Origin of the sequence: Pseudotabrizicola sediminis, assembly GCF_004745575.1 — a bacterium.
In the GTDB taxonomy this organism is placed as follows: Bacteria; Pseudomonadota; Alphaproteobacteria; order Rhodobacterales; family Rhodobacteraceae; genus Pseudotabrizicola; species Pseudotabrizicola sediminis.
On record NZ_RPEM01000001.1, the window covers coordinates 1 to 113,027 of the forward strand.

The following is a 113,027-nucleotide window of genomic DNA, read 5'->3' on the forward strand; positions in this document are numbered from 1 at the left end:
GAATCACGCCGCAATCGCAAGATCAATGGGTCCTGACCCTAACCATTGGCCTCCATGGTGTTAATGTACCTGTATGTGTTGCGGAGCCTAAAAATGCGAATTTTACTCGTCGAGGATGATCCAACAACCTCGCGTAGCATAGAATTAATGCTAAGCCATGCCAATCTGAATGTTTATTGCACAGATCTGGGTGAAGATGGCATCGATCTGGCAAAACTTTATGATTACGATCTTATTTTGCTGGACTTGAACCTGCCCGATATGTCCGGACATGAAGTGTTAAGGCAATTGCGCTTGGCGCGAATCGAAACGCCGATTCTGATCCTTTCGGGTACGGATGACACGGATTCTAAGCTCAAAGGCTTCGGGTTCGGGGCGGATGATTACCTGACCAAACCCTTTCATCGCGAAGAACTGGTGGCGCGCATCCATGCGATCATCCGTCGGTCGAAAGGGCACAGCCAGTCGGTGATCGTGACCGGGAAGGTCAATGTGAACCTTGATGCCAAAACGGTCGAGGTGGACAGCAAGACGGTGCATCTGACCGGCAAGGAATACCAGATGCTGGAGCTGCTTTCATTGCGCAAGGGCACCACGCTGACCAAAGAGATGTTTCTGAACCATCTTTATGGCGGCATGGATGAGCCGGAGCTGAAGATCATCGACGTGTTCATCTGCAAGCTGCGCAAAAAGCTGGCAGAAGCGACGGGCGGGCACAATTACATCGAAACCGTATGGGGCCGGGGCTATGTCCTGCGCGACCCGGTGGGAGAACCGCGCAAGATGGCCGCCAGCGCCTGACCCTTGCAGCCCTTGCCCTTGCGGTGCCGCCCCCCTAAACCTTGGGGGCAAGCGGAGGGGACGATGGCCGAGACAGCCGTGGAGCAGTTGACCGAAGATCAGGCGCGCCGCGAACTGGCGCGGCTCGCGGGGGTTTTGGCGGGTGCAAATCGCGCCTATCACACGCTGGATGCGCCCGAGATATCGGATGCAGACTATGATGCGCTGAAGCAGCGCAATGCCGCGATCGAGTCGCGGTTTCCGGGCCTGAAACGGGGGGACAGCCCCAGCGATCAGGTCGGTGCGCCCGTGTCGGACGGCTTTGGCAAGGTGACGCATCAGGTACGGATGCTGAGCCTTGAAAATGCATTTGACGAGACGGACGTGGCGGATTTTGCCGATCGGGTGCGCAAATATCTGAACCATGCGGGCGGGCTGCCCTTTACCGCCGAGCCCAAGATCGACGGGCTGTCATTGTCCCTGCGGTATGAAGGTGGGGTGCTGGTGCAGGCGGCCACGCGCGGCGATGGTGAAGTTGGGGAAAATGTTACCGACAACGCCCGCACCATTGCCGATATTCCGCAGCACCTGACCGGCGCGCCCGATGTGCTGGAGGTGCGGGGCGAGGTCTACATGAGCCACGCCGATTTCGCCGCGCTGAACGCCCGGCAGGCGGCGGCGGGGGGCAAGACATTCGCCAACCCGCGCAATGCCGCCGCCGGATCGTTGCGCCAACTGGATGCGACAATCACGGCGGCGCGGCCTTTGCGGTTTTTTGCCTACAGCTGGGGCGCGCTATCCGAACCGCTTTCGATGACGCAATATGGTGCCATTGCACGGCTGGCAGCGCTTGGCTTTCAGACCAACCCGTTGACCCGGCTGTGCACTGGGCCCGAGGAGATGATCGCGCATTACCGCCAGATCGAAGTGCTGCGCGCAAGCCTAGGCTATGACATCGACGGCGTGGTCTACAAGGTCGATGATCTGGGCCTTCAGGCGCGGCTAGGGTTCCGCTCTGCCACTCCCCGCTGGGCGATTGCGCATAAATTCCCGGCGGAACTGGCCTGGACAGAGCTTTTGGGCATCGACATTCAGGTCGGCCGCACCGGGGCTCTGTCGCCGGTCGCGCGCCTGCGCCCCGTGACGGTCGGGGGTGTGGTGGTCAGTAATGCCACGCTGCACAATGAGGACTACATCGCCGGGCGCGATGCCAAGGGCAACACGATCCGCGGCGGCAAGGATTTCCGCATTGGTGACTGGGTACAGGTGTATCGCGCCGGAGATGTGATTCCGAAACTGGCCGATGTGGATCTGGCCCGTCGCAAGAACGATGCGCAACCCTATGGTTTCCCTCATGAATGCCCGGAATGCGGCAGCCCGGCTTTGCGCGAGGAAGGCGACGCGGTACGCCGCTGCTCGGGCGGGCTGATCTGCCCGGCGCAGGCGGTGGAGCGGCTGAAGCATTTCGTCAGCCGCCATGCCTTTGACATCGACGGTCTGGGCGCAAAACAGGTGGAGATGTTTTTCCGCGATGAAGGTCTGCCGGTGAAAGCGCCCGCCGATATCTTTACCCTTGCCGCAAGAGACGCCGCCAACGGGTTGAAACGGTTGAAAAATCGCGAAGGCTTTGGCGAAACCTCGGCGCGCAAGCTGTTCGCGGCGATTGAGGATAAACGCCGCATTCCGCTCGACCGGCTGATCTTTGCGCTTGGCATCAGGCATGTGGGTGAAGTCGCCGCGCAGATCCTGTCACGCCATTACAGCACATGGGAGGCGTTCGAGGCCGCCGTCACCCATGCAGTGCCGGGCACGGTGGCTTGGGAGGAACTGCTGTCGATTGACGGCGTGGGCCAGACTCTGGCGGAAAGCCTGACGGCAGCGTTCCAGAATGACGCTGAACGCGCCGCGATTGATGCGCTGGTGGCGCAGTTGCAGGTGCAGCCGGTGGTGTGGAAAGCGGCGAGCGACAGCCCGGTGGCGGGCAAAACCGTGGTGTTCACCGGCAGTCTGGAAAAGATGACGCGGGCCGAGGCCAAGGCGCGGGCAGAATCGCTGGGCGCGAAAGTTGCGGGCAGTGTGAGCGCCAAGACCGATATTCTGGTGGCGGGGCCGGGCGCGGGGTCAAAGCTGAAAGAAGCGTCAAAACATGGGGTTACGGTGCTGGACGAAGATGGCTGGCTTGCCCTGATTGAGGGCGCATGAGCCGGCCGGAGATCCTGTTTCCGCTGTTTGCGGATATGGAAACGCTGGAGGGTGTGGGGCCGAAAACCGCCCGCGCGATGGAGTCGCTGGGGGTGACCCGGCCAAAGGATCTGCTGTTCCTGCTGCCGCATTCCGGCATCGACCGCAGCCGCAGGCAAAGCGTGCGCGATGTGGTGCCGCCTTGCGTGCTGACGGTGGAGGTTGAGGTCGGCGCGCATTTCCCGCCACGCACCAAGGGCAAGCCCTACCGTGTGATGGTGCGCGACCCACAGCTGGAATGGGCGCTGGTGTTTTTCCACGCGCGGGGCGAGTATCTGCAAAAGCTGCTGCCCACCGGGCAGCGCCGCATCGTTTCAGGCCGGATCGAGCTGTTCGATGGCATCGCGCAAATGGTGCATCCCGATCATGTGCTGCGGGTCGAGGAGGCGGGGGATCTGCCCGCCTATGAGCCGGTCTATCCGCTGACCGCAGGCGTCACGCAGCGCGTGGTGGCAAAGGCGGCAGAGGGCGCGGTGACGCGCGCACCCGATCTGCCGGAATGGATCGACCCGGGGCTGAAAGCGCGCGAGAGCTGGCCCGACTGGCGCGCGGCCATTTCAGCGGTGCACCGGCCCGGGGGGGCGGCGGCGCTTGCGCCCACCGACCCGGCACGCGCCCGGCTGGCGTATGATGAGCTGTTCGCGCATCAACTGACTCTGTCTTTGGCGCGGGCGTCCTTGCGCAAGTCAAAAGGCGTGACCACGCGCGGCACCGGGCTGTTGCAGGCGCAGGTGCTGCGCAGTCTGCCCTATGCGCCGACAAGCGCGCAGACCCGTGCGGTGTCCGAGATTGCGGCGGATATGGCGGCCCCCTTGCGCATGAACCGGCTGTTGCAGGGCGATGTGGGGTCCGGCAAGACGCTGGTGGCGTTCATGGCCCTGCTGATCGCCGCCGAGTCGGGCGGGCAAGGGGTGATGATGGCCCCGACCGAAATTCTGGCCCGCCAGCATTACGAAGGGCTGGCCCCGCTGGCCGCGGCGGCGGGGGTGCGGCTGGAATTGCTGACGGGCCGCGACAAAGGCGCGGAGCGTGCGGCCAAGTTGCGGGATCTGGCCGGGGGGCAGATTGCCATGCTGGTCGGCACCCATGCGGTGTTTCAGAAGGATGTGGCCTTTAGCGATCTGCGGCTGGCGGTGGTGGATGAACAGCACCGCTTTGGCGTGGCGCAGCGGATGGAGCTTGGGGCCAAGGGCCGCGCGGTGGATGTGCTGGTGATGACGGCGACGCCGATCCCGCGCTCCCTGGCTTTGGCCAGCTATGGCGATATGGATGTCTCGGTACTGGACGAAAAGCCCGCCGGGCGAAAGCCGATCAAGACGGTGATGATTGCAGCTGCGCGGATGGATGAGGTGGTGGCGCATCTGGCCCGCGCGGTGGCCGAGGGGCGGCAGTGCTATTGGGTCTGCCCGCTGGTGGAAGACTCTGAAGTGCTGGACTACGCCAGCGCCGAGGCGCGCTTTGCCCATCTGCGGGCCGCGCTCCAAAGTCAGACGGGGGGCGAAGTGGTGGGCATGGTGCATGGCCAACTGCCTCCCGCCGAGAAGGATGCCGCCATGGCGCGGTTCCAGCGTGGCGAGACGCGGGTGCTGGTGGCGACCACGGTGATCGAGGTCGGGGTGAATGTGCCCAATGCCTCGATCATGGTAATCGAACGGGCCGAGATCTTCGGTCTGGCGCAGCTGCACCAGTTGCGCGGCCGGGTGGGGCGCGGGGCGGCGGAGTCGACCTGTCTGCTGCTGTATCAGGCCCCGCTGAGCGAGGCGGGAGAGCGGCGGCTGACCACGATCCGCGACACCGAAGACGGGTTCCGCATTGCCGAGGAAGATCTGGCGATGCGCGGCGCGGGCGATCTGATCGGCACCGCGCAATCGGGGCTGCCCCGGTTCCGGGTGGCCGATCTGGAGCGGCAGGCGGCGCTGATGGCGGTGGCCCAATCCGATGCGCGGGCGCTGCTGACGCTGGACCCGGGGCTTTCCAGCCCGCGCGGGCAGGCAGCGCGGGTGCTGCTGTGGCTGCTGGATCAGGACCGGGCGATCCGGCTGATCTCGGTCGGCTGATCCGAAACGCATTTTGTTCACATATGTTCTTAAAAAGTTCTTTACAGGATAACGTTGGCATGAGAACAATATGGCAACACGCATACAGGAGGATGCCATGGTTGCCCAAGTCAAGGAAATCGTCACCCGGTCCCGCGCCACGTTGATCGAAGATCTGTTGGGCGTGTTTGCCCTGTTTGCGTCGCTGTATCTTTGCCTGTCGCTCACGTCTCTCTGACACTGCCTGCGGTCTGATACCCGCGCGCCCGCATCTGTCCCCAAGTGATGCCATTGCGCGCAACAGATACGCCACTTGCCGCCGCCGTCTCTCCGACGTGCGGCGGTTTTTTTATGCCGGAACGGTCACGCGGGGCAGGGGTTAGCCTAGCTGCGCAGCCGCCTCGGCCATCGCAGCGGCCTCTGCCGCGGCCTCGATGGCCAGCAATATCGACGCATGGCGGTTCTTGTAATCGCAGGCCGGGGTCAGCACGACAAACCCGTCAAACGGCGCGGCGGGCACCGGGCCTGTGCCCTGCAGCATGGCGCGCAGGGCATCGCGGCCCGTGGCCAGCTCCGCAGCACTGCGCCCGATCACCACTTGTCCCAGCAGGCTGGCGGCGGCTTGCCCCAGCGCGCAGGCCTTGACGTCCTGACCAAAACCGCTGACCCGGCCATGCTGCATCACCAGATCCACCGTCACGGTCGACCCGCACAGGGGCGAGCGTTTGCGCACTGTCGCTTGCGCCTCTGGCAAGCGGCCATGGTGTGGAATGTCGGCGGCCAGTTCCAGAATCCGCCCGGAGTAGAGTTTGATCAGGTCACTGTCGCTCATCGCGCTTTTCCTTTTGTCGATCCTTAGATAGACCGATCCTCCGCAGCCGCCAAGGAGAACGCGCATGGCTTTTGATCCTGCCAGCCTGAAATATGATGCACGCGGGCTGATCCCCTGCATCGCGCAGGACCATGACAGCAATGAAGTGCTGATGATGGCCTGGATGAATGCGGCTGCGGTTGCGCAGACGCTGGCCACGGGCCGGGTGACCTATTGGTCGCGGTCGCGGGAGGCGTTCTGGGTCAAGGGGGAAAGCTCTGGCCATGTGCAGCATCTGGTGGAACTGCGGGTGGATTGCGACCGCGATTGCCTGTTGGTGCGGGTGCATCAGCACGGGCCCGCCTGCCACACCAACCGCCGGTCATGCTTTTATACCGTGGTCCGTGACGGGGCCGAGGTGATTGTCATGGAACCTATGGCTGGAGGTGATAGTTGACCATAAGCAACCCCTTTTCCCGGCGCTGCCCTTGACCTTCGGGCCGGAAAAGCTCCTATTTGCGCCAGTCCGTTACAACCGACAAAGGAACATCCCATGGCTTTCACGCTTCCCGATCTGCCCTATGCCCATGATGCGCTTGCCGCTCTTGGCATGTCGAAAGAGACGCTGGAATATCACCACGACATTCACCACAAGGCCTATGTCGACAACGGCAACAAGCTGATTGCCGGCACCGAATGGGAAAACAAGTCGGTCGAAGAGATTGTCGTCGGCACCTACAACAAGACCGCCGTTGCGCAGAATGGTATTTTCAACAACGCCAGCCAGCACTGGAACCATGCCCTGTTCTGGGAAATCATGGGCCCGGGTCAGGTCGCCATGCCGGGCGCGTTGGAAACCGCGCTGACCGAGTCCTTCGGGTCGGTTGACAAATTCAAGGAAGAGTTTTCCGCCGCCGGTGCGGGACAGTTCGGGTCTGGCTGGGCCTGGCTGGTGAAGGATGCGGATGGCGCGCTGAAGGTCACCAAGACCGAAAACGGCGTCAACCCGCTGTGCTTTGGTCAGACCGCGCTGTTGGGCTGCGATGTGTGGGAACATTCCTACTACATCGACTTCCGCAACAAGCGCCCGGCCTACCTGACCAACTTCCTTGACAAGTTGGTGAACTGGGAAGCAGTCGCCGCCCGCATGTAAGGCCAAGACCTTGATCTGACCGGAAAACCCGCGCAAGCCCCGCTTGCGCGGGTTTTTGCTGGGGACAGAGTGTCACACTTCCGTCGCAGTATTCAGTTCCCATCTGACAGGGGAAAATAAAAAAAACGACAGGAGGGTGCGATGCGGACACAAGAGGCCGGGCGGGGGTGCTGGATTGTGGTGGTCGATGGGGCCGGGGCGATGATTCTGGAAAACGCCGGCAGCGTGGCCGCACCCGATCTGCGGGTGATCGACCGGATCGAGACGCCGGGGCTGGATCAGGGCGCGGACCGCATACCTGCCGGTCCCCAGCGTCCCGAGACAAGCGACCGGGCGCTGCTGGCCGAAACGGCCATGGTGGCCATGCTGATGACGCGGCTGACCTTTGCGGTGCGCCAGTCGCGCACCACGCGGCTGGCAATTGCCGCCCCGCCGCATCTGCTGGAAGCGATCCGCACCCGGCTGGATGACAGGTTGCGCAGCCGGGTGGTGATCATGCTGCCCCGCACGCTGACGCAGCATCCGCTCGACAAGATCGTCAGTGTGATGGCCGAAGCGATGGATCGGGCGGCCTGATCATAAGATTTCTCAGCTTTGCCGCGTAATGTTATGTAAATTCACGTAAATTCGGCATCCAGCCGGGCCAGCAGGCCCGGCACATCGGGAACGGCGGTAAAGGCGTGGCGCAGATGCGCCTCGGCAAAGCCCTGATCGATGACGTGATCGACAAGCTGGATCAAGGGCTGCCAGTAACCGCCCGTATCCAGCAGGAAAATCGGCTTGGTGTGCAGCCCGATCTGTCGCCAGGTCAACACTTCGAAAAACTCGTCCAGACTGCCCGCGCCGCCGGGCAGCACCACGATGGCATCCGAGTTCATGAACATGACCTTCTTGCGCTCATGCATGTCTTCGGTGATGACCAGCTGGCCCAGATCGCGCTTGCCCTGTTCCTTGCCCATCAGATGCGTCGGGATCACCCCCATGGTCCGGGCCCCGGCGGTCAGGGCGGCGCGCGCCACTTCGCCCATCAGCCCGACATCGCCCGCGCCGTAAACCAGCCGCCAGCCGTGATCTGCAATGCCCTGACCCAGCGCGCGCGCGGCAGTCGCATAGTCGGGCGACAGCCCGGGGCGTGATCCGCAGAAGACACAGACAGAACGAAGCGATGTCATGACGGCCCTTTCATGGAATTTTCGTTGCAAGCCCAGTGTTATCGGGGTTCCTATGCAAAGGAAAGCAGGGGCCGGCAACAGGCCCCGCTGACCGGGCCCCTTTTGGGGTCGGAACGCGACGGGGAAATGACATGGCGGTCTGGACGGGGAAAGGTGGCGCGGCGCGCGTTGCGGGGGGTGTGGCGGGGCTTGGCGTCGTGGCGGTGGCGGCCGCTCTGCTGTGGCCCGTGCAGGACGTGACCCAAGACCCAGCACCCGCTGTCGCCGCCGTGCCGGAGGCGGGGGGAACCGTGGCCCCTGTGCAGACCACGGCGGCTGCGCCTGCGGCCCCTGCGACGGCACCCGAGGCGCGGGCTGTGCCGATGGTGGAGCCGGAGGTGCAGGCGGTGCCAGAGGCCCCCGCCGCGCCTGAAGCACCGGCAGAAGTGGGCGCCGCCGTTCCGGCTGACCCTGCCGTGGACAGGCCCGATCCGGTCTTGCCGCGCTTTGACGGGTACCGGATCGAAGCCGATGGCTTTGCCGTCGTGTCGGGCCGGGCGGCGGCGAGGGCGATGGTGTCTGTGCTGGTGGATGGCCAGGCGGTGGCCGAGGTTCAGGCGGGCGCCGATGGCAGCTTTGCCGCACTGTTCACCTTGCTGCCCAATGCACAGCCCAGCCTGATGACGCTGGAGGCGGTGACGCCGGGCGGTGCCGCGGCCGGTTCGGAACAATCGGTGGCGCTTGGCCCGATTGCCGGGCCGCAGGATCAGGCCATGGCCCCCGCGATGACCCCTGCGCCAGAGGCGACGCAAGGGCTGGCTCTGTCGCGCGCGGTGGTGCCGCCCGGGCCGGAGCAGGTGGCGACGGGCCTTGCTTCCGGCGATGGACCGACCCTTGCGGCCCCATCGGCAGACGCTGCACCGCCCCCCGCGCCGCCGCCGGTGGCTTTGCTGGTGACCCAAGGTGGGGCGACTGTGGTGCAGAGCCCGGTGGTGCAAGATGCTGCGCCGGGTGCGGCTCCAACCGCGGCAGACGGGGTGCCGGTGCTGCTGGAGGCGATTTCCTATGCACCGGCGGGCGAGGTACAACTGTCGGGCCGGGGCCAGCCCGGCCAGACGGTACGGATCTATCTGAACACAGCGCTGGTGGCAGAGGCGGCCATATCGGCGACCGGGTTGTGGCAGGTGACGCTGGGCGATACCGCGCCGCAGCTCTACACGCTGCGGGTCGATCAGGTGGACGGTGCGGGCAAAGTCTCGGCCCGGTTCGAGACGCCGTTCAAGCGCGAAACGCCCGAGGGTCTGGCGGCGCTGTCGGCTGGGGCCACGGTGCCGGGCGATGCCGGGAGGCTGGTCGAGCCGGTTCCGGGCGCAGAGCCAGCGACGGACGCGCCACCTGCGGCCCCGTCTTTGACCGAACCGGCGGCGATGAGTCCGCCCACCGCAGCAGAGACCGCAGAGCCAGGCGGAACCTTTGCAGGCACCCCCGCCCCGCAAGCCCCCGATGGCACTGCCGCCCCCGCGCCTGTGACGGCAGATGCTGCGGCCAGCGCGGCGGAGCCGCCGCCGCCGGTCAGCGTCACCGTGCAGCCGGGGTTTACCCTGTGGGGCATCGCGCAGCAGAATTTCGGCGAGGGCATCCTGTATGTGCAGGTCTATGAGGCCAACCGCGACAAGATCGGCGACCCCGATCTGATTTACCCCGGCCAGGTCTTTACAATTCCCGCCAAACCCTGAACCGGGTCTGGCCATTCCCGCCCGTTCCCCCTAGATATCAGGGCCGAAAAGAGGCCCCCGATGATTGAACCGACCCCGAAAGACGCCCCGGCCAGTGGCCTGCAGACCATTGCGCGTGTGATCCCCTATCTGTGGCCTCCGGGTCAGAACTGGGTCAAGCGGCGGGTGGTGGCGTCGCTTTTGCTGCTGGTGATGGCCAAGGTCATCTCGGTCTCCACCCCGGCGATCTACAAGCAGGCGGTGGATGCGCTGGCGGGCGATGCGCCGGATACGGCCACCTTGCTGGGGCTGGCGGCGGTGGGGCTGACAGTGGCCTACGGCATGGCCCGGCTGCTGACGGTGGCGTTCAACGAGGCGCGCGACGCGGTGTTTGTGCGGGTGGGCCAGCGGGCGCTGCGCCAATTGGCGCTGGAGACGTTTACCCATATTCACCGCCTTTCCTTGCGCTATCACATCACCCGCAAGACCGGGGGTCTGAGCCGGATCATCGAGCGGGGGGTGAAGGGCGTCGACTTTCTGCTGCGCTTCATGCTGTTGTCGATCGGGCCGCTGATCCTTGAGCTGAGCATGGTGGCCATCATCTTTGCGGTGGTGTTCGGCTGGCAATATGCGGCGGTGGTGGTGGTGGTGATCAGCATCTACATCACCTTTACCCTGAAGGTCACCGAATGGCGGGTCGCGATCCGGCGCGAGATGAACGCGCAGGACACCGATGCGAACCAGAAGGCGATCGACAGCCTGCTGAACTATGAAACGGTGAAGTATTTCAACGCCGAAGGGCTAGAGGCGCAGCGCTATGACATGGCCATGCAGCGCTATGAGGTGGCGGCGGTCAAGACCGGGCTTTCGCTGGCCTTCCTGAACCTTGGGCAGGCGTTCTTCATCACCTCGGGTCTGGTGATCGTGATGGTGATGGCGGCGCGCGGGGTGCAGCAGGGGGTGCTGACGGTGGGCGATTTCGTCATGGTCAACGCCTATATGATCCAGATCACCATGCCGCTGAACTTCCTTGGCACGGTGTACCGCGAGATCCGGCAGGCGCTGGTCGATATGGGCGAGATGTTCGGCCTGTTGGGCCAGCCTGCCGAGGTGGTGGACAAGCCCGGTGCGCCGGATCTGGCGGTCACCAAGGGTGAGGTCACTTTTGACGATGTGCGCTTTGATTACGACCCGACCCGGCCGATCCTGAAAGGCGTCAGCTTTACCGTGGCACCGGGCCAGCGGATTGCGCTGGTCGGGCCATCGGGGTCGGGCAAGTCGACCATCGGGCGGTTGTTGTTCCGGTTCTATGATGTGACCAACGGCGCAATCCGCATCGACGGGCAGGATCTGCGCGATGTGACGCAGACCAGCATCCACGGCCAGATCGGCGTGGTGCCGCAGGATACGGTGCTGTTCAACGACACGGTCTATTACAACATCGCATATGGCCGCGCCGGGGCCACGCGGGATGAAGTGGAGGCGGCGGCACGGGCTGCGCGCATCCACGACTTCATCGTGTCTTTGCCCGAAGGGTACGAGACCACGGTGGGCGAACGCGGTCTGAAGCTGTCGGGCGGCGAGAAACAGCGCGTGGGCATTGCGCGGACCTTGCTGAAAAACCCGCCGATCCTGATTCTGGATGAGGCGACCAGTGCCTTGGACACCCAAACCGAGCGCGACATTCAGGACAGTCTGCTGCTGATGGGGCAGGGCCGTTCGGTGATCACCATCGCGCACCGGCTGTCCACCATTGCCGATGCCGACCGGATCATCGTGCTGGAAGCGGGCGAGATTGTGGAACAGGGCACGCATGAGGTGCTGCTGGCCAACGGCGGGCGCTATTCCGCGATGTGGGCGCGGCAATCGGCGGAAGAGGAAGAGGCGGCGTAAGCGCCCCCGCTATTCCGCCGCGCTGCGGATCGGGTAGGGGGCAGGTGGCGGCGCGTCCTCCCACAGGATCAGCGGGCCTTGCACCGCGCGGGCGGCGCGGGTCAGCGCCAGATCGCGCGCCTCAACGCTGCCCTTGCCATGGGCGAGGGCCGACAGCTGCGCCCAGCCCCGATACGCGCCGGCCCAGAACCAGACCCGCAGCGCCAGCAGCGATGGCGTCAGCACCAGTGTCAGCACGGTGGCGATGCCAAGGCCGAACACCACGGCGGTGGCCAACTGCGTCCACCACAGCGCCGAAGGGCTGTTGAGCGTATAGCCGCCGCCGAAGAAATCGACCGACAGGCCGAACATCATCGGGGCAAGCCCCGCCATGGTGGTGATGGTGGTCAAGAGCACCGGGCGCAGCCGCTGTTCGGCGGTGCGGGTGATCGCCTCCAGCTTTGGCATATAGCGGCTGAATTCCTGATAGGTGTCGATCAGGATGATGTTGTTGTTCACCACGATGCCCGCCAGCGCCACGATGCCGGTGCCGGTCATGATGATGCTGAAGGTCTGCCCCATCACCATCATGCCGATCAGAACCCCGGTGGTGGACAGGATCACGGCCAAAAGCACCAGCACGGAATTGTAGACCGAGTTGAACTGCGCCAGCAGGATGATGAACATCAGCCCCAGCGCACCCGCAAAGGCTTGCATCAGAAACGCCCCGGCCTCGGCCTGATCTTCCTGATCGCCTGTCCAGACCCAGGCGACGCCTTCGGGCAGATCGGCGGTCTGCAGCCATGCGGTCAGGGTCTCGATCCGTTCGGTGGCATTGATCGGCGCGCCATCGGGCCGCGTCAGGCCGGGGGCGACATCGGCGCGGATATCATAGACGCGGGATTCGTTGACCCGGTCAATCCGGCCCAGCTTTGCCACCGGCTTGCGGGTGATGAAATTGGCCAAGGGCACCAGCCCGTCGGCGGTGCGCACCTTCAGCGAATCGAGGGTGGACAGCACGCGGTCCGCCTCTGGCAGGCGGACGCGGATCTCGATCTCTTCATCGGACGAGTCCACCCGCATGGTATCGAGCATCACGCCGCGCGTCACCAGTTGCACCATGCCGCCCACGGTGGCGACGTCGGCGCCAAAACGCCCGGCGCGGGCAACATCGACGGTGATTTCCCAGTCGATGCCGGGCAGGGGGCGGGTGTCCTCGATGCCGATCAGGCCGTCCATCGTCGCCATCTGCGCGCGAATGGTTTCCACGGCCCTGTCAAGGGCGGCAAAATCATCGCCCGACAGGCGCAGATGCAGCGGCTTACCCGAGGCGGGGCCGGACGCCCCCGCCAGCACCTCGATGCGGATGCCGGGAAGAGTGTTCAGCCGCTCGGTCAGGCCCGCGATGATGCGCTCGCCCCCCAAGGCGGGGTCAGCACTGCGCTTTTCCCAGGGTGCCAGCTCCAGCTGGATCTGGCCCACACTGTCCAAGGGGGATTGTGCGCCGCCAGTATTGGCGTTCAGCCCGCCAGCCCCCGCGAAGGAAAAGGTCGACTGCACCCCCGGCGTGCCGACGACCAGCGCCTCGGCCTGCTGCAACAGCGCGTCCTTTTCGGTCAGCGACAGGTTGCCACGCGCCTGCACATAGACGATGGCCTGTTCCGGTTCGGTCGCCACAAAGAACTCCACCCCTTTGCCATGCTGGGCATAAAGGCCGAAGATCAGCGCGACAAAGCCGATCACGGCGGCGATGGACACCAGCGGCATGATCGGGTTGCCGGTCAGAAAGCGGATCACCCGGCCAAAGGGGCTGCGGCGATACCCTGCCACCACGGGCGCGCGGCGCACTGGCTTTGCCGCCTCCAGCGTGATCGAGGCGGCAAAGCCGCCCAGCATCGCAAGTGCTGCCCCGGGCAACAAACCGGCCACGCCGGTGCCGCGCGGGGCCAGCAGTATTGCAACCCCGGCAAACAGGATCGCAAGCGAGACACCGACCAGCAGAATGCGCAGCCACAACGGACGCGGGCGCAAGAGCGCGGCAATCGCTTCCAGCTGCCGCGTCACCCGGCCTGCGACCCCGCCCATCACCGGCACATAAACCAGCGCCACCAGCAAGGACGCTGACAGCACAAAGATGAGCGTGACTGGCAGCATCCCCATGAATTCCCCCGCCACCCCGGGCCAGAACAGCATGGGCAGGAAGGCACAGAGCGTGGTGGCGGTGGAACTGACGATGGGCCAGAACATCCGCTTGGCGGCTTCGGTATAGGCGGCCATCGGGCCCGAGCCTTCCTGAATGCGCTTGTCGGCATATTCGACCACCACGATGCCGCCATCGACCAGCATGCCGACGGCCAGAATCAGGCCGAACATCACGATGTTCGACACCGAAATCCCCAGCACGGCAAAGAAGGCGAAGGTCAAAAGGAAGGTCGTCGGAATCGAAAACCCGACCAGCAGCGCCGAGCGGGTGCCAAGGGCAGCCAGCACCACCACCATCACCAGCGCAATCGCGGTCAGCACCGCGCCTTCCAACTGGCGCACCATGCCTTCGACATTGGTGGACTGATCCAGCGAGGCTGCGACCGAGACGGACCGGCGCAGGTCATCTGGCCAAAGCGCCACCTCTGCCGCCACCACATCCTGCACCAGACGCGAGGTATCGATCAGGTTGAAGCCCTTGCGCTTGACCACCTGAATGGCCACGGTCGACTCGCCATTGTATCGCGCGGTGCCGGTGGGGTCTTCGAAGGTCAGGTTGATCTGCGCAAGATCCCCCAGCGTAATGGTGCGGTCGCCATTGACCTTGACCGGCAGGCCATACACCTGCGCAGGCGTGTTGAAGCTGGACGGGATCTTGACCGCGAATGCCCCGCTGGCCGTTTCCACCTCACCCGCCGCGATCAGCTGGTTGTTGCGGGTGACGACCGTGATCAGCTCGGCGGCGGTGATGTTATATGCTTCCAGCTTCAGCGGATCGATCAGCACCTCCAGCATCTCATCCCGGTGACCGGCGAGTTCGGCCTTGAGCACGGGTTCCAGCGCGGCGATCTTCGATTGCAGGTCTTTGGCGGCCCGCAGAAGCGTGCGTTCAGGCACGTCGCCGGATAGGGCGATCACCAGAATGGGGAATTCGCTGAAATTGATCTCGTTGATCGAATAGGTGTCGGCCCCGGCTGGAAACTTCGCCTCGGCTGTGTTCATCCGGTCGCGCACATCGGCGATGGTCTGCGACTTGTCCCAGCCGAATTCAAATTCCAGCGCGACACCGCCGTAACCTTCGGCAGCGGTGCCGGAAATGGTTTTCAGCCCGTCAAGGCCTGACAGCTCCTGCTCCATCACCTTGACGAGCAGGGTTTCCGAGTCGGCGGCGGAAATGCCGGGGAAGGGGACCGATACGAACAGCGCGGGAATGTCGATATCCGGCTCGCCCTCTTTGGGCAGGTTGACATAGGCCAGCACCCCGGCGGCGACTGACAGCAGGATAAAGGCCACCACCATGCGGGCGCGGGCGGCGGCCCAGTCGATCAGCCCGGTCATGGTGCGGCCTGTTGCAGGGTGACAGTGATGGCTGTGCCGTCGGTCACATAATCTTGCCCCACCGTGATCACCGTGGCCTGATCGGGCAGGCCGGTGACCAGCATGCCATCCACGGTATCGCGCAGCACGGTGACGGGGGCAAAGCTGGCGCGGTCGTCAACCGCCAGCTGCACCCCCAGCACGCCCGCATTGTCCAGCGTCAGGCTGGAGGCGGGCAGCAGATGCGCCATGACGCCATCGGCAGCGATCAGCATTTCCGCGGTCTGGCCATCGCGGATGGACAGGTCGGTGTTGGGCACCGTCACCTCGACCCGGAAGGTGCGGGTGGCCGGATCAGCAACGCGCGACAGAAAGGTGACGCGGCCCTGCACCTCGCGCCCCGAAATCAGCCGCGCGCCCGCAATGGCCCCGACAGAAATCCGGTCCACCTCGGTTTCGGGGACGAACCCGACCAGCTTGATCGGGTCCAGCTGGATCACGGTGCCGCAAGCCCCGCCGGGTTGCAGCAGGCTGCCCAGCTCGGCGGTGTCGGTTTCCAGCAGCCCCTCGAACGGGGCGGTGACGGTCAGGCGGGAAATGTCGATGCGGATGGCATCGAGCGCCGACTGCGCGCCCTGCACCCCGGCGCGGGCCGATTCCAAAGCAGCTTCGGCTCCGATGCGTCGGGTTTCCGTGGCAAAGCCGCCCTCATTCAACCGGTTGGCAGCTTCGGCGTTCACCTCGGCCTCGCGCAGGCGGGCCTGCGCCTCGGTCACCCGGGCTTCGGCCTCGGCGGCTTGTTGCAGTCTTGTGCCGGGGTCCAGCGCGCACAGGGTCTGGCCGGTGGTGACAAAGGCGCCGCGCCGCAGCGGGTCTGACCGCACCAGCCCGCCGGTTTCGGCCCGCACCTCGACCTGACGCGCGGCTTCGGTCCGGCCCCGGGCGACCACGGCGTTCTGCACCATCGTCGCGGCAGAAACCGTGGCGACCACGGACATTGCGGCATCGGTCGGGGTGGGCGCCGATGTGTCGGCATCTGCGGGGCCGGGTTCGGCGGCGGTGGTGGCCATCAGACGGTCCCGCTCGAAGACGGCCACATAAAGCGTGGCCGCCACGGCCAGAGCGGTCAAGGGGGGCAGGATACGCATGATCACCTTTGCAAGCCGCTTTCGCAGGCGTTAATCTAGGCATTGCAGGCCCCTCGGGCAAGCCGCATCCATGCCGCAGCGGATGCCGCATGCCGGGACGTCTCTGGGGCAGGGCTTGGCAAGCCCTTGTGCTTGCGTGTAAGACAGAGCGCAGAGATGTGGTCTGATGCGCTTCAGGGCGGGTCAGGTGCTACACAGGTAACGAAGCGCCTTTTGAAAGCCGAAGTGACGTGAGCAATCCAGAAAGTTTCATTCAGGAAGTGACGGAAGAGGTGCGCCGTGACCGGCTGTATTCCTATTTCCGCAGATATGGCTGGATTCCCGCGCTGATCGTGCTGGCCATTGTCGGTGGCACGGCTTGGACCGAATGGTCAAAGGCGCAAGCCACGGCCGAGGCGCAGGCCTTTGGCGATTCCGTGCTGGATGCGCTGGATATGGGCGGCGCCGAGGCGCGGCAAGAGGCGCTGTCGTCGGTTCCGGCGGATGGCGCGCAAAAGGCCGTGCTGGCGCTGTTGCTGGCATCAGACCCGACGCAGGACCGCGTGGCGAGCCTTGCCGCGCTGGAAGCCCTTGCCGCAGATTCCGCGCAGCCGCAAAGCTACCGCGATCTGGCCGTGTTACGCCGGGTGATCCTGGCCGGGGCCGATCTGCCGCTGGCAGAGCGCCGGGCGTTGCTGGAACCGGTGGCGGCGGCAGGGCGTGCCTTTCGGCCGCTGGCGCTGGAACAGTTGGCTTACCTTCTGGTCGAAGAAGGCAACACAGACGCCGCGATCAGCGCGCTGCGGGCGCTGACGCAGGACCAGCAGGCCCCGGCGGGCTTGCGTGGCCGGGCAGGACAGATGATTGTGGCGCTGGGGGGCGAAACCGCCCCTGCGGCTGACGCCGGATAATGGTGCGCAGCGGGAATGGGGCCGGAGGAGTGAAGCGAGTGGTAAAACAGAAATGCTGGCTGGGTCTTTCGGCACTGACCGCCGCCCTGCTGCTGTCTGCGTGCGAACGCGAACTGGTTCTGTCGGGCGAACGCTTTCCGGTGCGCGCCGATCTGGCGGCGTCAATTCCTGTGGAGGGCCAACCGGCCCCTGTGGCCCCGTCAGCCCTGCCCGCAAACCAGAGCGTGCCAATTGCCCTGCCCGCCGCTGTGGCCAATGCCGAGTGGAGCCATCGGGGCGGATCTGCCCGCCATGCCTCGCCCCACGGGCGGTTGTCGGCCACGACCGCACGGGTGTGGAGCGCCAATATCGGCGCGGGCTCCAGCCGGATGAACCGGATTTCGACTTCGCCCGTCGTGGCCGATGGCCGGATCGTGACGATGGACAGCAACGCGCGGGTTGTGGCCACCGGCACCAACGGGGCCACCCTGTGGCAGGCCGACCTGTCCGCGCCGTTTGACCGGGGCGGCAATGTCTCGGGCGGCGGTGTGGCGCTTGGCGGTGGCATGGTCTTTGTGGCGACCGGCTATGGCGAACTGGTGGCCTTGCAGGCGAGCACCGGGGCTGTGGTCTGGCGCCAGCGTCTGGCAAGCCCTGTTTCGGGCGCGCCGGCCTATGACGGCGGCACGGTTTACGTCGCCACCCGCGATGGCGCGGGCTGGGCGGTGGATGCCCGCAACGGCAAGGTGCAGTGGACCGTTCCGGGCCTGCCCAACACGCTGGCGGTCTCTGGCTCTGCCGCCCCGGCGGTGACCGACCGCACCGTGATTTTCCCATTCCCAAGTGGCGAGCTGGTCTCGGCCCTGCGCCTGAACGGCGTGCGGGTCTGGGGCGCGCCGGTGACCGGGCAGCGCCCCGGGCGCGGCTATCAGGGGCTGACCGATCTGACCGGCGATCCGGTGATCGTGGGCAGCACGATCTATGCCGGCACCGCCGCTGGCCGCACGGCCGCGATCAACGCAGGCAGCGGTGAGCGGATCTGGACCGCCGTTGAGGGTGCGATGAACCCGCCGCTGGTGGTGGGCGGATCGGTCTTTGTGGTGAATGACGAGGCGCGGCTGGTGCGTCTGGATGCCGCCACTGGCGACGTGATCTGGCTGGCCGACATGCCCTATTTCGAGAATGAAAAGCCCCGCCGTCACAAGGCGATCACCGCGCATTACGGCCCCGTTCTGGCCGGGGGCCGGGTGGTCGTGGTGTCGGGTGATGGTCTTCTGCGGCAGTTCAGCGCGACCGATGGCACGCTGGTCGGCACGGCGCAGATTCCCGGCGGGGCGGCGGCGGCCCCGGCGCTTGCGGGTGGTGCGCTGTATGTCGTCAGCACCAACGGGCAACTTCACGCTTTCCGTTGAGGTCAAAGCCCTGTATGGGGAACGGCTTGAATGAACCCGGACCTGTATAAGACATGAGCTTTACCCTCGCCATCGTGGGCCGCCCGAATGTGGGCAAGTCTACCCTTTTCAACCGCCTTGTCGGGCGCAAGCTGGCTTTGGTCGATGACCAGCCGGGGGTGACCCGTGATTTGCGCGAGGGCGACGCCAAGCTGTTCGACCTGCGCTTTACCGTGATCGACACCGCCGGGCTGGAAGAAGTCACCGACGACTCGCTGCAAGGCCGGATGCGGCGGCTGACCGAACGCGCGGTCGATATGGCCGATGTCTGTCTGTTCCTGATTGATGGCCGGGTCGGCGTGAACCCGACGGATGAGGTGTTTGCCGAGATCCTGCGCAAGAAAGCCGCGCGAGTGATCCTTGGCGTGAACAAGGCCGAAGGCCGCGCCGGGGAAGACGGCGCGCTGGAGGCCTGGAGCTTGGGTCTGGGCGAGCCGCTGCGGATTTCGGCCGAGCATGGTGAGGGGATGGACGATTTGTACCGTCTTCTCAAGCCGTTGGAAGGCGAATTTGCCGAGCGCGAGGCCGAGAACACGCCGCTGGTCGACGTGGACATCTCCGAAGAAGACGCCGAGCTGGAGGCGGATGAACTTGCCCACCGGCCCACGGTGAAAAAGCCGCTGCAGATCGCGGTGATCGGGCGGCCCAATGCCGGAAAATCCACGCTGATCAACAAGATCATCGGCGAAGACCGGCTTCTGACCGGGCCGGAAGCCGGGATCACCCGCGATGCGATTTCGGTCAAGTCCGACTGGTTGGGCACGCCGATCCGGATTTTCGATACGGCGGGGATGCGCAAACGCGCCAAGGTCGTTGAAAAGCTTGAGAAACTCTCGGTTGCCGATGGCTTGCGCGCTGTGCGCTTTGCCGAAGTGGTCGTGGTTCTGCTCGATGTCGATATTCCCTTTGAATCCCAAGACTTGCGGATCGCAGATTATGCGGAGTCTGAAGGTCGTGCCGTGGTGATCGCGGTCAACAAATGGGATCTGGAGGATGAAAAGCAGGACAAGCTGGCCGAGCTGAAAGAAATGTTCGATCGCCTGCTGCCACAGCTGCGCGGGGCACCCCTGGTCACCGTATCGGCGAAAACCGGGCGCGGGCTTGACCGGCTGCACGACGCCATCCGCCGCGCGCATGACACCTGGAACAAGCGCATCACCACCAACCGGCTGAACACCTGGCTGGGTGCCATGACCGAGGCACACCCGCCACCGGCCCCGGGCGGCCACCGGATCAAGCTGCGTTATATGACGCAGGTCAAGACCCGCCCGCCGGGGTTTGTCATCAAATGCTCGCGCCCCGAAGAACTGGCCGAAAGCTACAAACGCTATCTGGTCAATGGGTTGCGCGAACACTTTGACATGCCCGGCACGCCGATCCGGTTGTTCTTCCGCTCTCAGGCGAATGACAACCCGTTCAAGGAACGCAAATTCCACACCCCCAGCCGTCTGCGCAAGCACATGGACAAGAAGTAAGCCCTGCTTCACGGGGTTTTCATCATCCGCGCCCCATGATAGGGACGCGCCGCAGAACACGGGCGCAAGGCAAGGGCCTTGACCCACATCAGGAGACGCCGAAATGGCCATCGAACGCACGCTTTCCATCATCAAACCCGACGCCACCCGCCGCAATCTGACCGGCAAGATCGTTGCCAAATTCGAAGAGGCCGGTCTGCGGGTTGTCGCCTCCAAGCGCATCCACCTGTCGGCAGCGCAAGCCGGTGAATTCTACGCCGAGCACAAAGAGCGCGGCTTTTATGGTGAGCTGTGCGAGTTCATGGCGTCCGAGCCGGTTGTGGTTCAGGTTCTGGAAGGCGAAGGCGCCATTGCCAAGAACCGCGAAGTGATGGGTGCGACCGATCCGGCGCAGGCCGATGACGGCACTATCCGCAAGGATTTCGCGCTGTCCAAAGGCGAAAACTCGGTCCACGGTTCCGACAGCGCCGAGTCAGCCGCGCGCGAGATCGCGTTCTACTTCTCGGGTCTCGAACTGGTCGGCTGAGTCTTTTCGACGACGCCAAAAAACGACAGGGCCGCCTCCAGATCGGAGCGGCCCTTTTCCTTTGTGCCCAGGGTGCTGGCCTTGATCGCGTCAAAGCGTTTGCGCAGCGCGACTTTCTCTGCGCCCTTGCAATCATTCCACGGGCGACCCTGCAACCCCATCACCAGCACGTAATAGCCGATGAAATGCGCAGCACTGCCCGACAGCAGCAGTCGGCGACAGGCCGCGTCTGCGCCAAGCGCTCGCAATTCGGTGGCGGTGTGGATGCCCGCCTTCGCAAAGGCCAGCTCTGATGCCGGGCCAAGGTTGGGGATCGAGGACACCGGATCAGACATCATGCACCCTGTCAGAGTCAGAATGGGCAGAATCAGAACGGGGCCAGCGTGACCGCTGACCCCGTCTGGTTCAAGGTTGTTCTTTATATGTTCAGATCGACGCCCAATCCTTGAAGACCGGTGCGCCACCCTGCTGCTGGGGCGCGGGTGTGCCGCCCTGCTGCTGCTGGCCACCCTGTTGGGGCGTAGAATTCTGCTGGGGGGTCATTTTGTGCTCCATCTGACCGTTTTGCCTGCCGTTCTTTCAGCTTTGTCACGACGCGTGGCCGCAACAAGTCAAAATCATGACAGTGCGGCGACGCTTTAGTCCGGCTGTGGACAAGCTGCAACAGGCGAAGTGATCACACTGTCGTATTGCGGTGCGGCGGGCGATTGCGCGCCGATGGTCCGGAGCACCTGGCTTGCAGGGGGCACAAATTGCTGTAGCACTTGATGAACCACGCCTGAACTGACCCGAAGGACCACAGATGACCCTGCCCATTCCCGTTTTCGATGGCCACAACGACCTGCTGCTGCGCCTGTTCGCCGCCCCTGACCGGCGCGCGGAAATCTGGCTGACGGGCGAGGGGAAGGGCCATCTGGATCTGCCACGGATGCGACAGGGCGGCTTTGCGGGGGGGATGTTCGCGATTTACGTGCCGTCGCCGGGCACCAGGGCTGCCGCCCGGCTGGATACGATGATGGATGTGCCGCCCTATGACCTGCCGCTGCCCGCACCGCTGACGCAAGACGTGGCGCTGCGGGTGGCGCAGACCATGGCCGATGACCTGCATTGGATGGCCGACAGCAGCGGCGGCGCGTTCCGGCTGTGCACCACGGTGGCGCAGATAATGGCGGCGCGGGCGGACGGGGCGATCGCCGGGGTCATGCATATGGAAGGGGCCGAGGCGCTGGATGCAGATGGCGCGGCCTTGCAAGCGTTCCGCGCCCGCGGCTTGCGGTCGCTGGGTCCGGTGTGGAGCAGGCCGACAATCTTTGGCCATGGCGTGCCGTTCCGCTTTCCCGGCGACCCCGATACCGGGCCGGGGCTGACCGAGGCGGGCGCGCGGCTGGTGCGCGACTGCAACCACTTGCGCATCCTGATCGACCTGAGCCATCTGAATGCCCGGGGCGTCGATGATGTGGCGCGGCTGTCGGATGCACCGCTGGTCGCCACACATTCGAACGCCTGGGCCATCACGCCATCCACCCGCAATCTGACAGACCGTCAATTGGCGCTGATCCGCGAGTCGGGCGGCATGGTGGGCATCAACTTTGCCACCGTCTTCCTGCGCGAGGATGGGCGTAGATCGCCTGACATGACGCTTGACCCTTTGCTGCGCCATCTCGATCACCTGATCACCCATCTGGGCGAAGATCATGTGGGCTTTGGGTCCGATTTCGACGGAACCACGGTCCCTGCGCCGATGGCCGATGTGACCGGCCTGCCGGTGCTGACCGATGCCCTGACCGCGCATGGCGTCAATGCAGAGCTGATGCAGAAACTGTGCTGGAACAACTGGATGGCGGTGCTGCAGCGCACCTGGGGCGGCTGACGCTGTATTCGCGCATTTTCTGTCGCTAAATATCTTGGGGGAGGCGCGAAGCGACGGGGGGCTGGCCCCCCTGAAACGGCTCAGGCCCGCGCAACGGCGCGGGCCTGTTCAACCTCGTCCCCAGATCCTTACAGCAGCGCCTTGGCCTTGGCGACCGCCGCTTCGGCGGTGATGCCGAATTCGGCATACAGACGCTCGGCCGGGGCAGAGGCGCCAAACCCGGTCATGCCGACAAAATCACCCTTGTCGCGCTTGCCGCCTTCGCCGAACAGCCAGGTGTCCCAGCCAAAGCGCGTGCCTGCCTCGATGGCAATGCGGACCGCGCCCGGAGGCAACACCTTGCGGCGATAGGTGGCATCCTGCTCGGCGAACAGCTCCCAGCAGGGCATCGAGACCACGCGGGTGCCGATGCCTTCGGCCTCCAGCATCTCGCGCGCTTTCAGTGCGATTTCCACTTCGGACCCGGTGGCCATCAGGATCACCTGCCGCTTGGTGCTGGCCTCTTCCAGAACGTAGGCGCCCTTGGCAACCATGTTCTGGTTGGTGTGGGACTTGCGCACGGCGGGCAGGTTCTGGCGCGACAGAGCCAGCACAGTCGGCGTGGTTTTGGTGGTCAGCGCCACTTCCCAGGCTTCCGCCGTTTCCACCAGATCGGCGGGGCGGATCACATAGGTGTTGGGGGTGGCGCGGCTGATGGCCAGATGCTCGACCGGCTGATGAGTCGGTCCATCCTCGCCCAGACCGATGGAGTCATGCGTCATGACATAAACGACAGGCACCCCCATCAGCGCCGACAGGCGCATTGCGGGGCGGGCGTAGTCGGTAAAGCACATGAAGGTGCCGCCATAGGCGCGCACGCCGCCGTGCAGCGCCAGACCGTTCATTGCTGCCGCCATGCCATGCTCGCGGATACCGTAATAGACGTAACGACCCTTGCGGTTCTCGTCCGAGAACACGCCCATATCGGCGGTCTTGGTGTTGTTCGAGCCGGTCAGGTCGGCAGACCCGCCGATGGTTTCCTGCATCACCGGGTTCACCGCGGCCAGCACCTTTTCAGATGCCGCGCGGGTGGCGAGTTTCGGCAGATCTTCCACCGCCTGCTTTTTTACGGCGCGGATGGTGGCAGCCAGCTTGGCCGGTGCATCCCCGGCAAAGATGCGGGCGAATTCGGCCTGTTTGGTGGCGGAAAGGGTGGTACGCCGTGCATCCCATGCGCTGCGGGCTTCGGCACCTTTGGCACCAACGGCCTCCCACCAGGATTTGACATCGGATGGCACGTCGAATGCGCCGCCGGGCCAGCCGTAGCCGTCCTTGGTGGCCTGCAACTGCGCCTTGTCGGTCAGCGCGCCATGGCCTTTGGAGGTGTCCTGTGCCGCGTGGCCGATGGCGATGTGGGTCTTGCAGGCGACCATCGCGGGGCCGGGGCTGGCCTTGGCGGCGGTGATGGCGCGGTCGATGTCTTCGGGGTCATGACCGTCGCAGGAAAATACATCCCAACCCGAGGCGGCAAAGCGTGCGCCCTGATCGGTGACATCCGACAGCGACACCTTGCCGTCGATGGTGATGCCATTGTCATCCCACAGCACGATAAGGCGTGACAGCTTCAGCCTGCCGGCCAGACCGATGGCCTCCTGGCTCACACCCTCCATCAGGCAGCCATCGCCGGCGATGACATAGGTGTGATGGTCCTGCACATGCGATCCCCAGCGGGCGCGCAGGGACTCTTCTGCCATCGCAAAGCCCACTGCGTTGGAAATGCCCTGACCCAAGGGGCCGGTGGTGGTTTCCACGCCCTGAACATGGCCGTATTCCGGGTGGCCTGCCGTGATCGCGCCCCATTGCCGGAAGTTCTTGACCTGATCCAGCGTCATATCTTCATAGCCGGTCAGGTACATCAGGCTATAAAGCAGCATCGAGCCATGGCCCGCCGACAGGATGAAGCGGTCGCGGTCCGGCCAGCGCGGGGCGCTTGCGTCGAATTTCAGGTGGTTGGCAAACAGAACGGTCGCCACATCGGCCATGCCCATCGGCATGCCCGAATGGCCCGAATTGGCGGCGGCCACGGCATCCAGTGTGAGGGCGCGGATGGCGGTGGCGCGCATCCAGTGATCGGGGTGGCGGTTGCGCAGGGTCTGGATGTCCAAGGCCGGGCTCCTCATTCTCGGATCTATGCGTGTCATGGGTTCCTTACCACCCCGGACGGCAAGATCAAGCACGCCGGCCCGGCGGGTGACGATATGGGGCGGTCCTTACGCTTTGTTTACGCTAAGATCGGGGTTGACCTGCAATGGCGCGATTCGCACCATGGTACTGGGCAGAGCAAACACCGGGACAGCCGGGAAAGAGGGGGCATGGATAACATTGCCGAATTGGAGCGTCGGATAGCAGCGGCGCTGATGCGGATTGGCGACGGGGTGGAAGCCCTGTCAACGCGACCGGCGGAGGCAGAGGCCGCAGGCCCGGTGGCGACGCTGGCCGATGGCGTGGCCGAGGCCGAGATTGCGCGCCTGAACGAAGCGCTGGATGAAGAGCGGATGCGGGTGTCGCAACTGAACGAACGGCTGCGCGCGGTGCAGCGTGCGCCGGTTGCAGATAAGACCCCGGAGCTGGAGGCCGAGATTGAACGGCTGTCCCGGCTGCTGGATGTGCAAGGGCTGGAAATGCAGCGGTTGAAGAAAACCGTGGTGGGCCTGCGCGAACAGCTGCGGCTGATGACCGAGGCGCAGGCCGAAGGCCGGGTAGAGCCGCATCTGATCAACAAGGCGATGCTGAGCGAGCTGGAGGCGCTGCGCGCCCTGCGCGCGGCCGAAGCAGCCGAGCTGGATGAGCTGATCGCGGCGCTGGACCCGCTTGCGGCGCGACAAGAGGAGGTGGCACAGGATGCCTGATGTAACAGTCTTGATCGGCGGGCGAGAGTTTCAGGTTGCCTGTCAGGCCGGGGAAGAGCATTTTCTGCAATCCGCCGCAGCCCTTTTGAATGCCGAGGCCGACCCGCTGGTGCAACAGATGGGACGGATGCCAGAGGCGCGGATGCTGTTGATGTCGGGCCTGATGCTGGCTGACAAGACGGCGGCGCTGGAAGATGAAAACCGCCAGCTGAAAGAGCGTCTGGCCGTGCTGCAAGCGCAGCCAGCAGCACCGGTGGAAAAGGTCGAGGTGCCGGTCATTCCGCCACAGGTCTTCGAGACGCTTGCCGAAATTGCGGCACGGGCAGAAGCTCTGGCAGATCGGATCGAAGAGCGGGCAGAGGGCTGAATATACCGGGGCAGGCGCGATGCAAAAGGCCCGCAGATTTTGCGGGCCTTTTCATTTGGTTTTGAGGCGACCTTAAGGTTGCGCCTTAAGATTCGTTGGCTTCACGGATCTTGTTGGCGGCGTCTTTGTCATAGGTGACGCCCTTCGCCTCGAACAGCGCGTCAAGTTCACCCGACAGCGTCATCTCGGTCACGATATCGCAGCCGCCGACGAATTCGCCTTTGACATACAGCTGCGGAATGGTGGGCCAGTCAGAGAAATCCTTGATGCCCTGCCGGATGTCCTGATCGGCAAGCACGTTCACATCGGCAAAATCAACGCCCATGTAATTCAGCACGCCCGCCACGCGGCTGGAGAACCCGCATTGCGGCATCATCTTGGTGCCCTTCATGAACAGCACCACGTCGTTCTTTTCAACGGTGTCCTTGATCTGGTCTTGTGCGCTCATCTGCGTGTTCCTTTGATTATTCCGGGGCGCGGGTGGTCAGCGCCAGGGCGTGCAATTCGCCATGCGATCCGTCCATCTTGCCTTTCAGGGCGGCATAAACGGCGCGCTGTTGCTGCACGCGGTTCATGCCCCGAAAGGATTCGTCGACCACTTCGGCCGAAAAATGCTGGCCATCATCGCCCTGAACCGTAATGCGCGCCTGCGGAAAGCTGGCGCGGATCAGGGTTTCGATGTCGCGGGCGTCGATCGGCATGGGCGGCTCCTGTTCTACCTTCCCCCAAATCTAGGGTGTGGTTGCGTTGGCTGCAAGGCGGCTTTGGGCCGTTACAGCCCGAGGGCTGCTTCAAACGCCGTGCGATACGTCTGGCCGAGGGTCTTGAGCGGGGCCGACTGATCGCCAAGCGCAACCTCATCACCCCCAAACCGCCCGACCACCGTGACCGGCACGCCCGCAGAATGGCCCGCGGATTTGAGGCCGTGCAGGGTTTTCGGGTCGATGGCGACCAGATAGCGGGCCTGATCTTCGCCAAACAGGGCAGCGATCTCGCCGGTTTCCAGTGCCACGCCCAGACCCGCAGCTTCGGCCATTTCGAACGCGGTCAGCGCCAGACCGCCATCGGACAGGTCCGAGCAGCAGCGCAGAATTTTGGCTTGGGCGCGGATGAAGTCGCCATGCCGCTTTTCCGCCGCAAGGTCCACCGGGGGGGCATCGCCGCTTTCCATCCCGAAGGCTTCGGCCAGCAGGGCAGACTGGCCCAAATGGCTGCCGCTGGTGCCGATCAGCACGGCCAGATCGCCGGCTTGCGGCTTGCCGTGGATCAGGTGATCCAGCGTTGGCAGAATGCCGACCGCCCCGATGGTGGGGGTGGGCAGGATGCCCGAGCCATCGGTTTCATTGTACAAGGACACGTTGCCCGAAACGATGGGCATATCAAGCGCCGCGACCGCCGCCCCTATGCCTTTGATCGCACCCACCAGCTGGCCCATGATTTCCGGCTTTTCCGGGTTGCCGAAGTTCAGGTTGTCGGTGGTGGCCAGCGGGGTGGCCCCCATAGCGGTCAGGTTGCGGTAGGCTTCTGCCACTGCCTGCTTGCCGCCCTCAAACGGGTTGGCCTTCACATAGCGCGGCGTCACGTCCGAGGTAAAGGCAAGCGCCTTTGTGGTGCCATGCACCCGCACCACGCCAGCGGGCAGGCCGGGGGTGATCAGGGTGTCAGCGCCGACCTGCGAGTCATACTGTTCCCACACCCATGCCTTGTGGGCATAGCTGGGGCTGGCGATCAGCGCGCGCAGGGCATCCAGCGGGGCAATCGCGGGAATATCGCCCAAAGGCGCGGCTGCCGGAGTTTCCACCCAAGGGCGGTCATACTCCGGGGCGGTGGAGGAGAGTTTCGACAGCGGCAGGTCGGCCTTAACGTCATTGCCATGCAGGATCAGGAAGCGGTCTTCGGGGATTGTTTCGCCCACGATGGCGAAATCGAGATCCCATTTGACGAAGATGGCGCGGGCCACATCCTCCAGTTCGGGCTTAAGAACCATCAGCATCCGTTCCTGGGATTCCGACAGCATCATCTCATACGCGGTCATGTTGGTTTCGCGCTGCGGCACATCGGCCAGTTGCAGTTTGATGCCCAAGCCGCCCTTGTCGCCCATTTCCACCGCCGAGCAGGTAAGGCCCGCAGCCCCCATGTCCTGAATGGAAATCACGGCACCTGACGCCATCAGTTCCAGACAGGCCTCCAACAGACGCTTTTCGGTAAAGGGGTCGCCGACCTGCACCGTTGGGCGCTTTTCCTCGATGGTGTCGTCGAATTCGGCGCTTGCCATGGTGGCGCCGCCCACGCCGTCCCGCCCGGTTTTCGCGCCGAGGTAAACCACCGGCATGCCGACGCCGCTCGCGACGGAGTAGAAGATCTTGTCGGCATCGGCCAGACCCGCCGCGAAGGCGTTGACCAGACAATTGCCGTTGTAGGATTTGTGGAACCGCACTTCACCGCCGACAGTCGGCACGCCGAAGGCATTGCCGTAACCGCCCACACCTTCGACCACGCCTTTGACCAGATAGGCGGTTTTCGGGTGGCTTGGCAGGCCAAAGGAAAGCGCATTCATCGCCGCAATTGGCCGTGCGCCCATGGTGAACACATCACGCAAAATGCCGCCAACGCCGGTGGCAGCACCCTGATGCGGTTCGATATAGCTGGGGTGGTTGTGGCTTTCCATCTTGAAGATGACGGCTTGCCCATCGCCGATATCGACCACGCCCGCGTTCTCGCCCGGGCCGCAGATCACCTGCGGGCCGGTGGTGGGCAGGGTGCGCAACCATTTCTTGGATGATTTGTAGGAACAATGTTCGTTCCACATCGCAGAGAAGATACCGAGTTCGGTAAAGTTCGGCTCGCGGCCGATAATGTCGAGGATCCGCGCATATTCATCGGGTTTGATCCCGTGCTTGGCGATCAGCTCCGGTGTGATTGCGGGTTCGGTCATGTCTGGATTCCCCGATGCGGACTCGTGTCTGCGCTTTAGGCGAAAGGCGGCCAGAGGGGAAGGGGCAAAGGCGCAATGGCCCCGGCACAGGGTGTGGCGGGGCCGTTGATCGGATGGTTCTGATGCCGGATCAGCCGTTGCTGTCGTTCTCGGCGGGGTTGACGGTGGGGCTGATGTCGGTGGTGTCGCCGGTCGCCTGAGCCAGTACAGGGAAGGCCACGAAAGCGCTAAGCGCGGTGCTGACAAGAAGGTTTTGCAGTTTGGTCATCGTAAGCATCCTGTGATGTTGAATGGCAAACAGCCAGGTCCAGACAACCCGCAGCGACGGTTTTGGTGGCGCGAAAGCTGATCAAACGGCCTGCGACGACGCCACCGGCGCGACTCCGCCTGGTGTCGGACGGCCATCTGCAATGCGCGTTATCCGGCGTGGACAGGATGGCTTGCCGTCAGGGCGATGCCCGATATGCGGGCAGATGGCGGAGTGGGTGCCGAAAATGGCGGCAAAAGCCTGAAAATCAAAAAAAAGGCCGAGCAAAAGCTCGGCCTAAGTCCAACAGGGAGGTATGAAACGAACAAGAGCAAACACTCAACTGCCCGCTTCATGGGTGGATGTAGGCATGCTTGGGATTCGGGGCAAGTGTAAACAGGCTGCTTATGCGGCATGTCCGCTATGCGCTTAACGCATGGCTGCGCGGGGTGTGCCCGCGCAACCGATCATTCCACCTGCTGGCGCTTGCGATAGGCGAAAATCTCTTCCGTCACGAATTCGCGGAACGCGGCCACCCGCTTGGAATGGCGCAGCTCTTCCGGATAGGCGAGGAAGACCGGCACCTCGGCGCTTTCGGTGTCGGGCAGCACACGCACCAGATGCGGGAAGTCTTCGGTGATGTAATCGGGCAGCACCCCGATGCCGAGGTGGTTCAGCACGCCTTGCAGCACCCCGAAGTAATTGTTGACGGTCAGGGTAGAGGGGATGTCATGCGCCATCAGCTCTTGCACCAGCGACGCCCCTGCCGCGACCTGCGGCACGCCCGCGTGCTGGGCGATCAGCCGGTGCTGAGAAAAATCCGTCATCGCCAAGGGTGTGCCCTGTTCCGCCAGATATTCCGGTGACGCATAAAGGCGCATCTTGATGTTCATCAGCCGTTTGCGGATAAGATCGGCCTGTGACGGTTCCTTCATGCGGATGGCGACATCTGCCTCCCGCATCGGGAGGTCGAGCACCCGTTCTTCCAGCATCAGGTCGATCTTCAGGCTGGGGTATTTCTTGTAAAGGTTGGCCAGACGCGGCGCGAGCCAAAGCGTACCGAACCCGGTGGTGGTGGTGACGCGCAATTCGCCAAACACCTCATCCTCGGAATCGCGGATGCGGGCGGCGGTTGCCTCCAGCCGTTTGGCCATGGCCTGGGTGGCATCGAACAACAACTCGCCCTGTTCGGTCAGGATCAAACCGCGCGCATGGCGGTGGAACAGGGTGACAGACAGGCTTTCTTCCAGCGCGCGGATCTGGCGGCTGACGGCGGATTGCGACAGATGCAGCACGTCACCGGCATGGGTCAGACTGCCCTTGTCGGCAACCGCATGAAAAATGCGAAGTTTATCCCAATCCATCCTCAAACCCTTTGCGAAAGCCGAATGCTATCACGGCCCGCCTCATGAAGGGAGAATCAATCGCATGTAAATCCTTTACCGGCCGAAAATGTGCCAGAGCCGTGGCCTTTTCGTCGTGCGGCAGGGGCAGGGATGCGCTGTCATAGCGCTGTTACCTGAAACAGCGACATGCGGGGATCAGGCGATGGCGGTCTTGCGGCGCGTGTTTGGAGTAAAGCTATGCAGCATGATGTTGCGCGTGAGATTTCCTATGCCTCGTCGGCGTCAAGCCGGGCGGGGGCCGTGCTGATCCGCGCGATGGAAAATGCGACGGGGCGGCTGTCGCTGATCAAGCGTGCGGCGGGGTATGAGCATGAGGTGGCGCGGGGCCGCAGCTTCTGGGATGTGGTGCCCGAACGCTATGGGCTGAGCCTCGACGTGGTGGGCGGTGCCGTGACCAACATCCCGGCAAGCGGGCCTTTGGTGCTGATCGCCAACCACCCGTTCGGCATTCTGGACGGGCTGATGATGGGCCATCTGCTGGACCGGGTGCGGGGCGATTTCCGCATTCTGGCCAATTCGGTGTTCCGCCGGGCCGAGGCGCTGAACCGGGTGGTGCTGCCGATTTCCTTTGATGAGACCAAGGAAGCAGTGAAGCTCAATCTGGAAACCCGGGCCGAGGCGTTGCGCTATCTGGGGCAGGGCGGGGCAATCGGGGTGTTTCCGGGCGGCACGGTGTCCACCGCGGCCCGGCCCTTCACCTCGCGCCCGATGGACCCGGGCTGGCGCAATTTCACCGCCAAGATGATTGCCCGGTCAGATGCCACGGTGGTGCCGGTGTATTTTGACGGCCACAACTCGCGCCTGTTCCAGATTGCCAGCCATGTGCACTACACGCTGCGGCTTGGCCTTTTGATCAAGGAGTTCCGGGCGCGGATGGATGAACCGGTGCGGGTGGTGATCGGGCAGCCGATTGTCGCCGGCGATCTGGCCCCGCTGAAGGCCGATCCGACCCGGATGATGGAATTTTTGCGCCGCGCCACATACGATCTTTCGCCGCATCCGCTGCGGTCATATGCTACAGGTTACGAGTTCGAGGCAAAATACAAAGCGCGCTGACAGGTCCCTTGCGCCTGCAACAGGCGCGAAGGGTGGGGCGGGCATGGCGGTTGGGGTGTTTGACAGCGGGATCGGGGGGCTGACGGTGCTGGACGCCGTGACCCGGCGGTTGCCGGATCTGCCGCTGGTGTATCTGGGTGACAATGCCCACGCGCCTTACGGGGTGCGCACGCATGATGACATTTTCAACCTGACCTGTGCGGCGGTCGAACGGCTGTGGGCCGAGGGCTGCGATCTGGTGATTCTTGCCTGCAACACGGCTTCGGCCGCTGCGCTGAAGCGGATGCAGGAAACCTGGGTGCCAAAGGACAAGCGGGTGCTGGGGGTGTTCGTGCCGATGATCGAGGCGCTGACCGAACGGCAATGGGGTGACAATTCCCCGCCGCGCGAAGTGGCGGTGCGCCATGTGGCACTGTTTGCCACCCCCGCCACCGTGGCCAGCCGGGCATTTCAGCGCGAACTGGCGTTTCGCGCCATCGGTGTTGATGTCGAGGCGCAGCCTTGTGGCGGTGTGGTCGATGCCATCGAGCAGGGCGACGAGATTCTGGCCGAAGCGCTGGTGCGCAGCCATGTCGAGGCATTGAAGCGCCGGATGCCGCATCCGCAGGCGGCGGTGCTGGGTTGCACGCATTACCCGCTGATGGAGGCGACGTTCCAGGAGGCGCTGGGGCCGGATGTGAAGGTGTTCAGCCAGGCCAATCTGGTGGCGGAGTCGCTGGCCGATTATCTGGTGCGGCGGCCCGAAATGCTGGGGTCGGGGACAGAGTCGAAATTCCTGACCACGGGTGACCCGAAAGCGGTGTCGTCCAAGGCCACCCAGTTCCTGCGCCGCCGCATCACGTTCGAGCCGGCCTGATCGGTTTTGATCCTGATCATTCACATCTGCGGGTTGCGGCGTTAGAACAACTCGACAAGGCCCGGATTTGACCCCACATCAGGGGCGGAACGTGACGGAGGGAAGATCATGGCGGGGATGAAGGGGCTGAAAAAGCAGCGGCGGGTGCAGATCATCGTGCTGGCCCTTGTTGCGCTGACCGTGTCCACCGGCCTGATCGGCTATGCGTTGCAGGACGGGATCAACTTTTTCCGCAGCCCGACGCAGGTGGTGGAAGACCCGCCGCGCGTGGGTGAAGTGTTCCGTATCGGCGGTCTGGTGGAAGAGGGCAGCATCAAGCGCGGCCAGTCCGAGACGGTCAGCTTTCGGGTGACCGACACCAACCAGACCATTCCGGTGCGCTATACCGGCATTCTGCCGGATCTGTTTTCCGAAGGTCAGGGCATGGTCGGCACCGGGTCGATGGAAGATGGCACCTTTATAGCCACCGAAATTCTGGCCAAGCATGATGAAACCTACATGCCTGCCGAAGTGATCGACGCGCTGAAGGAACAGGGCGTTTATCAGGATGCCAATACCGACAGCTGACGGGGTCTGACCCGGCGCGCGCAGGTTTGTGCTCGCGTTAACCCGGCGCGGTCAGGGTTGCCATGGGGGGAGTGTCACCACTCCGGGGATTCCCATGACAGACCTTAGACAGCCAGATGTACGGCAACTTGCCGAAGAAATCGTCGCCCGCGAGGGCGGTTTTGTGAACGACCCTGATGATCCGGGCGGTGCCACCAACCATGGTGTCACCATCGGCACCTTGCGCCGGCTGGGGCTGGATGTGAACCGGGACGGCCGGATCGACGTGGCCGATGTGCGGGCCTTGACCCGCAGGCAGGCCGTGGATGTTTATATCGAGCATTATTACACCCGGCCCCGCATTTCTGCGCTGCCCGAAGTGGTGCAGGCATCGGTGTTCGACATGTATGTGAATGCGGGGCTAAATGCGGTGAAAATCCTGCAGCGGCTGTGCACTGATATGGGATTCCCCTGCGACCCAGACGGGCAGATCGGGCCGCAGACCATCAGGGCCGCGCAAAACGCCTATGAGGCGGCGCCGCAGCACTTTGCCGATGCCTACGGCATTGCACGGCGCAACTACTATTACGCACTGGCCGACAGCCGCCCGCAAAGCCGCAAGTTCGCCCGCCGGATGAACGGCGGCAAGGGCGGCTGGATCACCCGGGCCGAGGAATTCATCAGCCCGCGCTATCACCTGTCTGACGCGCAACACAAAGCACGGGTGGCATCATGGGGCTGATTGGCAAGGTTCTGGGCGGGCCGGGCGCGGTGACAGCACTTGGCACAGCGGCGAAGGGCATTTCCGAGGTGTTCGTGCCCTCGGCCACAAGGCGGATGGAACTGTCGGCCGAGGCGCAAATGGCCGCTCTGCGCCAGTTGGGCGAAGAATATGGCCATCCCGCTCTGGGCTGGTTTGACCAGATGATCAACGGGCTGAACCGATTGCCGCGCCCACTGCTGGCTTTTGGCACGCTGGGGCTGTTCGTCTATGCCATGGTGGACCCGGTGTCGTTCGCGCAGCGTATGGTGGGGCTGAACGCGGTGCCAGAGCCGCTGTGGTGGCTGCTGGGGGCGGTGGTCGCGTTCTACTTCGGGGCGCGCGAAACCTATTACTTCCGGCATCGTGGCGGTGCATCTGCCCCGCAAAACGGGCCTGTTTCCGGGCAGAATCCCGCATTGGATGACTGGCGCGGCAACGGCTGAACTTGACCTGACTTGCGCCCTCTGGCATGGCGGATGGCGCAAGACAGGATTTGATCAGATGAACCTTTTCGCCGATATCCGCGCCACCGTTCTGACCGCACTGACCGAAATGCAGGCCGAGGGCACGCTGCCCGGGGGTCTGGACTTTGCGGCGGTCGCAGTGGAACCGCCGCGCGATGCGGCGCATGGCGACATGGCGACCAATGCCGCGATGGTGCTGGCCAAGCCCGCAGGACAGCCACCGCGCGCGATCGCCGATGCGCTGGCGGCCAAGCTGCTGGCCGATCCGCGCATCACGGCGGCCGATGTTGCGGGGCCGGGCTTTCTGAACCTGCGGCTGGCGGCAGACATCTGGCAGGGCGTGATCAAGGCCGCCCTGACCATGAGCACCGATTTTGGCCGCGCCGATCTGGGCAAGGGCCGGTCGGTGAATGTGGAATTCGTGTCGGCCAACCCGACCGGGCCAATGCATGTGGGCCACGTGCGCGGTGCCGTGGTGGGCGACGCACTGGCCAACCTGCTGGCCTTTGCCGGTTGGGACGTGACCCGCGAATATTACATCAACGATGGCGGCGCGCAGGTCGATGTGCTGGCGCGGTCAGCGTTTGAGCGCTACCGCGAGGCGCATGGGCTGGAGCCGGAAATCCGCGAAGGGTTGTACCCCGGCGATTATCTGGTTCCGGTGGGCGAGGCGCTGAAGGACACCTACGGCGACACGCTGCTGGACAGACCCGAGCAGGACTGGCTGGCCGATGTGCGCGAATTTGCCACGCAACGGATGATGCAGATGATCCGCGAGGATCTGGCATCGCTTGGCGTGTCGATGGACCTCTATTCGTCGGAAAAGGCGTTGTACGGCACCGGCAAGATCGAGGCCGCCATTCAGACCCTCAAGGACATGGACCTGATTTATGAGGGCGTGCTGGAACCGCCAAAGGGCAAAGAGCCCGAAGACTGGGAGCCACGCGAGCAAACCCTGTTCCGCAGCACCGCGCATGGCGATGATGTGGACCGCCCGGTGCAGAAATCCGACGGCAGCTGGACCTATTTCGCGCCCGACATCGCCTATCACTTCGACAAGGTGCAGCGCGGCTACGACCAGCTGATCGACATTTTCGGGGCCGATCACGGCGGCTATGTCAAGCGGATGAAGGCGGCGGTCTCGGCCCTGTCCGGTGGCCGGGTGCCGCTGGACATCAAGCTGGTCCAGCTGGTGAAGTTGTGGAAGAACGGCGAACCGTTCAAGATGTCCAAACGCGCGGGCACATTCGTGACCCTGCGCGATGTGGTGGAACTGGCGGGCACTGATGTGACCCGGTTCATCATGCTGACCCGCAAGAATGACGTGGCGCTGGATTTCGATTTCGACAAGGTTCTGGAACAGTCGAAAGACAACCCGGTGTTCTATGTGCAATACGCCAATGCGCGGGTGAACAGCATCCTGCGCAAGGCGGTCGAGAACGGGGTCGATGTGTCGGATGCCACGCTGGCGGCGGCGGATCTGTCGAAACTTGACCATGTGGCTGAAATTGCCGTGGCCAAGAAGCTGGCCGAATGGCCGCGTCTGGTGGAAATCGCCGCGCGCGGGAATGAACCGCACCGGGTGGCGTTCTACCTCTACGAACTGGCATCAGACCTGCACGGGCTGTGGAATCGGGGCAATGATGACGTGTCCTTGCGCTTCCTGCAGGACGATACGGCAACATCTCAGGCGAAAATCGCGTTGGTGCGGGCCGTGGGCGTTGTTATTTGCTCGGGTCTTGGTATCCTTGGCGTGACACCGGTTGAGGAAATGCGCTGATCAACAGCGCCCCGTCGGTGACGCAGGCAACAAGGCGGGCAAACCGTCTGATCGAGGCAGAGCATGGCGGATATTGATTTTGATGATTATGGGGGCCCACCCCGTATGACCGGCGGACAGGCGCAGAAGCTGATCCATCTGACGGGTGCGCTGTGTTCTCTGGCCCTGATCGCCGGAATGGCCCTGTGGGGCTATCGTCTGGCGGTGCGCGATGTGTCCGGCGTGCCGGTGATCCGTGCGATCGAAGGGCCGATGCGCGTGGCCCCGCCCAACCCCGGCGGCAGTATTGCCGACCATCAGGGCATGGCGGTGAACGTGGTGGCCGCCGTGGGCGGGGCCGCGGGCCTGCCTGCCGAAATCATTCTGGCCCCGCCGCCGGTGGATCTGACCGCCGAGGATGCGCCGGGCCTGTCTCCGCTTGACCCGGTGGCCGTGGCATCGGCCCCGGTTGTGGCCCCCTTGGGGCTGAAGATGGGGCCGGTTGCGGTGCCAGATGTGCCAGAGGTGCCGGTTGCTCTGCCGCCTGCCGAGGGGCCGGCAGATGCCGCACCCGTGACCACGCAGGATGCTGTTGCCATGGCGCTTGCCGAGGCGCTGGGTGAGGCGATGCCACTGGAGCCGCTGGCAGAGGCGGGCGCGGTAGACACACCGCCACCGGGCGCGGTCGGGTCTGTCCGGCCACGGGCGCGGCCACAGTCGGCATTTGCCGCCGTCACTGCGGTGGAACCGGTGAGTGCCGCACTGGCGCTTGGCCCCGAGATTGATCCTTCGACCCTGACCGCCGGGACACGGCTGGTGCAGCTGGGGGCTTTTGACAGTGCCGAGATTGCGCGGGCCGAATGGGGCCGTGTGCGCGCCCGCTTTGGCGATCTGATGACCGGCAAATCGCTCGTGGTGCAATCGGCACAATCGGGCGGGCGCACGTTCTATCGCCTGCGCGCGCATGGGTTTGAGGGTGAGGATGACGCCCGCCGCTTCTGTGCCGCGCTGTTGGCCGAAAACGCCGCCTGCATCCCGGTTGCCCATAGATGACGACCGGCAGGCTTGCCGCGATCTTTGGCTGTTCGGGGCCGGAGCTGACGGCGGAAGAGGCGGCATTTTACCGCGATGCCGATCCGTTCGGCTTTATCCTGTTTGCCCGCAATGTCGAAAGCCCGGTGCAGCTGCGCGCGCTGACTGGGGCGTTGCGCGATGCCGTGGGCCGGGATGCGCCGGTGCTGATGGATCAGGAAGGCGGGCGGGTGCAGCGGCTGCGCACGCCCCATTGGCGCGACTGGGCCCCGCCGCTGGAGACTGTGGCGCAGGCGCGCGATCCGCTGCGCGCCATGTGGGTGCGGTCGCGCATCATCGCGTATGAATTGCGCGGCGTGGGGGTGGATGCCAATTGCGCGCCCTGTGCCGATGTGGCGGGTGACGACACGCATCCGTTTCTGAAGAACCGCTGCTATGGAACTGATCCTGCCGTGGTTTCCGCCATATCGGCAGCGGTGGCCGATGCCCATCTGGCCGGGGGGGTGCTGCCGGTGATCAAGCATCTGCCCGGTCATGGGCGGGCCACGGCGGACACCCATCACGATCTTCCCACCGTCATCGCCTCGCGCGATGACCTGACGGCCACGGATTTCGCGCCGTTCAAGGCGCTGAACCATCTGCCGATGGCGATGACAGCGCATATCATCTTTGCCGCCTATGACGACAAACCTGCCACGCAAAGTGCGGCGATGATCCGGGTGATCCGGGAGGATATCGGCTTTCAGGGTCTGCTGATGACCGATGATCTGAACATGCAGGCGCTGCGCGGAAGCGTGGCGGACCGGACGGCGGCGGCGATGGCGGCGGGCTGCGATATCGCGCTGCATTGCAAGGGCGACATGGCCGAAATGCTGGCGGTTGCCGGGGCTTGCGGCGACCAGACCCCGGCGATCCGCGCGCGGGCGGAGCGTGCGCTTGCCGCCCGCCATGCGCCCGACCCCGTTGACATCGCAGCCTTGGACGCCGAGTTTCGGGCCTTGATGTCCGGGGATGCGCATGTCTGACACCATTGCCGACGACTGGGGCGAAGACCGGCTGGCTCCGGCGGACCGCATGGCCGCCGAGGCGCTGATCGTTGATGTTGACGGGTTTGAGGGGCCGCTGGACCTGCTCTTGACGCTAAGCCGGACGCAAAAGGTGGATCTGCGCAAGATCTCGGTGCTGGAACTGGCCGAGCAATATCTGGGTTTTGTGCAAAAGGCCCAATCCCTGCGGATCGAACTGGCGGCAGATTATCTGGTGATGGCGGCCTGGCTCGCGTTTCTGAAATCGCGCCTGTTGCTGCCGCCCGAACCGGGGGAAGACGGGCCAAGCGCCGAAGATCTGGCCGCACACCTTGCCTATCAGCTCGAACGTCTGCAGGCGATGCGTGAAGCTGCGGCGCGCCTGATGGCGCGTGACCAGATGGGCCGCGATTTCTTTGCGCGCGGGCTGCCTGAAACCATAAGCCACCACCGCGCCGTGACCTACGAGGCAACGCTGCTGGACCTGATGCGCGCCTATGCCCGTATCCGCACCAAGGACGAATTCCGCCCCTTTGTCATGGATCGTGACCAAGTGTTCACAATGGAACAGGCGCTGGAGCGGATGCGCGGGCTGATCGGCTATGTCGGCGATTGGGCTGATCTGACCAGCTTTTTGCCCGAAGGCTGGGAATCCACACCCATGCGCCGCCGGTCCTCCACGGCTGCGCATTTCGCGGCAGTGTTGGAAATGGCCAAGCGCGGTCAGGTAGAGCTGCGGCAGGGCGAGATGTTTGCCCCGATCCAGATTAGGCGCGGCACGGCATGACCGAACCGATTGAAAAAAGCCTGTTCGAAGCCCCGCCGATGGGCGAGCAGGAGCGGATGGTCGAGGCGATTCTGTTTGCCAGCGCCGATCCGGTGACGGTGGCCGAACTTGCCGCCCGCATGCCGCATGGCTGCGACCCGGCTGAGGCACTGGCGTATCTGCGCAAACGCTACGACGGGCGCGGCGTGCATCTGGTGCGGGTGGGTGACGCGTGGGCAATGCGCACCGCCGCTGATCTGGGGCACCTCATGCGCAAGGAAACGGTGGAAAACCGCAAACTGTCACGCGCGGCCATCGAAACCCTGGCGATTGTGGCCTATCATCAGCCGGTGACACGGGCCGAGATCGAGGAGATCCGCGGCGTGGCCGTGTCGCGCGGCACGGTGGACCAGCTGATGGAACTGGACTGGATCCGGCTTGGCCGCAGGCGTATGACACCGGGCCGTCCGGTGACCTTTGTGGTGACCGAGCATTTTCTGGACCACTTCGGTCTTGAATCGGCGCGCGATCTGCCGGGGATTAAGGAATTGCGGGCGGCGGGCCTGTTGGACAACCGGCCCTTGCCGGGGTCGATGGGCAAGCCCGATGATGATGAGGATGAGGCCACTTCCGGCCAGAGCGAATTGTTCGAGGATTGAAATGAACGTCAACCAGATCATCAACATGGTGATGCGGATTTTCCTGCGCAAAGGCGTCAACTGGGGCATCAACAAAGGCACCAAAATGGTGTCGAGGTCCGGCAAACCGGCCGCGACGGCCACCCCTGCGCAGCACAGCCAGACGACGGTGGCGCGCGAAACCGCCAAGCGCGCCCGCAAGGCCGCCGCCGTGACCCGCCGGATCGGCCGTTAGGCTTCATCGGACTGTCACTTTGTTGTGCGATCCCGTCCTTGTCGGGACACGGACCCGCCCACTTGGGCTAGGGGGCTTGCCAGCCGCGTTCCGCCAGATATAGTCCGGGGTATCGGGGCAGGGTTCCCTGCACCGCAGCCCTGATAGCAATCGGGATGGTGGGGTCACTCGACGAATGGACGGCGATTTCAGAACTCAGTTTGTGCGCGACCCGGCGTCGCTGAAGCATTACCCGGCGCTGGTGCTGAATGCGGACTATCGCCCGCTCAGCTATTACCCGCTCAGCCTCTGGCCCTGGCAGGAGGCGATCAAGGCCGCGTTCCTCGACCGGGTGCAGATCGTGGCCGAATACGACCATGTTGTCCGAAGCCAGCGGGCCGAGTTCCGCATACCCTCGGTCGTCGTGCTCAAAGATTATGTGAAACCCCAAAAGCGCGTGGCCTTCACGCGCTTTAATCTTTTTCTGCGGGATGAATTCTGCTGCCAGTATTGCGGGGCCAAGGGTGATCTGACCTTTGATCATGTGATTCCCCGTGCGCGCGGCGGGGTGACCAGTTGGGAAAACGTGGTGGCCGCCTGCAGCCCATGCAACCTGCGCAAGGGATCGAAAACCCTGCGCCAGTCGGGCCTGCAGCTGAACCGCAGCCCGCGCGCCCCGAATGCCGAGGAAATGCAGGCCCATGGCCGCCGCTTCCCGCCCAATTACCTGCACGACAGCTGGATGGACTACCTGTACTGGGATGCAGAGCTGGACGCTTGATCCGTCATAAGCCTGTTACAAAACCTTCACATTGCCTTTTGGCTTGTCTAGGATGCCACGTCTGGTCCGCAGGAGATGGCGTTGGTTCCCCCGATTGAAATGGCAGCCCTCAATATGTTCGTCGCCCTCAGCTGTGGGGCGCTGGTCGGATCGGAACGGCAGGTGCGGCAGCGGATGGCCGGCCTGCGCACCAACGCGCTGGTCGCTTTGGGCGCGGCGAGTTTCGTTATTTTTTCATCGCTCTACCCCGATGAGATCAGCCCGACCCGGGTTGCGGCACAGATTGTGTCGGGTATCGGTTTTCTGGGGGCGGGAATCATCTTTCGGGACGGGTTCAACATCCACGGGCTGAACACGGCGGCGACACTTTGGTGTTCCGCGGGGGTAGGCATGATGGCGGGGTCAGGCCAATGGCCCTTTGCGCTGCTGCTGACCGGGATGGTGATGTTTGTGAACCTCGGTCTGCGCCCGCTGGTCAAATGGATCAAACGGCGGACCAAGGCCGGGATGCCGTTGGGCAAAACCTACCGCGTGCTGCTGACCTGCAGCGCCGATCAGGAAGGTGTTTTGCGCAGTCTGATGCTGCGGACGCTGGCCATCGGCGGGCTGCACCTGTCGGATATTTCCGCCCGCCCCGCCGAAGACGGCGTTGGCCTTGATCTTTCGGTAACGGTTAGCGGCGAAGGTCTCCCCGATGCGTTGGTGGAACAGGCGGTTCACCGCCTTGCGGCCGAGCCGGGGCTGATCCGGGTACGCTGGGAAGCGATTGAAGAGATCTGATCGTCCAAAGCGCTTTGATCCGGTCGCACCGGGTGCTAGACTTCGCGCGACGGCTTGGGTACAACGGTTGCGTTAGCGCTAACGGCGTCCGCAGCAGCAAGGATTTCCAAATGGTTTCGCGTGTTATCCCGGTCGAGGTCTTTGATCTTGTGATCTTTGGCGGCACCGGCGATCTTGCCCGGCGCAAGATCCTGCCCGGGTTGTACCGCCGTTTTCTGGCGGGACAGATGACCGCTGACAGCCGCATCATCGGGGCCGCGCGGGGCGAGCTGACCGATGACGCTTTCCGCACGATGGTGGCCGAAGCCATTGACGAATTCGTGCCCAAGGATCGCCGCGACAGCGTGATGATCGCCGACTTCCTGTCGCGCCTGCATTACGTGGCCATTGATGCCAAGGGCGAAGGTGGCTGGGATGCGCTGAAAGGCCTGATGCGTGATGGGGTGGTGCGGGCGTTTTACTTCTCGGTGGCCCCCGCGCTGTTTGGTGACATTGCCCTGCGGTTGAAAAAACACGGTGTGGCCGATGAAGCGGCGCGGATCGTGGTGGAAAAGCCATTTGGCCGCGATCTGGCGACGGCCAAGGCGCTGAACGCCACGCTGGCCCAGCATTTTCTTGAAACGCAGATCTACCGGATCGACCATTATCTGGGCAAGGAAACCGTGCAGAACCTGATGGCGGTGCGCTTTGCCAATATCCTGTTCGAGCCGTTGTGGAAGTCCGAATACGTTGATCATGTGCAGATCACCGTGGCCGAAACCGTCAGCGTGGACGGGCGTGGTGCCTATTACGACAAATCGGGCGCGATGCGCGATATGGTGCAGAACCATATGATGCAGCTGTTGTGCCTGATCGCGATGGAGCCGCCCTATCACTTCGACCCCGATGCGGTGCGCGATGAAAAGCTGAAAGTCATCCGCGCGCTGGACCCGGTGCCGCAGAACGATATCGTGCGCGGGCAGTATCTGGCCGGGGGCGGGCAGGGCGGCTATCTGGAACATTGCGAAAACCCTGCCAGCAGCACCGAAAGCTATATCGCGCTGAAGGTGCATGTGTCGAACTGGCGCTGGAAGGGCACGCCGTTCTATCTGCGCACCGGCAAGCGGCTGCGGGCACGGGCGTCGGAAATTGCCATCACTTTCCGCGAACCGCCACACTCGATTTTCGACGACGCAAAGGGCTGGCGCGAAAACGTGCTGGTGATCCGGTTGCAGCCCGATGAAGGCATGAACCTGATGGTGATGATCAAGGAACCGGGTCCGGGCGGTATGCGCCTGATGCAGGTGCCGCTGGACATGTCCTTTGCCGGCGTGCTGGGCGAGGAGGCTGAGGATATCCCGGACGCCTATGAACGGCTGATCATGGATGTGATCCGGGGCAACCAGACCCTGTTCATGCGCGGCGACGAGGTCGAGGCGGCCTGGGCCTGGACCGACCCGATCATCGAAGGCTGGAATGCCACCGGCACCAAGCCACAGGGCTATGACGCGGGATCTTCCGGGCCGGAAGATGCGTTGATGCTGATGCACCGCGACGGGCGGCGCTGGCGGGAGATACGCTGATGGATTTTGTAACCTACCCTGATGCCGAGATGATGTATCTGGTGCTGGCCAAGCAGATCGCCAGCGAACTGGGTGCGTTTCTGCGCCGCGATGGCCATGCCTCGCTGTGCGTGCCGGGTGGCACCACGCCGGGTCCGGTGTTTGACACGCTGTCGGGGGTCGAGCTGGACTGGCCGAATGTGGCGGTGTTCCTGAATGATGAACGCTGGGTGCCGGAAAGCAACCCGCGGTCCAACACCCGCCTGCTGCGCGAACGGTTGCTGCGCGGGCCGGCGGCATCGGCCAACCTTGTGCCGCTCTATGCCCCGGCGGATCAGCCCGAAGACATGCTCGACGCTTTGTCGGCGGGCCTTGCGCCGCATCTGCCGATCTCGGTGCTGCTGTTGGGGATGGGCGCGGATATGCACACGGCCAGCCTGTTTCCCGGCGCCGATCTCCTGGAACAAGCCCTCGCCGCTGACGCACCGGTGCTGATGGCCCTGCGCGCCGATGCGGCGGGCGAGCCGCGCATCACCCTGTCGGCCCCGGCGCTCAGGACCGCGTTTCACACCCATATCCTGATCAAGGGCGCGGAAAAGCGTGCAGCCCTTGAGCGGGCGCAAAGCCTGTCCGTCGCGGAGGCGCCGGTGCGCGCCGTGCTGGATGTCGCAACCGTTCACTGGACCGAATGACATGAACCAACACTGGGACGCCCTGAAAGACCACCACGCGGCTGTTGAGGGTCGTCCGATCCTGGACCTGTTTGAGGATGGCACCCGCGCGGCGGAGTTTACCGCCCGCGCCGATGGCATGATCCTCGATTTCGCCAAGACCAACATTGATGCGCGCGGCCGCGCGCTGCTGCTGCAGCTGGCCGAGGCGGCCGGGCTGGCCGACAAGCGCGCGGCGATGTTTGCAGGGGCAAAGATCAATGAAACCGAGGGCAGGGCGGTGCTGCACACGGCCTTGCGCAACATGGATACGCCTTTGATGGTGGATGGCCAGGATGTGACCATCGCCCTGCGCGAGACCCATGCAAGGATGACGGCCTTCGCGGATGACGTGCGGACGGGCCGGTTCACCGGGCAGGGCGGCAAGATCACCGATGTGGTGAATATCGGGATCGGCGGGTCGGACCTTGGGCCTGCCATGGCGGTGCTGGCACTGGCACCGTTCCATAACGGGCCGCGCGTGCATTTCATCTCGAACGTCGATGGCGCGCATGCGGCGGATACGCTGCAAGGCCTGAACCCGGAAACCACGCTGGTGATTGTGGCGTCCAAGACCTTCACCACCATCGAGACGATGACCAATGCCGAAACTGTGCGGGGTTGGATGGCACAAAAGGTCGCCAACCCGGCGGCGCAGTTCGCCGCAGTTTCAACCGCTGCCGAGAAAACATCGGCCTTCGGCATCGCCAGTGAACGGGTGTTCGGTTTTGAAGACTGGGTCGGCGGGCGCTATTCGATGTGGGGGCCGATCGGGCTGTCGCTGATGCTGGCAGTGGGGCCGGAAGGCTTTGCCGCATTCCTGCGGGGCGGGGCGGCGATGGATGCGCATTTTCGCACAGCACCCTTCGCCGAAAACCTGCCCGTGCTGCTGGCGCTGGTCGGCATCTGGCACAACCAGATCTGCGGCTACACAACCCGCGCCGTGCTGCCCTATGATCAAAGGCTCAGCCGTCTTCCCGCCTATCTGCAACAGCTGGAGATGGAATCGAACGGCAAGCGCGTGGCGATGGATGGCACCGATCTGCCCTATCATTCCGGCCCCGTGGTCTGGGGCGAACCGGGCACCAACGGCCAGCACGCGTTCTACCAGCTGATCCATCAGGGCACGCGGGTTGTGCCATGTGAATTTCTGGTGGCCCGCCGCGGCCATGAACCCGATCTTGCGCATCAGCACCTGCTTCTGGTGTCAAACTGCCTTGCGCAATCCGAAGCGCTGCTGCGTGGCCGCAGCCTCGCGGAAGCCACCGCGATCATGGCGAAAAAGGGCCTGACCGGGGCCGAACTGGACCGTCAGGCCCGCCACCGCGTTTTCCCTGGCAACCGCCCCAGCACCACATTGGCCTATGATCAGCTGACGCCCTTTCTACTGGGCCAGATCATCGCGCTTTATGAACACCGGGTGTTTGTCGAGGGCGTGATCCTGGGGATCAACTCTTACGATCAGTGGGGGGTGGAGCTGGGCAAGGAACTGGCGCTTGCCTTGCAACCGATGCTGGAAGGCAAGGCGGATACCGCGGGCAAAGACGGATCGACCCGGCAGCTGGTGGACTGGGCGCGCGGCTAGCCTTCACATCGGGCAAAACTCACTGCGGGGGTCCGGGGGCACAAAGCCCCCGGGGCCGGTTATTTCAGAGCCGCGGTGACGATCACCTCCACCAGATACTCCGGTGTCGCCAGCTTCGCCTCACCGGTCGCGCGCGCAGGCGTGTGGCCCTGCGGCACCCAGGCATCCCACACAGCGTTCATCTGCGCAAAATCGGCCATATCCGCCATCCAGATCTGCGCCGACAGGATACGGGTCTTGTCGGTGCCGGCCTCGGCCAGAATGCGGTCTACCTCGGCCAGACAGGCGCGGGTCTGCCCCGCCACCGATGTGCCCGGCGCACCGACCTGACCGGCCAGCCAGATGATCCCGTTGTAGCACACAGCCTCGCTCATACGCGCGCCGGTGCCGATGCGTGTGATGTCGTCATTCATGGGGCAACTCCGCTTGTGAAAATCCCTCGCCTGCCTAGCGGGCAAGCGCCGCAAAGGGAAGGGGCGTTGCCGGGAGGGGACTGTAGAAGGATGATTGGGGGTGGAGCGGGTGAAGGGCGACCGGAGACAAAATCGAACCGGGATGCTCTGCCGCATTTTCCTTCATTCTCAATAAGTTAAGCCAGCTTGGCCTTCCGGTGGGTTTTCACCGTGTGTGCCTGACGTGCTGTCAGTGTGTGCCGCAACTTCTGATGCAGCTCCTTTTGCGTTTTAGAGTAGAGCGCCCGTTATCCGCAAGACGTTTTTGATTTACAGCTCTGTCCCGACGACCAAAAAGCCGAAAGAAATATCCCGCCCCTCCGGCCCGAACCCTGTATTCAACGAAAAGCCATTTGGTTTCTTTTCACTCACATGCGCTTGTCCTTCCGGCAACTCGATCGACACAAAATAGTGCTTCTTTACTGGCTCTGCGAAGTTCACAGCCAATTTTCCAATTCCGTGGTCGGTAACGCTGCTAATTCCTTTGGCGTGTTCTATGGCGAGTTTTCCGGATGCAAAATTTACGAACCCATGGGCTATGACGCGGGTTTTGCTCAGGTCAAGAATTTGACTTTCCAGCAGGGTTCCGCGCCTTATTTGCTCGTTCAGTTGTTCTGTAACTTCATCGCCCCACCTAACATGGTCCTTTTCCGCCGCGCTCGGATGCGTCACCCTGTAGAAACTTGCTGCAAATGCAGTAAGGGAAAATGCCTGAGCAATCGTTTCTATCAGCTTTCTTGTCGGGCCTTCTTTTTTTGGCTCTTTGATCATTTCACTGGCCCACGTTCTTCGATCCACTCCATGCAATAGACCAGTCGTCTTTGCCAAATGTCCACATAAAATGACCAAAAAATCTGAAGCCCTGACCTCACCAGGTGAAGCCGCGCGTTACCCCCGGTGGGGTCGCCTTCTCCACCGTCCGGGGCACCCCATACCGCGCCCCTGCCGCCCCTTGGTCCACCTTCCGGGACCGGGTGACGCCCCAACTTCCCACGCGATTAACACTCACAACGTTCCTTGACGTTTGACAAATGGTCCTGCTAGATGCCCTCACAGTCCACCAGAGGGGGCACAGCCATGAAGCAATTCGTCATCTATCGCAGGGTAAGCACAGAGGATCAGGGACGCTCAGGCCTTGGCCTAGAGGCCCAGACACGGGACATAGACCTGTATCTGAACAACTATGCCGAGACCCCCTTTGAGATCGCCGGGGCCTTCCTTGACGTGCTCTCTGGCCGGGACAATGACCGCCCGGAGTTGACCAAGGCCCTAGACCTGTGCCGCAGGACGGGGGCGGAGTTGCTGGTGGCGAAGCTGGACCGCCTGTCCCGCCGCGTGTCCTTCATCGCGGCAATCATGGATGACCCCAAGGTGCGCCTCCGGGTGGCCTCTATGCCCAACGCGGACAAGTTTCAGTTGCACATCTACGCCGCTCTTGCGGAACAGGAACGGGACTTCATCTCCCTGCGGACCAAGGCAGCACTGGCAGAGGCGAAGGCCAGAGGCCAGAAGCTAGGCGGGATGCGGGACAAGACCGGAAAGCGCAATGAGGCTGTCCAGAGGGGCGCACAGGCGTTTGCCCAGAAGTTGAAGCCCATTGTGGAACCTTTGCGGACCTCTGGGGCCACACTGGCGGATATCGCGGGGGCACTGGACGGGGCAGGGATCAGCACCGCACGGGGCGGTAAGTGGACCCCTACGCAGGTTAAGCGGGTGCTGGAGAGGATTGCATTGGGCGCATAGCTGATGTGTTAGCCATGATGTGGCTGCATGTCTTCCTATCTGTATTGTTGACGTGGCCTCCGGGGATCACCTTGGAGGCCTTTTGGTATACCCCGTGAACTTCCTTGGGTAATAACGCCTCTAACTGTCACTCTGATGGATAGTTAGTCTGCCGTAAGTCTATATCCGATCTAGACCTAAGTTGAACTTAGGTTAATCAAATATTTCATCCCCATACAGGCACCATCGGACCCCCTCAACGCACCTCCAGCCAACCCCACAACGCCCATCTAGTCCCCATACGGGAACCACCTTTCGACACCCCCGGAGATAGTCCCCACAAGGGGAGTATATCGTGATTTGTCAGATGCTTCCGGCATGTGCTTCATCCTCCGTGTGAACCACGAAAGGACACATCATGACCAAGCAACTGACCTCCATCTCCGCCCACCTGTGCCACGCCGGGGAGATCATAGACGCAATCGCAGAGGCCACCGTGAAGGCCACCCCAGACGCCCCTACAGTCCTCGCCCACATCGACGCGGCCCAGTCCTTCGTGACCGCCGCAGACGCCCTGTATGAGGCCGCAGAGAGGGTCGCCTTGGGTCAGCCTGTGGACACCCCGGAGTTGCTCTTTGCGTTGCGGGTGGCGGGCGTGAAGGCCGCAGAAGGTATCGACTTGCTGGCAGGGAAGCCGGTGGCGGGGAATGTGACGGTCTTCCCGATCACTGGCACCCACTGACGGGCGATGCTGGCGGGGTCGGCCAAAAACCCCTTCGCTTAGGACATTCCGTCCATCTCCATCCCCATCATTCCAATCCAAAGAGGAACAACGATCATGACACAATTCTACAATGCACCCGCCGAAGGCATCTCCCCAGAACAACTGTCAGCTTGGCAGAACCAGCTTGAACAGGCCACGGCGAAGACCTCTCCCACGGCTGGCATCCGCCCCACGGCATCCGTCGCCAAGGTGAACCAAGTGACCATCCAGAACGGGCAAGTCACCTCCCTCACGTCTAGCGCCAAGACTGCCTCCGGCTCCAAGACTGTCTATGCCACTCCGACCGAACTGGGCTTCATCCCGTTGCCGGGTGGAGGCAAGACGACCGTGGAAGCTGCAAAGGCTGGGGGTCTCATTCCGCATACTTGGAAAGAGGGCGACTCCCTCCCTTTTGACCAAGCCCCTGCCGCGAAAGAGGCACAAGACGGGGCACCCAAGGACACCCAAGACAAGGCACCAGACACCACCCATGCAGCCCACTTGGCGAAACTCGCCGGGGAAGTTCTGCGGGGAGTGGATCAGGCCCACGGGCCGCAGGTGACAGATGCCCTTGTGGATCAGGTGGCCGACAACGGCGACCCAGACTCGATCCTTGACCAACTGCCCGCTGGGGTCTCACCCACCCATGTCAAGCAGGTGATGGCGGGATACATCGCACAGGCCAATAACATGCTGTCTACTGTGGGGGCCTCTGTCCCCTTGCTGGAACAGATGCTGGATGCCGATGAGCTGCGGATTGCCCGCCGTGCCACGCTGGCAAATGCCCCGGATGAGATGACCCGCCTTGGTCAGATGGCCGTGGATCGTCTCGCCCAGATGCCCACCACGGACCCGGAGACATTCCGCGAAATGGTGGAAGGGATGGACCCCAAGGCCCGCAAGATGATCCGCCATGACCGAAACTCCGGGCAATGGATCGTGTCCCTTCCGGGGCACCCTGACATGGCTTACGGGGCGGCTGTCCGCCTTGGCCTTGTGAAGGTCTAAGCGACCCTTCCCGACTCCGTCTAGCTACCCTTCTACAGCCCTCCGAGATCACCTCGGGGGGCCTTTTTCGTTCAACCCGCCGCGCCCCATGCGGCCACTCAGAGGAAACCCGACAATGAAACTGAAATTCACCTCCGTCCCCCAGTCCGAGATTGACCGCCGTATTGAGAACCTGCGCAGCTACACGGCCAAAGCCGCAGATGCAGTGATTGCCGACATGGTAGACGCGCACAACCCGATTACCGATGCCATGGGCACCGATGCCGAAGTGACGGCACGGGCTGTCGTGGATATGGTCTCCGCCGCCATGAAGGCAGAGAAGATCGTGGCCTCAAAGGTTGCCGCCGATGCCGTGGCAGACCTCTACAGCGCCGCCACAGACAAGCCCCTGCCTCTCGCAAGGATCATCGCACACCGCATCCCAAGGCCGACCCACAATGACCGTCCGGGGCGCGTAGGATCATTCTGCAAGTGGCGGTGCGAGACAGAGGAAGGCGTTGTGCTGGTGGCTAGCACCGATTACCCGTTGGCTGATAGTGCCGCTGTGCTGTTGATCCTGCACGGGCTGCCGGACAATACACCAGTCACCCTGCGCCATTCTGACAAGGGCCACGATCACTACCGCCCGATGAAGCTGGGGACTGCCGCTGCCCACGGGATCAAGCGTTTGGAAGACCGCACCATGCTCCGCCTCTCGCGTGTGGCCGCATGAGTGACCCCTACAGGCTCTTTGCGATGCAGCCCGTGCATGTCCGGGGCAAGGGGGAGGTGGCCCCCAAGGGTCATGTCTCCGATGCACAGCGCGACATGATGGAAGCTGCCCAGCGCGGGGCAGGGGCACGACTGCCTCTCCAAAGTTTGGAGGGTCATTCAGACGCGCCCGGCACACCCCCAGACCCTTGGTCAAAGGAAGCGTGGGGCGTCCTGCGCTAAACCCTCACACACCCACCGGAGACCCCTTAGCGGGCCTCTGGTGACTCTCCCACGGCCCCTCCGATGCTGCACCCTGCCGACCCCCGCGCGGGTTTCGTTTCGTCGTCCTTCCTCGACCCGCAAGGGGTGCGATGGGGATCACGGCGGGGTGCAGCTTCCGAGGGGCTGGGGCGTGTCTGCCTGAATTTCAGGTGGACATGTTTCCTCACCATTCTTCCGCATGGCGTCCCTGTGCGCCCCATGGGAGTCTCCTTTCGGCCCCTGTGGGTGCCCGTGGGAAGGCTGCCGGTGGCGTCATGCCGAGGAATGATCCTCAGCGGCGCAAGACGCGCCTGATTTCCCACATCGAAAGGAACAACGATGAACAACTTGCCTACCACCACCACCAGCAAAGCCCCTGCGCCGCTTCCGGGAACCATCCCAGCAATCTGCCACGGGGTGCCCTTTATGACCTCTCTGGCGATTGCCGAGATGACCGGGAAGCGCCACGACAACGTGAAACGGGATGTTGAACGGGAACTGACAAGCCTAGGCGAAGACGCCCTCAAATTTGAGGCGGTCTATCTTGCTGGCAACGGGGAACGCCGTCCCTGCTACGCCCTCCCCGGTGAATATCTGCTTTTCATCGCATCCGCCTATGACGCCAAGCTCCGGATGCAGATCATCCGGCATTGGTCCGCCTTGAACAACGGGACCGCTGCCCCTGCGCCTGATGCTGCCAATGTCTTTGTCCAGCGCCTGATCTCCGGGGGCATCGAAGGACGCCGGGAACAGCTACGGAAGGACGAAACAATCGCCCGCGCCTTCCGGGAACCGAACACACGGCGGGCATACCTAGCCTTCGCTGGCAAGCCGTAGCGCCCCCGCAGAGTCCCGCACAGGGCATCTGACGTAAATCCCACACCCCCACAGGGGAAGCCTTGCAGGGCCTCTCCTGTCTACCCTGTGGCCTCTCTGGTGATATTGCCTGTAGGGAGGGAGTAGGGAGTGGATGCACACCAGGGGGCATGTATTGATTACCCCTTCGCTTAGGTGGGGGCCCCCCTTTACATATATAAGACATGTATAAAGGGATGCTCAATGTGATGCCCTTGGGCTGTCCTTGATGTGCCAACACTCCCGACACCCTCCCTCCCAAATTCACCCTTGGTCTACACCATCAGGGGCACCATTTGATAACCCAAAGGCCCGCTTCATGGCCCTTGTCGTGACACGCAACTTCGCTGTGTCGCCACCATAGACCCGATCACCAATCCCGCCCAGCGCGTGACCAAGGATCAGGTTTTGGTCTAGGGACACCACCTCTGCCAGCATGAGCCGATCTTTCATGTTGTGCCGCAAGGAATGGACAACGTGCTTGGGGTTTGTCGTCACCCTCCGCACCTGTTTCATCAACGCAGCAGAGGCCGCATCGCTGCCCCTGTCTCGCCCATAATCAGGGAACAGCATTGTGCACCCCACGGCCAGTTTAAGGGCCTCTTTGGCTGCATCCAGTGCGTCCCCAACAAGGGGCACCGCCCGCCTAGAGGTTTCAGTTTTCAGACTGCGGACTTCGTTCCAAGTCACGCGGATATGCGGAAAGGGGCCGGACACGTCCACGTCATCCACCGTAAGCCCCGTGACCTCTGCCAGACGGCACCCTGTGCCTTCCAAGATGCGCCAAACCAACTGCAATGACGGCTTAGACGCCGAAAGCACCTGTTGCCGCACCGCTGCCAGAACATCGGACGGGAAGGGGTCGCGCTTCTCTCCCGCCTTCTGACCTCTGCGCCTCGCTGCCTTCGCCACTGGCAGATCGTGAAAGGGGTTCTCTGTGGTCTTGTGCAAGTCAAACTCTTTGAGACCAAAGTTGACCACGGCAGAGAGGACCGACAACTCCCGGCCCACGGTTGATGCACTCACCTTCTCACCGATGCCCTTGCCTGTGACCCTCACCCGGTCAAGCATTTCGTCCCGAACCTTCCGGGCATCCTCTCTGGTGATGGACGGCAATTCGGGGTCTCTGCCGATCACGGCAATCGCCGCATCAACCACCCTGTTGGCGAAGCCTACCACCCGGCTATCCGTGGAAGGATCATCCACCCGCACATGCTCTTTCAGATACAGCTTCCGGGCATCCCCAAGGGTTGCGAGGGGGCCTTGTATCTCTCCAGCCCATGGCGAAGCAGGTTGATCGTATGGCGCTCCACCGGGGGCACCCCTTGTGGCTCATAGTCATACCCGTGGGGATACGCCTCTGCGATGCTGTCCGCTGTCAATTCAAGGTCTCTGTCGCTGGCACCCGCTGCCACCAGATCAGCCCGACGCCGCAGCGCCTCCGCATAGGCTTCCCGCTCCGTTGCCTTGGCACTGGACGCCTTCTCTGACCGCACCCGGCCTAGCTTGGCCTCTGCAATCTCTTTCTCGACTTCGGCATGATATCGGGGATAGGCCGCAAGGGCCTCTCGCTCCGACTCACCCAACTTTCGCTTGAACTCCCGCTTGGTGATGATCGCGGAAACGTCCTTGGGCACTCTCCGGCGATACTGCCAACTGCCCGATTTGGTGCGCTCAACGTATTGCAAAACAAGTCCCATGTGTGCCCCGTGTGTGCTGTAATGTGCACCGGAGAGAACCGCAAGGGCTTGAATTACTGAGAAAAAAGGCTGCCCAGAAGGGCAAATGGAGCGGGTGAAGGGAATCGAACCCTCGTCATCAGCTTGGGAAGCTGCTTCTCTACCATTGAGATACACCCGCGTTGTGAGGTGAATACCTGCTTGGCGGCGTGAGTGCAAGGCGCCGCTGCGGGGGTGGGTTTCACTTTTTGTGGCGGAACCGTCTGCCGCTCTATGCCTCGTCGCCTTCGGCTTCCGTCGCCACCGATGCATCGCCGCCCAGGGCATTGTAGCGGCGGTCGGCCAGCCATTGCAGGCGTTTGGCCTGGGTCAGCAGCACCCGGCGCAGGCCGCCCTGTACCTTACGCTCGGCGATCACCTGCGCCAGCCGTGACAGGATCAGCGCGCGCCGCGCAGTGCGGAAATCGGGGTGCGAGCGGATTTTGTGGACATGGTCCGACACGATCCGCCAGCGCAGCGACGGCGGGGCGGTGACAGCAACCACCGGCAGCGGCGGGTCCTTTTCGTTCAGCACGGCCTTGAAGGTGCTGTTGGCAACGGCGGTCTGATAGACCAGATGTTCCAACGCGTTCAGATGCGCCCGCGCGCCCGTGTCGGCCTTCGGGGTCCGCTCGAACTGGGGCAGGGGCCAGACCTCGATCTCGAACACCTCGAACGGGTCGAGAACCGACATGGCCACCGCATCGGTGCGCTGGTTGGTCAGGTGGCGGCGGATACGGGTGCTGATCTTTTCCTTGGTCTGGCCGACATAGATCGGCTCGCCGTCATAGTCGAAAAACGCATAGACGCCCCAGGTGAAGGCCCCGACCGGGCGGCTGCGGCCTGCGACAGGGTCGTGAAACGGGGCCGACAGGAACTTTGCCAGATTGGCCCGAAGATCTTCGGTCTCGAACGGAGGGAAGTTGGTGTCATCGGGGTTTCGGTCGGTCATTGCGGTTGCTTATGCCACCAAGGCCAGTCGGTTGCGCCGCAAAACCGGTTCAAACACCGCATCCGCCAGATGCCGGACCACGGGAACCGCCACGCCGTCGCCCGCCAGTTTATAGGCGTCATTGTAACGCTCTGGCAGGATGAACGTATCTGGCAGGCCCATCAGGCGCACAGCCTCACGCGGGGACAAGAGGCGCGAGCGGACGCTGTCGCCTTCGACCACCATGATGGTCTGGCGGCTGGACCCGCCCGACGGGGTGCGCAGGCAGCCTGCCACATCGTCAAACCTGACCTCGGCGCGCTGGCGCTTCACGCCTGCCGCATCGGGCCGGGTGCGGCGGTAGACGGTGCCGACCTTGCGCGTGCCAAGCTGCTTTGCGGCGTCCACCTTGCCGCGGTTCAGATCGGTCATCAGCGACAGCAGATAATCGGTTTCTGCCGCCGTATGCCAGATCACGCCCTGTGGCTGCTCTTCGATCACGTCAGACAGCGCCAGATTGCGCGCGGCGGGCACCGGCAGGTTCCACCAGAGCCAACGCGACCGGGCGGCACTGGACAGCAGCGCCTGACCCTCGATCAGGGCAGGGGGATGCCAGACCGAAGACGGCGCATCTTGTATGCTCCCCTCGGGCAGGCGCAGATCGCCGCGCACGCCGATGATGAAAAATCGCGGGCGCGACTGGGGCAGGAAATGCACCGCATCGACCACCACCGCACCAAAGCGGTAACCAAGGCCGGAAAACGCGGCGGCCAGTGTGGCAAAATCGCGGCCACCATTGCTGGTAATGGCACCATACACATTCTCGACCGCCACGATCTTGGGCCCGCGCCCATCGGCATTCAGATCGCGCACCAATTGCCAGAACGGCTTGAACATGCCCGAGCGTTTGCCCGCCAGCCCCGCCCCCTTGCCCGCCAGCGACAGATCCTGACAGGGAAAAGACGCCCAGACCAGATCGGCGGTGCCCGGAATATCGGCACAGGTAAGGGTTGCAACATCTTGCAGCACCAGTTCCGCGCCGCCGTGGTGGTTGGCCCGGTAGCTGTGCGCCTTTTTCGGATCAATGTCATTGGCGAACAGGCAAGACCACGCAGGTCCAAGGCCAAAGCCCGCCATGCCGCCGCCTGCGAAGAAATCGTAGTAAGTGTGCGGCATGATCCCTCCGTCGCCAGATGTTGATTACCGCAAGGCCATGGGCCTTGTCCAAGACTATCCGGCAGCACCGTTTATCGTCGCGCAAAATCCGGTGGGGTTCAAGAACAAAGTGGCAACCTGCGGGGGCTTGCGCAGACGCGGACGAAGGCACTGGATGCGCGCCGGAACGAAATGGACCAAAAACAAAACCCCCGGTGCGCGGGGCACCGGGGGACAGGCAGCATATGGGTCGGCCCCCGCGTCTGGGGACGTTGATCAGCAAGGAGGCCCATATGCGCCCCAAAGCGCGGGGGAGTGACGCCCCGCGCAATGTAGGGGTCTTACATCGCGGGCAGCAGAACAGTGTCGATCACATGGATCACGCCGTTCGACTGCCTGACATCGGCGATGGTCACGGTGGCGACATTGCCCATGCCATCGGTGATGTTGACCGCATCGCCATTCATCGTGATGGCAAAGTCACAGCCGCCCACGGTGCTGACGGTGTGGGTGCCGCCGCCATCCGCGATCATCTTGCCGATGTCGGCTGCCATCGCATTTGCGGCAACCACGTGACAGGTCAGGATCTTGGTCAGCTGATCCTTGTTTTCCGGCATCAGCAGGGTTTCAACCGTGCCGGCGGGCAGCTTGGCAAAGGCGTCATTGGTCGGCGCGAACACGGTGAACGGGCCTTCCCCTGACAGGGTTTCGACCAGACCGGCGGCCTGCACGGCAGCCACCAGCGTGGTGTGATCGGCCGAGTTCACGGCGTTTTCGACAATGGTCTTGTCTGCAAACATCGCGGCACCGCCGACCATCGGGTTTTCCTGGGCGAAGGCGGCAAAGGTGGACAGCGCAAGGACCGAGGCTGCAAGTGTGAATTTCATAAGACATCTCCCGTTTGACAGAGGCAGGATCATCCTGCCTTCACCAATGGATACGAGAGGCTGTCGAAGCAAGTTTCAGGCGGGTGCAAAATTTTTTGCGGGTACTTTTAAAAGTTGGGTCTGCCTGCAACCGACCCCTGCCTGCGGTGCAGGCAAGGGCTGCGCCTAAAGGTCGGCGGTCAGGATGACAGGACCGGTGGGCGCGCCTGTGGGCGAGCCGCCAGCCGGTTCGACCGACACGGCCAGCACCCAGCCGGCAGGCGGGCGCGGGTATTCCACATCCAGCGGGTCCGCCCCCAGCAGGCCCAGCGACACCGGGGCCGCCCCCGGCGCAATCACCCAAAGTTCATGCGTCTGGCCTTCGGGGGCAGGGGCGCCGGCCACGCGGGTCACCATCAGCATGTTGCCGTCATGGCGCGCCTCATAGACCAGTGCTGCATCCGGGCTGCCAAGGCTGGCAATCACCGCACCGGGCGCAGAGGGCGGCATCAGCAGGAACACGCCAAAGCCCACAACCGCCGCGGTTACCGCCCCGGCCAGCCACAAACGCCAGCCACCGCGCAGGGCGGAGTGTTTGGGGAACAGCCGCGATTCGATGCGTGGCAACAGGTCGGGCGGCACCGGCACGCTGGCGTAGCCCTCGTTCAGCGGGGCCAGATGCGCGACCCAAGCCGAGACTTTTGCCGCAAAAACGTCATCTGTTTTCAGTCGCTCTTCCACGGCCAGCCGCTCGGGCAGGTTCAGAACGCCCAGCACATATTCTGCGGCCAGAGCGTCGTCTTCTTCCTGCGGGGTCAGGGGGGCGTCGGTCATTGCTCCAGACACTCCCGCAGTTTGAGCAAAGACCGCCGCAGCCAGGTCCGCATGGTGTTGAGCGGGATGTTGTGGCGCAGCGCCAGCGCATCATAGGACAACCCGTCCAGATAGGCCCCGCGCACAGCATCGGCGCGGGCGGGCTCCAGCGTGTCAAAACACTCCGACACGCGCCGCGCCTCGCCCTTGGCGATCAGCCGGACCTCAGCCCGCGGCGCGGTGTCGGCAATCAGGGCTGCCGCATCATCATCGTTCTGTTCGGGTTTGCGGGCGCGAAGGCGGTCAATGGCATGGTTGCGCGACAATGCCACCAGCCATGTCATGCCTGCCCCGCGTGACGGATCAAACCGCCCCGCCCGCAGCCACACTCTGGTAAACACTTCTTGCAACGCATCCTCCGCTTCTGATCTGGTGCCAAGGATACGGACCAGCACACCCATAAGTTTCGGCCCGGCCTCGTGATAAAGCGACCGGAAGGCCGCGCGGTCTTGCGCGGCAATACGTTCGAGCAGCAGACAGGTCTCGGTGGGGGTGGGCGCGGGTGCGGTCATGGCGCAAAGGCTATCATGCGGACGTGGCATTGCCAGCCCCAAAACGCGCCCTCAGCCACGCCGCCTGCGCCCCTCTCGCCCGCCGGAAGTGTTGAAAGACACGTCCGGCAGGGTCACGATCGCCGCCAGTGAGGGGAAGGTATCCACCGCATGCGGGATGGCATTGGCGTTGACGAAATGTTCCTGAAACCGCGGCTCGATGGCGGTTTCGACCTTGTGGATCTGATGCACCGTGGCTTCGATCTGGTCGCGTGCCGCCACATTGCACAGGGCGATCCGCGCGCCGGTGCCAGCGGCGTTTCCGGCACTTGTTACCTTGTCCAGCGGCGCATCGGGGATCATGCCCAGCACCATGGCGTGCTTGGGGCTGATATGCGCCCCGAACGCCCCGGCCAGTGTCACACGGTCAACGCGGTCGATGCCCATTTCATCCATCAACAGTCGCGCCCCGGCATAAAGCGCCGATTTCGCCAGCTGGATCGCGCGAATGTCGCCCTGCGTCACCATGATGCGCGGCCCGCCCTCGGCGCTGCCGTCATGCAGCAGATAGCTGTGGGTGCGCCCCTCGGCCACGCAGCGCGGCGTGCCGGTCTGTTCCGGCCCGCCGATCAGCCCGCCGGGGTCCACCAGCCCCGCCATCCGCATTTCTGCCACCGCCTCGATGATACCCGACCCGCAAATGCCGGTGATGCCGCTGGTTGCGGTGGCCGCAGCAAAGCCCGGATCATCCGACCACAGGTCCGACCCGATCACCCGAAAGCGCGGCTCTTTGGTGATGGCATCAATCTCCACCCGTTCAATCGCGCCGGGGGCGGCGCGCTGGCCGGAGCTGATCTGCGCGCCCTCAAACGCGGGGCCGGTGGGGGACGAACAGGCCAGCACCCGGGTCTTGTTGCCCAAAAGCAGTTCGGCATTGGTGCCGACATCGACGATCAGCACCATATCGTCCGACTTGCCCGGTTCCTCGGACAAGGCCACCGCCGCCGCATCGGCCCCGACATGGCCCGCGATGCACGGCAGCAAATACACCCGCGCCGCCCGGTTGATCGCCGCAAGGTCCAGATCGCGGGCATCAAGCGACAGGCTGCCGGACGTGGCAAGCGCAAAGGGTGCCTGACCCAGTTCCACCGGGTCTATCCCCAGCAGCAGATGGTGCATCACCGGGTTGCAGACCACGACGGCCTCATAGATGCTGGCCGGATCGATGCCGCCTTCCGCCGCGATGGACAAGGCCAGCGCATTGAGCGCCTCGCGCACCACGCGGGTCATCTCGACATCGCCACCGGCGTTCATCATCACGTAAGACACCCGGCTCATCAGATCTTCGCCAAAGCGGATCTGCGGGTTCATCACCCCGCCCGAGGCCAGCACCCGCCCGTCGCGCAGATCGCACAGATGTGCCGCGATGGTGGTCGAGCCAAGGTCGATGGCAAGGCCGTGAATCGCGCCATCATGAAAGCCGGGCCAGATGTCGAGGATGCGGGGCAGGGCATCGTGATTGCCCTTGTGCAGGGCGACGGTCACCTTCCACTGGCCCTTGCGCAACACCGGCTGCAAGCGGCGCAGGATCGCCAGATCGGCGGATACGTCTTCCACCTGCCACTGGTCGCGCAAGGCAAGCGCCAGACGCTCAAAATCGCCGGTGGGTTCGTGCATGTCGGGTTCAGCCACCTCGACGTACAAAAGCCGCGTGGCGGGGTCCATCGCGATGACCCGCTCGGTCGCCGACTTGCGGATCACCTGTTTGTGCACCTGGCTTTCGGGCGGCACGTCGATGACCACATCGCCCATCACCTGTGCCTGACAGCCCAGACGGCGGCCATCCAGCATCCCGCGCTTCGATTTGTAGCGCTCTTCCACCGCGTTCCATTCGGTCAACGCATCTTCATGCACCGTGACGCCGTGTTTGGAAAACTCGCCATAGCCCGGCGTGATCTGGCACTTCGAACAAATGCCGCGCCCGCCACAGACCGAGTCGAGGTCAACCCCCAGCTGCCGCGCTGCCGTCAGCACAGGCGTGCCAAGCGCAAAATGCCCGCGTTTGCCAGACGGGGTAAAGATCACAAGGGGGGTGTCGGAGGGGTCGTCAGACATGGGCATTCTCCTGCGCGCCCGGCGGTTCTAGGCCGGAGGGCGGCGTCTTCAAGGCGACGGAGTGCGTCGTCTGAAAGCTGTAGGCGATTTCGGTGAAGCAATCGGCGGCAAAGACATAGAACCAGCTCATCGGCCCTGTCGCTTGCAAAATGCCATGCACGGCCCCACCGGGAATGAACAGGGCCACGCCCGGCGACAACTGCCAGCCCGTGCCGTCGATCATCACGATGCCATGCCCGGACAGCCCGAAATACACCTCGGCCTGCGGGTGGCTGTGCAGGGTAAAGGTGTCACCGACGGCAATATGGGCGACACCGCAGGTCAGGCTGTCGGTCGGGGTGATCTGGCCGGAAAACAGGCTTTGCCAGCGCACAGAACCACAGGACGGATCGGCCCATGTTTCCATGGGCTGATCTGCGGCGTTCAGGGCAAAAGGCGTGCTCAAGATGGCTCAGGCACGGCCGCGACGGCCACCGCGACGGCCACCGGCGGCCTGACTGGCCGCGCTTGAGGCTTCGGCAAAGGTCATGCCGCCTTCAACCGCCTCCAGCACCTTGGCAAAGCGGATCCATTCGCCGCCATTGGCATCATGGTTCATCAGGAAATTGGCGGCGCGGATCGCTTCCATTTCCTGCAGGCGTACCGGGTTCATGATCGCGCTGGTCATGCCCGCGCCAATCGCCATCGGCAGGAACGCCGCATTGATGCCGTGCCGGTGCGGCAACCCGAAAGAGATGTTCGACGCGCCGCAGGTGGTGTTCACCCCCAGCTCTTCGCGCAGACGGCGCACCAGTGCAAACACCTGCTGGCCAGCGCTGCCCATGGCCCCCACCGGCATCACCAGCGGATCGACCACGATGTCATGTGCAGGAATGCCGAAATCGGCGGCGCGTTCGACGATCTTTTTCGCCACCGCAAAGCGCACATCCGGGTCTTCGGAAATGCCGGTGTCATCGTTCGAGATGGCCACGACCGGCACGTTGAATTTCTTTACCAGCGGCAGCACCAGTTCCAGCCGGTGTTCTTCGCCGGTCACCGAGTTCAGCAAAGGCCGCCCCTCGCAGGCCATCAGGCCGGACTCGAGCGCGCCCGGCACGGAAGAGTCGATGCACAAAGGCACGTCGACTGTCGCCTGGATGATCTCGATCAGCGCCTTCATCAGCGGCGGTTCGACAAAATTGTTGTCGGCATAGCGCGGGTCTTCCGCCATCTTGTTGGTGAAGACCGCGCCCGAATTCACATCCAGCACCGTGGCCCCACAGGCGACCTGTTCCAGCGCGTCGCGGATCACGGTCTCGAAATTGCCCGCCTCCAGTTCAGCGGCCAGCTTCTTGCGCCCCGTGGGGTTGATCCGTTCGCCAATCACGCAAAACGGCTCGTCAAAGCCGATGATGACGGTTTTTGTCTTTGATTCAATAACGGTGCGGGTCATTCTTAAACCTTTTTCTCAGGCGGCCACAGCGGGTTTTCCCGCCGCACCGCCATGTTCTGTCACCCAGGCGGCATTGGTCTTGATCCCCCCAAGCGGGAAGAAATGGACCTGTTCAATGCCAAAGCCGGGGTTTGCCGCCTTGTGCGCGGCAAGGGCAGTCAGCACATCGGCGGGTTCATATGGCATCAACAGCTTGGTCACATCCATGGCCCGCTTTTGCAAGACCTTGAGCGACGGGCCCACCCCGCAGGCGATGGCGAACTTGATCAGGGTCTGCAGCTTGGCAGGCCCCGCGACGCCAATGTGAACCGGCAGTTTGATCCCCTCGGTTTGCAGGCGTGTGACCCAGTCAATCACCGGGGCCGCATCAAAGCAGAACTGCGTGGCCATCGCCATCCGTGCATCCGTCCGCTCGGCAAAGGCCGATTTCCAGCGCGCGGCCTCCATCACCATCCGGTCCGATCCGTCAGGGTCGATGTCGCGGTTGCCCTCGGGGTGGCCTGCCACGTGCAAGCGGTCAAAGCCGTCAAACGCGCCCGACTCCAGCAACTGCATCGAGGTGCTAAAGTCGCCCACCGGCTGCGCCACACCGCCGGCCAGCAGCAGGCCCTGGCGCACGCCGACATCGCGGTAACGGCTGATCCAACCGGCAAGCGTGGCCCGGTCCTTGATGATGCGCGCCGGGAAATGCGGCATGGCGGTAAAGCCTTCCTCTCCCACACGGCGCGCAGTGGCCACCATCTCCTCAATCGGGGTGCCGTCGATATGGGCGATGTAGACGCGGGTGCCTGCGGGCAGCAGGGTGCGGAAATCTTCGACCTTTTCGGCGGTGCGCGGCATGACCTCGATCGAATAGCCTTGCAGGAAGGCCTCCAGTTGGCCGTGCGATGGCGCGGCGGCGGCGGTCTTGGTGCGGAAATTGAACAGGGCCATCAACCTCTCCTTCAGGGTCATGCGTGGTGCCTCAGGCCTTGGCCCAGCCATCCGCTGCGATCAGTGTTTTCAGACGGAGGGTGTCGTATTCCGCCTCCAGCCGGGCGGCCTCGTCGCGGGCGACATCTTCCTGCTCACCCTCGACCTCATAGGGGGGCGCTTTACGCCATTCGGCCAGATAGGCATCGGCATCCTTGGCGCCGATCTTCATCGCACAGCGATCAATCGCCTGTTCGAAGCGTTCCGTCAGCTGCACCTTGGCCCCCCGCCGGCCCTTGCCCACAATCACCTGTGCGGGAATGTCACGCCAGAAAACCACTGTCACTTCGGCCATGGCATGATTCCCTCCCGACATCTGCACCTTTCCGTTCTAATCGGCCCTTTGCGACAAGAGGGTGCGTTTTCGACATGGCGCGTCGCATCTGCGACCCGAGGGCAGACAACCGGTCGCCGCATGAGTGCTTGCGGGGGCTAGGGATCAGCGCTACGTTTGCGGTAACCACATATGGAGGGCGGTTATGACGCCCGAGCGTCCCCGAGGGGGGGGCGCGTCGCAAATGCCGATTGAGCCAGATGATGGCTCTCGTCTCGTCGAATCGTCACCCCCTCAAAAGCCGGGGCAGGGCACGCTATACGCGGCGCTCGACCTTGGCACCAATTCTTGCCGGATGCTGATTGCCCAGCCAAAGGGAAGTCAGTTCACGGTGGTGGACAGTTTTTCGAAAACTGTCCAACTGGGCATCGGGCTGGAAGCCTCGGGCCGGCTGTCGCGTGCGTCAATGGGGCGGACGGTGCAGGCATTGCGGATCTGTCAGAAAAAGATCGAACGGCACGGCGTGAAACGGATGCGGCTGGTCGCGACCGAAGCCTGCCGCCGCGCCCGCAACGCCCGCGATTTCATCCGCCAGGTCAAACGCGAGGCCGGGCTGTCGCTGGAGATCATCACGCCGGAAGAAGAGGCGCGGCTGGCGGTCATTTCCTGCGCCCCTTTGGTCAACGAACGGACCGAGCAGCTTTTGGTGGTTGATATCGGCGGCGGGTCGACCGAGCTTGTCTGGATCGACCTGTCAGGCGTGATCCCTGAAAACCGCCCCCGCGCGATCATGAGCCTGCATTCCGGTTTTGACGCCCAGCCGATAGGCGGGGCGCGGGTGGTGGACTGGATCTCGGTGCCGCTGGGGGTGGCCACCTTGCGTGACCAGTTCGGCGATGTTGATGATGACGCCGCCCGATTTGCGCTGATGAGCTGGTTCTTTGAAGAACAGCTGGCCAGTTTTTCCCCCTATAACGCCCAGCATCCGCGCGAAGGGTTCCAGATCATCGGGACCTCTGGCACAGTGACGACTGTGGCCGCCAGCTATCTTGGGCTGCGCCGCTATGACCGGACCAAGGTGGACGGGTTGCAGATGACCAGCGACCAGATTGATTTCGTGATCCGCGACTATCTGGCGCTTGGGCCAGAGGGGCGGCGCACCGACCCGCGCATCGGGCGCGACCGCCATGCGCTGATCATGTCCGGCGCGGCTATCCTTCAGGCCTTGATGCGGATATGGCCAACCGACCGCCTTTCCGTGGCCGACCGTGGCCTGCGCGAGGGGCTCTTGTATGCCCAGATGACCGCCGATGGCGTGTTGACCGAAGGACCGTTCACATGAGTGAAAAAACCACATCTGGCCGTGGCCAGCGCGAATTGCGGGTGCGGGTGAAAACCGCCAAGGGGCGTAAATTGTCGTCCACGCTGTGGCTGGAGCGTCAGCTGAACGACCCATATGTGATCCGGGCGCGCAAAGAGGGCTACCGGGGCCGTGCGGCCTACAAGATTTCGGAACTGGATGACCGCTACGGCTTTCTGAAGCCTGGCGCGCGGGTGGTTGACCTTGGCTGCGCGCCGGGGGGGTGGTGTCAGGTGGCGGTGGTGCGGGTGAATGCGCTGTCACAGAACCCGAAAAAACCGGTGGGCACCGTGCTGGGAGTCGATCTGCAGGAAATCGAGCCGATTCCGGGGGCAGAACTGCACCAGCTGGATTTCCTGTCGGACGGCGCGGATGACATGGTCAAGGGCTGGCTGGGCGGGCGGGCCGATGTGGTGCTGTCCGACATGGCGGCGGCGGCATCGGGGCATAAGGCGACGGACCATTTGCGAATCGTCGCGCTGATCGAGGCGGCGCTGGATTTTGCGTTTGACGTGCTGGAGGACGGCGGCACCTTTGTCGCCAAGGTTCTGGCGGGTGGGGCGGAAAACACCATGCAGGCCATGCTGAAGAAGAACTTCACCAAAGTTGCCAATGTGAAACCGGCGGCCAGCCGGTCTGACAGTTCGGAAAAGTTTGTGGTGGCCATGGGCTATCGGGGGCGGGCGCTTGCAGCGGCAAAAGCTGCGGAAGAGGATGAGGATTGATCCGGTTCTGACAACAATCCGGCCTATGCGAAAGGCACCCCGCGGGGTGCCTTTTCACAAAAATCCTGCGAATTTTGAGGCGTTGCGCCCTTAGCCGCCCCAGCTGCGGACCGGGCCGCAATCCATGTGGACAAAATCAGACCGCGAGTATTTTCCGACGCCGCCAGAGGCACAAGCCGCGGCCGCTTTGGCCATCTGACCCACCGAGCGTGACTTCAACCGCAGATCGGCGGCCTGACCCTTGAGGTGCAGCGAGTTCCGGGCGACCCCGCCCGACTGCGACCGCAGCATCGCATTGGTGCGCGGGCTGCGATAACCCGACAGCATCATATAGGGTTCGCTCACGTCCATCAGCCGGTGCGCCGCTGCCATGATATCCACCGTGCGCGCGTCGATTGCGGTGACGTCATTCGAACGCCAGTCGCGCATGAAGTGATTGATTTCCTTCATGGCTTCGGGAATGTACTTCCCTTCGATCCAGTAGATCGTGTCAATTCCTTCACCTGTCCGCCCGGAGTACATGCGGATGCGGCGAATGTCGCCCGCACCGCGCAGCAGACCGAACGCGTTGGAGTATGTCGGAGCCGCAACCATAACGGACGCGGCGAACGCGCCCAGCAAGCCACGCCGCGAAAAACCCAGCTTCGATGTCTCTGTCATTCTTACGCCTGTCCCGTCGCATTGTTGACCACCTAGACGGCGGTTCGTCTGCACTTATCCCCAAGTGTGCAGATCTTATGCCACAGCATATTATGCAACCCAAGGGCAGATTCTCCGCCAGTTCCCGTAATGACGCCCATCGGCAAAATTTTGCTGAAAGATGCACAGCGAATGTGCGGTATTTTTCTTAAGGAATTGTTGCGAGAAAGTAACGAAATCGGGCGTAAACGTGATCTGCTGGCCGGAACGTGAATGGACAGTGCCGCCAACTTCGCGGAAAGTCGGGAAAACATTGATAAATATCGCAAGGGTGATTTCACGATGAACGGATTGACTGGGGTGGCTGCGCTGCGTGGAATTTTGCTGTCGGCATCTTTTTTGGCTTTTGCCGCGCAGGCCCCGCTGTTGGCGCAAACTCTTCCCAGCCCGTTTGTCCAGACCATTGCCGTTGAGGCCAGCGAAGATGATGCCGTGGCGGCTTTCTACCTCGAAAACGGCTATAGCACCCTGTGGACCGGTGCTGCAGAGGTGGATGTGCAGCGCCGGTCGGCCCTGTTTGCGGCGCTGTCACGGGCGGCTGATCACGGCCTGCCGGTCGCGCGTTATAATGTGACCCGGCTGGCGGCGATGCTGTCGGGTGCGCAGACCGAAGGCGACCGCGCCCGGGCCGAGGTGGCACTGACCCGGGCCTATCTGGCCTATGCCCGCGATCTGTCCTCTGGCGCCACAGAGCCGAAAACCGTTGATCCCGGCATCGTGCGCGAAATCACGCGGCCCGATCCGGCACGGCTGCTGTCGCAGATCCAGACCCGCAACCCCGCAGAGGTTTTGCAGGGGTTGGTGCCGGCCTCGCCCCACTATGCGCAACTGATGCGGACCAAGCTGGGGCTTGAGGCCGGGCTGGCACAGGGCGGCTGGGGTCCGGTTGTCACTGCCACCTCACTGGCCCCCGGTGATGCGGGCGACAGTGTCGTGGCCCTGCGCGACCGGCTGATCGCCATGGGCTATCTGACCCGGTCGGCCACCAGCCGCTATGACGCGGCGATAAAGGCCGCCGTTCAGCGGTTTCAGCTGGATCATGGACTTACCGCCGATGGCAAGTCCGATGCGGCCACCCTGGCTGCGCTGAACATCGCGCCGCAAGAGCGGTTGAAGTCGGTGATCGTGGCGATGGAACGGCTGCGCTGGATGCACGATACCCCGTTGGGCGACCGGCACATCTGGGTCAACCTGCCGGAGTTCACCTCCAAGATCATCGATCAGGGCCGGGTCACGTTCGAGACCCGCGCAGTGGTGGGCAAGAACGTGCCCGCGCAGCGCACGCCCGAGTTTTCCGACATGATGGCGCATATGGTCATCAACCCCAGTTGGGGGGTTCCGCGGTCGATCATCGTGTCCGAATATCTGCCGCTGTTGCAGCGCAACCCAAATGCGGTCAGCCACATGCAGGTGATCGACAACCGGGGCCGCGTGGTGCCGCGCGGGGCGGTGAATTTCGCCGGATATTCGGCGCGCAGCTTTCCCTTCGGCATGCGCCAGCCGCCGTCTGACAGCAATGCGCTGGGGCTGGTGAAGTTCATGTTCCCCAACAAGCACAACATCTATCTGCATGATACGCCTGCAAAAAACCTGTTCAGCCATGAGGTGCGCGCCTACAGCCATGGCTGCATTCGTCTGGCCGACCCGTTCGATTTTGCCTATGCGCTGCTGTCGTTGCAATCGGATGATCCGCAGGGCGACTTTGAACGGCATCTGAAAACCCGCAATGAAACCACCGTAAAGCTGGAGCAAAAGGTGCCGGTGCATCTGGTGTACTTTACCGCCTGGCCGGGGGCGAAGGGACAGATGACCTATCGCGACGATATCTATGACCGCGATGCCAAACTGTTTCAGGCGCTTGAGGCTGCCGGGGTGGCCTTGCCTGTCGTTCAGGGCTAAAACCTTGCTCAGCCACAAGCCTGTGGCGACAGGAGCACTGACATGACCCATCGCATCGCCGACATCGCTGCCGCCCTTGGGGCAGAGTTTGCCGGGGATGGCGATGTCACGGTGCGGGGTGCGTCTGAGCCGCAGCAGGCCGGGCCGCACGATCTGGCACTGGCGGTGAACCCGAGATACGCGGAGGGTCTGGCTCAAGGGGCGGCGATTGCCGCGATGCTGTGGCCTGGCGCAGACTGGCAGGCGCTTGGCCTGAAGGCGGCGATCTTCGCGCCGCGCGGGCGGCTTGCGATGGCCGGGTTGACCAGCCTTCTGGACCCCGGCCCCGATATCGCGCCGGGTGTTCACCCGATGAGCGTGATCGACCCCAGCGCGCAGATCGGCGCGGGCGCTGCGATTGGCCCCTTTGTCACCATAGGCGCCGGGGTCACCATCGGACCGAATGCGCGCATAGCCAGCCATGTCAGCATTGCCGAAGGGGTCCGCATCGGCCCCGACGCGTTGATCCTGCAAGGCGCGCGCATCGGCGCGCGGGTGGCCATCGGCGCGCGGTTCATCTGCCAGCCGGGGGCAGTGATCGGGGCGGATGGGTTTTCCTTTGTCACACCGGAAAAATCCGGGGTGGAGGAAATTCGCGAAACCTTGGGCCAACGTGCGGGCATCACCGCACAAAGCTGGACCCGGATACATTCACTAGGTTCCGTAACCATCGGCGATCATGTGGAAATCGGCGCGAATGCCTGCATCGACCGGGGCACGATCCGCGACACCACCATCGGCAATGGCACCAAGCTCGATAACCTTGTCCACATCGGCCATAATGTGCAGGTGGGTGACGATTGTCTGCTGTGCGGGCAGGTCGGCATTGCCGGATCGGCGCGGATCGGCAACCGGGTGGTGCTTGCGGGGCAATGCGGCGTGAATGACAACATCTTTGTCGGCGATGACGTGATCTGCGGCGGCGGCACCAAGGTGTTCACCAATGCGCCCGCTGGACGGGTGCTTCTGGGCTATCCGGCGGTAAAGCTGGAGACCCATGTCGAGATGCAAAAGGCGCTGCGGCGCCTGCCCCGACTGGCGACAAAGGTTGCTGAAATAGAGAAAGTCATCCAAAAGTCATGAACGCTTCCTATATGTTGCGTGAACAGGAAGGAATGATCACATGACCCAGACCGCACAGACCATCATCGGGATCATTGCCGAACAGGCGCTGCTCGACCCCGCCGATCTGACCCTAGATACACGGCTGGATCAGCTTGCGCTGGACAGTCTGGCCATGGTCGAGCTGATCTTTGCGCTGGAAGAGACGTTTGACATCTCGGTCCCCTTCAACGCCAACGATCCCGGCAAGCAGGATTTTGATCTGTCTTCGGTGGGCGCGATCGTGCGCGCGGTTGAAGGTCTTGTCTCGCAAAAGGCTGCCTGAGCGCTGATGCACAGGGTTGTCATTACCGGCGCGGGCACGATCAATGCTCTGGGTCATGATCTGCCATCAACCTTCGCGGCTTTTGCCGGCGGGAAGGGCGGGATCGGCGCGCTGGATATTCCTGACGTTGACCGCCTGTCGATCCGCGTGGCGGGGCAGGTGCGGGGCTGGACGGCATCGGATCATTTCGATTTGCGGGGTCTCAGCCTTTATGACCGCATGACGCAGTTTGCCTTGTGGTCGGCACAGCAGGCGGTGGCGCAGTCGGGGTTGCAGTTTGACGGGGCGCTTGGGTTGCGGGCCGGGGTGGTGCTCGGCACGGCCGGCGGGGGCCTGGGTACCATCGACGACAGCTATCGCGCGGTCTATGCCGAGGGCAAGAACCGGGTGCACCCCCTGACCGTACCGCGCCTGATGGCCAGTGCCGGGGTCAGCCATATCAGCATGACCTACGGCTTGCGCGGGCCCGCGTTTACAGTCTCAACCGCCTGTGCCAGTTCCAACCATGCCATGGGGCTGGCGTTTCAGATGGTGCGTTCAGGAGCCGCCCCGGTGATGCTGACCGGCGGGTCCGAGGCGATGCTGACCTTTGGCGGCTTGAAGGCGTGGGAAGGGCTGCGCGTGATGGCAACCGACGCCTGCCGCCCGTTTTCGGCCGACCGCAGCGGCATGGTGCAGGGCGAAGGTGCGGCCGTCTTTGTGTTCGAATCCTACAACCATGCCCGCGCGCGCGGGGCCGAGATTCTGGCCGAGGTCGCGGGTTTTGCCATGTGTTCGGATGCACATGACATCGTGATGCCGTCTGCCGAAGGGGCGGTGCGCGCCATGCGCGCTGCGCTGGATGACGCGGGGATTGAGGCGGGGCAGGTGGGCTATATCAACGCCCATGGCACCGGCACCAAGGCCAATGATGCGAATGAGGCGATGGCGATCCGCACGGTGTTTGGTGATGCGCCGCCGCCGGTGTCATCGACCAAGGGGGCGCATGGCCATATCATCGGCGGCACCGGCGCGGTGGAGCTGCTGGCCTGCCTGATGGCGCTGCGCGAGGGCATCATCGCGCCGACGCTGGGCCATCGTCAGGCAGACCCTGATTGTGCGCTCGACGTGGTGCCGAACACCGCGCGCGCGGCAAAGGTGGATGTGGCGCTGAGCAATGCCTTTGCCTTTGGCGGGCTGAATGCCGTGCTGGTGCTGCGCCGGATCTGACACCAAACAAAAAGGCCGCACCCAACGGGCGCGGCCTTTGCAATCCGTAGGCGATCCCCGTTATGGGTTGGTCGCGGACACCGCCGTGTAGGCTGCCGTAAAGCCCTTGAGCGACAGGTCAACCGACACCTTCTGGTCGGGTGCGACGACCGGAACGATGGTCAGCACCGCCTTGGCGCCCTTCTTGAACTGCTCTACCTCAGCTGCGGTGAACCCGATGCGCGAGATGCAGCCAATGGTCGAGCAGAAGGTAAAGGGATAGATCTTGGGCGCAGAGCCGTCGATGGCCATGACAAGGTTTTCGGTCAGCAGCGTTTCCAGCGGCACGATCACCGTGGCACCGGCAGCCGCCTGATTGCCTGCGGGCAGGTTGAACATGCTGAACTCTGCCACGGCATTGTTGTCGCTGTCCCGCAGCAGCTGGTACAGCTGGCACGGATCAGCACCGTCCTCGGTGCGGATGCAGCGCTGTTCCCAGGCGTCAAAGCTGGCCTCGACGTAAGAGCTTCCCACCCCGTCATTGATCACTTCGGTGCCCATCGACAGCCCGCTGTCAATGGGCGCATCCGCGGCTGGCGCGGGGGCCGCGTCGTCGGTTGGCGCGCCTTCGGTGGCGGGGGGCGTGGTCGCGTCTTGCGCCCAGACACCCGTTGCCACGGATGAGGCCAGCAGAAGGGCCACAGCAAGGGATTTGGAAAGGGGAGAAATCGCTGAAAGAGTCATGTCACGTCCATCTGTCGCTGCGTTGGTTTTTCACCATTAGGGGTCGCTGTAACATGTTGCGCCAGAGCTGTCAGGTGGCAAAAGCGTGACCAGAAGCGCAGGCACCCTCAGGGTCAGGCTGCGGTTGGCCGGCAAGGTCCGCGCAGTGCGCAAATAAAAAAGGGCCAGTGATCCGGCCCTTTTTCAACGCTGTTTTTTTGCTCCCTGTCGGACCGGCCGACTTTATGATGGTGACGCTAAGGCGGAAACCCGCAGGCGTCAACCCGTCAAATGATCACAAAATCGCCTGTAAAACATGGCAAAGTGCCGCATGATTTAGGGGGGGCGCGCGCGCTGCATGCGCCGGTCGTGACATTGCCCCCGGCACCGCTGCGATGAAGGCTGGCATCGATGCGCCAACCGGATATGGTTGTGCGGCGGGCAGGCAAAGCCTGTGCGGGTCCGCGTCTGGAACAGGGAGACAGCTGGTGTCGGAAGTGCCTTCAATTTTCGTCGGTGGTGGCGGGGCTGCGCATGGCCAGCCACAGGTTCTGCTTCTGGACCATGGCAATCGCCATGGCCTGATTGCCGGGGCCACCGGCACCGGCAAGACCGTGACCCTGCAGATCCTGGCCGAAGGGTTTTCCGCTGCCGGGGTTCCGGTCTTCATGTCCGACGTGAAGGGCGATCTGTCCGGGCTGGCCATGGCCGGTGATCCGGCGGGCAAGCTGCACGCAGCCTTCATGGCCCGCGCCGCTACCATCGGGCTGGATCTGCAATACCGCGCGTTTCCGGTGACGTTCTGGGACATGTTCGGTGAACAGGGCCATCCGGTGCGGGCGACCGTGGCCGAGATGGGGCCGCTTTTGCTGTCGCGCCTGCTGGACCTGACCGAGGCGCAGGAAGGCGTGCTGAACGTGGCCTTCCGGCTGGCGGATGAGGAAGAGCTGCCGCTGCTGGATCTCAAGGATCTGCAGGCGCTGCTGGTGTTCATCGGTGACAATGCGGGCGATATTTCTACCCGCTATGGTCTGGTGGCCCCCGCGTCGATCGGGGCGATCCAGCGCCGGTTGCTGGTGTTGGAAAATGAAGGCGGCACCGGTTTTTTCGGTGAACCCGCGCTCGATCTGGCCGATCTGATGCAGACCGACCCGCAAGGCTTTGGCCGGATCAACATTCTGGCGGCTGACAGGCTGATGCACAGCCCGCGGCTTTATGCGACGTTTCTGTTGTGGCTGCTTTCCGAACTGTTTGAAACCCTGCCCGAGGTCGGCAACCCCGACAAACCCAAGCTGGTGTTCTTCTTTGACGAGGCGCATCTGTTGTTCACCGATGCGCCGAAAGCCTTGGTGCAGAAGGTCGAACAGGTCGCCCGGCTGATCCGGTCCAAGGGGGTGGGGGTGTATTTCGTCACACAAAACCCGGCCGACGTGCCCGACACCATTCTGGGCCAGCTGGGCAACCGGGTGCAGCACGCCCTGCGCGCCTTTACCGCCAAGGACCAGAAGGATCTGCGCCTTGCCGCCCAGACCTATCGCGACAACCCCGAGTTCAAGACCGAAGACGCCATCCGCGACGTGGGCACCGGCGAGGCGGTGACCTCGTTTCTCGAACGCAAGGGCGTTCCGGGCGTGGTGCAGCGCACCCTGATCCGCCCGCCCTCCAGCCAGCTGGGGCCGATTGATCCGGCCACGCGGGCGCAGCTGATGGCGATGTCGGTGCTGCGCGGCAAATACGACACCGCCATCGACCGCGACAGCGCCTATGAGCGGTTGCGGGCCCGGGCGCACAAGGCCGCTGCCGAGGCCGAAGCGGCAGAGCGCGGCACAGCGGCTGATCCGCAAAGTGATCCGGGCGCGTTCAGCCGGGGGCGGCGCTATGACGGTGGCAGCAGCCGCACGCCAGCCCCCAAAACCGCCCGCCGCAGCAGCGATTCCGTGGGTGAGGCCTTTGCCAAAAGCTTTGCCCGCCAGCTTGGCACCAAATCGGGTCAGGCGCTGGTGCGCGGGGTGCTGGGCACCTTGTTCAAGAAACGCTGATCCGGTGGCCGGGCGATCCGCCCGGCCAACCCCTTACAGTGCCCGCAGTTTCAGCTTCACGATCCGGTTTTCGCGCTTTTGCAACACCTCGAACCGGAAACCGTGGAAGCTGAACGCCTGACCCTCATTCGGGATCATCTGCGCCTCATGGATCACGAGGCCTGCAATGGTGTTGGCCTCGTCATCAGGCAGGTTCCAGTCCAGCGCGCGGTTCAGGTCGCGGATCGTCATCTGACCCTCGATCAGATAGTCACCGTTCTCGGCCCGTTTCAGCGCAGATTCCTTGTGAACCACATCGAATTCATCGGTGATCTCGCCCACGATTTCTTCCAGAATATCCTCCAGCGTGATCAACCCCTGCAAGCCGCCGTATTCATCAACCACCAGCGCAAAATGCGTGCGGCGCTTGAGGAATTCGCGCATCTGTTCATCCAGCGCCGTGGTGTCTGGGATGAAATAGGGCTTCATCGCCACTTTGACGATGTCCAGATCCTTGACCGACCCAAGCGTGCCATCCGTGGTGCGCAGCAGCCGGTCCACTTCGCGCAGCAGATCCTTGGCATGGACCACGCCCAGAATATTCTCTTCATCGCCGCGAAACAGCGGCAGGCGGGTGTGTGGCGAGGCCAGAACCTTGGTCAGAATCTCATCGGGCGACAGGTCGGCGTCGAGCATCTCGATATGGCGGCGGTGACGCATGATTTCATCCACCGTCCGGCTGCCCAGATCGAGCGCGCCCAGCAGGCGGTCGCGATCCTCTTTCTCCACCGCGCCTTCGGAATGGCCAAGGGCGATCGCCCCCATGATCTCTTCACGCAGGGCCAGGATCTTGCCTTCGGGGTCGGCACGTACCCCGAACAGCCGCAACACACCGCGGACCAGCACCCGCACGACCGAGACAATGGGCGAGAACAGAAGGATGAGCACCCGAATGATGGGGGCCACGCGGGTGGCAACGCCTTCGGGAAAGGTGATGGCAAGGGTCTTGGGCAGCACCTCGCCAAAGATCAGCACCAGAATGGTCATGCCCAGCGTGGCAAAGGCCACCCCGGAATCGCCCAGCACCCGGGTCAGCAGCGCGGTGGCAAGCGAGGCCGACAGGATGTTGACCACGTTGTTGCCCAAGAGGATCGCACCGATCATGCGCTCATTGTCTTCGGTCACCTTCATTGCTGCGGCGGCCCCGAGCGAGCCCTTGTCGGCAAGGGTTTTCAACTTGGCGCGCGAGGCGGCTGTCAAGGCGGTTTCCGACCCGGAAAAGAACGCGGACAGCACCAGCAGACACATGATTCCCGCGGCAGTCAGCCAGAAGGCGGAGTCGAGGGCAGAGTTTTCCATATCGGTCTTTTTTCTGTTGCAAGGATGGGTGCCGTTATGCGGCGAGACGGGATGTGGTTCAAGAACTCTTGGCAGGTTTCGCCAGCGGGTGATGCTTCAGAACCAGCGATTTCAGGTGATCATCCAGCACATGGGTGTAAATCTCGGTGGTCGACAAATCCGCATGGCCCAACAGCGTCTGGATAACGCGCAGATCGGCCCCGCCTGCCAGCAGATGGGTGGCAAAGGCATGGCGCAGGGCATGCGGGGTGACCCGCGCCGGAGAGACGCCGGCGGCCACGGCAATGTCTTTCAGCATCAGGTGGAAATGCTGACGGGTCAGGTGGCCATCTGCGCCCGGCCCCGGAAACAGCTGGCGCGAGGTTGGCTTGCCGGCCATGCGCGCGCGGTCTTCGGCCTCATCACGGTGGCGCAGCCAGTCGGCAAGGGCTGTGCGGGCAGGGGAGGACAGCGGCACCATGCGTTCCTTGCCGCCCTTGCCGCGCACCAGCACCATGCGCGGATCACCCCGCGCCGCCGCGACCGGCAGGCCCACCAGTTCGGTCACCCGCATGCCGGTGGCATAGACCAGTTCCAGCAATGCCGTCGCGCGGGCCCGGTCAGCGGGCGTGCGGCCATGGCTGCGGGCGGCGTCCATCAGGCGGGTCACATCCTCTTGCGACAGCGCATCGGGCAGGCGCTGCACGGCCCCCGGCCCCTTGATGCGGATGGCCGGATTGTCGTCGCGCCAGCCTTCGTCATGCGCAAAGCGGTACATCTGCCGGACGGAAGACAGCCGCCGCGCACGGGTGGCCTTTGACAACCCATTGGCATCGCAGGACACCAGATAGGCTTCGACATCGCCACGCGTGACAGTGGCAAAGCTGGAGTTGCGATGCGCGACCCAAGTGGCAAAATCCTTCAGATCGCGCCCGTAAGCCAGCTGTGTGTTGCGCGCAGCACCCTGTTCGGCGGCATGCGAGTCCAGAAAGGTGGAAATCCAGCCGTCAGCGGTGGCGGGGGCGGTGGTCATCCCCGCCGCTCCAGCAGCATCAGCTCCAATGCGGTGCGCCGGGCAATGTCTTCCAGCCCGACATGGCGCAGAAACGCCAGACCATCGGTCACGCCCGACAGGTTGCCCTGCACGCCATGCCCGATCTTTTCCACCGCCAGCAGAATCGCCTCGCCCATCCGCCGCTGCTCCAGCAGCGCGGCAAATTCGGGGGCCGTCCCGGCGCGCAGAAAGGCGGGCGCAATGGCGCGGCCCAGCGATTCTGGCGGCAGCGCACCCGACAGCGACCCCGTCGCCAGCCCGATCAGAAACGCCTCGCGCGGGGATTCGGGTTTGCGGGCCTGGGCGATGGACTCGTAAGACGGGGACAACAGCCCCAGCTCGAACGCGATGCGCCCGGCCTGACCGGTCAGCGGCAGGCGCGACAGATCCTGCGCGAACAGGATGGCAAAGGGCACCTCCAGCTCTGCCTCGGTCATCCGCGCCCAGGCGGCCGGCAGGCTTTGCGCCACCGCCCCCGGATCACCCGTCCGCAGCGCGGTTTCAAACCGCTGGAACGCCTCCACCCGGTCCCACACGCCGCCAGAAGCGGCGGGCAGGCGTTCGGTATAAAGCCCCAAAAGCACGTTGGGCGCGATCACCCCGGCGCGGGCCAGACGTTCGGCCGATTCGATCTGGGCCTTCCAGCCGGCGGTGTCGCGCAACTCTGCATGGGCAAAGGCCAGCGGCAGGCTCTGGGTCGATTGCGGCTCGCCGATGGCCTCGAACATGCGCCACGAAAGCGGCGTCATCCGAGCGGGAATCGGGGGCAGGGCGTCGCCTTCGTAAAGATCGGGGTCCAGAAACCGCGACAGCAGCGAATCTTCTTCCGCCGTCACATAGCCAAGCGCCTGCGCCGTCCGCAATGTCAGCGCCGCCGCATTCCAGTCGCCCGACCGCGCCACACAAAAGATGCGGGCCGGAAAGGTGGGGGCCAGATTGGGGGTTGCCTGCATCATCCGGCAGCCCTGATCTTCGTTGCCGGTCAAGAGCGCCACGTCAAAGGCGCGGCGGAACAGTTCGGGGTCACCCGTCGGCGCGACGCGCAGCAGCCCGGCCGCCTGATCCAGCGCCCCCAGTGCCAGAAGCCGGTCGATCCGTGCCAGCAGCAGCGTGCCCTTGCCGGTGCTGTCGGGGGGTGGGGCGGCTTCGGCCAGCATCAGCGTCATGGTCAGCGCCTGCAGCGCGGGCAGCTGATCGCCACGTTCGCGCAGAATGGCGGCGCGCACCTCCTCTTCCAGCCCCATGCCCCACAGATCGCGCGGCAGGCCGGTGGTGGCGGGCGACAAAAGGCCGATCGCATCGGGCGAGGGCGCATCCAGAATGCTGACCGCCACATCCTGTGGCAAGGCGCCGCCCGTGGTGACCGGGGCCTCGTCACGCTTCACGGTTGCGGCAGGCGACCCGATGGCCGAACCGGCGGGGGCGGCGACTGAACTGGACAGCCAGTCGATGGCCGACAACGGGGTCTGGGCCCCGACCGGCACAGCGATCAGGGTCACCGCGCAGCAGATCGCGGGAAACCTGACCGCAACCCATTTTGCCTCAATCGGCATTCAGCGTCACCGGAACGGTCACCTGGCTCTGATCGGGCGACAGGTCTGCCAGATAGGCATAGCCGGTCAGGGCCGCAAACCCCAACAGACCCAATACAACGACCGCCTTGAGGATACGCCCCATTGTGTTTCTGCCCTTTCAGCCCGATGTTCTGCGCGCCACGGGTTTATCCCGTCGTCTTGCCGCAGTCGCTCTTTATGTCGCACGTAACGCACCACACGGGAACAGCGCAAACTTCGCCACCTCCGGATGATTTCGGTGCGATTGTATATGGCATTCGCGCCGAGTTCACGCCATGAACAAAAAAATGCACGTGATGCGGGCGAAACGCCGCTGTGCCGGTCAGGCCGGGCGCAGACAGGGCCAGACGATGCCGCTCCGTGACTGAACCGAAGGAGGCAACGTGGCACGCCTGAAAAAGACGGTCGCCATGGTGGGGATGATGGGGGCGGGAAAGACCGCGGTGGGGACGGCCCTGGCGCGGGCGCTTGGCGTGCCCTTTCTTGATTCGGATGATGAAATCGTCCGCGCGGCCAACCGGTCGATCACCGAGATCTTCGAGCGTGACGGCGAGCCGTTTTTCCGGGCCCGCGAATCCGAAGTTCTGGCGCGGCTGTTGCGCGGTCCGCCTTGCGTGCTGTCCACCGGGGGCGGGGCCTACCTTGCCGACAGCAACCGACGGCTGATCTCCGAGGTCGGGATCGCGGTCTGGCTGCGCGCCGATCTGGATCTGTTGTGGAACCGCGTGCGGCACAAGGCAACACGCCCTTTGCTGCGCACGTCGAACCCGCGCGAAACCCTGCGTGCCTTGTATGACGCCCGCGTGCCGTTTTACTCTCAGGCAGACATCACGGTGGATGCCAGTGCCGATCTGTCGATCGAGGGCATGGCAGACCGGGTGATCACGGCGCTTGGCGCGCGCCCCGATGTGCTGGATGGAGACATGACATGACGGTGGATGTGGTTCCGGTCGATCTGGGTGCCCGCAGCTATGAGGTGCGGATCGGCCCCGGTCTGATCGACGGGGCCGGGGAGCAGCTTTTGCCGTTCCTGCGACGGCGCAAGGTGGCGATTGTCACCGATGAAACCGTGGCGGCGCAGCATCTGGACCGGCTGCTGGCGTCTTTGGCAGGCTCTGGCATCGCGGCGACGGCGCTCGCGCTGCCGCCGGGGGAAAGCACCAAGGGCTGGCCGGAATTTGCCCGCGCCACCGAATGGCTACTGGAACAGAAGATCGAGCGGCGCGATCTGGTCGTGGCCTTCGGCGGCGGGGTGATCGGCGATCTGGCGGGGTTTGCGGCGGCCGTGCTGCGGCGCGGGGTCCGCTTTGCCCAGATCCCCACCACCTTGCTGTCACAGGTTGACAGCTCGGTCGGTGGCAAGACCGGGATCAACACCGCGCAGGGCAAGAACCTTGTCGGTGCCTTCCATCAGCCCACCGTTGTGCTGGCCGATATCGACGTGCTGGGGTCGTTGCCCGCCCGCGATTTTCTGGCAGGCTACGGCGAGGTGGTGAAATACGGTCTGCTGGGCGATGCCGCGTTCTTTGATTGGCTGGAGGTGAACGCCCCCGCCATGTCGCGCGACCGCGCCTTGCGCCAATATGCCGTGCGTCGTTCGGTCGAGATGAAGGCCGGGATTGTCAGCCGCGACGAGACCGAGGAAGGCGAACGCGCGCTGCTCAATCTGGGCCATACCTTCTGTCACGCGCTGGAAAAGGCCACCGGCTATTCTGACCGCTTGCTGCATGGCGAAGGCGTGGCCATTGGATGCGTGCTTGCGTTCGAGTTGTCGCAGCGTCTGGGCCTGTGTGCGCAGGAAGCCCCCAGCCGCGTGCGCGCCCATCTGCGCGCCATGGGCACCAAGGTGGACCTGAGCGACATCCCCGGCGACCTGCCGGACGCGGGCGCGCTGCTGGCGCTCATGGGGCAGGATAAAAAGGTGGTGGATGGCCAGTTGCGGTTCATTCTGGCGCGCGGCATCGGCGAGGCTTTTGTCGCAGACGGCGTGCCGGGGGATAAAGTGAAAACACTTCTGGCTGAGGCCCTTGCCGCGCGAGGTTGATGTGTTTCCCGAAGTTCAGCGCCAAAGGCTGTTCCACAAGGCCCAGCCATAGACTGGCACCCGCCGTTGCAAATTACGCCAATCATTCTTCGTGCCGCCATCTGCCACCCGATCCGATCCGATGTCGCTTTTTACATAAGTCAGTCCGACAGGCGGGATATCAAAGGACATGCCCTGACCGGTGCGCGCCAACAGATAGCGAAGCTGATTGTCTACCGGCGCAAAAATCAGCTGCTGTTTGAGATAGGAAAGAAAGGCCGCAGCCCCTCGCCGGTTCCAGAGCAGCGCCGATGCCAGCATCGGAAACTGCCAGGACCTGCGCAATTTGCGGCCCTCGATCATTGTCAGATCTTTGTAACGCTTTGCATACGCTGAAGAAAGGTTAATGCATTGCCAATTGATATCAGGGTGTGCGTCCAGCCATTTCAGCGCTTCCTGAATGGTTGGACGTGTTTGCTCGTCAAAGCAGATGTCATCCTCAAAAACAATGCAGTGGTCTTCATCCGTTGACAGGAATTTTTCGAGGCAACGCTTATGACTGAGTGCGCAGCCAAGTTCGCCCTTCTGAATCATGCGTCTGTGCAGCCAACGGAAGCGCTTGGGATCAAATTCAGGGTGGCTGTCCACCACGTCAGGAACAATGGCCGTGACCCTTTCGAAGCGCCACCCGACCTTGTCAAATTGCGCTTTCGCCGACGCCAACCGCTCGGTACTGCGGTCCAGATTGATAAGAAGAATAAGCAATTTCAACTCCTTGCTGTGCCAACTGCATCAGCTCTTTTGCACTGCGCATCTTGGGTCAAGGCAACAAAGCTGCGCAGGTCACACGTAAAGAAACTGACTAAAGGCCCCGAAAGCAGGCGACTAAGCTTTGCCAGGATGGCAGGCGCTGCAAGCGTGTGCTGCGGGGAAAATATACCGAAGCAAGGCGCAAAACCAAGCTAGGCTCTGCTTCCAGAACACTCCTGGAAAACGGTTGGCTGGGGCGCAGCAGTTCGAAGCCTTGGGTAGAACTGGTACCAAAATGATGCAGAGCCTGTTGGCAGTGGGGCAACGGTTGGGGCGGTTGGGCTGGGAACTGCGATCTGGCATTCGCTGCGTATGCCTGTTCACCAGTAGCTTTGATGTAAACAGACATCCGTTTTTCAGTGACAGTCGGTAAAGGAGCCTGTATTTCTTGGATGTTTTAGAGCATCTAGGCTTGCCGCGTGTCAGGCGGATTTTCAGGCTCACACCTTTGAGGAGCGCCAATGAACGATGCGGCCCAAGCTTACGAAGATGCAAAGCAGTTAATAAGAACTGCGAAAGAGAAAGGGGAAACTAAACTCACCTTCTACGATGACAGTTTCCGCGCGCTTGAAAACTTGCCCCCGGAGATCGCTGATCTTAAGAATTTAGAATCGCTCAATCTTCATCGCACCAAAATCACTGATCGAGAGCTCAAGCATGTTTCTTCGCTTACGGAATTGCGGTATCTCAATTTAGGTTATACCAAGATCACAGATGAGGCACTTGCTAACATTTCTAGCCTTGTAAATTTAAATCATTTGGAACTCCAGAATACTCATTTAACAGATGTTGGGCTTGATCGTATTGTAGGATTATCTGAACTGAAGGTACTTGTGCTCTACTACACACAGATTTCTGACGATAGTTTCGATGTCTTCTCTAAACTTCCAAAGCTATCGTTCCTTGCTCTGAGTGGCAACCGGGTTGGTGATAAGGGACTTGGGCGCATCACCGAACTCACTGAATTGAGAGGGCTCGTACTCGGGAGAACCCAGATCACTGATAAAGGGCTTCGTCATATTTCTGGTCTACGGGGTTTGACGAGACTGCACTTGGCGCAAGAAAAAATATCTGATAAGGGGCTCATTTTTATCGAAAATTTAAAAGATATGAGTATTCTAAAACTTGATGGAACCCAGATTACAGATGATGGGCTCCGCAGCATTTCCAAGCTCTCAGCGATGCGTGCACTTTCACTTTCCGATACAAAGATCAGCGAAACTGGACTAGGCAACATTGCAGGTCTCAAAGCACTAACTAGCCTTTTTCTGGACGGTGCTCATGTGTCTGACATGCGACCCATCTTGAACTTTCAAAGTCTTGCAGAAGGCAGAGTTCGTTTCTCTAGAATTCCGGCCCTTGATTATGATCCGATACTGAAGGGGCTGTCGGCTATCGAAGACGACGTGGAGCGCACGCGTGAGACTTTCGCCTATTTGCGTAGTGTCGGCAGTGAATGGCCTCCGATCCAGAGTGTGGTTCCGGAGCAGGATGACTTCCTCCGGGTCGAACTGGGCGATGACGGTAGGATCGATGTGCGTTCAGCGCGACCTTCTGGTGCGGAACTGAGTGACACGGTCAAACGAAAGGCCCATGTCAGACTCAAGACTAGAGCCAACATTTTGGCACAGGTCGCAGGCAACCAGTTTCCACGGCTCGCCAATGCTGCCCGAGAGCTGCAAAGCAGCCTCGATTTCCCTTTTGAAGAGATCGACATGCTCGAGGTACACTTCGGCCTAGAAGGGTTGCGGGGTATATATGAGCGGCGGAATGAAGGTGATGGCGAAGAGCGGTTGACGCAGGATGTGGTCGCCGCGCTAGACGGCGTCCTTTTCGTAGGACCGGGTCTGGTTCTCGACAACGAGGAGGTTCAAAAGCTAGAAGAACGCCGCGACAGGTACCGAGGCACTCCTTCCCAGGCAGAAATTGCCGCTCAAGATGCTGTCTCTACCGCAATCATTAACAACCCTAACATTTTCGGCGAGCGACTGCGTTCTTACAGCCAAAGTTTTATTGCTGGCTCACCTCAGGAGATGGACCGCTCACGCGTAGGGCAAGTGACGTTAAACCGAAATGCGTTAATTACTGTTGGAACGTTCTTCGCAGGAGGTATTCTTAATGGACCATTGGGTGTGATCGGCACCGAGTCAATGGCGTGGCTAGCACAGCACTTCGTAACGCTGTCGGCTGCGATACCGGGGTGGGGCGCTGCTATGCAAGTCTGGTTGACGCCCATCCTCATGCGTGCGCGTGAGGCATACCAAGCTGGAAAGTACTTTATCGATCGCTGAACCAAGTGCAGCAGCCGATGTTTTCCGAAGATCGGTTCTGTGGATGCGTGTTACGTATAATGGACGGCGGCTCGCAGCCGAAAGCGTCCCTCACAGGCCTGTTGTAAGACTTCTCCTCCGCCAAGAAAACCGAGCAACCGCCCGTATCTAAATAGGAAGTAGATACAGGAGCTTATGCTATGAAAACGATCGTCACCCTCGGCATAGCCGGGGGTTTTCTTTTTGTTGCGCGGGGGTGGATCACCCTATTCGTCACCGTGCTCGTTGCTGCGCGGATCAGCCAGACGCTGGCAGTCGTGATCTTCAAGGAGGCGCTGAAGGCGGGGTGGTTCGATGCAACCCGGTGATGTGGTGGCCATCGCAGCCTTTGACGATGTGCCGGAACACCTGTTCCAGATCGACGAGGTGCTGGAGGACTGTGTGACTGGGGTGGCCCTAACTGGGCCGCTGGCTGGGGAGTACGGGGAACCGGAGTTATCGATGGTTCTCAGGGTCTTGGAGCCAGAAGAGGCTCGGCAGGGAACTCAACAATCCCTCTAAGCCGAAGAAACTAATCAGAAAATTGACAAACAACCAAGCAATGGGGCGAAGGCCCCAGATGGAGGACGCATGTCTATTCGTATCCAGTATGCCTACCTGAAGCAGCAGACGTGGCTTTACCGCCGCAACTACCCCAAGGAACTACAGCCGATCTTGGGCCAAGCCTACAAACAGTCGCTCAAGACCGGGGATGCAAGGGTGGCTAAGGCGAGGGCCGCAGAGGTCAACGCCAAGTATGAGGAGATTGTAACGAAGGCCAAGGCTGGGGGCGCGATAGAGAAGCCTGAACCTGTCCGGATCGTTGCTCCTGCCTTTCAACAGGTGACCATTGTTGGCAGGGTCAGCGTGGCGGAACTGGGGAAGCAGTACCTCAATCGCCGCTCAAACGAGCTGCAGTATGGCGGCTTCAAGTCGGTCCGTTTCTCGGTAGGGCTGTTCATCTCGCTTTATGGGAGGCGACCGATCGGGGCAGTGACGAGGGACGATGCCAAGGCCTTTACCCGGAAGGTAGCACAGTTGGGCAAGCATGTTGGAAAGTCCTGCAAGACCAAGAACTATTCCATGGAACGCCTTTTGGCGCTTAGCGAGGGGGAAAGGATCAGTCCCCAAACGCAAAAGAGGATCGTCAGTCAGGTGGGACACTTCATGGCCTGGACGGTTTATGAGAGTCATCTGGCCAGTAACCCCTTCGAGGCTGTGCGGGTGGAGGGAAGGGCTAAGCCACAGCACTTTGAGGCACTGACAGACGAGGAGGTGCTGCACCTGCTCAACCTGCAAGACCCGAAAATCGGGGTGGCGCTGCGGTTTTGCCTGCTTTCTGGAATGCGTGCAGGTGAGGCTGTTGGGTTGGTCAGAGACGACCTGATCTGGAAAGGCAACTTGGGCTGGTTCGCTTGGATCAGGGCAAACGAGGTCAGGAAACTGAAGACGGATGCGGCGGAACGGATCGTACCCCTTCATTCGGACCTTACCCCTTTGCTGGCCGATCTGCCGGGCACTGGGAGGCTGTTCCCCGGCCTCTCTGTGAACATGGTCACCAAGCGGTTCTCTGTTATGCGAGAGCAGTTGCCAATCCAGAGACAGGGGGTTGTCTTTCACTCCAGCCGAAAGTGGTTCGTGACCCAGTGCGAAAGGGCAGGGGTTCCGGAACACTTCACGGCATCCATCGTGGGTCACCAGTCAGCAAGGTCGGAGAACCGGATGACCTACGGCATCTATTCTGCGGGGATCAGCGACGAGCAGAAGCGCGAGATCGTGGAGAAGGTGGGGTTGCCAGTCAAACGGAGCAAACTTGCCGTTTCTGCCTGATGCAGAGCACTATTGGCAGGTGCTGGCTGACTATGTGATCGTCTGGCAATTCAAGTGAAATCTGATCCCGCTGCCAACGGTGGCGGGGTCAAATCTTAGGGGATAGACAATGCGTCCTAAGCTTTTAGGCTTCCTGCTTTTCCTCTCGATCGCCATGAACATTGGGACAGTATCGGTGTCGGCGGTTGCAAGTGTCGTTAGCGGATTTTTCGAGACGGTGACCGGACTCGGTTCTGTAGTGGGGCTCGCTGGTGAAAGGCTTCTAGATGCCAATCGGAAGGCAACGACGTTAGAGGCTGAACTTGCAACCGCGAAGACAGGCAACAGCAGGCTACAGGGTGAGCTAGATGCCGCGAAGAGGAGGGGGGTGGATCTGGATACCAAACTCAAGGCCACTAGCAAAAGAAACGTTGAGCTTCTTGATGAGGTGGCGGTTCTCAGGAAGGATCAGCTTGTAACGTACCGGGGCAACAAGCTGCTGCTCAAGGATGCCGTAGGCGATACCAATGGCCGCATAGCAAGGAGGACAGCCACAGGAGCAACTCGAAACCTTACAGCAACTCTTGGCGAAGCGTGGCCGGTCTATGGCATCGCCGTGATCGTAGCAGCCACCACGTGGGAGCTAGCCGATGCCTGCCTGACTATGCAAGACCTGCATGAACTTGATGTTGCCTTCAACCCAGCGAAGGCGAACGGGGCTGAGGCTCAGGAAGTGTGCGGTATGAGCGTGCCGTCGCAGCAAGAACTTTGGGAGCAGGTGAAGGGAGGCCCAAGGGCGGCTTGGGCGACTGTCAGCGAGGCATTTCCTGACGTGCCCGCCCCTGGCCTATCATCATTCGCAGACCTGTTTCTGACGATCAGAGCTCCATGGTGAAGACCTCAAGGCCTCGGCAGCTTCGGTTGCCGGGGTCGAGTATTTTCCTTTTTTTTTGGCAGATTTTGGGTACCTGATCGAACTTCGAAGGAGCCTTTGAGTGAGCTTTCTGCTGTTGGCCAGATGGCTGGTAAGCATGCCCTTACGGGTGCCACGGGAGCCAAGATCGATGGTCAGAGAGGGGCTGGCGAACGCAATTTGGCAGTTTTTCTAACATATTGATAATAAACAATAATCTACCAGCATGCTCTAATAGAGAAGAGATGGCCAAAGACCGCGCCAATTTTGCACGGTTTTGCAGCCTGTCGTGGTCTGTGATCGCTGCCTTTTCTCGCTGTTAGGACATACGATTATTGGAGAAATTATGAACATCATAAATATGCAGCCGCTCGTAGTAGCGGCACAGGGCTATGACCCTGAACACCTCACACTTCTGGCACGGGCAATGGCAAGCTGGTTCGTTCGGCTTGATAACAGCTACTTTGACGTAGACGATCTGGGGCACAAGCGGTCGCGGGTCGACATTGAACAGACGGCCATGATCCGATTTCGTGAGGAGTACCCAGAAGTCCCGCTCACGAGCGCCCTGATGAGTGCAGTCCTGAAGCGGACGATCCATACTCGCCATACTGTTGCCGACCAGACTATTTTGCCGTGGAATGGGCGGGTGATCTGTCGTCCGGGTGATGCCCGCAGGATAATCGTTGAGCGTGGGGTGGCAACTATCAACGTGTGGAGAGCGCCTGCCTATCGTCAGTTGGGCATAGGGGAAGCCGACCAAGGCGTAGCGGGGGAGTTCTTTGACTGGTTCTTCTCGCGCGCGGCTGAGAAGGAGATGTTTCTGAACTGGCTCGCATGGTCGCTTCAGAACGAAGGGGACAAACCAAACTGGGCACCCTTCTTCTACTCGGCTAGGATGGGGACCGGTAAGAGCGCCTTGGGACGAATCCTGATCAGGCTCTTTGGCGAGGCGAACGCAGTCACCCAGAACAACATCGATAAACTCACCGGTCGGTTCAACATGACGCTTCTTCGTAGCAAACTGGTCGTCTGCGAAGAGGTCAATCTTAAGCCGGGTAGTGGGGATGCCAACACCCTGAAGACCTACATCACTGAGAAATTCACAGCTGGAGAAGCAAAAGGCAAGGAAACTGAGAGGGTCGAGCAGCGGGTCTGTCTTGTTCTAACCAGCAATCATCTACCATTCTGGATCGAGCCAGAGGACCGACGCTACTACATCGTCAATGTGGATCATGACGGATATGCGCGTGGGCCAAGGGGTGAGGAGTTTGCAGGGCTGGTGGGCAGGTTGGAGGCGTGGGGGGAGGACCCTGCCAATGTCGCCCGACTGTACAACGCTCTGATGGCACGCGTGCTTCCAGAGGACTTTTCAGCAAAGACGCTGAACGTAGATACCCATGGTACGGAGATCATGCGTCAGGTCTTTGGCAGTGGACGTGCAACCATACTTGACCAACTGCAGGAGCTTCTCGATCAGCGAGGGGTCAACGCGCTGCCTGAGGCCAAGGTCGTGGAGTTGGTGACCGGTACCCTTAAGGCCAACATCAACACTACCAAGCATCTGATGTCTGACCTTGGCTGGAGCAAGTGTGCGGTTAAGTGGGGTAGCGTTGATTATGCACGGCAGGTTTGGGTAAGACCGGGCTTCATCGTTTCTCGTGGCAGGGTCAAGGGCCCCGACGGCTATGATGAACCGCTAGTGAAGCCGGAGGACGATAACTTTGAAATTATCACAGTATAACAATGACTTTTCGTACGTTGATGAGTCACAACAGTGGTTTGAAGAGATACTCTCACGGTATCTGGATGAGGCTCGTTCGCGGGCCTTATCTCTGGTCGCAGAGGGGGTAGTCGCTGATACCGGCTGCATCGAAACGCCGACGCTGGATGCCAGAAAGGTTCGATTTAGAGGACGACAACTTTATGCATATCGCTTCATCTTCTGCATCTTGACTGAGATGCGGGCGGGCTACGACGATGTGGTCCGTCATCGCTGCAATAATCGACGCTGCATTAACCCTGACCATCTGGAGATTGGGTCAAGAGGCGAGAACCTGCAAGACGAACGGGAGTTTTCAGCGAACGGGGTTGATTACACACTGCTTTAGGGGCCGTTCCCCTGGTCCCCCGTAACAGTCAAACCCATCACCCGTCACACCCGTTGGGGCACCCCTTGGGGCACTTAAGCCGAGGGTGCAAACACTAAGCTACTGGAAAACTTGACACCACGAACAGGGTGAGTGGTTGGCTGGGGCGCCAGGATTCGAACCTGGGTATGTCGGTACCAAAAACCGATGCCTTACCGCTTGGCGACGCCCCAACCGTGCGGCGGTGTTTAGCCAAGGGTGTTGGCGGGTGCAAGGGGGTTCATCACAAAAATGCAAAGATGCCCGCGGCATCTGGTGTGCCTCACTCCAGGGATGACCGCGCCACCCCAACCGCAATGCAAAGATGGACGCGGCAGCCCATGCGCGCTATGGGGCGGGCATGGAAAAACTGGATGTCATTGTTCTGGGGGCCGGGGCTGCGGGCCTGTTCTGCGGGATCGAGGCCGCACGCCGCGGGCGGCGGGTGCGGGTGATTGATCACGCAAAGGCGCCGGGGGAAAAGATCCGCATCTCGGGTGGGGGGCGCTGCAACTTTACCAATCTGGAGATCGTGCCAGACAGGTTTTTGTCGCGCAATCCGCGCTTTGCGCTATCGGCGCTCAAACGCTTTACCCAATGGGATTTCATCGCGCGGATGGATGGCTGGGGCATTTCCTGGCACGAAAAGACGCTGGGCCAGCTGTTTTGTGACGGGCCTGCCACGCAGGTGGTGGAGGCGCTGACGCGCGATCTGGCGCAGGCTGGCGGCGAGCTGTGGCTGGGCTGCGAGGTCGGTGTGGTCGAGCGGCTACCCGCTGGAGGGTTCCGCGTTGAGACCCCGCGCGGGGTGCTGCACTGCGCCGCGCTGGTGGTGGCGACCGGGGGCAAGTCCATTCCGAAGATGGGGGCCAGCGGCTTTGGCTATCGGCTGGCCGAACAGTTCGGCCTGCCGCTGGTGGAAACCCGGCCCGGTCTGGTGCCGCTGACCTTTGCCGAACAAGAGCTGGTCTGGATGAAGCCGCTGTCGGGCCTGTCGGTTGAAGGCAGGGTGCGGCATGGGCGGACCGAATTCGCCGAAGGGCTGCTGTTTACCCATCGCGGCTTGTCTGGCCCGGCGATTTTGCAGATCTCCAGCTATTGGCGCGAGGGAGAGGCGATTTCGGTCGATCTCAGCATGGGGCGCGATATGGCGGCGCTGTTGCGGGATGCCCGCGCGCAGGGGCCGAAACTGGCGCTGCGCACGGCCCTTGCAGGGCTGGTGCCCGAACGGCTGGCGCGGCATCTGGAAACGGTGGTGGCACCTGCCGGGCCGCTTGGCACGCTGTCCAACGCGGGCCTGGAGCAGGTCGCCGATGGCTTGCGCAACTGGCGGCTGATGCCGGTGGGGTCGGAAGGTTACCGCACCGCAGAGGTGACGCTGGGCGGTGTGGATACCGATGCATTGGACGCCCGCACGATGCAGGCCAAGGACGTGGCGGGGCTGTATTTCGTGGGCGAGGTGGTGGATGTGACCGGCTGGCTGGGGGGGTATAACTTCCAGTGGGCGTGGTCATCGGGTTGGGCTGCGGGGCAGGTTGTTTGAAGTCAACGCCTTGCGCGACTTTCTTCGCGTAAATTATCAGCTTTCAGGATCGCGGTACTGATGCTGATTCCCGTTCGGGTCAGTTAAGGTCCACCCGTTCGCATCCGGCATCAGATAGTCCGGTCCGATGGGCACCTTGCCAAACCCGCCCGGAATATCCAGCACATAGGTCGGCAAAGCCGTGCCCGACAGCCGCCCGCGCAATTCCGCCATGATCGCCTGACCGGCTGCGATGGTGGTGCGGAAATGGCCCGCACCACGCGCGAGGTCGCAATGGTGCAGGTAATAGGGTTTCACCCGCAACCGGATCAGCGCGCGGAACAAAGCCTCCAGCGCATCGGCACTGTCATTCACCCCGCGCAGCAACACCGATTGCGACAAGAGCGGGATGCCCGCATCGGCCAGCCGGATCAGGGCGGCGCGTGCGTCCACCGTCAGTTCATCGGCGTGGTTGGTGTGCACCACGATCCAGACCGACGGATGCTGCTTCAGCGCGCCGATCAGCGCATCGGTGATCCGGTCGGGGGCCACCACCGGTACGCGGGTGTGCAGACGCAGCACGCCGACATGCGCAATGGCCACCAGTCGCGCCACCAGATCGGCAATCCGGCGCGCTGACAGCACCAGCGGGTCACCCCCGGTCAGGATCACCTCATGGATTGCCGGGGTGCGGGCGATATAGTCCAGCGCGGCATCAAGCTGATCTTGTGGCAGATGGCCGGTGTCGCCCACGGTTTCGCGGCGAAAGCAGAAGCGGCAATAGACTTCGCAGGTTTTCGTGACATGCAGGATCACCCGGTCAGGATAGCGATGCGTCAGCCCCGGAACCGGGGCATGGGAATCATCGCCGATGGGATCAAACATGTCTTCGGGCCGCTGGATCAGCTCTGCCGGTGATGGCACGAACTGCCGCGCCACGCCGGCGGACCGGGCGGACGCGGCGCGCATCTGCGGGGTCAGGCGCAGGCGGAAGTCCTGCGCCACCCGTTCCAGCACCGGGGCATCACCGGCCAGCGCCAGACCGTCGGCGACCAGATCGGCGATGGTCAGCGCCGGGCGCAAGGGCGATGTGCCGTCCATGCTCACAAGGTCAGCCGCGCAAGCCTGTGGCTTCCAGCAGGCCCCGGCGTTTTGCCTCGTAATAATAGCCCTTTGAGTACCACATCACCGCGCGGTCTTCCGACCCGTTGGCCACCATCCACGCCCCGCGCAGGTATTTCACCGCATAGCGCAGGTTGGTGTCGGGATCGAGCAGATCGGACGGAGCGCCGCGAAACCCCATGGTTCGCGCGGTTTGTGGCAGGATCTGCATCAGCCCCATGTAGGGCCCGTTGCGCGCCTGCGGGTTGTAGCGCGATTCCCGCTGCACCACCCGGTGCACCAGACTGACAGGCACGTCATATTCCGCAGCATAGCGCAGGATCAGCGCCCGCAGTTCTGGCGTCTCGCCCGGGTGGAGCGGGCCGCCGCCGGCCGCAAGGGTCCGCGTATGATCGCGCCCGCCACAGGCAGACAGGGCCAGCGCAAGACCAAGTGACAGGGCCGCGCGGCGCGAGATCGGGGGCATGGGCAGATCCTTTGTCCTTGAGTTCACGGCGTTCTAAAGCATCTGCGCCCCACGCTCCAGCCCCCGGCAATGACATTGACGGGATCGGATGTGGGCCAGACTCCGATACGGACCGGGATAAGACGTTTGGCGGGGTATCATGGGGCTTGCGAGCCTGTTAACCTGCGATACCGCAGATTTATCGGTGAGCCATGACCGTGCATCCCTTGCCCCCTTCCTTATCGCCCGCATCCGACCGGCCCCAAGCAGACCTGCCGCGCAGCCTGCATTCGGCTTTGGTGGTGGATGATCACCCGCTGTTCTGCGATGCCCTGTCGATGACGCTGAAGGCGGTGGCGGGGATCGGGCGGATTGAAACCGCCGACCGGCTGGACTCTGCGATTGCCCGGCTGGAACGTGCGCCGATGCCGGATGTGGTGGTGCTGGACCTGAAGCTGCCGGATGTCGATGGGCTGGACGGGCTGATCCGGTTGAAGTCGGTGGTGGGTATGGTGCCGGTGGTGGTGGTGTCGTCGCTGGCCGACAACCGGGTGGTCAGTGCCGCCCTGCGCGCCGGGGCATCGGGTTTCGTGCCCAAGCACAGCCACCGCGAGGTGTTCCGCGCCGCGTTTGACGCGATCCGGCAGGGCCAAGCCTATCACCCAGATGGGTATTTCCCGCACAATGACCCCTCGGCCCCGGCCAGCCAGCGCGAGGAGGCTGTGGCGCGACTGTCGCTGCTGACCCGGCAGCAGGCGCGCCTCCTGCAGTTGATCTGCGAAGGCAAGCTGAACAAGCAGATCGCCTTTGACCTGACCATTGCCGAAACCACGGTCAAGGCGCATGTCACCGCGATCATGCGCAAGCTGGGGGTACAAAGCCGCACCCAAGCCGTGCTGATCGCGCGCGGGGCCAGTTTTGACAGCCTGATGCCTGAAGGCGATTGAACCGCTTGCCGAAGCAGAGGGCGCGGCCTAGCCTCTGGGCGTGGGGGGACCGGCGATGCAGAAGATGCGTGGCGTGAACGGCGGTGCGGCAGACGTGCTGACCAGCGCCTGCGTGCCCGCCGCCGCCCCTGACGCGGCACGGCAGCTGTCGCAGGCTCTTGGAGCGGGGCCGTTTTCTCGGGTTGTGCTGTTCGTATCACCCGAGGCGGATCTGGCGCAGCTTTGTACGGATCTGGGCCAGCACTTTCCGCCCGGTCTGGTGATCGGCTGCACCACCGCCGGAGAGATATCGCGGCAGGGCTATACAGAGGGCGGTATTGTTGCGGTCGGTTTCCCGGCGGCCAATTTCAGCACCGAGTGCCTTTTGGTGCCTGATCTTGCGCGCATCAGCCCGCAAGACCTGATCGGCCAGCTGATCCGCGCCCGCACCGGGTTGCAGCGGGACCAGCCCGGATGGGATCATGAATTCGCGTTCATGATGGTCGACGGGTTGTCCACCGCCGAGGATGATCTGGCCGCCGCCGTCGCCTCGGGTCTTGGGCCGGTGCCGCTGTTTGGCGGGTCGGCGGCCGATGGATTGCGGTTCGGGCAGACCCACGTAATCTGGCAGGGGCAGGCACTGACCAATGCGGCGATTGTCATGCTGGTGCGCAGCCGGTGTCGCGCGCGGGTGTTCAACCTTGACCATCTGGTGCCGACCGACCGGCGGATGGTGGTGACGCAGGCCGACCCTGCCCGGCGGGTGGTGCGCCAGATCAATGCCGAACCGGCGGCGCAGGAATATGCGCGCCTGCTGGGCAAAGACCCTGCACAGCTGACGACCTTCACCTTTGCCGCGCACCCGGTTGTGGTGCGGGTGGGCGGGCGTCACCATGTGCGGGCAATCCAGAAGATGGAGGAGAATGGCGATCTGGTGTTCTTTTCGGCGATTGATGAAGGGCTGGTCCTGACGCTGGCCGAGCCGCAGGATATGGTCGCCCATCTGGACCAAGAGCTTGGTCGCCTGTCCGACCAAGGGCCGCCCGCCGCCATTCTGGCCTGCGACTGCATCCTGCGCCGGATGGAGGCCTTGGAAAAGCAGCTGTCGGGCGCGATTTCGGGCGTGCTGCGCGACCGGCACGTGGTGGGCTTTTCCACTTATGGCGAGCAGTGGAATTCCATGCATGTCAACCATACGATGACCGGGGTGGCGATCTATCCGCCGGACCCTGCATGATCGAGTCACTGATCAACCCCGCCGATCCGCCGGAACGGCAGATGGAAAAGCTGCTGACCATCGCCCAGGTGCTGATGCGGCGGGTGGAATCCGATACCGACGACAATGGCGCGGCCTATGCGCAGTTCCAGCGCGCGGCGATGCTGGAAGATCAGGTGCGCGACCGCACCCGCGATCTGGAACGCGCACTGGATCTGTTGAACGACTCGAACGCCCGGCTGGCTGCGGCAACCCGCAGCGCCGAGGCCGCGCGGCAGAACCTGGCCAATGCGATCGAGACGGTGCAGGAAGGTTTCGCGCTGTTTGATGCGGGCGATGTGCTGGTGCTGTGCAACTCGCGCTTTGGCATGCATATGGAGGATATCCGCGACGATCTGCGCCCCGGTCTGACCTTCGATGCCTATGTCAACCGCGTCAGCCGGTCGCGTTTTCTGGAACTGCCGGACCGGGAAAGCCCCGAGCATTGGGCGATAAGGCGCAAGCGGCGGCATCAGGACCGGCATGTGATCTTCAACGTCCGCATGATCTGGGACCGCTGGGTGCAGGTCAGCGAACATCGCACGGCGGACGGCGGCACGGTGATCCTGCAGACCGATGTGACCGATATCATCCGGTCTGAACGGCAGGAACGGGGCAAGCTGCTGGACGATCAGGCAAGAATGATCCGCGCCACGCTGGACCATATCAATCAAGGCGTGTCGATCTTTGACGCGGATGCCCGGCTTGTGGGGTGGAATGCGCGGCTGGGGCAGCTGCTGGCGATTCCGGTGGCGCGGTTCCGGGTGGGGGCATCGTTCGACCATCTGCTGCAGCGGTTTCACGAAGAGATCACCCTGTCGGACGGGATGACCGATGCAAGGCTGGAGGCTTGGGTCAATGCCGTGGCAGGCCGCAGCCCGTTGTCGTTCGAGGTGCGGCGCGGTGATGATCTGATCCTTGCGGTGTTCGCCCAAGGTATGCCCGACGGTGGGTTCGTGATGAGCTTTACCGATGTCACCACCGAACGCGCCGCGATCCACGCGCTGAGCCGCGCGAATGAAACGCTGGAGGCGCGGGTGATGGACCGCACGCTGGAGCTGGAGGATGCTCTGGCCCATGCCGAGCGCGCCAATGCCAGCCGGTCGCGCTTTGTGGCGGCAGCCAGCCACGACCTGCTGCAACCCCTGTCCGCCGCCAAGCTGTTCATCGCCAGCATCGGCGGCGAAGGCGTGCCACCCGAAGCCGTCGAGGCGCTGGAAAAGGCGCAGAATGCGCTGGTCTCGGTCGAGGGGATTCTGGATGCGCTTCTGGATATCTCCAAGCTGGAATCGGGTCGCGCGGCGGTGTCGGTGGGGCAGGTGGCCCTGCGCCCGATTCTGGCGCAGCTGGCGGCAGAATTTACCGCGATTGCGGCAGCCAAGGGGCTGCGCCTGACGGTGCGGCTGTCGGAGGCGGTGGTGATGACCGACCCGTCCTATCTGCGCCGCATTCTGCAAAATCTGATCGGCAATGCCATCCACTACACCGCGCAGGGCCGCGTGGTGGTGGCCGCGCGCAAGCGGGGCGGCATGACAAGGCTGGAGGTCTGGGACACCGGCCCCGGCATTCCCGAAGAGGAGCAGGACAATATCTTCAAGGAGTTCCACCGGCTGAACGCGCGGGCGTCCGCCAGCGAAGGCATGGGGCTGGGGCTGGCGATTGTGGAACGGGCCTGCGCGCTGCTGGGCCACCCGCTGGGCCTGTCGTCGCGGCTGGGGCGCGGCACCTGTTTCATGCTGCAACTGCCGTCCGTCACCACCGCCGATGCTTTGCCGGTGCCCGCACCCGCAGTCACACGCCCCAGAATGCGCCTGCAGGGCAAGATCGGCTTTCTGGTGGAAAATGACCCCGACCTGTGTCGCGCCATGGGGCTTTTGCTGGAAAAATGGGGGCTGTCGGTGCTGGATGCCGACAGCGGCGAAGCGGCGCTGGCGCTGATTGACGAACTGGGCATCCTGCCCGATTTCTTTCTGGTCGATTATCAGCTTGGGGGTGGCATGACCGGGGTTGATTTCATCCGTACCTTGCGCGCCTTGCATGGCGATGTGCCCACCCGTCTGATCACCGCCAACCGCAGCGTGCAAGTGCAGGCGCTGGCGCAGGCCGAAGGTGTGGAGGTGCTAATGAAGCCGATGGATGCCCGCGCGCTGGAGGCATTTCTGCGCGATCTGCCCTGATGTGTCGGGTATCCTACGACTTATGTTCCATAGCGTCAGACCGTGCTGCCGCCTAATCTGCCGCCCAAGGGAGACTGTGCACATGCAAATGAGCGATACACGAGAGATCAAGGCCGCACCGTCCGAGGTGTGGGCCGCCATTCTGAACCCCGAGGTGCTGAAGGACTGCATCCCCGGCTGCACCGAAGTCACCGGCAACCGGGACGAAGGGTTCGAGGCGGTGGTGACGCAAAAAGTTGGCCCGGTGAAGGCCACCTTCAAGGGGGCCGTCACCCTGTCGGACATCATTGAAGGCGCGGCGGTGAAAATCTCGGGCGAGGGCAAAGGCGGGCCTGCGGGCTTTGCCAAGGGCGGCGCCGTGGTGCGGCTGGAACCGATCCCCGAAGGCACGCGGCTGTCGTATGACGTCGAGGCCAATGTCGGCGGCAAGCTGGCGCAGCTGGGCAGCCGGATCATTGACGGCTTTGCCAAGAAGATGGCGGATGAGTTCTTCAACCGCTTCCAGACCGCCGTGGAAGGCCCGGCCGAACCGGAAGCGGCAGAAGCGGCGCCCGAAGGCGAAGATGACGCACCGAAAAAAGGCTGGTTCAAGCGGCTGATCACCTGATCACCTGAACCGCAAAAACGTACCCAGGACCAATCCAAGGGAGGAAAACATGACAAAAGTCACGATGACCGTGAACGGAAAATCCGTCTCGGCCGAGGCAGAGGGGCGCACCTTGCTGGTGGACTATCTGCGCGGCGGGCTGGGGCTGACCGGCACCCATGTCGGCTGCGACACCAGCCAATGCGGGGCTTGTGTGGTGCATGTCGATGGCAAGGCAGTCAAAGCCTGCACCGTGTTCGCGATGGATGTGATGGGTGCGGAGGTGCGCACGATTGAAGGTATGGCCAATGCCGATGGCAGCCTTGGCCTGGTGCAACAGGCATTTCAGGACCATCACGGGCTGCAATGCGGTTTCTGCACACCGGGCATGGTGATGACCACCGCCGCATTACTGGCCGAAAACCCGCGCCCGACAGAGGCGCAGGTGCGCCACGGGCTGGAGGGCAATATCTGCCGCTGCACCGGGTACCATAACATCGTCAAGGCGGTTCTCGCCGCGTCCGGTCAGGACGCAGACGCCATTGCTGCGGAATAGGGGGATCAGATGCCAAAAGATACCGGAATAGGCGCATCCACCAAGCGCCGCGAAGATGTGCGGTTCCTGACGGGCCGTGGCGTTTACACCGATGACCTGAGCCTGTTTGGCCAGGCCCATGCCGTGATGGTGCGCTCTACCGTGGCGCATGGCCGGATCGTGTCGATAGACACGTCGGCCGTTGAGTCCATGCCCGGCGTGCTGGCCGTGTTCACCGGCGAGGATTTCAAGGATGTCGGCGGCAACCCGGCGGGCTGGCTGATCAACAGCCGCGATGGCACGCCCATGCGCGAACCCAAGCGCCCGGTGCTGGCGCATGGCAAGGTGCGCCATGTGGGCGACGCCTATGCCGCCGTCATCGCGGAAAGCTACGCGCAGGCCAAGGATGCCGCACAGGTGCTGTCGGACGCGACGGTGATCGAGGAACTGCCCGCAATCGTCGACATGAAGGCGGCAGCGGCGGATGCGTCCAACCGCGTGCATGACGAGATTCCCGACAACATCTGTTTCGACTGGGGCTGGATCGAGGACAACCGCGCCGCCGTGGATGCCGCGATGAAGGCCGCCCCGCATGTCATCACGCTGGAACTGACCAACAACCGCTTGGTTCCCAACGCGATGGAGCCACGCGCCAGCATCGGCGAATATTTCCCGGGCACCGGCGATTACAAGCTGACCACCACCAGCCAGAACCCGCACCTGACCCGGCTTCTGATCTGCGCCTTTGTCATGGGCATCCCGGAAAACAAGCTGCAGGTCGTGGCCCCCGATGTGGGCGGCGGTTTTGGCTCGAAAATCTATCACTACGGCGAGGAAGCCTTGGTGCTGGCCGCCGCCAAACGCCTTGGCCGCCCGGTGCGCTGGACGGCAGAGCGGACCGAAAGCTTCCTGTCCGACGCGCATGGCCGCGACCATGTGACCAAGATCGAACTGGGCTGCACGGCGCAGGGCGACATTCTGGCGATCCGGACCGAGACCTATGCCAATGTCGGGGCGTATCTGTCGAACTTCTCGACCGCCACGCCGACCTTTCTGCATGGCACGCTGATGGCGGGGCCCTACAAGGTGCCGCATGTTTATGTGAACGTGAAGACGGTCTTCACGAATACCGCGCCGGTGGATGCCTATCGCGGGGCTGGTCGCCCAGAAGCAACCTACAGCATCGAGCGTGTGGTGGACAAAATGTGCCGCGAACTGGGTCTTGACCCGTTCGAGGTGCGCAGGCGCAACCTGCTGACGCCCGACCAGTTCCCCTATACCACGCCCGTTGGGTTGGTCTATGACACCGGCAACTATCAGGCCACGCTGGACAAAGCGGTGGAGCTTGCCGATGTGGCGGGCTTCGAGGCGCGGCGCGCAGAAAGTGCAGCGCGCGGCAAGCTGCGCGGCATGGGACTGTCCACCTGGATCGAGGCCTGCGGCATTGCGCCATCGCATCTGGTGGGCGTGCTGGGTGCACGGGTTGGCCTTTATGATGCGGCGACCGTGCGGGTGAATGCCACCGGCACGATTTCGGTGATGACCGGGGCACACAGCCACGGGCAGGGGCATGAAACCGTGTTCCCGCAGATCGTGGCGGAAAAGCTGGGGATTGATGCGTCCTCGGTGGAGATCGTGCATGGAGATACCGCCAAGATCCCGTTCGGGATGGGATCGTATGGCTCGCGCTCTCTGGCGGTCGCGGGGTCGGCCATGGACCGCGCCATCGACAAGATCATCGCCAAGGGCAAGAAGATCGCAGCCCACATGCTGGAGGCGGCCGAAGGCGACATCACTTTCGCCGATGGCAAATTCAGCGTGGCGGGGACCGACAAGGCCAAGACCTTTGGCGAGATCGCCTTTTCAGCTTACGTCCCGCACAATTACCCGCTGGAAACGCTGGAACCGGGGCTGGAGGAAACCGCCTTCTATGACCCCGCCAACTTCACCTATCCCGCAGGCGCCTATATCTGCGAGGTCGAGGTCGATGAGGGCACCGGCAAGGTCGATGTGGTGGCCTTCACCTGTGCCGATGATTTCGGCAATGTGATGAACCCGATGATCGTTGAAGGCCAGGTGCATGGCGGTGTGGGGCAGGGCATCGGGCAGGCGGTGCTGGAAAGCACCACCTATGATGATACCGGCCAGTTGCTGACCGGGTCATACATGGATTATGCGATGCCGCGCGCCGATGATGTGCCGTTCTACACGGTCGATCATTCGTGCAGCACACCGTGTACCCACAACCCGCTTGGGGTGAAAGGCTGTGGTGAGGCCGGGGCCATCGGATCGCCCCCGGCGGTGGTGAATGCGGTGATCGACGCGCTGCAGCGTGGCGGCCACACCCATGTGAAACACATCGACATGCCCGTCTCGCCCAACCGGGTGTGGCAGGCGATGAACGCGTAAGGGGGGATCACCATGCACAACTTTGAATTCGTCAAACCCGCCACCATCGCCGATGCGGTTGCGGCCTTGGCCGCCGAGGGCGCACAGCCGTTGTCGGGCGGCCAGACCCTGCTGCCGACCATGAAACAGCGGCTCGCCGCGCCAGAGGTGCTGGTCAGCCTGACCGGCATTGCCGAGATGCAGGGCGTCTGCATGGGCGAGGGTGGTCTGCACATCGGGGCCGCCACACCGCATGCAGTGGTCGCGGCAGAGGCGGCGGCGCATTACCCGGCGCTGGCCGCCCTTGCCGGCGGCATCGGCGATCCGGCAGTGCGCAACCGGGGCACCATTGGCGGGTCAGTCGCCAACAACGACCCGGCCGCCTGCTATCCGGCGGCGGTGCTGGCATCGGGCGCGACGGTCGTGACCAACACGCGCAGAATTGCGGCAGAAGATTACTTTCAGGGCATGTTCACCACCGCGCTGGAGGAAGGGGAGTTCATCACGCAAGTGATTTTCCCGATCCCGCAAAGGGGCGCTTACGTGAAGTTCAACCAGCCCGCCAGCCGCTTTGCCCTGACGGCTGTTTTCGTGGCGCAATTCGCTGATGGTGTGCGGGTGGCAGCAACCGGCGCATCGAACAACGGTGTTTTCCGCTGGGAAGAAGCCGAGGAAGCGCTTTCGGCGGAGTTCTCTGCCGGGGCGATTGCCGGGCTGACGGTATCATCCGACGACATGATCAGCGATCTGCACGGATCAGCGGCGTACCGCGCCAATCTGGTCAAGGTGCTGACCGGCCGCGCGGTGACTGCGGCGCGCTGATCTGGTGATGCCAGGCAAAAACCCCCGGTCGCAGGACCGGGGGTTTTCTTTTGGCAATCTGTGACCTTTAGGCCGACACTTGCTCGCGCAGGATTGCGGCGGTCATCGAGATCATCAGGTAGATCCCGGCAAAGATCAGCAGGGCCACCATCGTGTTTTCAAATGCGCGCGGATAGGTCGCCTCATCGGGGGGCACGGGGCTGACCGAAACCGACAGATAGCGCACCTGACGGTTGGCATCGGTGCGCGCGGTTTCCATCGATTGCAGCGATTGCGACAACAGCAGTTGCCGGGTCTGCACATCGGCCTGCGCCACCAGCAGTTCCGACTGCACCTGCGCCAGCGAGTTGCCGCCCGCGACCCCTTGGGTCAGGCGCGAGCGCAGGGTGGCAATCTCGGCCTCCAGCGTGGCGATCCGGCGGATCAGCGGTGCCATCCGGGCGGCATTGGGGGTGCTGTTCGATTGCATCTGCGCCAGGCTCAGCCGGTCCTGGCTGAGCTGCGTTTCAAGCTGGCCGATCTGTGTGGTGATCAGTGTCACCTCCACCTCTGACGACAGCACCTGAAACTGCTCTTGCAGGTCCACCACCTTGCGCTGCGCTGTCAGCATGGCCGCTTCGGCCAGTTCATAAGCCTCAAACGCGCCCTTCATCTGATCGGCGCGCAGGCGTTGGGTCAGATGATCGACCTGTTCTTCCGCATAGCCGATCAGCGCTTGCGAGAAATCTGCCGACACCCCGGGGTCTGCGGCGATCACCTCCATCTTGATGATGCCTTCGGTCGGATCATAGGCGATCTTCACGTTGCGCTGATAGACCTTGTAGGCGGCTTCGCGGGTGGCATCGACATCCAGCCGCTGGAGCGGGTCAATCTGCTCTTGCGCGAAATGCGCGCTGAATTTGTGGTCGGCATCCAGCCGCATCATCGCGTCGCGCGATTGCAGATAGCCCTGCACCGCGATGGAATCCTGCGAGGTGGCGAATTGCGTGCCCGAGAGCAGCCCGCCCATGCCCTGCGCGCCCGCCGGATCGGCCTGCTGGATCACGAATTCGGCCTTGGTGGCAAACAGCGGGGTGGCAACCACGTAATAATACCAGCCCGCCAGCAGGGTGGGCAGGCCGACAAAGAAGAACAGCCGCGCCATCAGCAGGGCCGATTTGCGGCGGCGGCGTCTTGCCAGATCGCGCTGGATGCGCTGGATTTCAGACAGATGCGATTCTTCGGCGCGCAGCTCGGTCGAGGGCACCTTGATCGGCTTGATGGTCTGCGGCAGGTGCACCCCGTCACCGCGCGGCGCGACCGTCAGCGCGCGCGACGCAGCCTCACCGCCGGGCAGCGGACTGTCAGCCCCTTCGGCGCTGATCATTTCCATGAAGGTCGATTTCTGGAACGGATCGATGCCAGCCGCGCGCAGCAGGCGCACAGCGTCAAAATCCGATGTGGCGGGCAGCCCGTATTTCTGCGCCATGCGCCGCGCCATGCGCAGCTGGCGCCCCGTCAGCCCCTCTTTGCGGATCTGGTCGATGTCGTTGGGGTTCGGGGCACTGGCCTGAGCCGCGCCCGGTTGGGCAGGGGCAGAGCGGGGCGGGGCAGGGCGGTCGGCCCCGGCATCCATCATCGCGCTGACCTGATCGCCCGCGGTGGGAAACGGGTCTGCGCCGAACCCGTCATCGGTTGCGGGTGCCGATGCGGATGCGGCGCGCGGCGGCACGCTGCTGGCAGGCAGCGCGCGCGGCCGCGGCGGCGGGCTGACCGGTGCAGACACCGGATCGGGACGGCGCAGGTTGTAGCGCTTAACCTTGAGCTTGATAGTCATAAAGCTGCTTTGCCTCTTCCAGAGAGTCGAACGTATAAAGCTGCCCGTTGCGCAGTACAGCGGCCTGTTTGCAGAATTTTTCCAGCGTCTGCGCCTGATGGCTGACAATCACCACCGTCGCCTGTTGCAGCCGTTCGCGCAGGATGCGCCCGGCTTTGCGGTTGAAGTCCACGTCTGTGGTGGCGGGCATGCCTTCGTCGATCAGGTAGATGTCAAACTCCAGCGCCAGCATGAGCGAGAACGAAAACCGCGCCCGCATGCCCTGACTGTAGGTGCCGACCGGCATGTCGAAATATTCGGCAATCCCGCACAGCCAGCGGCAGAAACTTTCGACATAATCCGGGTCAAGCCCGTACAGCCGGGCGACATAGCGGCTGTTTTCCGTGGCGGTGTGCTTGTTGACCACGCCCCCCATGAACCCCAGCGGAAAGGAAATGCGGCTGGTGCGGGTCACCCGCCCCTCATCCGGTTTTTCCAGTCCCGCCATCATGTTGATGATTGTGGTCTTGCCCGCACCATTTGGCGCAAGGATGCCAAGAGATTGGCCCAGATCAATGCGGAACGACGCCCGATCCAGAATGATCTTGCGCTGCTTTCCGGTCCAGAATGACTTTGACACGCCCTCGAACTCGATCACCGCCGCCCTTTCCACGCTTTGCCACGGGGCACGGCGTTTGCCTTGCGCCCCCCGCGCTGCGTCTCCCTGCCTTATCCCCTGAGCCACAGATCTTGTGGTGGGGTCTGCCTCTTGGTGTGAACCCTTGACACCGATCCCTTTTTTTAAAGTGTATGCCATGGGTTTCGGGCGGCATTATGTTCGACAGGGGGCCGTCATGGCAAGCCACCGGGTCAGGACACAGGGATCAGGACAGGCGGGTGCCATCCGGGGGCAACAACCCCAGGCCGCGCAGATAGATGCCGATTCCGGCTTCGAGCAGGTCTTCGGGCGGAAACGGGCTGCGCGCGCCGCCATTGGCACTGCCGCGCATGTAAAGCTCGACCACCCCATGGCTCATCGCCCAGATATGGGCGGAAAACATGGTCGCGGGCGGGCGCATGTCGGCGGGCATGTGCTGCGACAGGCTTTCCGCCGCACGTTCCAGCACCGCCCGCGCCTTGCCCGCCACCAATGCCAGATCGGGGTGGTCGTTCAAAGACAGGCCCGCTTCGAACATCGCCATGTAGTGGCCGGGATATTTGCGGGCGAATGCCAGATAAGCGCGGCCCGTTGCCTCGAACGCGGCCAAGGCGGTGGGGCGGCCATTGTCGAAGGCAAACTCCATCAGCGCGGCAAAAATCTCATAGCCCTGCCGCGCCACTTCGGCCAGCAGGTCTTCGCGCCCGGCAAAGTGCCGGTACACAGCCGCCGGGGTCACATCCGCCGCCTTTGCCGCCTCGGACAGGGTGAACCCCGTGGGCCCCTGATCGGCGATCAGGCCAAGCGCCGCCTCGACCAGTGCCTGCCGCAGATTGCCGTGGTGGTAGCCGCGCTTCACGCGCGGCCCTTGCGGATTTCCGGCCCGCCGCAGATGGCGGGGTCCGGCGTGCCGATCACCGCCAGATCGCGGCCCTTGTAATCGACCGACCCCAGAATGGTCTGCACCGCCGCGATCCGGGCGCGTTTCTTGTCATCCGACAGGATCACCGTCCAGGGCGCGACGGCGAAGTTGCTGCGCTCCATCGTCTCGTCAATCGCGGTGCAATAGGCGTCCCACTTCTTCAGCCCGTCGATGTCGATGGGCGACAGCTTCCATTGCTTGAGCGGGTCTTGCTCGCGGGCGATGAAGCGCTTGAGCTGTTCGGCCTGTCCGACCTCCAGCCAGATCTTGCGGAAGATGAAGCCCTCTTCCACCAGCATCCGTTCAAAATCAGGCAGTTGCGCAAAGAAATGTTCGCGCTGCGCCGGGGTGCAAAAGCCGAAAACATGTTCGATCACCGCGCGGTTGTACCAGCTGCGGTCAAACAAGGCGATTTCGCCATTCGCGGGCAACCAGTCGACATAGCGCTGAAAATACCACTGCGCCGCCTCGCGGTCCGATGGTTTGGCAAGCGCCACCACAGAACACACCCGCGGGTTCAGGTTCTCGCGCGTGACCCCGATGGTGCCGCCCTTGCCCGCCGCATCACGGCCTTCAAAGATCACGACCAGACGTTTGCCGCTGGCCTTCAGGTCTGACTGCATCTTGACCAGCTCGATCTGCAGCCGGTCCATATGGGCATCGTAGTCCTTGCCCTTCATTTCCTGCCGGTAGGGATAGGTCGGATCGAGAATGTCATCCTTGCTGGCCAACTCGATGGCTTTGCGCACCGGTTTCGGAGCTTCGGAGGTGAAAAATGTGCTGATGGCACCGTCGAATGGCAGGGTCATGGCATGGGTCTCCCGTATCTGCCCCACCCTAGGGCGAATGCCCGGTTCAGTGCAATCCGGCGCGGGTGGCGGCACGGTCGATTGCCGCGATCACCGCGTCCGGGTGGGTGTGATGCGGCATATGGCCCACACCCGGCAGAACCGTCAGCGCCCCATTGGGCAGGATCTTCATCAGCGGGGCCGAGTGGATATGGACCGGCACGATGGTATCGGCATCGCCGTGGACCAGTTCGACCGGTAGGGCCAACGTCTGATAGTCCTGCTCCATCACCTCAATTTGTGGTCGCAGTTGATTGATCTGCAATACATTCACGCCCATCGACTCGCGCCGCAACGTCAGGCCTATGCCCAGATGATCGGCGTATCCCTCCGGCGCGGTCTGCGGGGCAAACACCAGATCAATGGTGCGGCGGACATAGCTTTGCGCCACCAGAGCCGAGGCCAGTGGCACCAGCGTGGCCCGGCCAAGCGGCGTTGCGGTGATCCGGTACCACGGGTCCAGCACGCCCGGCCAGGGCAGCGAGGGGGACGACACCAGCACCAGCGCCGCAGGCGGGCTTTGCAGTGCCCATGCCAGTGCCACGGTGCCGCCATAGCTTTGGCCCAGCACGATGGGGCTCTGCACGCCAATCTGCGCCACAGCCGCACGCAGATGGCGGGCTTGCCCCGCAACGCTGGCAACATCCCCCGGCAAGGCGTCAGAATAGCCCAGACCCGGCCGGTCCACCGCGATCACCCGGTAGCGGCTGGAGAGGTGGTCCATCAGCGCAAAGGTGAATTCGCGCAGGTTGCCGTTCGCACCATGGATCATTACCAGATCCGGACCCGACCCTGCCACTTGCAGATGCACCTGCAACCCATCAACCGTCACGAACTGCCCCGTGGGGGGATGCGATTTCACCGCTGCCGCCTCACGCGCGGCCAGCCGCCACTGTGTGGCGGCGATCAGGCCAAGGCCGATGAGCGCCGCACTAGCGGCCAATGTCTTGAGGGTCATAGGGCGTGGACTGATAAATCTCGTTGATCCAGTTGCCATATAGAAGATGCGCGTGACTTCTCCAGCGGTTCAGGGGCGGCATCAACGGATTGTCATCGGTGTAATAGTTCAACGGCACGTTGATCGTCGTGCCATTTGCGATGTCGCGGTCATATTCCTGCTTCAGCGTGTCACTGTCATATTCAAAGTGGTTGAAGATATACAGCGCCCGGTGGTCTGCGTCTTCGACCAGACAGGGGCCGACCTCTTCACTGCCCAGCAGGGTGCGCAAGCCGGGCCGGGCCGAAATCTCATCCTGCCGCATCTCGGTCCAGCGGCTGACGGGGATCACGAAATCATCCGAAAACCCGCGCAAGTAAGGCGAAGTTGCAGCAAGGTTGCGATGCCGGAAGCAGCCGAACGCCTTGTGGTCCAGCATGTGTTTCTGCACGCCGTGAAAATGGTTGATCATCGCCATCCCGCCCCAGCACACGCCGAAGGTGGATTGCACATTGGTCTGGGTCCATTCGAAGACCTGCGTCAGCTCGTCCCAATAGGTGACTTCCGTGAACGGCAGGTGTTCGATCGGCGCGCCGGTGATGATCAGCCCGTCGAATTTCTCATCCTTCACCTCCTGAAACGGGCGATAGAACGCTTCCATATGTTCGGCGGCGGTATTCTTGGTCTGGTGTTCCGACATGCGGATCAACTCGAACTTGATCTGCAACGGCGTGGCCCCGATCAGCCGCGCGAACTGGTTCTCGGTCTGGATCTTTTTCGGCATCAGGTTCAGCAACCCGATCTTCAGCGGCCGGATATCCTGCCGCGCCGCGCGTTCGGGCGACATGACCATGACGCCTTCGTTCCGCAGAACGTCAAAGGCGGGCAGGGTCTCTGGCAGGGTGATGGGCATGGGACGCTTCCTTTGGAGCAGCGGATGTATGGGCCGGATCAGCGCCGATCAATGGCGCGACCGATCAGAGTGTTGAAATCATCGGGCGTGGCGACCGTTGCGACCTCTTCGGCAGTCACCGTCACCCCCCATCTGGCCATGGCGGCATAGCGCGGCTGACGGTGGGCCAATGCGCGGGCATAGGTCCAGCGCACGAAATGATCGGGGTCACAGGTTTCTTCGGTTTTCCCGTAGGTTGCGCGGTATTCCTCCCAGGACGACTGAAGAAATCCGGGCTGGTAGTACATGGGCTTGGGCGCGCGGTCAAAACGGCGTACAAGTTCCGCCGTGTGGTCGTCAGACCCCTTGATCCAGATCAGCAGCAAAGTTTCCGACAATTGTCGCAAGACCGGATCATCCGCATCTCCCGGCTCCACCACCTCGCAGATCGACCCCGAGGTGTCGCAGACAAAGTTCGGATAGCCGTACAGATCTTCGGCGCGGGTGATGAAGTGTGCCGTATCCAGCATCGCCGCCGCCTCGGCCTTGCGGTGCTGGTCTTGCCGCATCATGTAGTCGGCAAAGGGCAGGCCGCCGCGTGCCGGATCACCGGGCTTGCCCAGATAGGTCGACAGCGGCGCCAGATTGTCAAAGGTGATGTTCGACGCGATGTAGACGGAATCGGTCATCAAGAGGTCGCGCAGCAGCGGCACCTTCATCGCCTCGCGCTTGAAATTGTCGGCGATGAACTCGTTCATGTAACGGGTGCCGATCCGGTAATCGACCGAATAGTGGAACCAGCCGCCGGCATTGGGCGCGGTGTCACGCAGCAGGTTGGACAGATGGGTCTTGCCCAGGCCCGACATGCCGAACAGCAGCACCCGCTTGCGCGGGCTGCCCAGATAGTCCGCTCCGCTTGCATAGATCATCGCCCACCCCCAAAGATGCCGCCCGACAGTTACCGCCCTGCGCCCGCACCTTCAATGGAAAACCCGCCCCGGTGAGGGGGCGGGTTTGGTCTGTGGTGTGATCCGGCGGATCAGAAGCTGAAGCCGACCTTCATGCCGACGCCGACAGCTTTGTTGCCGGTAAAGTTGCCGTCGCCGGACAGCGCCGTTGCATTGCCGACATCGACGTAACGCACGCCTGCGGTGACCTTCATGTTCTGATGGGTATAGGTGCCACCGACCTGAATGCTCTTCTGGCCATCGGTTGGCCCAAGATTGCCGACATTGCCGCCATGGTGCTTTTCATAGCCGATGGAGATGGCACCGGAAAACGCATCGCTGAACTTGCGGCCCACACCGATGTTATAGGTGATCGTGTCATGGTCGTAGCTTACCAGATCATTGAAGGGAACCGGCAGGGTTGGACCGTCAAGCTTGGTTACAGTCCAGTCCATCCAGCGGATAGAACCGAAGACAAGCGTATCCGCGGCGACGCCCGACTGGAAATCTAGCGTCAGAGATTGCGGAAGTTTAACGGTACTGGTGCCTGCGAGGGTACCAGGCGTGGGGGGGAAGGCTGTGAAACCCGAAACCTCCAGATCGTGGCTGGTCTCTGAGCTATAGGTAAGTGCCACACGCAGGGCGATTTCCGGCCTCTCGTAGGCAACACCCACCAAGTAACCGATATCGCGGTCATTGGCGAAATTGGCACGATAATTGCCGAGTGCAGGCAAAAATAGGTCACCACCGATTCCGACAGATCGAATGCCCCCATGGACGGAAACATTTTCGTTAAATTTGTACCGCACAATGGCAGCGACAGTATCGCCGCGCAGTTTCGCAGTTGATCCGGCGATAGGATATCCGGTTCCGGTCGGATAGGCCACATCGGCACCGAAGGTTGGGTCGATGGTCACGCCAAGCGAGATCTTGTTTGTAAGGTCGGCTTTGAACGCAAGCCCGACCGAGCTGTAATTCTCGGTCACATTGCCAGTTGTGACCGAAGGCGCGGCAATCAGTGCCCCCGACACTTTTGGCCTGACCGACCCAAAGCTCAGCTCAACGTAATTACCCCGCTCGAACATGAAGCCAAGCGGTGTTGTCGACCGCTCGAATCCGCCCGCTTGCGCGGACGTGGCGGTGGCCGCAATGGCGGCGACCGCGATCAGTGTATGTTTCATTTTTTTCCTCATCCCACATGAGATTTTCCCTGCCCCTGATGCTATTTGACGCAGGTTAATGCGGTCAATCAATGACGCCGCGTCACAAATCTGCCATTCAGGGCTTGTGTGTCTTTCGCGTCTCAGACCGGATGTTGATCCAGTTGGCGAACAGGATCAGGGCCGCGCCGACAAACAGCAGGGCCTCCAGCTGTTCGTTGTACAAAAGCGCCCCCGCCACGGCCATCAGCGGCAGGCGTGTGAAGTCGATCGGCATGACGAAGGTGGCAGGGGCAAGGCGCAGGGCCGAGGTCAGGCACAGATGCGCAAGCACGCCCGTCACCCCGATCAGCCCAAGCCAGGGGGCGGTTGTGGCGGTGGGCCAGGTGATGTGGCCATCCCACGCGGCCAGCACGGCGCCGAAGATGAATTGCATCACGGTCAGCCAGAACAGGATCGACAGGATGGTGACATCGCGCGCCAGCCGCTTGGTGGCGATATTGGTCGCGGCAAAACAGACCGCCGCCCCGGCGGCGGCCAGAACGCCGATGTTGAGCGCGTTGAAATCGGGGCGCACCACGATCAGGATACCGGCAAAGCCCAGGGCTGCTGCCAGCGCCCGCGGGGCGGTGATCCGCTCGCCCAGAAGCAGCGGCGACAGCAGGATCACCCAGAGCGGCGAGGTGAATTCGATGGCAATCAGCTGCGCCAGCGGGATCATCGTCAGCGCCCAGAACCATAGGTTCTGCCCGGTGAAATGCACCACATTGCGCAAGCCATGCCCGCCAAGGCGATGGGTGCTGATTTGGCCAAGCCGCCCCATCGCGGCGGCGAACCCGATGACCAGGAAGAAGCTGACGAAGGACCGCGCTGCCATGATCTCGAACGTGTCATGCGCACCCTGAAGTTGCCGCCCGGCGATCGCCATGCCGCTGAACGATACCACCGAGCCAAGCATCCACAGTGCGGCCGCCACCGGTCTGTAGGGGGCAGCTTGCGGTGGGGCGGGGGGGAGGTCCGGGGCATGCATCCGCCTGTTCTGCGGGCAGAAACCCGGAGTGTCCAGAGCCTGTATGCCCGGGCGGTCAGTCCGGCAAATCCTCGACCCGGAAGTCGCGCAGGATATGGCGGGTCGCCTCGAACCAGCGGCTTTGCCTTGTGCGGGCCTGATGCGCGTCAAAATCGGCGCGGGTGCGGAAGGTTTCCTGCACGTCCCAGACCATCGGATCATCGGTTTCGCTGACATCAAAGGACAGGCAGCCGGGCTCGGCGCGTGACAGGCGGATGTGGTCGGGCAGATGCCCGCGCACCGCCAGCACCTCGTCTTGCGACATGCAGATCAGATAGCCCTTCAGGCGGATCATTGCGGCACCACGATGGCCCGCACCTCGCCCGCCGGGGCGGTGCTGCTGATGGCGGCCAGCGCCTCGGGCAGGGTCAGCAGGCGGGTGATCAGCGGGGCGACGGCAATGGTGCCAGAGGCGATCATCTGTGCCGCGCGGACATGGGTGAACGGGTTGAGAAAGCTGTGCAACATCTGGATTTCCCGGAACAAAAGGTCAAAGGGTTCTATGCTGACCCGCGTGCCTTTGGCCAGCACCCCCAGAATGACAATCCGCCCGCCGGTGGCGGTCAGGGCCGGGGCGGCTTCGATGGTGTCCACCACGCCCGCGCATTCGATGACGGCATCCGCGCCCTGCGGCCAGATCTGCAGCGCCTGCTCCGGGGTGGCCGCCACATGGTCGGCCCCCAGTGACAGCGCCAGGTCCTGTTTGGCCAGGCTGCGGGTCAGCATCATCCCCTCGGCCCCGGCCGCGCGCGCAAGTTGCAGGGCCAAGAGGCCGATGACGCCGCCGCCCATGATCAGGCACCGCTCGCCCGCACGCAAGGCAGCGCGGTCCATCCCGTGCAGGGTACAGGCCAGCGGTTCGCAGAACGCGCCGTGGTGTGGGGGCAGGTCTGCGGGCAGGGCGATGGCATTGCGGGCAGGGATCAGCGCGAGGGAGGCAAAGCCGCCATCGCGGCCCACGCCGGTGGGGCGGTTGTTCGGACACAGGTTGATGCGCCCGCGCAGGCACTGCGGGCAGCTCAGGCAGGGGATGTTCGGGTCGCACGTTACCCGCGTGCCGGGGGCCAGCGTGACGCCCGCGCCGGTGGTGGTGATGATGCCGCTGAACTCATGGCCAAGGGTGACGGGGGGCGTGCTGGGAAACTCGCCCAAGAACAGGTGCCGGTCGGTGCCGCAGATACCTGCGGCTTCGATCCGGATGACCACCTCACCGGGGCCGGGGATTGGTTCGGAAACCTCTTCAAGCCGCAGGTCGCGGTTGCCGTGTAGTCTGAGTGCCTGCATCTTTCGTCCCCCCCTGTGGCCAGAGGGTGACGATGTTTTGCTATCCGGACAAGGGGGTTGAAAGACGCTTGGGCGGTGAAAGCCCCGGTCCCCGCCGGTTACTCCAGCTCGATGGTGCCCGGTGGTTTGCTGGTGCAGTCGTAGAACACCCGGTTGATGCCCGGCACTTCGTTGATGATACGGGTCGAGGTTTCGCCCAGAAACTCATGCGTGAACGGGTAGTAGTCGGCGGTCATGCCATCCACCGATGTGACCGCGCGCAGGGCAAGCGCGAAATCATAGGTGCGACCGTCGCCCATCACGCCCACGGTGCGCATCGGCAGGATGGCGGCAAAGGCCTGCCAGATTTCGTCATACAGCCCGTGCTTGCGGATCTGGTCGATATAGACCGCATCGGCCTTGCGCAGGATGTCGAGCTTTTCCACCGTGATCTCGCCCGGGCAGCGGATTGCCAGACCGGGGCCGGGGAAGGGGTGGCGGCCGATGAAGCTGGCGGGCAGGCCGAGTTCGCGGCCCAGGGCGCGCACCTCATCCTTGAACAATTCGCGCAGCGGTTCGACCAGTTTCAGACCCATCTTTTCCGGCAGCCCGCCGACATTGTGGTGGCTCTTGATGGTGACCGACGGCCCGCCCGAAAAGCTGACCGATTCGATCACATCGGGGTAGAGTGTGCCCTGGGCAAGAAACTTGGCCCCGCCCACCTCATGCGCGTGTTTCTGGAACACGTCGATGAACAGGCGGCCAATAGTCTTGCGCTTGACCTCGGGGTCCGACACCCCTTCCAGCGCGCCGAGGAACAAGTCGGATTCGTCGGCATGGATCAGCGGCATCTGGTAATGATCGCGGAACATGGTGACGACCTGTTCCGCCTCGCCCAACCGCAGCAACCCGTGGTCGACGAACACGCAGGTCAGCTGATCGCCGATGGCCTCGTGGATCAGCACGGCGGCGACTGAGGAGTCGACCCCGCCCGACAACCCGCAGATCACCTTGGCATCGCCAACCTGTTCGCGGATCTTGCGGATCGCCTCATCCCGGTAGGCGTCCATCGTCCAGTCGCCCTTGAAGCCGGCGAGCTTCACGAAATTCTCATACAGCTTTGCACCCTTGGGGGTGTGGTGCACCTCGGGGTGGAACTGCACGGCATAAAAATGCCGCGACGGGTCGGCCGTGATGGCAAAGGGCGCGTTGGGCGAGGTGCCGAACACCTCGAACCCCGGGGCGATTTTCGACACATGGTCGCCGTGGCTCATCCAGACCTGTTCGCGCCCGCCGGTGGTGTTGGGATCAAACCAGCCATCAAGAAGCGCCAGACCCGCACCGCTTGGCGTCACGTAAGCCCGGCCAAATTCGGCGGTGCCATGCCCGCGTTCAACCAGACCGCCAAGGCAGTGCATCATCACCTGCTGGCCATAGCAGATGCCCAGCACCGGCACGCCCGCGGTAAACACGGACGCGGGCGGCATCGGTGCGCCCGGCGCAAAGACCGAAGATGGCCCGCCCGACAAGATCACGGCTTTCGGCGCGAAACCGGCCAGAAAGGCATCGTCAACCTTGTTGAATGGATGAATCTCGCAATAGACGTTCAGCTCGCGCAGACGGCGCGCGATCAGCTGCGTTACCTGAGAGCCGAAGTCGATGATCAGAAGGCGGTCATGATGGGTCATGCGACCTCGCATACGAAGGGCTGTGCAGAATCGCAAGGGGGGAAAGTCGGGCTGGCCGCTTCGCCGGCGGGCGGCGGGAATCTGCGTATTTGGGCCGGGATGATGGCCGCGGGCCAGAAGAGGGAAGAGGGCGCATGTCGTTTTTAGGCACCAAGTGACGGAAACGGGTTTCGGGCCGACCGGCTTTGGCGGCATAAGGGCGACAATCAGGCTTTGGAGGGCGGATATGAGCGATGTTGCGGTTGAAGGGCGCCGGGCGCGCGGCGGCGGCGGATCGGCCCGGCGGGCGGAGCGCACGGCAGTGTCGCTGGACACCGCGAAGTTCATCCAGCGCAACATTCCGAATTTCGAGATCCTGAACGCCGAGGCGCTGGAGATCATCGAATGGAATGCCGATACGGTTCTGGAAGAGATTGGCGTCAATTTCGTTGAAAACCCCGCCGCTCTGGCACTGTGGAAGGCGGCCGGGGCCGATGTGCAGGGCGAAAGGGTGCGGATTCCACGCGGTCTGGCGCGGAAATTATGCGCAACCGCCCCGTCCAGCTTTACCCAAGCTGCCCGCAACCCTGCACGGAATGTCGATATCGGCGGGCGCAATCTGGTGCTGGCCCCGGTCTACGGCCCGCCCTTCGTGCGCGATATCGAAGGCGGGCGGCGCTATGCCACCATCAACGATTTCCAGAACTTCGTGAAGCTGGGCTATATGTCGAAATGGCTGCACCATTCGGGCGGCACGGTGTGCGAGCCCACCGATGTGCCGGTGAACAAGCGCCATCTGGATATGTTGCACGCCCATATGGTGCTGTCGGACAAGCCCTATATGGGGTCGGTCACCGAGCCTTCCCGTGCGGTCGATTCGGTCGAGATGTCGAAGATCCTGTTCGGGTCGGATTTCGTCGATCAGAACACGGTGATGACCTCGCTCATCAACATCAACAGCCCGCTGACCTTTGACGGCATCATGATGGGCGCGCTGGAGGTGTTTGCAAAGGCCAATCAGGCCGCGATCATCAGCCCCTTCATCGTGGGGGGCGCAATGGCCCCGGTTACCGTGGCGGGCACGCTGACGCAGGTGCTGGCCGAGGTGTTGGCCGGGGTGGCCTACAGCCAGCTGGTGCGGCCGGGGGCCCCGGTGATTTTCGGCGCCTTCGTGACCAGCATCGACATGAACTCCGGCGCGCCGACCTTCGGCACCCCGGAAGCCGCCCACATCACCTATGGCGCGGGCCAGCTGGCACGGCGGTTGAACCTGCCGTATCGCTCGGGTGGCAGTTTCTGCGGATCAAAGCTGCCCGACGCGCAGGCCGCCTATGAAACCGCGAACAGCCTGAACATGGCGCTGCTGGCGGGGGTGAACTTCATGCTGCACGCCTGCGGCTGGCTGGAGGGCGGGCTGGTCAGTTCCTATGAGAAATTCGTGATGGACGCCGACCAGCTGGGCACGCTGCACCATCTGGCGCAAGGCGTGATGATGGACAAGAACGGTCAGGCGATGGACGCGCTGCGCGAAGTGGGGCCGGGCGGGCATTTTCTGGGCTGCGAACACACGCAGGCCAATTTCAAATCGGCGTTCTGGCGGTCGGACGTGTTCGATTACAAACCGTTCGAGACCTGGGCCGAAGAGGGCGCGCGCGACACGCAGGCGCTTGCGGCTGAACGGGTAAAAAAGCAGCTGTCGGATTACCAGCAGCCCGCCCTTGACCCCGGCATCCGTGAGGCGCTGGACGCCTATGTGGCACAGAAAAAGGCGTCCATGCCGGACGCCTTCATCTGATCTGACGCTCAATTGACAAGAACCGCTGCATCCCGGCCCGCCCCCACAAGGCGGGCCGTTTGCTGTGCGGTCAGGTGCGGCGTATCACCAACCGCGATTCCGCCAGCAGGGCAATCAGCACCTCGATATGCCGGGCAATCGAATAGCCCGCATCCCCGCGCTGCCGGGTTTCCTCCAGCTTGTCTTCTTGTGACAGCAGCTGACACACCGTCGCTTCGGGCGAGGCGGGCAGGTCGACAAGCCGCTTCAGGTCGCGGTCGCGGCGGTAATCTGACAGGCCGAAGCGTGCGGCGTGCATCAGCAGACGCGGGCGGCGCAGATCGGCGAGGCGGGTGCGGAAATCGGACATCGGCAGGCTCCTTATTGCTTCCGGAACACCCTAAATCCGCCAGCGTTGCGTTGCATTTTATGTGGATAACCGCGCGGTCGATTTGAAATCGTTTCACTTTATTCATCAAATATCCACAGGTCCGCCGAAAACGAGCCCTTCTATTAACCAATGCGTAACCGACTTCCTTCAGGTTGAATTAACCATGAATGGGTCAGGAAACCGCACGGCGGCATCGGAACTGAAGATGACATCGAACCTGTCCGCCGATTTCACCCTGCCCGCATGGTTGCCCAACGACGTCAGGCTGTACCTCGATCATACCGAGGTCGGCGTGACATTCCGGGAACTGGCGCGTCGGCAAGGGGCGCATGCCTCTACCGTGATGCGCCAGGTCCGCCGCTGCGAAGCACGCCGTGAGGATCCTTTGGTGGATGAAGCCCTGGCCCTGCTGGGCGACAGGTCGATGGCCCCAGAAAATGATGAGGATCCTGCCATGACCATGCCTGTCTCACCAAAGTCCCTGCATCTGGACGAAGCCACCCTGGCCCGTGAGGGTCGCCGTATCCTGCGGCGGATGGCAGAGCCGGGGGCGGTGCTGGCCATTGCCCCCGATCTGGACAAAGCGGTGGTGCTGCGCGAGTTTCCCGACGGCCAGCAGACAAGGACCGGGGTGGTCGACCGGGCCATCGCGCAGGCTTTCGCGCTCAAGGACTGGATCGCATGCCGCAAAAAGGGCCGGGTGACAACCTATGAGATCACCACGGCAGGGCGTGCCGCGCTGAAACGGATGATTGATGAGTCCGATCTGGCCCGGCAGGCACAGCACAGCGGGATGGCCGAGGCTGCGATGCCCTTTGCCGCCCAGCACCGGATCTGGGACGAGCGCCAGATCGAAGAGGGCGGGGTGTCGCGCCGGATTCGCTATAACCTGGCTGAAAGCCCGCTTGCCGCCATGGGCCGGCGGCGCGACAAGGATGGCCGGCCATTTCTGGAAAATGACCTGATCCGTGCGGCCGAACGCCTGCGCGAGGATTTCGAGCTGGCGCAGATGGGCCCGCGGGTGGCGCAGAACTGGGAGCGGTTTCTGACCCCTGGCGACCGAGGCGGGTTCCGCCCCGATGCGGGCCATGGCGAGGGGCCCGGCCGGGCGCGCGACCGGGTGGCGGCGGCGCTGCGCGACCTTGGCCCCGGTCTGGGCGATGTGGCGCTGCGGGTCTGCTGCTTTCTGGAAGGCATCGAGACGGCGGAAAAGCGGATGGGCTGGGCCGCGCGGTCGGGCAAGATCGTCCTGCGCATCGCCTTGCAACGCCTGCGGCGGCACTATGAGGAAAACGCCTGCGCCCAAAGCCATTTCATCGGCTGAAGCGAACGGCTGTCAGGGCAGACCGGGGCAGGCCCGTGGCTGGTGCCC

At 62.9% G+C, this 113,027-nt stretch carries 108 protein-coding genes and 2 tRNA genes; 61 read left to right on the forward strand and 49 right to left on the reverse strand.

All coding sequences use genetic code 11. The features are described from left to right. The first annotated feature begins 93 nt into the window (after positions 1–93). From ctrA to EEB11_RS19400, 4 genes are all read left to right on the forward strand, one after another. Entirely contained in the window at positions 94–801 is a 708-nt protein-coding gene (ctrA, locus tag EEB11_RS00005) for a response regulator transcription factor CtrA (RefSeq protein ID WP_135428837.1), read from the forward strand. A 63-nt stretch (positions 802–864) separates the two neighbouring features. Further along, complete coding sequence (ligA, locus tag EEB11_RS00010; protein ID WP_135428201.1) at positions 865–2,982, forward strand: NAD-dependent DNA ligase LigA; 2,118 nt, start codon at positions 865–867, stop codon at positions 2,980–2,982. Further along, the gene (gene recG, locus EEB11_RS00015; RefSeq protein ID WP_135428203.1) at positions 2,979–5,078 is read left to right on the forward strand and encodes an ATP-dependent DNA helicase RecG; all 2,100 of its coding nucleotides are present in this window, start codon (positions 2,979–2,981) and stop codon (positions 5,076–5,078) included. The genes ligA and recG overlap by 4 nt, the downstream gene beginning before the upstream one ends. A 70-nt stretch (positions 5,079–5,148) precedes the next feature. Next, entirely contained in the window at positions 5,149–5,295 is a 147-nt protein-coding gene (locus EEB11_RS19400) for a hypothetical protein (protein WP_167852611.1), read from the forward strand. Positions 5,296–5,436: 141 nt separating this feature from the next. On the opposite strand, the gene EEB11_RS00020 is transcribed toward EEB11_RS19400, so the two are convergent. Next, the gene (locus EEB11_RS00020; protein WP_135428205.1) at positions 5,437–5,889 is read right to left on the reverse strand and encodes an iron-sulfur cluster assembly scaffold protein; all 453 of its coding nucleotides are present in this window, start codon (positions 5,887–5,889) and stop codon (positions 5,437–5,439) included. Positions 5,890–5,953: 64 nt separating this feature from the next. Between EEB11_RS00020 and hisI the strand changes: the two genes are divergently transcribed. The 3 genes from hisI to EEB11_RS00035 all read left to right on the forward strand — a co-directional run bounded on the left by hisI (position 5,954) and on the right by EEB11_RS00035 (position 7,597). After that, positions 5,954–6,325 carry a phosphoribosyl-AMP cyclohydrolase gene (gene hisI, locus EEB11_RS00025; RefSeq protein WP_135428207.1) on the forward strand — a complete coding sequence of 124 codons (372 nt, stop codon included), beginning with the start codon at positions 5,954–5,956 and terminating at the stop codon, positions 6,323–6,325. Positions 6,326–6,421: 96 nt separating this feature from the next. Further along, positions 6,422–7,021, forward strand: coding sequence for a superoxide dismutase (locus EEB11_RS00030; protein ID WP_135428209.1), 600 nt, complete (start codon positions 6,422–6,424; stop codon positions 7,019–7,021). A gap of 141 nt (positions 7,022–7,162) precedes the next feature. Then, the gene (locus EEB11_RS00035) at positions 7,163–7,597 is read left to right on the forward strand and encodes a baeRF12 domain-containing protein (RefSeq protein WP_135428211.1); all 435 of its coding nucleotides are present in this window, start codon (positions 7,163–7,165) and stop codon (positions 7,595–7,597) included. A 41-nt stretch (positions 7,598–7,638) separates the two neighbouring features. On the opposite strand, the gene EEB11_RS00040 is transcribed toward EEB11_RS00035, so the two are convergent. Then, a complete protein-coding gene (locus EEB11_RS00040) occupies positions 7,639–8,193 on the reverse strand; it encodes an LOG family protein (RefSeq protein WP_135428212.1) in 555 nt (184 codons plus the stop codon). Positions 8,194–8,324: 131 nt separating this feature from the next. Here EEB11_RS00040 and EEB11_RS19730 point away from each other — a divergent pair, with 131 nt between their 5' ends. Further along, positions 8,325–9,908, forward strand: coding sequence for a LysM peptidoglycan-binding domain-containing protein (locus EEB11_RS19730; RefSeq protein ID WP_280950231.1), 1,584 nt, complete (start codon positions 8,325–8,327; stop codon positions 9,906–9,908). Between the two features lie 60 nt (positions 9,909–9,968). Then, positions 9,969–11,780 carry an ABCB family ABC transporter ATP-binding protein/permease gene (locus EEB11_RS00050; RefSeq protein ID WP_135428214.1) on the forward strand — a complete coding sequence of 604 codons (1,812 nt, stop codon included), beginning with the start codon at positions 9,969–9,971 and terminating at the stop codon, positions 11,778–11,780. Between the two features lie 9 nt (positions 11,781–11,789). Here the strand turns inward: EEB11_RS00050 and EEB11_RS00055 are convergent, their stop codons facing one another. Both EEB11_RS00055 and EEB11_RS00060 read right to left on the reverse strand, forming a co-directional pair. Continuing rightward, a complete protein-coding gene (locus EEB11_RS00055; RefSeq protein WP_135428216.1) occupies positions 11,790–15,299 on the reverse strand; it encodes an efflux RND transporter permease subunit in 3,510 nt (1,169 codons plus the stop codon). Beyond that, on the reverse strand, positions 15,296–16,426 hold the full coding sequence (locus tag EEB11_RS00060) for an efflux RND transporter periplasmic adaptor subunit (protein WP_135428218.1): 1,131 nt from the start codon (positions 16,424–16,426) through the stop codon (positions 15,296–15,298). The genes EEB11_RS00055 and EEB11_RS00060 overlap by 4 nt, the downstream gene beginning before the upstream one ends. Before the next feature lie 230 nt (positions 16,427–16,656). Between EEB11_RS00060 and EEB11_RS00065 the strand changes: the two genes are divergently transcribed. The 4 genes from EEB11_RS00065 (at position 16,657) to ndk (ending at position 20,747) form a co-directional block, all read left to right on the forward strand. Further along, entirely contained in the window at positions 16,657–17,316 is a 660-nt protein-coding gene (locus EEB11_RS00065) for a hypothetical protein (protein ID WP_135428219.1), read from the forward strand. 38 nt (positions 17,317–17,354) lie between these two features. After that, positions 17,355–18,707, forward strand: a complete 1,353-nt coding sequence (locus EEB11_RS00070) for an outer membrane protein assembly factor BamB family protein (RefSeq protein WP_245298708.1) — start codon at positions 17,355–17,357, stop codon at positions 18,705–18,707. Between the two features lie 53 nt (positions 18,708–18,760). Beyond that, entirely contained in the window at positions 18,761–20,221 is a 1,461-nt protein-coding gene (gene der / locus EEB11_RS00075) for a ribosome biogenesis GTPase Der (RefSeq protein ID WP_135428223.1), read from the forward strand. A 103-nt stretch (positions 20,222–20,324) separates the two neighbouring features. Continuing rightward, on the forward strand, positions 20,325–20,747 hold the full coding sequence (gene ndk, locus EEB11_RS00080; protein WP_135428225.1) for a nucleoside-diphosphate kinase: 423 nt from the start codon (positions 20,325–20,327) through the stop codon (positions 20,745–20,747). Here ndk and EEB11_RS00085 read toward each other — a convergent pair. Next, positions 20,717–21,082 carry a TfoX/Sxy family protein gene (locus EEB11_RS00085; RefSeq protein WP_135428839.1) on the reverse strand — a complete coding sequence of 122 codons (366 nt, stop codon included), beginning with the start codon at positions 21,080–21,082 and terminating at the stop codon, positions 20,717–20,719. The genes ndk and EEB11_RS00085 overlap by 31 nt on opposite strands. Before the next feature lie 467 nt (positions 21,083–21,549). On the opposite strand from EEB11_RS00085, the gene EEB11_RS00090 reads away from it, so the two are divergent. Further along, entirely contained in the window at positions 21,550–22,617 is a 1,068-nt protein-coding gene (locus EEB11_RS00090) for a dipeptidase (protein WP_135428227.1), read from the forward strand. 128 nt (positions 22,618–22,745) lie between these two features. On the opposite strand, the gene tkt is transcribed toward EEB11_RS00090, so the two are convergent. Then, positions 22,746–24,761: a transketolase gene (tkt, locus tag EEB11_RS00095; RefSeq protein WP_135428229.1), complete on the reverse strand. Its 2,016-nt coding sequence runs from the start codon at positions 24,759–24,761 to the stop codon at positions 22,746–22,748. 207 nt (positions 24,762–24,968) lie between these two features. On the opposite strand from tkt, the gene EEB11_RS00100 reads away from it, so the two are divergent. Together EEB11_RS00100 and EEB11_RS00105 are read left to right on the forward strand one after the other, a co-directional pair. After that, positions 24,969–25,505: a hypothetical protein gene (locus EEB11_RS00100; protein WP_135428231.1), complete on the forward strand. Its 537-nt coding sequence runs from the start codon at positions 24,969–24,971 to the stop codon at positions 25,503–25,505. Next, positions 25,498–25,872, forward strand: a complete 375-nt coding sequence (locus EEB11_RS00105) for a cell division protein ZapA (RefSeq protein WP_135428233.1) — start codon at positions 25,498–25,500, stop codon at positions 25,870–25,872. The genes EEB11_RS00100 and EEB11_RS00105 overlap by 8 nt, the downstream gene beginning before the upstream one ends. Positions 25,873–25,957: 85 nt before the next feature. Here the strand turns inward: EEB11_RS00105 and grxD are convergent, their stop codons facing one another. The 5 genes from grxD to EEB11_RS00125 form a co-directional block, all read right to left on the reverse strand. After that, positions 25,958–26,320 carry a Grx4 family monothiol glutaredoxin gene (gene grxD / locus EEB11_RS00110; protein WP_135428235.1) on the reverse strand — a complete coding sequence of 121 codons (363 nt, stop codon included), beginning with the start codon at positions 26,318–26,320 and terminating at the stop codon, positions 25,958–25,960. Between the two features lie 16 nt (positions 26,321–26,336). Beyond that, a complete protein-coding gene (locus EEB11_RS00115) occupies positions 26,337–26,573 on the reverse strand; it encodes a BolA/IbaG family iron-sulfur metabolism protein (protein ID WP_135428237.1) in 237 nt (78 codons plus the stop codon). A gap of 71 nt (positions 26,574–26,644) precedes the next feature. After that, on the reverse strand, positions 26,645–28,807 hold the full coding sequence (gene purL / locus EEB11_RS00120) for a phosphoribosylformylglycinamidine synthase subunit PurL (RefSeq protein ID WP_135428239.1): 2,163 nt from the start codon (positions 28,805–28,807) through the stop codon (positions 26,645–26,647). Positions 28,808–28,937: 130 nt separating this feature from the next. Next, positions 28,938–29,075, reverse strand: a complete 138-nt coding sequence (locus EEB11_RS19405; RefSeq protein ID WP_167852612.1) for a hypothetical protein — start codon at positions 29,073–29,075, stop codon at positions 28,938–28,940. Between the two features lie 446 nt (positions 29,076–29,521). Continuing rightward, complete coding sequence (locus EEB11_RS00125) at positions 29,522–30,418, reverse strand: LysR family transcriptional regulator (protein ID WP_103333391.1); 897 nt, start codon at positions 30,416–30,418, stop codon at positions 29,522–29,524. A 219-nt stretch (positions 30,419–30,637) separates the two neighbouring features. On the opposite strand from EEB11_RS00125, the gene EEB11_RS00130 reads away from it, so the two are divergent. The 16 genes from EEB11_RS00130 (at position 30,638) to pgi (ending at position 44,976) form a co-directional block, all read left to right on the forward strand. Further along, positions 30,638–31,516, forward strand: a complete 879-nt coding sequence (locus tag EEB11_RS00130) for a lysophospholipid acyltransferase family protein (RefSeq protein WP_135428241.1) — start codon at positions 30,638–30,640, stop codon at positions 31,514–31,516. Between the two features lie 43 nt (positions 31,517–31,559). After that, complete coding sequence (locus EEB11_RS00135) at positions 31,560–32,372, forward strand: glutamate racemase (RefSeq protein ID WP_135428243.1); 813 nt, start codon at positions 31,560–31,562, stop codon at positions 32,370–32,372. A gap of 117 nt (positions 32,373–32,489) precedes the next feature. After that, positions 32,490–32,939, forward strand: a complete 450-nt coding sequence (ccmE, locus tag EEB11_RS00140) for a cytochrome c maturation protein CcmE (protein WP_135428840.1) — start codon at positions 32,490–32,492, stop codon at positions 32,937–32,939. A 94-nt stretch (positions 32,940–33,033) separates the two neighbouring features. Continuing rightward, positions 33,034–33,660, forward strand: coding sequence for a holin-associated N-acetylmuramidase (locus EEB11_RS00145; protein ID WP_135428245.1), 627 nt, complete (start codon positions 33,034–33,036; stop codon positions 33,658–33,660). Further along, on the forward strand, positions 33,651–34,124 hold the full coding sequence (locus tag EEB11_RS00150) for a holin family protein (RefSeq protein ID WP_135428246.1): 474 nt from the start codon (positions 33,651–33,653) through the stop codon (positions 34,122–34,124). Before EEB11_RS00145 ends, EEB11_RS00150 begins: the two co-directional genes overlap by 10 nt. Positions 34,125–34,182: 58 nt before the next feature. Next, a complete protein-coding gene (argS, locus tag EEB11_RS00155) occupies positions 34,183–35,925 on the forward strand; it encodes an arginine--tRNA ligase (RefSeq protein WP_135428248.1) in 1,743 nt (580 codons plus the stop codon). Positions 35,926–36,030: 105 nt separating this feature from the next. Beyond that, positions 36,031–36,957 carry an SPOR domain-containing protein gene (locus tag EEB11_RS00160; RefSeq protein ID WP_245298709.1) on the forward strand — a complete coding sequence of 309 codons (927 nt, stop codon included), beginning with the start codon at positions 36,031–36,033 and terminating at the stop codon, positions 36,955–36,957. Next, positions 36,954–37,961 carry a glycoside hydrolase family 3 N-terminal domain-containing protein gene (locus tag EEB11_RS00165; protein WP_135428253.1) on the forward strand — a complete coding sequence of 336 codons (1,008 nt, stop codon included), beginning with the start codon at positions 36,954–36,956 and terminating at the stop codon, positions 37,959–37,961. Before EEB11_RS00160 ends, EEB11_RS00165 begins: the two co-directional genes overlap by 4 nt. Continuing rightward, positions 37,954–38,748: a segregation and condensation protein A gene (locus EEB11_RS00170; RefSeq protein ID WP_245298710.1), complete on the forward strand. Its 795-nt coding sequence runs from the start codon at positions 37,954–37,956 to the stop codon at positions 38,746–38,748. The genes EEB11_RS00165 and EEB11_RS00170 overlap by 8 nt, the downstream gene beginning before the upstream one ends. Beyond that, positions 38,745–39,386: an SMC-Scp complex subunit ScpB gene (gene scpB / locus EEB11_RS00175; RefSeq protein WP_135428255.1), complete on the forward strand. Its 642-nt coding sequence runs from the start codon at positions 38,745–38,747 to the stop codon at positions 39,384–39,386. The genes EEB11_RS00170 and scpB overlap by 4 nt, the downstream gene beginning before the upstream one ends. 1 nt (position 39,387) lies before the next feature. Beyond that, positions 39,388–39,600 (forward strand): hypothetical protein, encoded by a 213-nt coding sequence (locus EEB11_RS00180; protein ID WP_135428258.1) that lies wholly within the window; start codon positions 39,388–39,390, stop codon positions 39,598–39,600. Between the two features lie 175 nt (positions 39,601–39,775). Further along, the gene (locus EEB11_RS00185) at positions 39,776–40,360 is read left to right on the forward strand and encodes an HNH endonuclease (protein ID WP_135428261.1); all 585 of its coding nucleotides are present in this window, start codon (positions 39,776–39,778) and stop codon (positions 40,358–40,360) included. 75 nt (positions 40,361–40,435) lie between these two features. After that, entirely contained in the window at positions 40,436–41,140 is a 705-nt protein-coding gene (locus tag EEB11_RS00190; RefSeq protein ID WP_245298711.1) for an MgtC/SapB family protein, read from the forward strand. Positions 41,141–41,250: 110 nt separating this feature from the next. Next, entirely contained in the window at positions 41,251–42,702 is a 1,452-nt protein-coding gene (gene zwf / locus EEB11_RS00195; RefSeq protein WP_135428263.1) for a glucose-6-phosphate dehydrogenase, read from the forward strand. Further along, entirely contained in the window at positions 42,702–43,373 is a 672-nt protein-coding gene (pgl, locus tag EEB11_RS00200) for a 6-phosphogluconolactonase (RefSeq protein WP_135428265.1), read from the forward strand. Before zwf ends, pgl begins: the two co-directional genes overlap by 1 nt. A 1-nt stretch (position 43,374) precedes the next feature. Continuing rightward, positions 43,375–44,976, forward strand: a complete 1,602-nt coding sequence (gene pgi, locus EEB11_RS00205; protein WP_135428267.1) for a glucose-6-phosphate isomerase — start codon at positions 43,375–43,377, stop codon at positions 44,974–44,976. 59 nt (positions 44,977–45,035) lie between these two features. Here the strand turns inward: pgi and EEB11_RS00210 are convergent, their stop codons facing one another. After that, positions 45,036–45,389, reverse strand: coding sequence for a RidA family protein (locus EEB11_RS00210; RefSeq protein ID WP_135428269.1), 354 nt, complete (start codon positions 45,387–45,389; stop codon positions 45,036–45,038). Positions 45,390–45,698: 309 nt separating this feature from the next. Then, positions 45,699–46,199 carry a hypothetical protein gene (locus EEB11_RS00215; protein WP_135428271.1) on the reverse strand — a complete coding sequence of 167 codons (501 nt, stop codon included), beginning with the start codon at positions 46,197–46,199 and terminating at the stop codon, positions 45,699–45,701. A 306-nt stretch (positions 46,200–46,505) separates the two neighbouring features. Between EEB11_RS00215 and EEB11_RS00220 the strand changes: the two genes are divergently transcribed. From EEB11_RS00220 to EEB11_RS00240, 5 genes are all read left to right on the forward strand, one after another. Beyond that, positions 46,506–47,171, forward strand: a complete 666-nt coding sequence (locus EEB11_RS00220) for a recombinase family protein (protein ID WP_135428273.1) — start codon at positions 46,506–46,508, stop codon at positions 47,169–47,171. A gap of 397 nt (positions 47,172–47,568) precedes the next feature. Continuing rightward, positions 47,569–47,892, forward strand: coding sequence for a hypothetical protein (locus EEB11_RS00225; protein WP_135428276.1), 324 nt, complete (start codon positions 47,569–47,571; stop codon positions 47,890–47,892). Between the two features lie 96 nt (positions 47,893–47,988). Beyond that, positions 47,989–48,921, forward strand: a complete 933-nt coding sequence (locus EEB11_RS00230) for a hypothetical protein (RefSeq protein ID WP_135428278.1) — start codon at positions 47,989–47,991, stop codon at positions 48,919–48,921. Between the two features lie 115 nt (positions 48,922–49,036). Further along, the gene (locus EEB11_RS00235; RefSeq protein WP_135428280.1) at positions 49,037–49,633 is read left to right on the forward strand and encodes a hypothetical protein; all 597 of its coding nucleotides are present in this window, start codon (positions 49,037–49,039) and stop codon (positions 49,631–49,633) included. 581 nt (positions 49,634–50,214) lie between these two features. Further along, complete coding sequence (locus EEB11_RS00240; protein ID WP_135428282.1) at positions 50,215–50,712, forward strand: Rha family transcriptional regulator; 498 nt, start codon at positions 50,215–50,217, stop codon at positions 50,710–50,712. Between the two features lie 282 nt (positions 50,713–50,994). On the opposite strand, the gene EEB11_RS00245 is transcribed toward EEB11_RS00240, so the two are convergent. From EEB11_RS00245 to EEB11_RS00305, 13 genes are all read right to left on the reverse strand, one after another. After that, entirely contained in the window at positions 50,995–51,942 is a 948-nt protein-coding gene (locus EEB11_RS00245; protein ID WP_135428285.1) for a tyrosine-type recombinase/integrase, read from the reverse strand. Between the two features lie 8 nt (positions 51,943–51,950). Further along, the gene (locus EEB11_RS00250) at positions 51,951–52,430 is read right to left on the reverse strand and encodes a DUF6538 domain-containing protein (RefSeq protein WP_135428288.1); all 480 of its coding nucleotides are present in this window, start codon (positions 52,428–52,430) and stop codon (positions 51,951–51,953) included. A gap of 86 nt (positions 52,431–52,516) precedes the next feature. Continuing rightward, positions 52,517–52,590 (reverse strand) — tRNA-Gly (locus EEB11_RS00255). A 90-nt stretch (positions 52,591–52,680) separates the two neighbouring features. Continuing rightward, a complete protein-coding gene (locus EEB11_RS00260; RefSeq protein WP_135428290.1) occupies positions 52,681–53,400 on the reverse strand; it encodes a GIY-YIG nuclease family protein in 720 nt (239 codons plus the stop codon). A 9-nt stretch (positions 53,401–53,409) separates the two neighbouring features. Continuing rightward, positions 53,410–54,555 carry a DNA cytosine methyltransferase gene (locus EEB11_RS00265; protein WP_135428292.1) on the reverse strand — a complete coding sequence of 382 codons (1,146 nt, stop codon included), beginning with the start codon at positions 54,553–54,555 and terminating at the stop codon, positions 53,410–53,412. Positions 54,556–54,875: 320 nt separating this feature from the next. After that, positions 54,876–55,421, reverse strand: coding sequence for a fasciclin domain-containing protein (locus EEB11_RS00270; protein ID WP_135428294.1), 546 nt, complete (start codon positions 55,419–55,421; stop codon positions 54,876–54,878). Between the two features lie 165 nt (positions 55,422–55,586). Further along, positions 55,587–56,234, reverse strand: a complete 648-nt coding sequence (locus EEB11_RS00275) for an anti-sigma factor (protein WP_135428297.1) — start codon at positions 56,232–56,234, stop codon at positions 55,587–55,589. After that, positions 56,231–56,785 carry a sigma-70 family RNA polymerase sigma factor gene (locus EEB11_RS00280; RefSeq protein WP_135428299.1) on the reverse strand — a complete coding sequence of 185 codons (555 nt, stop codon included), beginning with the start codon at positions 56,783–56,785 and terminating at the stop codon, positions 56,231–56,233. Before EEB11_RS00280 ends, EEB11_RS00275 begins: the two co-directional genes overlap by 4 nt. Before the next feature lie 51 nt (positions 56,786–56,836). Continuing rightward, complete coding sequence (locus EEB11_RS00285; protein ID WP_135428302.1) at positions 56,837–58,879, reverse strand: ASKHA domain-containing protein; 2,043 nt, start codon at positions 58,877–58,879, stop codon at positions 56,837–56,839. Then, positions 58,872–59,324: a cupin domain-containing protein gene (locus EEB11_RS00290; protein ID WP_135428304.1), complete on the reverse strand. Its 453-nt coding sequence runs from the start codon at positions 59,322–59,324 to the stop codon at positions 58,872–58,874. The genes EEB11_RS00285 and EEB11_RS00290 overlap by 8 nt, the downstream gene beginning before the upstream one ends. 6 nt (positions 59,325–59,330) lie before the next feature. Then, positions 59,331–60,311, reverse strand: a complete 981-nt coding sequence (locus EEB11_RS00295; RefSeq protein WP_135428306.1) for a methyltetrahydrofolate cobalamin methyltransferase — start codon at positions 60,309–60,311, stop codon at positions 59,331–59,333. 15 nt (positions 60,312–60,326) lie between these two features. Beyond that, positions 60,327–61,244, reverse strand: a complete 918-nt coding sequence (locus EEB11_RS00300; RefSeq protein WP_135428308.1) for a methylenetetrahydrofolate reductase — start codon at positions 61,242–61,244, stop codon at positions 60,327–60,329. Between the two features lie 31 nt (positions 61,245–61,275). After that, positions 61,276–61,578, reverse strand: a complete 303-nt coding sequence (locus EEB11_RS00305; protein ID WP_135428310.1) for a virulence factor — start codon at positions 61,576–61,578, stop codon at positions 61,276–61,278. Positions 61,579–61,762: 184 nt separating this feature from the next. Between EEB11_RS00305 and EEB11_RS00310 the strand changes: the two genes are divergently transcribed. Both EEB11_RS00310 and EEB11_RS00315 read left to right on the forward strand, forming a co-directional pair. After that, positions 61,763–62,899, forward strand: coding sequence for a Ppx/GppA phosphatase family protein (locus tag EEB11_RS00310; RefSeq protein ID WP_135428312.1), 1,137 nt, complete (start codon positions 61,763–61,765; stop codon positions 62,897–62,899). Beyond that, complete coding sequence (locus EEB11_RS00315) at positions 62,896–63,642, forward strand: RlmE family RNA methyltransferase (protein ID WP_135428314.1); 747 nt, start codon at positions 62,896–62,898, stop codon at positions 63,640–63,642. The genes EEB11_RS00310 and EEB11_RS00315 overlap by 4 nt, the downstream gene beginning before the upstream one ends. Positions 63,643–63,732: 90 nt before the next feature. Here the strand turns inward: EEB11_RS00315 and mepK are convergent, their stop codons facing one another. Beyond that, positions 63,733–64,302 (reverse strand): peptidoglycan L,D-endopeptidase MepK, encoded by a 570-nt coding sequence (gene mepK, locus EEB11_RS00320; RefSeq protein ID WP_135428316.1) that lies wholly within the window; start codon positions 64,300–64,302, stop codon positions 63,733–63,735. A 252-nt stretch (positions 64,303–64,554) separates the two neighbouring features. Between mepK and EEB11_RS00325 the strand changes: the two genes are divergently transcribed. Genes EEB11_RS00325 through EEB11_RS00340 form a run of 4 tightly spaced genes read left to right on the forward strand, consistent with a single transcriptional unit; the run spans position 64,555 to position 68,875 of the window. Beyond that, positions 64,555–66,240, forward strand: coding sequence for a L,D-transpeptidase family protein (locus tag EEB11_RS00325; RefSeq protein ID WP_245298712.1), 1,686 nt, complete (start codon positions 64,555–64,557; stop codon positions 66,238–66,240). A gap of 42 nt (positions 66,241–66,282) precedes the next feature. Then, entirely contained in the window at positions 66,283–67,362 is a 1,080-nt protein-coding gene (gene lpxD / locus EEB11_RS00330) for a UDP-3-O-(3-hydroxymyristoyl)glucosamine N-acyltransferase (protein ID WP_135428319.1), read from the forward strand. Positions 67,363–67,402: 40 nt separating this feature from the next. Continuing rightward, a complete protein-coding gene (locus EEB11_RS00335) occupies positions 67,403–67,666 on the forward strand; it encodes an acyl carrier protein (protein WP_103333418.1) in 264 nt (87 codons plus the stop codon). 6 nt (positions 67,667–67,672) lie between these two features. Then, complete coding sequence (locus EEB11_RS00340; RefSeq protein WP_135428321.1) at positions 67,673–68,875, forward strand: beta-ketoacyl-[acyl-carrier-protein] synthase family protein; 1,203 nt, start codon at positions 67,673–67,675, stop codon at positions 68,873–68,875. 60 nt (positions 68,876–68,935) lie between these two features. On the opposite strand, the gene EEB11_RS00345 is transcribed toward EEB11_RS00340, so the two are convergent. Further along, the gene (locus EEB11_RS00345; RefSeq protein ID WP_135428323.1) at positions 68,936–69,598 is read right to left on the reverse strand and encodes an invasion associated locus B family protein; all 663 of its coding nucleotides are present in this window, start codon (positions 69,596–69,598) and stop codon (positions 68,936–68,938) included. 467 nt (positions 69,599–70,065) lie between these two features. Between EEB11_RS00345 and EEB11_RS00350 the strand changes: the two genes are divergently transcribed. Then, positions 70,066–71,616: a helicase HerA-like domain-containing protein gene (locus EEB11_RS00350; RefSeq protein ID WP_245298713.1), complete on the forward strand. Its 1,551-nt coding sequence runs from the start codon at positions 70,066–70,068 to the stop codon at positions 71,614–71,616. Between the two features lie 33 nt (positions 71,617–71,649). Here the strand turns inward: EEB11_RS00350 and EEB11_RS00355 are convergent, their stop codons facing one another. Genes EEB11_RS00355 through EEB11_RS20195 form a run of 4 tightly spaced genes read right to left on the reverse strand, consistent with a single transcriptional unit; the run spans position 71,650 to position 75,664 of the window. Next, positions 71,650–72,954, reverse strand: a complete 1,305-nt coding sequence (locus EEB11_RS00355) for an HlyC/CorC family transporter (protein WP_135428327.1) — start codon at positions 72,952–72,954, stop codon at positions 71,650–71,652. A 58-nt stretch (positions 72,955–73,012) separates the two neighbouring features. Then, positions 73,013–73,966 (reverse strand): site-specific tyrosine recombinase XerD, encoded by a 954-nt coding sequence (locus EEB11_RS00360; RefSeq protein ID WP_135428329.1) that lies wholly within the window; start codon positions 73,964–73,966, stop codon positions 73,013–73,015. Beyond that, positions 73,963–75,540 (reverse strand): hypothetical protein, encoded by a 1,578-nt coding sequence (locus tag EEB11_RS00365; protein WP_135428331.1) that lies wholly within the window; start codon positions 75,538–75,540, stop codon positions 73,963–73,965. Before EEB11_RS00365 ends, EEB11_RS00360 begins: the two co-directional genes overlap by 4 nt. Next, complete coding sequence (locus EEB11_RS20195) at positions 75,530–75,664, reverse strand: hypothetical protein (protein ID WP_280950233.1); 135 nt, start codon at positions 75,662–75,664, stop codon at positions 75,530–75,532. Before EEB11_RS20195 ends, EEB11_RS00365 begins: the two co-directional genes overlap by 11 nt. Positions 75,665–75,944: 280 nt before the next feature. On the opposite strand from EEB11_RS20195, the gene EEB11_RS00370 reads away from it, so the two are divergent. Together EEB11_RS00370 and aroB are read left to right on the forward strand one after the other, a co-directional pair. Beyond that, the gene (locus EEB11_RS00370; RefSeq protein ID WP_135428334.1) at positions 75,945–76,493 is read left to right on the forward strand and encodes a shikimate kinase; all 549 of its coding nucleotides are present in this window, start codon (positions 75,945–75,947) and stop codon (positions 76,491–76,493) included. Further along, positions 76,490–77,605: a 3-dehydroquinate synthase gene (aroB, locus tag EEB11_RS00375; protein WP_135428336.1), complete on the forward strand. Its 1,116-nt coding sequence runs from the start codon at positions 76,490–76,492 to the stop codon at positions 77,603–77,605. Before EEB11_RS00370 ends, aroB begins: the two co-directional genes overlap by 4 nt. Before the next feature lie 15 nt (positions 77,606–77,620). Here aroB and EEB11_RS00380 read toward each other — a convergent pair whose 3' ends face one another. Then, positions 77,621–78,349 (reverse strand): glycosyltransferase family 25 protein, encoded by a 729-nt coding sequence (locus tag EEB11_RS00380; RefSeq protein WP_167852614.1) that lies wholly within the window; start codon positions 78,347–78,349, stop codon positions 77,621–77,623. A 506-nt stretch (positions 78,350–78,855) separates the two neighbouring features. On the opposite strand from EEB11_RS00380, the gene EEB11_RS00385 reads away from it, so the two are divergent. From EEB11_RS00385 to EEB11_RS00405, 5 genes are all read left to right on the forward strand, one after another. Next, on the forward strand, positions 78,856–80,685 hold the full coding sequence (locus tag EEB11_RS00385) for a leucine-rich repeat domain-containing protein (RefSeq protein WP_135428340.1): 1,830 nt from the start codon (positions 78,856–78,858) through the stop codon (positions 80,683–80,685). 179 nt (positions 80,686–80,864) lie between these two features. Continuing rightward, a complete protein-coding gene (locus tag EEB11_RS19410) occupies positions 80,865–81,032 on the forward strand; it encodes a hypothetical protein (protein WP_167852615.1) in 168 nt (55 codons plus the stop codon). A gap of 262 nt (positions 81,033–81,294) precedes the next feature. Continuing rightward, positions 81,295–82,533: a DUF6538 domain-containing protein gene (locus EEB11_RS00395; RefSeq protein WP_245298714.1), complete on the forward strand. Its 1,239-nt coding sequence runs from the start codon at positions 81,295–81,297 to the stop codon at positions 82,531–82,533. Positions 82,534–82,642: 109 nt separating this feature from the next. Beyond that, positions 82,643–83,407, forward strand: coding sequence for a hypothetical protein (locus EEB11_RS00400; RefSeq protein WP_135428343.1), 765 nt, complete (start codon positions 82,643–82,645; stop codon positions 83,405–83,407). Positions 83,408–83,771: 364 nt separating this feature from the next. Continuing rightward, positions 83,772–85,169 (forward strand): primase-helicase family protein, encoded by a 1,398-nt coding sequence (locus EEB11_RS00405; RefSeq protein ID WP_135428345.1) that lies wholly within the window; start codon positions 83,772–83,774, stop codon positions 85,167–85,169. A 504-nt stretch (positions 85,170–85,673) separates the two neighbouring features. On the opposite strand, the gene EEB11_RS00415 is transcribed toward EEB11_RS00405, so the two are convergent. Beyond that, positions 85,674–85,748, reverse strand: a tRNA-Gln gene (locus EEB11_RS00415). A 167-nt stretch (positions 85,749–85,915) separates the two neighbouring features. On the opposite strand from EEB11_RS00415, the gene EEB11_RS00420 reads away from it, so the two are divergent. Beyond that, positions 85,916–87,097 (forward strand): BaiN/RdsA family NAD(P)/FAD-dependent oxidoreductase, encoded by a 1,182-nt coding sequence (locus tag EEB11_RS00420; RefSeq protein WP_135428350.1) that lies wholly within the window; start codon positions 85,916–85,918, stop codon positions 87,095–87,097. 36 nt (positions 87,098–87,133) lie between these two features. Here the strand turns inward: EEB11_RS00420 and EEB11_RS00425 are convergent, their stop codons facing one another. Together EEB11_RS00425 and EEB11_RS00430 are read right to left on the reverse strand one after the other, a co-directional pair. Continuing rightward, a complete protein-coding gene (locus EEB11_RS00425) occupies positions 87,134–88,177 on the reverse strand; it encodes a lysine-2,3-aminomutase-like protein (RefSeq protein ID WP_135428352.1) in 1,044 nt (347 codons plus the stop codon). A 10-nt stretch (positions 88,178–88,187) separates the two neighbouring features. Continuing rightward, positions 88,188–88,664 (reverse strand): lytic transglycosylase domain-containing protein, encoded by a 477-nt coding sequence (locus tag EEB11_RS00430; protein WP_135428354.1) that lies wholly within the window; start codon positions 88,662–88,664, stop codon positions 88,188–88,190. Positions 88,665–88,855: 191 nt separating this feature from the next. Between EEB11_RS00430 and EEB11_RS00435 the strand changes: the two genes are divergently transcribed. From EEB11_RS00435 to EEB11_RS00465, 7 genes are all read left to right on the forward strand, one after another. Beyond that, positions 88,856–89,590 carry a response regulator transcription factor gene (locus EEB11_RS00435; RefSeq protein ID WP_135428356.1) on the forward strand — a complete coding sequence of 245 codons (735 nt, stop codon included), beginning with the start codon at positions 88,856–88,858 and terminating at the stop codon, positions 89,588–89,590. A 55-nt stretch (positions 89,591–89,645) separates the two neighbouring features. Next, on the forward strand, positions 89,646–90,806 hold the full coding sequence (locus EEB11_RS00440) for an FIST N-terminal domain-containing protein (protein WP_135428358.1): 1,161 nt from the start codon (positions 89,646–89,648) through the stop codon (positions 90,804–90,806). Continuing rightward, the gene (locus tag EEB11_RS00445) at positions 90,803–93,001 is read left to right on the forward strand and encodes a hybrid sensor histidine kinase/response regulator (RefSeq protein WP_135428360.1); all 2,199 of its coding nucleotides are present in this window, start codon (positions 90,803–90,805) and stop codon (positions 92,999–93,001) included. Before EEB11_RS00440 ends, EEB11_RS00445 begins: the two co-directional genes overlap by 4 nt. 82 nt (positions 93,002–93,083) lie before the next feature. Then, positions 93,084–93,608: an SRPBCC family protein gene (locus EEB11_RS00450; protein WP_135428362.1), complete on the forward strand. Its 525-nt coding sequence runs from the start codon at positions 93,084–93,086 to the stop codon at positions 93,606–93,608. A gap of 49 nt (positions 93,609–93,657) precedes the next feature. Continuing rightward, a complete protein-coding gene (locus EEB11_RS00455; RefSeq protein ID WP_135428364.1) occupies positions 93,658–94,143 on the forward strand; it encodes a (2Fe-2S)-binding protein in 486 nt (161 codons plus the stop codon). Between the two features lie 9 nt (positions 94,144–94,152). Then, positions 94,153–96,531, forward strand: a complete 2,379-nt coding sequence (locus EEB11_RS00460) for a xanthine dehydrogenase family protein molybdopterin-binding subunit (RefSeq protein ID WP_135428366.1) — start codon at positions 94,153–94,155, stop codon at positions 96,529–96,531. A gap of 12 nt (positions 96,532–96,543) precedes the next feature. After that, complete coding sequence (locus EEB11_RS00465) at positions 96,544–97,332, forward strand: FAD binding domain-containing protein (protein WP_135428368.1); 789 nt, start codon at positions 96,544–96,546, stop codon at positions 97,330–97,332. A gap of 67 nt (positions 97,333–97,399) precedes the next feature. Here EEB11_RS00465 and EEB11_RS00470 read toward each other — a convergent pair whose 3' ends face one another. From EEB11_RS00470 to guaA, 12 genes are all read right to left on the reverse strand, one after another. Further along, on the reverse strand, positions 97,400–99,148 hold the full coding sequence (locus tag EEB11_RS00470) for a KpsE/RkpR family capsule polysaccharide export protein (protein WP_135428370.1): 1,749 nt from the start codon (positions 99,146–99,148) through the stop codon (positions 97,400–97,402). Beyond that, positions 99,126–99,785 (reverse strand): ABC transporter ATP-binding protein, encoded by a 660-nt coding sequence (locus EEB11_RS00475; RefSeq protein WP_135428372.1) that lies wholly within the window; start codon positions 99,783–99,785, stop codon positions 99,126–99,128. Before EEB11_RS00475 ends, EEB11_RS00470 begins: the two co-directional genes overlap by 23 nt. A gap of 226 nt (positions 99,786–100,011) precedes the next feature. Then, positions 100,012–100,644 (reverse strand): TetR/AcrR family transcriptional regulator, encoded by a 633-nt coding sequence (locus EEB11_RS00480; RefSeq protein ID WP_135428374.1) that lies wholly within the window; start codon positions 100,642–100,644, stop codon positions 100,012–100,014. Further along, positions 100,641–101,516 (reverse strand): polyphosphate kinase 2, encoded by an 876-nt coding sequence (ppk2, locus tag EEB11_RS00485; protein ID WP_135428376.1) that lies wholly within the window; start codon positions 101,514–101,516, stop codon positions 100,641–100,643. The genes EEB11_RS00480 and ppk2 overlap by 4 nt, the downstream gene beginning before the upstream one ends. 46 nt (positions 101,517–101,562) lie before the next feature. Further along, the gene (locus tag EEB11_RS00490; protein ID WP_135428378.1) at positions 101,563–102,513 is read right to left on the reverse strand and encodes an alpha/beta fold hydrolase; all 951 of its coding nucleotides are present in this window, start codon (positions 102,511–102,513) and stop codon (positions 101,563–101,565) included. After that, positions 102,488–103,405, reverse strand: a complete 918-nt coding sequence (metA, locus tag EEB11_RS00495; protein ID WP_135428380.1) for a homoserine O-acetyltransferase MetA — start codon at positions 103,403–103,405, stop codon at positions 102,488–102,490. The genes EEB11_RS00490 and metA overlap by 26 nt, the downstream gene beginning before the upstream one ends. Before the next feature lie 38 nt (positions 103,406–103,443). Next, positions 103,444–104,313, reverse strand: a complete 870-nt coding sequence (locus EEB11_RS00500; RefSeq protein ID WP_135428382.1) for a P-loop NTPase family protein — start codon at positions 104,311–104,313, stop codon at positions 103,444–103,446. Positions 104,314–104,423: 110 nt separating this feature from the next. Then, a complete protein-coding gene (locus tag EEB11_RS00505) occupies positions 104,424–105,524 on the reverse strand; it encodes a hypothetical protein (protein ID WP_135428384.1) in 1,101 nt (366 codons plus the stop codon). An 85-nt stretch (positions 105,525–105,609) separates the two neighbouring features. Then, positions 105,610–106,521 (reverse strand): DMT family transporter, encoded by a 912-nt coding sequence (locus EEB11_RS00510; RefSeq protein ID WP_210134350.1) that lies wholly within the window; start codon positions 106,519–106,521, stop codon positions 105,610–105,612. Between the two features lie 55 nt (positions 106,522–106,576). After that, positions 106,577–106,855: a putative quinol monooxygenase gene (locus tag EEB11_RS00515; RefSeq protein ID WP_135428386.1), complete on the reverse strand. Its 279-nt coding sequence runs from the start codon at positions 106,853–106,855 to the stop codon at positions 106,577–106,579. After that, positions 106,852–107,844, reverse strand: a complete 993-nt coding sequence (locus EEB11_RS00520) for an alcohol dehydrogenase catalytic domain-containing protein (protein WP_135428388.1) — start codon at positions 107,842–107,844, stop codon at positions 106,852–106,854. Before EEB11_RS00520 ends, EEB11_RS00515 begins: the two co-directional genes overlap by 4 nt. Before the next feature lie 98 nt (positions 107,845–107,942). Next, on the reverse strand, positions 107,943–109,511 hold the full coding sequence (gene guaA / locus EEB11_RS00525; RefSeq protein WP_135428390.1) for a glutamine-hydrolyzing GMP synthase: 1,569 nt from the start codon (positions 109,509–109,511) through the stop codon (positions 107,943–107,945). Between the two features lie 226 nt (positions 109,512–109,737). Between guaA and EEB11_RS00530 the strand changes: the two genes are divergently transcribed. After that, complete coding sequence (locus tag EEB11_RS00530; RefSeq protein ID WP_135428392.1) at positions 109,738–111,285, forward strand: trimethylamine methyltransferase family protein; 1,548 nt, start codon at positions 109,738–109,740, stop codon at positions 111,283–111,285. A 70-nt stretch (positions 111,286–111,355) separates the two neighbouring features. Here EEB11_RS00530 and EEB11_RS00535 read toward each other — a convergent pair whose 3' ends face one another. Beyond that, positions 111,356–111,634 carry a DUF6477 family protein gene (locus tag EEB11_RS00535; protein WP_135428394.1) on the reverse strand — a complete coding sequence of 93 codons (279 nt, stop codon included), beginning with the start codon at positions 111,632–111,634 and terminating at the stop codon, positions 111,356–111,358. 226 nt (positions 111,635–111,860) lie between these two features. Here EEB11_RS00535 and EEB11_RS00540 point away from each other — a divergent pair, with 226 nt between their 5' ends. Continuing rightward, positions 111,861–112,979 carry a DUF6456 domain-containing protein gene (locus EEB11_RS00540; protein ID WP_135428396.1) on the forward strand — a complete coding sequence of 373 codons (1,119 nt, stop codon included), beginning with the start codon at positions 111,861–111,863 and terminating at the stop codon, positions 112,977–112,979. Positions 112,980–113,027: the final 48 nt, after the last annotated feature.

Coding starts and splice junctions, on each gene's coding strand:
- purL (WP_135428239.1), bottom strand. CDS start 28,807: ATGACCGAACCCGCAATCACACCGGAGCTGATCGCCAAGCACGGGATC.
- argS (WP_135428248.1), top strand. CDS start 34,183: ATGAACCTTTTCGCCGATATCCGCGCCACCGTTCTGACCGCACTGACC.
- aroB (WP_135428336.1), top strand. CDS start 76,490: ATGACGGTGGATGTGGTTCCGGTCGATCTGGGTGCCCGCAGCTATGAG.
- ccmE (WP_135428840.1), top strand. CDS start 32,490: ATGAAGGGGCTGAAAAAGCAGCGGCGGGTGCAGATCATCGTGCTGGCC.
- EEB11_RS00440 (WP_135428358.1), top strand. CDS start 89,646: ATGCAGAAGATGCGTGGCGTGAACGGCGGTGCGGCAGACGTGCTGACC.
- EEB11_RS00020 (WP_135428205.1), bottom strand. CDS start 5,889: ATGAGCGACAGTGACCTGATCAAACTCTACTCCGGGCGGATTCTGGAA.
- EEB11_RS00520 (WP_135428388.1), bottom strand. CDS start 107,844: ATGCAGGCACTCAGACTACACGGCAACCGCGACCTGCGGCTTGAAGAG.
- EEB11_RS00535 (WP_135428394.1), bottom strand. CDS start 111,634: ATGTCCGATTTCCGCACCCGCCTCGCCGATCTGCGCCGCCCGCGTCTG.
- EEB11_RS00340 (WP_135428321.1), top strand. CDS start 67,673: ATGCACAGGGTTGTCATTACCGGCGCGGGCACGATCAATGCTCTGGGT.
- EEB11_RS00150 (WP_135428246.1), top strand. CDS start 33,651: ATGGGGCTGATTGGCAAGGTTCTGGGCGGGCCGGGCGCGGTGACAGCA.
- EEB11_RS00055 (WP_135428216.1), bottom strand. CDS start 15,299: ATGACCGGGCTGATCGACTGGGCCGCCGCCCGCGCCCGCATGGTGGTG.
- EEB11_RS00145 (WP_135428245.1), top strand. CDS start 33,034: ATGACAGACCTTAGACAGCCAGATGTACGGCAACTTGCCGAAGAAATC.
- EEB11_RS00115 (WP_135428237.1), bottom strand. CDS start 26,573: ATGCCGATCGACGCCCGCGACATCGAAACCCTGATCCGCGCCAGCTTT.
- EEB11_RS00085 (WP_135428839.1), bottom strand. CDS start 21,082: ATGTCTGATCCGGTGTCCTCGATCCCCAACCTTGGCCCGGCATCAGAG.
- EEB11_RS00265 (WP_135428292.1), bottom strand. CDS start 54,555: ATGCCGCACACTTACTACGATTTCTTCGCAGGCGGCGGCATGGCGGGC.
- EEB11_RS00285 (WP_135428302.1), bottom strand. CDS start 58,879: ATGTCTGACGACCCCTCCGACACCCCCCTTGTGATCTTTACCCCGTCT.
- EEB11_RS00305 (WP_135428310.1), bottom strand. CDS start 61,578: ATGGCCGAAGTGACAGTGGTTTTCTGGCGTGACATTCCCGCACAGGTG.
- EEB11_RS00425 (WP_135428352.1), bottom strand. CDS start 88,177: ATGGACGGCACATCGCCCTTGCGCCCGGCGCTGACCATCGCCGATCTG.
- EEB11_RS00280 (WP_135428299.1), bottom strand. CDS start 56,785: ATGACCGCACCCGCGCCCACCCCCACCGAGACCTGTCTGCTGCTCGAA.
- EEB11_RS00130 (WP_135428241.1), top strand. CDS start 30,638: ATGCAGCATGATGTTGCGCGTGAGATTTCCTATGCCTCGTCGGCGTCA.
- EEB11_RS00470 (WP_135428370.1), bottom strand. CDS start 99,148: ATGACTATCAAGCTCAAGGTTAAGCGCTACAACCTGCGCCGTCCCGAT.
- EEB11_RS00060 (WP_135428218.1), bottom strand. CDS start 16,426: ATGCGTATCCTGCCCCCCTTGACCGCTCTGGCCGTGGCGGCCACGCTT.
- EEB11_RS00310 (WP_135428312.1), top strand. CDS start 61,763: ATGACGCCCGAGCGTCCCCGAGGGGGGGGCGCGTCGCAAATGCCGATT.
- ndk (WP_135428225.1), top strand. CDS start 20,325: ATGGCCATCGAACGCACGCTTTCCATCATCAAACCCGACGCCACCCGC.
- guaA (WP_135428390.1), bottom strand. CDS start 109,511: ATGACCCATCATGACCGCCTTCTGATCATCGACTTCGGCTCTCAGGTA.
- scpB (WP_135428255.1), top strand. CDS start 38,745: ATGACCGAACCGATTGAAAAAAGCCTGTTCGAAGCCCCGCCGATGGGC.
- hisI (WP_135428207.1), top strand. CDS start 5,954: ATGGCTTTTGATCCTGCCAGCCTGAAATATGATGCACGCGGGCTGATC.
- EEB11_RS00215 (WP_135428271.1), bottom strand. CDS start 46,199: ATGATCAAAGAGCCAAAAAAAGAAGGCCCGACAAGAAAGCTGATAGAA.
- zwf (WP_135428263.1), top strand. CDS start 41,251: ATGGTTTCGCGTGTTATCCCGGTCGAGGTCTTTGATCTTGTGATCTTT.
- ppk2 (WP_135428376.1), bottom strand. CDS start 101,516: ATGACCCTGCCATTCGACGGTGCCATCAGCACATTTTTCACCTCCGAA.
- EEB11_RS00515 (WP_135428386.1), bottom strand. CDS start 106,855: ATGATCCGCCTGAAGGGCTATCTGATCTGCATGTCGCAAGACGAGGTG.
- EEB11_RS00165 (WP_135428253.1), top strand. CDS start 36,954: ATGACGACCGGCAGGCTTGCCGCGATCTTTGGCTGTTCGGGGCCGGAG.
- EEB11_RS00420 (WP_135428350.1), top strand. CDS start 85,916: ATGGAAAAACTGGATGTCATTGTTCTGGGGGCCGGGGCTGCGGGCCTG.
- EEB11_RS00185 (WP_135428261.1), top strand. CDS start 39,776: ATGGACGGCGATTTCAGAACTCAGTTTGTGCGCGACCCGGCGTCGCTG.
- EEB11_RS00090 (WP_135428227.1), top strand. CDS start 21,550: ATGACCCTGCCCATTCCCGTTTTCGATGGCCACAACGACCTGCTGCTG.
- EEB11_RS00450 (WP_135428362.1), top strand. CDS start 93,084: ATGCAAATGAGCGATACACGAGAGATCAAGGCCGCACCGTCCGAGGTG.
- EEB11_RS00445 (WP_135428360.1), top strand. CDS start 90,803: ATGATCGAGTCACTGATCAACCCCGCCGATCCGCCGGAACGGCAGATG.
- EEB11_RS19405 (WP_167852612.1), bottom strand. CDS start 29,075: ATGACCAAACTGCAAAACCTTCTTGTCAGCACCGCGCTTAGCGCTTTC.
- EEB11_RS00455 (WP_135428364.1), top strand. CDS start 93,658: ATGACAAAAGTCACGATGACCGTGAACGGAAAATCCGTCTCGGCCGAG.
- EEB11_RS00295 (WP_135428306.1), bottom strand. CDS start 60,311: ATGACCCGCACCGTTATTGAATCAAAGACAAAAACCGTCATCATCGGC.
- EEB11_RS00360 (WP_135428329.1), bottom strand. CDS start 73,966: ATGACCACCGCCCCCGCCACCGCTGACGGCTGGATTTCCACCTTTCTG.
- EEB11_RS00385 (WP_135428340.1), top strand. CDS start 78,856: ATGAACGATGCGGCCCAAGCTTACGAAGATGCAAAGCAGTTAATAAGA.
- EEB11_RS00050 (WP_135428214.1), top strand. CDS start 9,969: ATGATTGAACCGACCCCGAAAGACGCCCCGGCCAGTGGCCTGCAGACC.
- EEB11_RS00135 (WP_135428243.1), top strand. CDS start 31,560: ATGGCGGTTGGGGTGTTTGACAGCGGGATCGGGGGGCTGACGGTGCTG.
- EEB11_RS00345 (WP_135428323.1), bottom strand. CDS start 69,598: ATGACTCTTTCAGCGATTTCTCCCCTTTCCAAATCCCTTGCTGTGGCC.
- EEB11_RS00530 (WP_135428392.1), top strand. CDS start 109,738: ATGAGCGATGTTGCGGTTGAAGGGCGCCGGGCGCGCGGCGGCGGCGGA.
- EEB11_RS00435 (WP_135428356.1), top strand. CDS start 88,856: ATGACCGTGCATCCCTTGCCCCCTTCCTTATCGCCCGCATCCGACCGG.
- EEB11_RS00405 (WP_135428345.1), top strand. CDS start 83,772: ATGAACATCATAAATATGCAGCCGCTCGTAGTAGCGGCACAGGGCTAT.
- EEB11_RS00325 (WP_245298712.1), top strand. CDS start 64,555: ATGGACAGTGCCGCCAACTTCGCGGAAAGTCGGGAAAACATTGATAAA.
- EEB11_RS00240 (WP_135428282.1), top strand. CDS start 50,215: ATGAACAACTTGCCTACCACCACCACCAGCAAAGCCCCTGCGCCGCTT.
- EEB11_RS00490 (WP_135428378.1), bottom strand. CDS start 102,513: ATGACCCTCAAGACATTGGCCGCTAGTGCGGCGCTCATCGGCCTTGGC.
- EEB11_RS00040 (WP_135428212.1), bottom strand. CDS start 8,193: ATGACATCGCTTCGTTCTGTCTGTGTCTTCTGCGGATCACGCCCCGGG.
- EEB11_RS00275 (WP_135428297.1), bottom strand. CDS start 56,234: ATGACCGACGCCCCCCTGACCCCGCAGGAAGAAGACGACGCTCTGGCC.
- EEB11_RS00180 (WP_135428258.1), top strand. CDS start 39,388: ATGAACGTCAACCAGATCATCAACATGGTGATGCGGATTTTCCTGCGC.
- EEB11_RS00270 (WP_135428294.1), bottom strand. CDS start 55,421: ATGAAATTCACACTTGCAGCCTCGGTCCTTGCGCTGTCCACCTTTGCC.
- EEB11_RS00160 (WP_245298709.1), top strand. CDS start 36,031: ATGACCGGCGGACAGGCGCAGAAGCTGATCCATCTGACGGGTGCGCTG.
- EEB11_RS00210 (WP_135428269.1), bottom strand. CDS start 45,389: ATGAATGACGACATCACACGCATCGGCACCGGCGCGCGTATGAGCGAG.
- EEB11_RS00220 (WP_135428273.1), top strand. CDS start 46,506: ATGAAGCAATTCGTCATCTATCGCAGGGTAAGCACAGAGGATCAGGGA.
- EEB11_RS00430 (WP_135428354.1), bottom strand. CDS start 88,664: ATGCCCCCGATCTCGCGCCGCGCGGCCCTGTCACTTGGTCTTGCGCTG.
- EEB11_RS00225 (WP_135428276.1), top strand. CDS start 47,569: ATGACCAAGCAACTGACCTCCATCTCCGCCCACCTGTGCCACGCCGGG.
- EEB11_RS00400 (WP_135428343.1), top strand. CDS start 82,643: ATGCGTCCTAAGCTTTTAGGCTTCCTGCTTTTCCTCTCGATCGCCATG.
- pgi (WP_135428267.1), top strand. CDS start 43,375: ATGAACCAACACTGGGACGCCCTGAAAGACCACCACGCGGCTGTTGAG.
- EEB11_RS19400 (WP_167852611.1), top strand. CDS start 5,149: ATGGCAACACGCATACAGGAGGATGCCATGGTTGCCCAAGTCAAGGAA.
- grxD (WP_135428235.1), bottom strand. CDS start 26,320: ATGAGCGCACAAGACCAGATCAAGGACACCGTTGAAAAGAACGACGTG.
- EEB11_RS00300 (WP_135428308.1), bottom strand. CDS start 61,244: ATGGCCCTGTTCAATTTCCGCACCAAGACCGCCGCCGCCGCGCCATCG.
- EEB11_RS20195 (WP_280950233.1), bottom strand. CDS start 75,664: ATGGGGCGTATCCTCAAGGCGGTCGTTGTATTGGGTCTGTTGGGGTTT.
- EEB11_RS00460 (WP_135428366.1), top strand. CDS start 94,153: ATGCCAAAAGATACCGGAATAGGCGCATCCACCAAGCGCCGCGAAGAT.
- EEB11_RS00505 (WP_135428384.1), bottom strand. CDS start 105,524: ATGAGGAAAAAAATGAAACATACACTGATCGCGGTCGCCGCCATTGCG.
- EEB11_RS00030 (WP_135428209.1), top strand. CDS start 6,422: ATGGCTTTCACGCTTCCCGATCTGCCCTATGCCCATGATGCGCTTGCC.
- EEB11_RS00355 (WP_135428327.1), bottom strand. CDS start 72,954: ATGGAAAACTCTGCCCTCGACTCCGCCTTCTGGCTGACTGCCGCGGGA.
- EEB11_RS00540 (WP_135428396.1), top strand. CDS start 111,861: ATGACATCGAACCTGTCCGCCGATTTCACCCTGCCCGCATGGTTGCCC.
- EEB11_RS00035 (WP_135428211.1), top strand. CDS start 7,163: ATGCGGACACAAGAGGCCGGGCGGGGGTGCTGGATTGTGGTGGTCGAT.
- lpxD (WP_135428319.1), top strand. CDS start 66,283: ATGACCCATCGCATCGCCGACATCGCTGCCGCCCTTGGGGCAGAGTTT.
- EEB11_RS00465 (WP_135428368.1), top strand. CDS start 96,544: ATGCACAACTTTGAATTCGTCAAACCCGCCACCATCGCCGATGCGGTT.
- EEB11_RS00365 (WP_135428331.1), bottom strand. CDS start 75,540: ATGCCGATTGAGGCAAAATGGGTTGCGGTCAGGTTTCCCGCGATCTGC.
- EEB11_RS00190 (WP_245298711.1), top strand. CDS start 40,436: ATGGCGTTGGTTCCCCCGATTGAAATGGCAGCCCTCAATATGTTCGTC.
- ctrA (WP_135428837.1), top strand. CDS start 94: ATGCGAATTTTACTCGTCGAGGATGATCCAACAACCTCGCGTAGCATA.
- recG (WP_135428203.1), top strand. CDS start 2,979: ATGAGCCGGCCGGAGATCCTGTTTCCGCTGTTTGCGGATATGGAAACG.
- EEB11_RS00125 (WP_103333391.1), bottom strand. CDS start 30,418: ATGGATTGGGATAAACTTCGCATTTTTCATGCGGTTGCCGACAAGGGC.
- mepK (WP_135428316.1), bottom strand. CDS start 64,302: ATGACAGAGACATCGAAGCTGGGTTTTTCGCGGCGTGGCTTGCTGGGC.
- EEB11_RS00335 (WP_103333418.1), top strand. CDS start 67,403: ATGACCCAGACCGCACAGACCATCATCGGGATCATTGCCGAACAGGCG.
- EEB11_RS00395 (WP_245298714.1), top strand. CDS start 81,295: ATGTCTATTCGTATCCAGTATGCCTACCTGAAGCAGCAGACGTGGCTT.
- metA (WP_135428380.1), bottom strand. CDS start 103,405: ATGCCCATCACCCTGCCAGAGACCCTGCCCGCCTTTGACGTTCTGCGG.
- EEB11_RS00100 (WP_135428231.1), top strand. CDS start 24,969: ATGGATAACATTGCCGAATTGGAGCGTCGGATAGCAGCGGCGCTGATG.
- EEB11_RS00170 (WP_245298710.1), top strand. CDS start 37,954: ATGTCTGACACCATTGCCGACGACTGGGGCGAAGACCGGCTGGCTCCG.
- EEB11_RS00500 (WP_135428382.1), bottom strand. CDS start 104,313: ATGATCTATGCAAGCGGAGCGGACTATCTGGGCAGCCCGCGCAAGCGG.
- EEB11_RS00105 (WP_135428233.1), top strand. CDS start 25,498: ATGCCTGATGTAACAGTCTTGATCGGCGGGCGAGAGTTTCAGGTTGCC.
- EEB11_RS19730 (WP_280950231.1), top strand. CDS start 8,325: ATGGCGGTCTGGACGGGGAAAGGTGGCGCGGCGCGCGTTGCGGGGGGT.
- EEB11_RS00235 (WP_135428280.1), top strand. CDS start 49,037: ATGAAACTGAAATTCACCTCCGTCCCCCAGTCCGAGATTGACCGCCGT.
- pgl (WP_135428265.1), top strand. CDS start 42,702: ATGGATTTTGTAACCTACCCTGATGCCGAGATGATGTATCTGGTGCTG.
- EEB11_RS19410 (WP_167852615.1), top strand. CDS start 80,865: ATGAAAACGATCGTCACCCTCGGCATAGCCGGGGGTTTTCTTTTTGTT.
- der (WP_135428223.1), top strand. CDS start 18,761: ATGAGCTTTACCCTCGCCATCGTGGGCCGCCCGAATGTGGGCAAGTCT.
- ligA (WP_135428201.1), top strand. CDS start 865: ATGGCCGAGACAGCCGTGGAGCAGTTGACCGAAGATCAGGCGCGCCGC.
- EEB11_RS00230 (WP_135428278.1), top strand. CDS start 47,989: ATGACACAATTCTACAATGCACCCGCCGAAGGCATCTCCCCAGAACAA.
- EEB11_RS00260 (WP_135428290.1), bottom strand. CDS start 53,400: ATGACCGACCGAAACCCCGATGACACCAACTTCCCTCCGTTCGAGACC.
- EEB11_RS00315 (WP_135428314.1), top strand. CDS start 62,896: ATGAGTGAAAAAACCACATCTGGCCGTGGCCAGCGCGAATTGCGGGTG.
- EEB11_RS00510 (WP_210134350.1), bottom strand. CDS start 106,521: ATGCATGCCCCGGACCTCCCCCCCGCCCCACCGCAAGCTGCCCCCTAC.
- EEB11_RS00250 (WP_135428288.1), bottom strand. CDS start 52,430: ATGGGACTTGTTTTGCAATACGTTGAGCGCACCAAATCGGGCAGTTGG.